Raw genomic sequence first — 113,697 nt, forward strand, 5'->3', positions numbered from 1 at the left:
CGAGTACAGCGACTATCTCCGCTGGGCCGCGCACCGGCTGGACAGCGTGCACTTTTCCCACACCGTGACCGGCCTCGAATACGACGACGGCCGCTACCTCCTCACCGTGCAGTCACCGGACGGTGTCCGGCAGGTTGAAACCCGGCAGGTGGTGCTCGGCACGGGCACACAACCCTGGGTTCCTGACGCCGTCGAGCCGGCCGTGCAGGCGGCGGGCCAGGCGTTCCACAGCAGCGACTACACCCGTCGGCGCGCTGACCTAGACGGCGCGCGGCGCGCGGTCGTGGTGGGCAGCGGCCAGTCCGCCGCGGAGATCGTCGCCGACCTACTGGCCGGCTGGGTGGATGAGGCCCCGGGGCGGGAGCTGACGTGGATGACGCGCTCACCGCGCTTCTTCCCCCTGGAGTACACCAAGCTGACGCTGGAGATGACCTCCCCCGACTACATCGACCACTTTCACGGTTTGCCCGCGGACACGCGGGATCGCCTGGGCGCCGAGCAGCGTGGCCTGTACAAGGGCATCAATGCTGACCTCATCAACCAGATCCACGAACAGCTCTATCAACGCCACGTGGAACGGGGGCCGGGCACCGTGCGGCTCAAGACCGCGACGGCACTCGAGTCGCTGACCCAAGCGCCGGACGGCGGGCTGCGCCTCACCGTCACCGACGCGGACGACGGCGGCACGCAGCACATCGCGGCCGACGCCGCCGTGCTGGCCACGGGGTACCGCTACCGGGAGCCCGCCTTCCTCGCCGGCATCGCCGATCGCATCCACCGCGGGCCCGATGGCCGGTTCGCCGTCGACCGAGAATACGGGATCGGCGAGGGCCTTCTGGTGCAGAACGCCGAGTTACACACCCATGGCTTCACGGCCCCGGACCTCGGCATGGGCGCCTACCGCAACTCGGTGATCTTGAACCGGATCGCTGGGCGCGAGGTGTACCCCGTCGAGCGTCGCATCGCCTATCAGGAGTTCGGTTCCGCCCTCCCCACCCACCGACTGCAGGAGTCCACCCCATGAGTCTCGTCCCGACTGTCTCCCCCAACCATGCCGACCGTCCTCGCGGTGGCAGCGCCACGGGCGTGCCGTCGTCGTTCTCCTTCCGCCCGGTGGACCCAGCCTCTGACGCGGCGCTGTTGCACGCGTGGATCGCCACCGAACACGCACGGTTCTGGGGCATGCCGCACGCCACGGAAGCCGAGGTCCGTGCCGAGTACGAACGGCTGGATGCTGACCCGCATCACCTCCCGCTCGTGGCCGAGCGGGAGGGCACAGCCCAGTTCCTCGTCGAGGTGTATGACCCGGCGCACTCGCAGCTGGCCGGCCACTACACGCACCGCGACGGCGACGCCGGGCTGCACCTACTCCTGCCGGCGCCAAAAACGCCGCGACCAGGTTTCAGCCAAGCGGCCCTGACCGCGGCGCTGGCTCACGTGTTCACCGACCCCGCCATCACCCGGGTGGTCGTCGAGCCGGATGCGTCCAATACGGCCATTCATGCGCTCAATTCTCGGGTGGGCTTCCGGCCGCAGGGCCGGATTGACCTCCCGGCGTTCGGCGCCGAGCCGGCCAAGCGGGCCCTGCTCTCCTTCTGCGACCGGTTCGATTTTGCCCGCGCCACGGGCACGAGTTCCACGATCGCCGCCCACCTGGACCCCGCGCGCTGGGCGGCGGCCAACCGTCACGTGGTGGCCAAAGCGATCGGTGAGTTCAGCCACGAGCGCCTCCTCGAACCGGAACCGCAGTCCGCCAGCGCGGGGGCCGGGACCTACGTCCTGCGCGGCACCGGTCCCGACGGCGTCGAACACGGCTACACGTTCGCCGCCACACGGCACCTGCTCAACCACTGGCGCGTGGACGCCGCCTCCGTCACGCACACCGCCGCCGGGCAGTCCGCGGCGGTCGACGCGCAGGAGTTCGCCGTCGTGTTTCAGCGGCAGCTGGGGATCTCCGCGGAGCAGTTGCCCACCTATGTGGAGGAACTCGGCTCCACCCTGGCGAGCCACTGCTATAAGCAGTTGCACTCCACCGTGTCGGCCCGCGAGCTCGCCGCTGGCGATCCGGACCCCATCAGCGCATTTCAGCGGATCGAAGCCGCCATGACGGAGGGCCACCCGTGCTTCGTCGCCAACAACGGGCGGATCGGGCTCGGCGCCCAGGACTACCTGAACTATGCGCCGGAGACCGGCAGCGCGGTGGACTTGGAGTGGGTGGCGCTGCACGCGACGCGCGCGCGGTACGACGCCGTCGACGGCCTGACGCACCGCAGCCTGCTGGCCTCGGAGCTGGGCGAGTCAGCGCTGGCCGAGTTCGACGAGCGGCTGAGCGCGGCGGGGCTGGAACCGCAGGACTACCTGTATCTCCCGGTACACCCGTGGCAGTGGGAGCACCGGTTGGCCGTCACGTTCGCCGCCGACGTCGCGGCCCGCACGATGGTGCACTTGGGCACGGGCCCCGACCAGTACCAGCCGCAACAGTCCATCCGGACCTTCTTCAATCGCAGCCGCCCGGAGAAGCACTATGTCAAGACGGCCCTGTCGATCGTGAACATGGGTTTTCTGCGCGGGTTGAGCGCCGCTTACATGGAATCCACCCCGGCGATCAACGAATGGCTGGAATCCGTGGTGGCCACCGATGCCGAACTGCACGAGCGCCGGGTCGACCTCCTCAAGGAAGTCGCCGCCGTCGGCTACCGGAACCCCTTATTCGAGGCGGCGACGGATGCGACGAGCGCTTACCGGAAAATGCTCGCGGCCCTGTGGCGCGAGTCCCCCGCGGACCGGCTGGCAGAGGGCGAGGAGCTGGCCACCATGGCCTCGCTGCTGCATGTGGACGCCGACGGGAAGTCCGTCGCAGCGGCGATGATCCGCCGCTCCGGCGTCGGCGCTGAGGCGTGGCTGCAGTGCTACTTCGACGCCTATCTGGTGCCACTGGTGCACTTCCTGCTGCGCTATGACCTGGTGTTCATGCCGCACGGGGAGAACATCATTCTGGTCACCCGGGAGGGCCTGCCGGACCGGATGCTCATGAAGGACTTGGCCGAGGAAGTGGCCGTCTTGGGCCCGCGCACTCCCCTTCCCGAGGCGGCCGAGCGAATCCGGGTGGACGTGCCGGCCTCCGAGCGCGTGTATTCCGTCTTCACGGACGTCTTCGACTGCATTTTCCGTTTCCTCGCCCCGCTCTTGGCCGAGGAGGGACTCATCTCCGAAGCGGACTTCTGGACGGTCGTGGCCGAGCGGTTGCGCGCGTACCGGGACCGCAACCCGGAACTCGCCGCGGAATTCGACGAGCTGGGACTGTTTGACGCCGAGTTTCGCCTGTCCTGCCTCAACCGGCTCCAGCTGCGGAACAACCAGCAGATGCTGGACTTGGGCGACCAGGCTAGCGGGCTGATCTACGCGGGATCACTCGAGAACCCGATCGCCTCCGGCTAACCGGGTCCGTTCCTCCGCCCATCGAGAAGATCCCGCGCGAATCGAGTCGATTCGCGCGGGATCCTTCTATCATTGCGGGACGAACGAGCACTACGCAGGGAGACTCTACGTGCGGCGACCGAACCAACCACGCTTCGGTTCACTTTCGCGGTCGCTCACGCCCGTCAACGGACCGTACTTGGCTTCGTACCGTGCGCGGATGCCGGCCGCGATCTCCCGCTCTCTTGGAGTGATGGGGTCGGCTCTCCCATCTCGAATTTTTCGCTCGAGAGCGCTGGGGCGACGGCTATTCAACTGAGTCACAACGCAACCTCCTACTCCCCATCATTATCCGCCCCCTGCAGTTGGCCGTCCATAGGCGCATCTCCTGCCACCGCTGTGGTCACAGCGGCCATCATGGCGTATTCAGCTCGGGTTGCGTCCGTTTCTAGCGCTTCGAATGCCTTCAATCCGATATACCTCGAGCTATCGTCTTCACTCATGGCTAGATTGAAGGCCCATTCGGCACGGTCCCACCATTCCTGGCGCTCGGCCGCACGCCGTTGCACGCGAGCCGACTTGGTCGCGGCCACAAACGCGACCGCGGCGCCCACCAGCGCGAAGACGCCCGCAGCCGGTGGGCCCGTCCAGAAATCACGCCACAACGGATCGTCGAGGACGAAAGGTGGCATCACGCGACCGACTGCGGCGCCACCAACGGCGAAGAGTGCCATCATGACGCCGGGCCGCCACCACTGCCGCACCCACCTTGTCACCATCACGCCCTCCTGACGTTGCATTACCACCTAACTACCTGTGCGTCACGCTAATGCAACGGCGTGATAGTCCTCGCCTGACATCGACAAAACGACAGTTCTCCACGGCCAGGCCACTACGGCTTCCAAACCACAGATCTGAGTGCTAGGTCAGGAGAGCGCGCACAGCGTCCAGCTCTTCCCGCGTCACGCCGTGCGAGGCATCCCCGCCCGGCGCGAGCAACAATTGCTCGACGTCGAGCCCCTCCAGAAACTCATGAAGCCGCTCCAACTTTCCCTCCAGCTCCGCCGAGACGCGGCTCTCGGGCTGGTGGCTCTCGTGAGGGTGCGGCACCGGGCTCACCGCATGCCACGCGTTGATGCCGCGCAGCGCCTGTTCATACTGGGCGTCAATCAGGTCCTCGCGCCCCGCGAGTTTGAGGGCCATGCTGATGATGAGCCCCGTCCGGTCCCGGCCCGCCGAACAGTGAACCACCACCCCACCGGCTTGCTGGCCAGCGGCTAATGCCCGGAAAGCCGCGGCGATCTTCTCTGGAAACAGGCGTGCGTTTTCGCCGTAGTACGCCGGGTCGCTGAGGTAGTGGCCCACGAGCGCCATGAACTCCTCGTTGCTCTGATCCTCCGTCGGCGTATTCACGACGGCCAGCGGGGGCAACAGGTCCGCCGTGACCGCCGGGTCCGTGGTGCGCCGCACCCGTTCGGCCGGGTTCCGCAGGTCGATCACCGTCCGGACGCCGTCGTCGTACAGCTGGGCCCACCCGGCCGGGGTGAGCCATTCGCTGCGTCCCATACGGTAGAGCCCTCCCGCGACGTGGTGGGCGTTCACCGCGCCGTCCCACGTGACGGTGGAGTGGGAGGCAGCGGGCTGGGCGGGTGGCGTCGGCGTCATGAGCCCATGATGCCTCATCCGGCCGGCCTCACTGCGGCGCTCTCCGCCGCTGCACGGCCCGGGCCATAAGCTGGTTCTATGCTCACCAATACCCGCCGTAATGCGTGGGTGGACGACGCCGTCCGCGCCATCGAGGCCGATGCCACCCGCAGCGCCGATACCCATTTGCACCGCCTACCCTTGCCACCAGCGTGGGGCATCGACCTTTATCTCAAGGACGAATCGACGCACCGAACGGGCAGCCTCAAGCACCGGCTAGCGCGTTCCCTGTTTCTCTATGGCCTCGTCAACGGATGGATCACGGAGGACACCACCATCGTGGAGGCCTCCAGCGGCAGCACAGCGGTCTCCGAGGCGTACTTCGCCCAGCTCTTGGGGCTCGACTTCGTGGCCGTCATGGCGGCCAGTACGAGCGCCGAGAAGATCGAGTTGATTGAACGCTTCGGCGGCCGCTGCGAGCTCGTCGAGGACCCGGGCACGGTCTACACGGTCGCCGAGCGCATCGCGGCCGAATCCGGCGGCCACTACATGGATCAGTTCACGTACGCCGAGCGGGCCACGGACTGGCGCGGCAACAACAATATTGCCGAGTCCATCTTCGAGCAGCTGGCCGCCGAACCGTACCCGATTCCCACGTGGGTCGTCGTCGGCGCCGGCACGGGCGGTACCAGCGCCACTATTGGCCGCTACGTGCGTTACCACCGGCACGCCAGCCAGCTGGCCGTGGCCGATCCAGAGGGTTCCGCGTTCCTGCCGGCGTGGCAGGCATGGAACGACGGCGGGGACCCGGCCGCCGTGGTCGGCTCGCCCAGCCGGATCGAGGGGATCGGCCGCGCGCGGCCCGAGCCAAGCTTTGTCCCGTCGGTCATAGATGCGATCGCGCAGGTCCCAGACGGCGCGTCCGTGGCCGCGATGCGGCACCTTGCATGTCGCTTCGGCCTCAGCGCTGGCCCTTCCACAGGTACCAACCTCTGGCTGACGTGGCAGCTCATCGCCTCCATGGTGGCCCGCGGCGAGCGCGGCAGTGTGGTGACGCTCTTGTGCGATAGCGGCGAACGCTACCGGCGCAGCTATGCGGACCAGCGCTGGCTGGCCGGCCAGGAGATCGACCCGGCGCCCTACGAGGGCGTGATTGACGCGTTCTTGGCCAGCGGAGCCTGGCCCGCCGCTTCTGCGGAACCCTCGGCTAACCATTAACCGCGTGTGCCCGGCCGGCCTCACGAGGAGGTCGGCCGGGCACGGGCCGTGGCGCGCTCGTCAGGGTGCCAGCGCGGGCTAGCTCCAGTCGAAGAAGCCCCGGCCGGACTTGCGGCCCAGCTCCCCAGCGGCCACCTTATCCTTGAGAATCTGCGGCGGGGCAAAGCGCGGTCCCAGCTTGGACTCGAGGTACTCGGCAATCCCGAGGCGCACGTCCAGACCCACAATGTCCGTGGTGCGCAGCGGGCCCGTGGGGTGCTTGTATCCCAGCACCATGGCGTTGTCGATGTCCTCGGGGCTGGCCACCCCCTCCTCGACCATGCGCATCGCTTCCAGCGCAATCGCCACGCCGAGGCGGGAAGAGGCGAAGCCCGGGGCGTCATTGACGACGACGGGCGTCTTCTCCAACGCCTCGGTCCAGCCGCGCGCGGCCTCAATGTGGTCCGGAGCGGTCTGCTCTCCGATGACCACCTCGATCAGCGTCGACGCCGGGACCGGGTTGAAGAAATGCAGGCCCAGGAATTGTTCCGGGCGCTGCAATTCGTTGGCGAGGGTGGAAACGGACATCGAGGAGGTGTTAGAGGCCAACACCGCGTCAGCGGCCAGATGCTCCTCCACCGCGCGCAGGGATGCGACCTTCAGGTCCCAGATCTCCGGCACCGCCTCGATGACCAGGTGGCGGTCAGCAAAGGCCGCGTAGTCCGTGGTCACGGTCAGGTGTGCGGCGTAGTCCTGCTCGGGCAGCCCGCGGGCAATGGACTTCTCGACGGCGGACACCACGCGCTCGCGGGCTCCCTCCGCGGCGTCGTCGTTCCGTTCCACCACGACGACGTCCGCACCGTGGATCAGGAAGGCGTGGGCGATGCCCGCGCCCATGCGGCCGCCGCCAAGAACGCCGACCTTCGCCGGCAGGTTCTGCTCAGTCATGAATCTTCCCTTTACTTCTTGCGGTCCAAGTAGTCCTGCATGCGGCGGAACTTCTCCTCGGATTCGAACAACATTCCCTGCGTCAGCGTGTCGATGACGGGGTGCGCCTCACGCGGGGCGTGGAAGACGGACTTGGTCAGGCGCACCGCGAGCGGGTCCTGCTTGCCGATCCGGTCCGCGAGCGCGTGCGCAGCGTCCATCAGGTCGGCTGCGTCGACCAACTCGGTGATCAGCCCCACGGCCAGGCACTCCTCGCCGCGCAGAATTTTCCCGGCCAGCAGGATTTCCTTGGCCAGCGGCTCGCCCACCAGCTCCTTGAGGCGCCACGTGGCGCCGGCGGCAGCCATGATGCCGAGGCCGGTCTCTGGCTGGCCCATGCGCAGCTCGGGCGTACCGATCCGGAAGTCCGCCGCGTACGCGAGCTCCGCACCGCCGCCCAACGCGTAGCCGTCTAGGGCGGCGATCACGGGCATCGGCAGCTTGGCCAAACGGTCAAAGAGCGAGGAATTGATGCCGGCGAGCGCGTCGTCGCGGCGCCGCTCGCGCAACTGCCCGATGTCCGCGCCGGAGGCGAAGATCCCCTTGACGCCCTTCGGGTTCTCCTCCGTGGGAGCCTGTGAGGCCGTGCCGGCCAAGATCAGAACCTTGGGGGTTCGTTCCAGATACGCGCAGACCGCGTGCAGCTCGTCCACCATCTGTTGGTCGATCGCGTTGCGTACCTCGGGGCGATGCAACCGGGCCACCAGCCGACCACTGGTTTCGGTCAGCCGCAGGGTGGTGAACTGGGATCCGTCGAGCTGCATCCTTACACCCGCTCCAGCAGCAGGGCCGAGCCCTGGCCGACGCCCACGCACATCGTGGCCAGACCCAGTGCGCCCGGATCAGCCTCCCGCTCCAGCCGGCCCAGCAGTGTAATCGCGAGCCGGGACCCGGACGAGCCCAGCGGGTGCCCCAGGGCGATCGCGCCGCCATCGTTGTTGACCATGCCCTCGTCGAGACCGAGCTCGCGGACGCAGGCCAGCGACTGAGAGGCGAACGCCTCGTTGAGCTCGACGGCGGCCAGCTGGCCGATCTGGTGGCCCGTGCGCTCCAGCAGCTTGCGGGTGGCCGGAACGGGGCCGACGCCCATGATTTCCTGAGCGAGGCCGGCCGAGGCACCGCCGATTACGCGGGCCCGCGGGGTCAGCCCGTACTTCTCGATTGCGGCCTCGGAGGCGACGATGATGGCCGAGGCGCCGTCGTTGAGCGTGGAGGAGTTTCCGGCGGTGACCACCTCGCCGCCCTTGACCACCGGGCGCAACCCGCCGAGAACCTCGGCGGTCGTGCCGGGGCGCGGCCCCTCATCGGTGTCGACGACCGTGACCTTGCCCTTGCGGCCGGTCACCTCCACCGGCACGATCTCGTCCGCGAAGCGGCCGGCCTCGATCGCCGCGATGGCGCGCTCGTGGGAGCGCACGGCAAACGCGTCGCAGTCTTCCCGGGAGACGTTGAACGTGCGGGCGACTTCCTCAGCCGTCTCCGGCATGGAGTAGGTGGCCTTCCCCTCGCGGGAGAGCTCGCCGGAGAGGAACGCGGGGTTCGGGAAGCGCCAGCCGATCGAGGTGTCATAGGAGGCGCCGGGCTTGGCGAACGGCGTCGTCGGCTTCTCCATGACCCACGGGGCGCGGGACATGGATTCGACGCCGCCGGCCACCACGATGTCGGCGGCGCCCGCCGCGACCATGTGCTGGGCCATCGTGATGGCGGACATGCCGGAGGCGCAGAGGCGATTGACAGTGATGCCCGGAACGGTGTCCGGGAATCCGGCCAGGAGCCACGCCATGCGGGCGACGTTTCGGTTCTCCTCGCCGGCGCCGTTGGCGTTGCCGAGGATCACCTCGTCGACCAGCGCGGGATCAATCCCGGCGCGCTCGACGGCGGCGCGCACCGTCAGCGCCGCGAGGTCGTCCGGGCGGACGGAGCTGAGCGCTCCGCCATAGCGGCCCACGGGGGTGCGGGCACCGCCCACCAAGAATGCTTCTGCCATGAGTTCTCCTTGAGGCGTTCGCGGCCCTCTGCGTTGAGGCATGCCGCAGCGTCCGGACGCTCTCGCGCCGCACGTGACTTACTGACCGTTCGTTCACTAATAGTGTCACTCGTCACGGCCTCGGTCAACCACTGAGGCGTCACACGGCACCGCCGCACCGCGCAGCGCGAAGCAGGGCTAGGCGCCGGAGCGTTCGCCGTCCGCGTCAGACCTGCGCTCTGCGCGGCGCACCCGGCGCCACCCCAGCCAGAGGGCGAGCGCGAACACTGGCACGGTACAGATCGTGTACAGCCCCAGCCGGAAGACCTCGCCCGTGGTCGGGTCCACCATGGAATCAAAGGTGATGAGGAAACCGATGATGGCCAGCGCCGTCAGGCCGATCCAGCTGGTCCACGGCGAGCCCGGCATGGGCAGGGAGGAGACCTTGCCGCGCGTGCGGCGCAGCATGATCTGGCAGGCGAAGATGGTGCCCCACGTAAACAGCACGCCGATCGAGGCGGTGTTGAGCGCCAAATCGAACGCGTAAGTGCCGCCCAACCAAATGTTGACCAGGATGCCGATCACGTACACCGCACCGACGCTCAGGATGGCCATGTACGGCACGTGGCGGCTACTCATCTTGGTGAGCCACGTCGGCGCGTGGCCGTTGTTCGCCATGGCCCGGAAGACGCGGCCCAGTGAGTACAGCCCGGAATTGCAGGAGCTCAGCGCGGCGACGATCACCACGAAGTTCATGACATCGCCGATCCACCCAATCCCCAGTTGAGCGAAGACGGTGACGAACGGACTCTCGCCTGCTTTGTACTGATCACTGGGCAACAGCATCGCCAACAGGAGCACGGAACCCACGTAGAACACGGCAATACGGACGACGACGGCGCGGATGGCCCGGGGAACTTCCCGCTCCGGCTGCTTCATTTCACCCGCCGTGATGCCCACCAGCTCCACGCCGTTGTAGGCGAAAATCACCGCGTTCAACACCAAGATGGAGACCATGAATCCGAAGGGAAACAGGCCACCCTCGGCAGCGAAGAGGTTATTGACCGAGGCCTGCGTCTGGCCGATCTGCGTGTTCATCACCACCATGACGGTGCCGGTGATCAAGAAGAGGATGATGGCGGCGACTTTCAGGAAGGACGCCCAGAATTCCACCTCACCGAACGCCTTGGCGCTGAACAGGTTGACGCCCACCAGAACGGCGAGCGCGCACAGCGCCGAGATCTCCACCGGGACCCCGGGGAAGAAGAACTGGAAATACAGGCCCACCGCAATGAGCTCGGCAATGCCGGTCATGACCCAGTTGAGCACGTACATCCAGCCAGAGACGTAGGCGCCCTTGGGGCCGAACAGCTCCGCGGCGTAGGAAACGAAGGAACCGGAGGTTTGGCGGTACATGATCAGCTCGCCCAGGGCGCGCATCAGGAAGTAGGCGATCAGCCCGGCGAGCGCGTAGGACAAGACGAGTCCGGGCCCTGTAGAGGCCAGACGCCCGCCGGCACCCATGAAGAGGCCGACGCCGATGGCCCCGCCCATCGCGATCATCTGGACATGGCGGCGGGAAAGGGACTTCTGGTACCCCTCCCCCGTCAGCTGGGAGGCGGCCTCATTGCCGCCGTCGTGCTGGTCGGCGCCGGTAGGCGACGAACTGTGAGTGCTCGTAGACACACGGACTCCTAGGGATGGTAGAGCCAATTGCTTGAGGGTGGTCGCGAATAGCGACAGTCCAGTCTAGAGAACTTTCCGCGCCACCTCGTGGCACCCGTCGCGCCCGCCGACGCGTCGATGCCGCCCAAGGCCACGTGACGGCGGCCGGTGGAGAGCTAGACTCGTCCGGGTGAGTGCTGAAACGTTCCCTGAACAGGTATCCGATCTTTTCGACCCGACGCACTGGCGTGTCGTCGACGGCTTCGACTTCACCGACATGACCTATCACCGCCAGGTGGAGCGAACTACCGACGGGGAAATCCTGCGTGATTTGCCGACCGTGCGCATCGCGTTCAACCGGCCCGAGGTCCGCAACGCGTTCCGCCCCTCCACGGTGGACGAGCTCTACCGGGCCCTCGATCACGCGCGCATGACTCCCGATGTCGCCACGGTGCTGCTGACGGGCAATGGGCCTTCCCCCAAGGACGGCGGCCACAGCTTCTGCTCCGGCGGCGACCAGCGCATCCGGGGTCGGGACGGCTACCGCTACGCCGAGGGCGAGACCGCCGAGACCATCGACCCGGCGCGCGCCGGCCGGCTGCACATCCTCGAGGTCCAGCGCCTCATCCGGACCATGCCCAAGGTGGTGATCGCCGTCGTCAACGGCTGGGCCGCGGGCGGCGGGCACTCGCTGCACGTGGTCTCCGACCTCACCATCGCCTCGAAGGAATACGGCAAGTTCAAACAGACCGACGCGACGGTGGGCTCCTTCGACGCTGGCTACGGCTCAGCCCTCTTGGCCCGCCAAGTCGGCCAGAAGGCCGCCCGGGAGATCTTCTTCCTCGCCCGCGAGTACTCCGCGGAGGACATGGTCCGCCTCGGCGCGGTCAATGAGGCCGTAGAGCACGAGCGTCTCGAGCAGGTGGCGCTGGAGTACGCCGCGGACATCGCCCGTCAATCGCCGCAGGCGGTGCGCATGCTGAAGTTCGCCTTCAACCTGGCTGACGACGGGCTGGCGGGTCAGCAGGTCTTCGCGGGCGAGGCGACGCGCATGGCCTACATGACGGACGAGGCCGTCGAGGGCCGCGACGCGTTCCTCGGCAAACGGGACCCGAACTGGTCCGCCTACCCCTACTACTTCTAAACCCCAACACCTAGGTGGTTATGCTCTCCGAACCGCTCCAGGCCCTGTATGGCCAACTGGCCGACGCGCTCGACGAAGGACCCGCGATCGAACCGGTCGATTCGTCGATCGGCGGCGACCCCGTCGTTGAACACCCCACCGACGGCCCGGCGGGCACCGCCGTCGTCATTCGCACGTCCGGCTCCAGCGGCACGCCCAAGCGCACCGCCTTGACGGTGGAGGCCCTCGCCGCGTCCGCCGAGGCGACGGCGATGGCCTTGCGCGCCGACGGCCAATGGCTGCTGGCCCTGCCGCCGCACTATGTGGCCGGGCTCTCCGTCCTGACGCGCTCACTGTTCGCCGGCACAGCGCCGGTGGGCCTCGACCTCTCCGCGCCTTTCTCCGTGCAGGGTTTTACGGAGGCGGCGGCCGGCATGACGGACCGGACGCGCCTGACGTCGCTCGTGCCAACCCAATTGCAGCGCCTGCTCACGGACCCCAGCGCGGAGACCTTGGCCGTTCTCCAACGGTTCAACGCCATATTGGTCGGCGGCGGGCGCACGCCGGACGCCGTGCGCGCGGAAGCCGCCAAGCACGGCCTGGCCATCCATTTGACCTACGGCATGAGCGAAACGTGTGGCGGGTGTGTGTACGACGGCGTACCGCTGCCGGGCGTGCAGGTCAGCGCCGACGGCGGGCGGCTCAGCCTCGGCGGGCCGATGGTTGCCGCCGGGTACATCGGTGAGCCGCAGCGCACGGCCGAGCACTTCAGCACGGACGAATCCGGCGAGCGCTGGTTCCGGACCGACGACGTCGGGACGGTGACCGACGGCCGACTCACCGTGCAGGGGCGCCTCGACGACGTCGTCATTACCGGAGGCGTCAAGGTCTCCGCGGACGCCGTGCAGAGGGCCCTCGAGGCCGTGCCGGCCGCCGGGGAGGTGCTCGTGACCGGCGTACCGGACGACGAGTGGGGCGCCGTCGTCGTCTGTGTGTACACGGGTGAGGCCAGTCCTCACGAGCTCTCGGCCGCGGCTCGGGCAGCCCACGGCCCCGCCGCTGTACCCAAGCGGTACCTGCGCGTGCCGGAGCTGCCGCGTCTGTCCACCGGCAAACCGGACCGGCAGGCCGTGGCGGCCCTCTTCGCGTGACGATTTCCCTCCGGCCGGTGAGCGGAGGAAAATAAGCGGCTGAGAGATCTCAATTCTTCAGGAGGCGTTCGTGGCGACAGTTGGCCAATGGGTCCAAGGAGCGCGGCTGCGAACGCTGCCGATGGCGGTCGCGCCGGTCGTGATCGGCACGGCCGCCGCGTTCGAGGTCGACGGACGGTTCCACTGGGTACGGGCTCTGCTCGCCGCGTTCGTGGCGCTCATGCTGCAGATTGGCGTGAACTATTCCAACGACTACTCGGATGGGATCCGCGGAACGGACGACCACCGGGTGGGACCGCTACGGCTGACCGCGTCCGGGGCCGCGCCCGCAGTCCAGGTGAAGTTCGCGGCCTTCGCCTGCTTCGGCCTGGCCGCGATCGCTGGCGCCCTGCTGGTGTGGGTCTCGCAGGCGTGGCCGCTTCTGCTCGTCGGGGCGGCCGCCGTCGTCGCGGCCTGGGGCTACACCGGCGGCAAGAACCCCTACGGATATCTGGGCCTCGGTGACCTGTTTGTCTTCCTGTTCTTCGGGCTGGCGGCGACACTAGGCACCACCTTCACCCAGGTGCTGGAATTGACCGGGCCCGCATGGATCGGGGCGATCGGGTCTGGTCTGATCGCGGCGGCCCTGCTCATGGCCAACAATGTGCGCGACATCCCGACTGACCGCCAGGCCGGCAAGATGACCCTCGCCGTGCGCCTCGGCGACGAGTGGGCGCGGGCCAGCTACGTGCTGATGATTGCTCTGGCGCTCTTGCTCCCGGTCCTCCTGGTTGGCTCCCACCCCTGGCTGCTGCTGGTGGCTCTGGCCGCTCCCCTGTGCATCGGGCCGTCGTTGACCATGATGCGGGCAGGCCACGAACCGGGCGCCGCACGCAGCGCCCTCATTCCGGTGCTCAAGCAAACCGGGATCATCAGCTTGGCCTACGCGGGGCTCTTCGCCGTCGGCATGGTCATCTCCGTGAGCTTGGGTTCCCTCTAACGCGTACCGTTCGCGGCTGCTTGGACGAGGCCGGATCTCGCTTAGTCGCTGGTGGATTCGCCTCGCCGGCGGTCCGCCTGCTCCATGGCCTCGTCCTCCGCGGCGGCGTCCTCCTCAGCGATGCGCGCGGCCTGACCGCGGCGCCCCGCCATGCGATCCGCCATCTCGTTGACGGCCTGCAGGCGCAGCGAGTTGAAGAACAGGTAGCTCACGGCGAAGGCAATCACGAGGCCAAGCACCGCTGCCACCCACAGGTTCCACCCGATGACCCAGTAGATGAACGCAAAGACGGCGAGGAACAGGGCGAGGCGGAGCAGCGTAAATTTCAGAAAATGCACCACTTCATTCTACCGGGCGGGTGATCTGCCGGCCGAGCCGCTGCACTTGGCCCTGCGCGGAATCGACACGCGCGCCCGCCGCCGCTGACCTAAACTAGATTCATGGTTATCCGGCTGATTGTCGCGGCGTCGATCATCGCGCTGTTCGTCATTATTTACGCGCTGGTGGAGTGCGTGCGCACCCGCCCTCACGAGGTGCGCAGCATCTCCAAGCCCGCCTGGATACTCTCCATCCTGCTCCTGCCGCTGATCGGCGCCGTGCTGTGGTTTGCCCTCGGCCGCCCGCGAGCTGGCGCCCAGCCGGATCCGTATTCCGCACCGGGTTCCTCCTCGCGCAGCTCGGCCCCGGATGACGACGCCGCGTTCCTGCGCCGCCTGCAAGCCGAGCGCGAGCACAAGGCCCGGGAAGCCGAACTGCGCCGCCGCGAGGATGAGCTGAACAAGCGGGAGAACGGTTCCCAGAAGCCCGGTGAGGCCTCCTCGGGGCCCTCAGATCCTGACCAAGAGGGTGACGACTCCGGCGCGGGCCCCAACCCTGAATCCAAGGATACCTAGGGGCAATCCCTCCCAGCTCCAGCAGCGAGGGCCATGCGGCACTGGCTGAGGGCAGGCACACCGACCATTCGGCGCTGAGTGGTCCTTGTGGCACGCACAAGCCCCACAGACGCGGAGTCGTCGGCACCGCACACGCTGATACCGTCCCCTCAAACACGGAGTCGGCCACCTCCGCCCCGCGGAAGTGGCCGACTCGATGCCGTGCGTGACCTGGCTAGACGCCGGCGTAGGAGTGCAGGCCGTCGAAGTAGATGTTCACCACGGTGAAATTGAAGATCAGGCACGCGTAACCGACGATGCTCAACCATGCCGAACGCACGCCCGTCCAGCCGCGCGTTGCGCGCGCGTGCAGGTAGCCCGCGTAGACCACCCAAATGACAAAGCTCCAGACTTCCTTGGGGTCCCAGCCCCAGTAGCGCCCCCATGCCTGCTCGGCCCAGATGGCGCCCGCCATCACCGTGAACGTCCACATCACGAAGGACACGGCGTTGATCCGGTACGCCAAATTCTCCAGCGCCCCCGCGGACGGGACCAGGCGCAGCCACGGCATGACGTCCCGGCCTGTCTCCTTGAGCTTCGTCATGCGGCGGTGCTGCAACAGCTGCAGCACGTTGGCGACGAACGTGATGGTGAACAGGGAGGAGGCGAGGACGGCGATCGAGACGTGAATGATCAGCCAGTACGACTGCAGGGCCGGGACCAAGTGGCCCACGGGGGTCGGGAATCCAATCGTCGCCGCGCACAGCATGACGGTCACCAGCAGCGTGACAAACACGCCCATGAAACGCAGGTCCTTCTTGAGCAGCACCAGCAAGTACACGAGGGCCACCAACAGCGCGCCGGTGGTCAAGAACTCGTACATATTGCCCCAGGGCACCCGGCCCGCGGCGAAGGCGCGGGTCAGGACGGCGGCGGTGTGAACCACGGCCGCGAGCCACGTGAGGACGACGGCGATGCGCGCGATCGGGCGTTTGTCCGTCCCGGCCGCATACTCCATCGAGTCGTCCACCAGCTGGGTTGGCGCGGAATCATCCGGACCGGAGTGGGCGTCCTCGCCCCGGCCGCCCACGCTGGCCAACTGCTTGACCTCGGCGCGTTCGTTGGCCAGCACCTCGGACTCCAGCGCCCGAATCGTGGCATTGGACTTAGCCATGTCCCAGGCGAACGCGATGAGTGCCACCGCGTAGGCGAACGCGGCCAACAGCATGAACATGTCGCTGAACGCGCCAAGTTCCTCATTGATGACGGGCATGATTACTCCTGATCCTTGCGGGTGCCGTGGGGAGCGATCTGCTCCAGCAGGCGGTGGACGTGCTGGGCTTCCTCGGCGAGGCGCGGGTCCTCGCCACGGGCCAAGAGTCCGTATTCCATGATAAGTCGGTCGTCGTCGCGGCGGGCCTTGACCCACACGCGGCGCCGTGGGGTGAACAGGGACACGGCCAAGCCGCCGAGTGCCAAGATCGCGAAGATCAGCACGGGAGCCTTCGCCGGGTCGTGGTGGATGTCGAGGCCCACAAACCGCTCGAGCCCATCAAACGAGATGGAGCCCTTGCCCTCTGGCAGTTGGATTCGTTCGCCCGGGTTGATGACCAGGCCACCCGCGTCGAGGTTGCGGCTGTTGAGCTCGGTCAGATCCTCCGTGTCCAACACGTAGACGTTCTGCGGGGTTCCCCCATCCAACCCCAGATCGCCGTAGTAGGAGTTCAGTTGCAGTTGCGGCAACGCGGGCGACGGGTCCAGTGAGATCCCCACGCCGTTAGCCTCGCCAGCGGTGGGCAGGAAGAGCCCCACAAAACCGAGTTGATCTGGCTGGGCGTCGGGCACCTTCAAAACGGTCAACGAGGTGAACACCGCATCCTGCGGCACCGACGGCACGGGGCCAGAGAACGCCACGTCACCATTGCCGTCCCGGACCGTGATGACCGGAGCGTAGCCGTTACCCACCAAATAGACGGAGGCACCGCCGATGCGGAGGGGCTCGTTGACCTTGAGCGTCTGCTGCACCGGGTCCTCCCCCGGTAACTGGGTCGTGACGGAGGCGTCGAAGTCAATCTGCTGACCGAAGGAACTGGTGGTGTCCCGGTCATAGGTCACTTCGAAGTTGTCGAGGTAGATGGAGAACGGCTCGAGGGAATCCGGCGTGAACGCGGTACCGGAGCTGAAGGAATCGTAAGACACCAGCGTGTTGACGAAGGACTCCCCCTCAACCAAAATCCGCTGACCGTTGTAGCCGAAGGCCCCACCGACGGCGACTGACCCAAGAATGCCGACCAAGGAGACGTGGAAGACGAGGTTACCGACCTCACGCCAATACCCACGCTCCGCGCCGACCGAGGCCTCGGCCTCTCCAGGGCGAGCCTCGACGCGGTATCCGCGCTTTTTCAAGGCGGCCGCAGCGGCCTGCACGGCCGCCGTCAGGTTGAGGCTCGACGGCGCCGCGTCGGCGTCGTGCGCTGCACTTTCCGCTTCGCCCGGGCTCCACACCAGGCTGCCATGCTCCGGCATGCGGGACAGGCGGGCGGGGGTGCGCGGCGGCGGGGTGCGCATGGCCCGCCAGTGCTTCTTGGTGCGCGGCAGGATGCACCCGATCAATGAGATGAACAGGAGGAGGTAGATGGCGGAGAACCAGACGGACGAGTACACGTCGAACATCTGGAAGCGATCGAGCCATTCGCCCGCCGTCGGATTGTTCTCGAGGTAGGCCGTCACGGCGGCCTCGTTCGCGTCACGCTGCGGGAAGAGGGATCCGGGGACGGCCGCCACGGCCAGCAACAGCAGCAAGAAGAGCGCCGTGCGCATGGTCGTCAATTGGGTCCACGCCCAGCGCAGCATGCCCACGAATCCGAGCGCGGGAACCGCGACGTCCGGGCGCTTGCCGCCGGTGGCGGAGGCCGGCGACCGGCCCGTCTGAGCGGATTCGGCGCGCTCTTCGCGAATATTGTCCTGTGCCATCAGATCGGCAGCCTCACATCGTTGACGAACCAGTTCTGCAGTTCAGCGACCCACATCCCCCACACGCCGGTGGCCATCAGCACGCCGAGGACGATCAGCATGATGCCACCGAACATGGAGACCGCCCGCTTGTGGCGGCGGAAGAACGCGAGCGCCCCCATCCCGCGGCGCAGACCCATGGCGATCAGAATGAACGGGAGCCCAAGCCCCACGCAGTAGGCGAAGGTCAGCAGGGCTCCCTTGCCGACGTCCGGGTTGGCTCCGGAGCTGAGCGCAAGCACCGCGGCCAGCGTCGGCCCCATGCAGGGGGCCCAGCCCAACCCGAACACGAAGCCGAGCACCGGCGCACCCCAGAGTCCCGCTGGCGGCCGATAGTTCAGTTTGCGCGTGCGTTGGAACAGGCCCAGACCGCCCATGAACACAAGCCCCATGATGATCACCACGACGCCCAGCACCTGCGTGACCCACGCGCCCTGGAACCGCAACCAGATGCTGACTTGCGCGAACAGCACGCCGGCGAGCATGAACACCGCCGTAAAACCCAGCACAAACAGGCTGATGCCCGCGACGAGCCGCCCGCGCTTCTGGTCGGCAAGATCTGCTCCGGTCAGGCCAGTCACGTAGCCCAGATACCCGGGGACCAAGGGCACCACGCACGGAGAGAGAAAGGAGACGAGCCCGGCGAGCAGGGCGACGGGAATCGCGAGGAGGAGCGAACCGTCCGCGACGATTTCGGCGAACGGATTCACGCGGCCTCGCCGAGACGGTCCTCGATGAGGCCGCGCAGCGTCGCCTCCTCCACCACGCCGAGGATGCGGGCGGCGACGCGGCCCTGCGCATCCAGCACCAGCGTGGTCGGGACGGCCTGCGGGTTCACAAACTGCGAGACTCCGAGCAGGATCGAGCCATCCGTGTCCGGGGCGGACGGATAGGGAATCTCAAAGGTGCGCTCAAAGGCGGCCGCCGTCGGCTCCGTATCGCGGACATTCACGCCGACAAATTCGACGTTCTGATCCTCGAAGTCGTGGGCCAAGGTCACCAAGTGCGGAGCCTCCACCCGGCACGGGGCGCATGCGGCGTACCAAAAGTTCAGGATGGTCACCTGCCCCGCCCAGTCCGCAGAGTCCAGTGCGTCACCGTTGTAAAACGTTCCCTGCACCTCGAGCGGTTCGCCACGATCTGACTCGGCGTAGATCTCCACCGAACCGTCGCCGGCCACATAATTCTGATTGGAGACGCTGGAGGTGAGTGGGTCCTCGGCCGGGCTGCAGGCGGCAACGGGCGCGACGACGGCGAGCGCGGCGGCGGAGGCCAAAAGGCGGCGTCGGGACAGGGGCGTGCTTTTCATGCGTAGTTCCTCAGGCGCCCGGTAGGTTGGCGGCGCGGGCCAGCAGGTCGGCGCAGGGTTCGGAGTAGCGGACAGCCACGAGGCGTTCGCCATCAAAATCGAGGCTGGTGATCGAGGCGAGGCTGCATTCGCGGCGGCGAGGATCGTGCCACAGGGGGCGATTCTCCGCAGCGAGGCGCGTGACCCAGATGGGCAACTGGTGGGCCACCAAAATGGCCTCCGCCCCGTCTCCGCCGAGTTCGACGGCGCGGGCTCGGTGTTCATCCACCGCTTCCATGACGCGTTCTACCTGCTCGCTGTAGGGCTCGCCCCAGGACGGCTTGAAGGGGTTCACCAGCAGCGGCCACAGCTTGGGCTCGCGCAGGCGCGCAGCCACATGGGACATGCCCTCGAAATGGTTCCCCGCCTCGACGATGCGGTGCTCGACGCCGGTCTCGAGACCCAGCGCCGCGGCGGTCGGCCGGGCGGTTTCTTGTGCGCGAAGCAGGGGTGAGGCCGCAAGGGAAACGATGGACGCTCCGGCGGCCGCGCGGGCACCGAAGTGTGCGCCGATGCGCTCAGCCATCTCGTAGCCCAGCTCTGAGAGGTGGTACCCGGGCAGGCGCCCGTAGAGGACGCGGTCAGGGTTGTGCACTTCACCGTGGCGCACAAGATGAACTGTTGCGAGAGCCATGGGCGCCATTCTCTCACTGCTTGCTGTGCCTCCCCCAATCAACGAACGGTCCGGTCAGCTCGCGCACTGGCGACAGAACCGCCGTCGTCCTGCCCCTATTCGACAATCCGTAGAAAATGACGGCACCGGGCCGTTCGCCACCAGCGAACTCGCCGCACGTCGCACGATGCCGGGGCTGAGGGCCGACCGACTGGCCGCGAGCGTCACAAATCGTCTCCGCGGTCTAGATATATGCAAATGCATGTATTACGGTAGAGGCAACGGCAGGCCGCGACCCCGCGGGCTGCAGACCACGAACAAGTAGGAGACACCATGCCCATCCCCGCAGAGCTCAGCACCGGCACCTGGAACATTGACAACTCACACTCCGAGATCGGCTTCTCGGTCCGCCACGCAGGCATCAGCAAGGTTCGCGGCCGTTTCAGCGACGTCGAGGGCACCCTCCAGGTGGCCGAGGAGGTCGCCAAGTCGCAGTTGCAGGCCGTGGTGCAGACGGCCTCGGTCGACACTCGCGACGAAAACCGCGACGCCCACCTTAAGGGCGAGGACTTCTTCAACGTGGAGCAGTTCCCGACGATGACCTTTGCCGGCAAGGATCTGGTGGGCCAAGGCAATGAGTTCACCCTGCACGGCGACCTCACGATCCGCGGCACCACCCAGCCCGTCGAGTTCGACGTTGAGTTCCAGGGAACCGCCGTCGATCCGTTCGGCCTCACCCGCGCCGGATTCGAGGCCACCACCACCATCTCCCGCAAGGAGTTCGGCCTCACATGGAACGCTGCGCTCGAGGCTGGCGGCGTGCTGGTGGGGGACAAAGTGACCATCATTCTGGACCTGTCCTTGGTGAAGGCTGAGGGCTAACCTCCCCCCACACACTCCACGACGGCCCCGGCCGCGGCATGCGCCGCGCCCGGGGCCGTTTCTTGTGGACAACTCGCTGTTTCCACAGGCACCTGCGGCAGCACCACGATGCGGACCGAGGCTTTCTACTGTCGAGAAAGCCGTCCCCCAGCAGCAGGAGTCACCATGGCCGACCACAGCGCCGCATCGAGCACCACCGACCACCCCTCGGCCGACCCGCCGGCGCACCGGGTCAACGAGCACGGAGTCCCCGTGCGGCCGACTGCCGTCCGCGCCGCACGTGGCTTGCTCTTGGGCGCGGGTGCCCTGCTCGTCATCGTCTACCTCGTCGTTCTCGTCTCGCCGAGCCTGATGGTGGCCGGAGGGGTCACGGTACTGCTCCAGCCGTCGGGGCTGGGATTCGGCAGCATGCTCCTTTTCCTCGCCAGCCCACTGGTCAAGTTCCTCGCGGTGCTCCTCGTGGGCGGCATGGCGGGATGCTACGTGCTCTGCGCCTTCCTCATCTTCACGGGGCATCACCGAGCACGCGTCTGGGCTACCGTCGCCTCCGCGGCGTCGATGCCCTTCTTTGCCGCGCCGGCGCCGACCCTGCTGCTGTTCATCCCGCTCATCAGCCTCGGCGCACTCTTGTCCATGTGGCTCCCCTCGGCCAGCGCGTACATGCGTGCCGCCGCCGCCTACAAGGCCTCCTTCGTCAGCGGATCGCTGCGGCCCGCCCCGGCCGCGGTGTGCTGATGAGGTGACGGCGGCGGCTCCCCTGCTGTGGTGCAGGTCCGCCCAGAGACTCCGCCCGGCCGGTAAGCTGGACACAGAGTCAAAACGTGGAGGAGCCATCATGAGCCAGAACAGTTCGAACAGCCCTCAGCAGCCCAACGGCGAGGAGCCACCCCAGTACGGTGTGCGGCTCCCCGAGGATCAGCGCCCAGCCCCGCCACAACAGCAGAGCCAACCGTCCAATCCCTACGGTGGTGGACAGGTCCCGCCACCGTCGCCGGGGCAGTACGGACAGCAGTCAGCCGCCTCCTCGTCCGGTCAGTCGGGCCCCTACTCAGCTGGCCCCTACCAGAATTCTCCGTACCAGCAGGGAGGCTTCCAGCAACCGGGCCCCTACGGGCCCGGTCAAGGAACGACGCCGACGCCTCCCAAGTCGATCATGGTTGCCTTCGGATTGATCTTGGCTGCCGGCGCTCTGACGCTGGTCTCGGGCATCATCCTGCTGATGACTCCGACGCCGCAGTTGGCCGCCATGTTGGAAGAGCTCTACGCCGCGGACCCGATGCTGAGCGAACAGCTCGCGACAACGGGCATTAGCGTCACCGCCTTGGCGGACCTCGCGAAAACCTTCGGTGTTGTCATGATGGTCGTCGCGGTGGCCATCTACGCGCTCATCGCATTCTTCATTCGCAAGGGCAGCAATGGAGCCCGGGTGACGGGCACGGTCTTGGCCGTACTCTCGCTCGCGGGCCTCGTCGGCACGGACGTGCTGACCATGCTGACCACTTTGCTGGGCATCGGCGGCATCGTCGCCGCGTGGCTGCGCCCGTCCTCTCAGTACATCGCCGCCGTCAAGGAGGCCAAGCGCTGGCGCCGTTAAGCGTCCGCGTCCTCCGCGGGCACCGCGTCCTGGTAGCCGATCCCTTGGTGAGCGTAGTAGGCCAAAATCTGCAGTTCCCGTGACATGTCCACCTTGCGGACGTTGACGCCCTCCGGAGCTTGAAGGACCACGGGCGCAAAGTTCAGGATATTGCGCACTCCGGCGGCCACGAGGCGATCACACATCACCTGCGCGTCAGGGCCGGGGATCGTCATGATCGCCATGTTCACACCGTGCTCGCCGATCACTTCCTCGAGGGTGTCCGCCGAGCGCACTGGCAAGGAGTTGACCACACGGCCCACCACGTGGGGGTCCGAGTCGAACAAGGCGGCGAGCTGAAAGCCGTGATTGCGCAGGCCTGCGTAGCCAGCCAGGGCCCGCCCCAAGTTACCGGTGCCAACAATCGCGACGCGCCACTGCTGACGCAGCCCCAGCGTCGTCGCCAAGTGCTCGGCCAACCCGCGCACGTCGTACCCGACGCCGCGGCGCCCGAAGGTGCCGCCCAGCAGGGACAGGTCTTTACGCAGGATGGCTGAATTCACTCCGGCAGCCCGGGCGAAGTCTGCGGAGGCCAAATTGTCTTTGCCCTCCCCCTCGGCGACGTGCAACACGCGCAAGTAGACGGTGAGCCGTTCCAGCGTTGCTTCCGGCAGCCCCTTGGCCACGGCCCCGGCCGCTGCCGGCTCCATCGACAGGCCGTCCTCGGCGCTACGGCGCGGTGTCTTGGACCTCACGCGGTGAGCAACTTTTCGAGGCGGTCCGGGTCAATCACCCAGAAATCCCGCTGGATGCCATCAACGAGCAGCACGGGGACTTCCTCGGCGAAGCGCTGCCGCAGGTCTGCGTCGTCGTCAATGCTCAACTCGCGCCACGTCAGGCCGAGCCGGGTGACGACCTCATTGACTGTCTTTCGAGCGTCCACACAGAGGTGGCACCCGGAGCGCGTCACCAATTCCACCCGCGGTGTGCCGTCATCAGAGTGCATACCTCCAATGTAGCTGCCACAGGGTGTCTGCAGTATTTCCGGCGCCCCACAGGGTGCGGGCCTGCCCCAGAGGTGTGATGCGAATCATCGCCCGGGCGCGGCCGTGGCGCCCCGTCTACTAAACTGACAATATGCCTGAGCCGAGCAGCAGCGCCGCCGCGCCCATTCCCGCGCCGGGCTCCACTGACGCTGCCGCCGCGTTCTTCGATGTGGACAACACCATGATGCGCGGCGCCTCACTCTTCGCCGTGGCCCGCAACGCCTACCGTCGCGACCTCTTCAGCGTGCGCCAAGCGGCGTCCTACGCCATCAAGCAGTTCTTCTTCACGCTCCGCGGCGAGACGCTGGGCGACATCCATTCAATCCGCGATTCGGCGCTCAGCATTGTGCGCGGCATTCCCGCGGAACTCATGCGCCAAATCGGCGACGAGGTGTACGACGAATTCATCTCCTCGCGCATCTGGCCCGGCACCCGCGCCCTGGCCGAGCAGCACCTGCGCTCCGGCCGCCAAGTCTGGCTCGTCACCGCCACTCCCACCGAGGTAGCAGAGGTCATGGCGCAGCGGCTCGGCCTGACGGGGTCCTTGGGCACCGAAGTCGAGAAGGTGGACGGCGTCTACACCGGGCGACTCGTGACTGACATTCTGCATGGGACCGCGAAGGCGGAGGCAGTGCGGCAACTCGCCGCCAACTCGAACTTGGACCTCAAGAGCTGCTGGGCCTACAGCGACTCATCCAATGACATTCCACTGCTCGAGTCCGTGGGGCACCCGGTGGCGGTCAACCCGGATGCCAAGCTCCGCCGCTACGCCCAGGACAAGAACTGGCCGGTCTATGACTACCGGGCGGGCCGCCGGGCCGCCATCTGGGGACTCAAAGCCTTGACGGCCTACGGGGTGGCCTACGGGGCCCGGCGCGGGTGGCGTCGACTCTTCGGGCGCTCCCCGGCTGAGCCGCCCGCTTAAACGCCAGTGGGGGCGCCTTTCGGATCATCCGAAAGGCGCCCCCACTCGTTGCGGCAATAGCCGCGGGCCGCTTACTTCTTGTTGCGGCGCTGGTGGCGAGTCTTGCGAAGCAGCTTGCGGTGCTTCTTCTTCGCCATACGCTTGCGGCGCTTCTTGATAACAGAGCCCATTGATTCCTCACTAACTACGTGGTTGCGTTCCGCGCCGTAGGCACGCATGCGCAACCAACGGACGTTAAACGTTCCTTAACAGATTACCCGCTTAAAAAGGTCCTCACGGACACCAGTGCCCGCAGTACCGATCGCTGGCGGTTGGCTCCCTAGGCGGACGCCGAGTCGGAATCGATCTGCGCACGGCGCAGATATTCCTCCACCGCATTCTCGGGGACCCGGTATGAGCGCCCGAATCGGACGGCCGGAAGCTCGGCTGAGTGCACCAGGCGGTAAACGGTCATCTTGGACACGCGCATCACCTCGGCCACCTCGGCCACGGTCATGAAGCGAGCGTCCGCGAAGTTCTGACCTTCCGCCATTGTCACATCTCCTACTTGCGTTCGGCTGACCCCGCGGTGGTCCGCCGCAACCGCGGCATCTCGCAGGTGGTCTTCGTACGGCGTGGCCCAGCAGGGCACTGCCGCCTCGAATAGAAACAATAGTGTCCCGTGGGACGAAAGTGAAACCCTTCGCCTACTGTGACCGGGCCACGGCCGCCGCCAACTCGCCCAGTTGCTGCTGCGTGGCGTCCCACCCCATGCACTGATCTGTGATCGACTGCCCCCGAGTCAGCCGCTGCGGATCATCGGTCCCAGGGGTGAATTTTTGGGCGCCGGGCTCGAGGAAGCTCTCCGCCATGATGCCCGCAATATGCCGCTCGCCAACGGCAATGCGCTCGGCCAGTTCCGCGATGACCAGGCGCTGGCGCTCATGGTCCTTACCGGAGTTGGCGTGCGAGGCGTCGACCACGACGCGGGGGTTCTGCCCGGCGGCAGCCAGCTGTGCCGAGGCCTCGGCCACTGCCTCCGCCGAGTAGTTCGGTCCGTGCGCACCACCGCGCAGGATCAGGTGGGCGTCCGTATTGCCGCGAGTCGAGACCAGGGCGGCGGCTCCGGAATCGTCGATGCCGAGGAAAGCCTGCGGGGCGGACGCCGCTGCGCAGGCGTCGATGGCCACCTGCGTGCCGCCGTCGGTCCCATTCTTGAATCCCACGGGCATGGAGAGGCCCGAGACCAGTTGCCGATGAATCTGACTCTCGGTGGTGCGCGCCCCAATCGCTCCCCACGAGACCAGGTCGGCCATGTATTGCGGGCTAATCGGCTCGAGGAACTCCGTGGCCGTGGGCAACCCCAAGGCCCCGACGTCGAGGAGGAAGCGCCGTGCCGCCCGCAAACCGTCGGCGATCTGGTGCGAGCCGTCCAGCATCGGGTCGTTGATCAGTCCCTTCCACCCCACCGTGGTGCGCGGCTTCTCGAAGTAAGTACGCATGACAATCAAGAGGTGCTCTCGGTGCTGCCGGGCCAACTCCGTGAGGCGCCGAGCGTACTCAAGGCCCGCGTCGGTGTCATGGATGGAACAGGGGCCGACGACGACCAGCAGTCGGGAATCGACGCCGTCGAGGACCGCGCGGACCTCGTCACGGGCCCGCTGGATGCGGTACCCCAGCGCCTCGTCAGCCGGAAGTTCCGCGCGGACCTGCGCGGGTGTGGGCAGCGGGGCGAACTCGGTGACGCGCACATTATTGGTGCCCTCAGGGGCTTCGATGGCGCCGGTGCGGACGGATTCTGTGTTCATGGTGGGCCTTTCGGTACGAGTGGCCCCGCCGCCGAACCTGCAGAGCCTGAGACATAAAAAAGGACCGCGGGCTGATGCCCCGGTCCTGTCGGCTCTGAAGGAAAAGTGAATGCGCTAGTGCGACGCGGGCCCCTCCAGAGCCGACGTGAAATACGCATACCACTGACTGTTCATGCCCCACACCTTACCCCGACGGCGCGAATCTGCACACGCGCGCCGTCATGGTGAGTCACACCTACCGTCGTCGCCCGAACTTTGGCTTGGGCAGCCGGCCCAGCAGATGGTGCGCTCGGTCCGCCACTTGTTCCACGGTGGCGTTCATCGTGCGGCCAAACTCCCGCGTGCCCGCGCCCTCCCCGGCGCCCGGAGTCAGGGCGGACTTCTCCTGCGCTGGGGCGCTGGCGGGCGCCGCGGCAGAGGCCTGTTCGGACGATTCCCCATCCCCCTCCGAGGCGCTGGTGGCCAGTGGCTCGATCAGCGGCGAGAACCAGGCCAGGGCCTGCTGAAGGCCAGCCGGTTGCAGCCGATAGTAGCGCCGCTGCCCCTCGGCGCGCGTCTGCACAAGCGCGGCATCCCGCAAGACCCGGAGGTGCTTAGAGACCGTCGGCTGGCTCGCTTCGACGCGTTCGACCAGGTCACCGACCGCCACGTCCCCCTCGGCGAGTTCCTCAAGGATGCGGCGGCGCGTTGGGTCGGCCAAAGCGGAGAAGACTTTCTGGTGCTGCATATACATCACCTTAGCCGCATATACGCTCGAGGGCATTTTGATGTTGTGAACTGTTGCTGCCGCACGCGCTCACACCGCCGCGTCAGTCGAACCAGGGGTCCAATCCATAGAGCGGAAACACTTCCTTCCGCGTGGCCACCACGGCCCGGTCGACCGCATCGGCGGGGTCATACCCCACCTCCCACGAACGCCACCACGTGTCCGCGTCGTCCCCCATCACCTCGGGCGCGTCCACGCCGTACCTGTCCGCTACGTAGTCGCGCCACGGCGTCGGGGTCGGAGTCCGCAGCGGGACGGGCTGGCCCGAGGCGATGGCCAGCAGGTGGGTCCACGCCCTCGGCACGACGTCCACCACGGAATACCCGCCGCCGCCCAAACTGACCCAACGCCCGTCGCAGTGCTTGGCCGCCAGCTCGGCGATGTCCAGCATGTTCTGCCGCTGGCCGTCCACGCTCAGCATGAGATTGGTGAGTTCATCCAGCCGGTGGCCGTCGCACCCGTGCTGACTCACAATCACCTCGGGCTGAAACTCGGCCGCCAGTTGGGGCACGACGGCGTGAAAGGCGCGCAGCCACCCGGAGTCGGAGGTTCCCATCGGCAGCGGCACATTGACCGCCCGTCCGGCGGCCTCGGCTGCCCCGACCTCATGCGGAAAGCCGGTCCCCGGAAAGAGGGAGATGCCGGATTCGTGCAAAGAAATGGTGAGCACGCGATCCTCCTCCCAGAAAATCTGCTCTACCCCGTCGCCGTGGTGCGCATCAACATCGATGTACAGCACCCGTGCGACTCCCCCGTCGAGCAGCCGCTGGATGGCGATGGCGGCGTCGTTGTAGATGCAGAACCCACCGGCGACGCCGCGGCCGGCGTGGTGCATCCCGCCGGCGAAATTCACGGCGTGCAGCGCCGATCCGTCGAGCACGGCCTCCGCTGCAGCGATCGACCCTCCGGCGAGGAGCGCGCTCGCCGTGTGCATCGCCGCAAAGGCCGGATTGTCCTCCGTGCCTAGTCCGCGCTCGGCATCGCAGGATGTGGGGTCCGCGGCGACGGCCTTGACGGCGGCAATGTAGGCCGGGTCGTGGACCCGGGCGAGTTCAGAATCCGTGGCTCGTTCGGGGCGGACCACGGTGATCTGCTCGCGGCCCAGCACCCCCAGCTCCTCGGCCAGCCTGACCGTCAGGTCCAACCGCAGCGGATTCATCGGGTGGGTCTCGCTGAAGCGATACTCCATCATGTCCGAGCACCACGGGACGGTCGTGGCAATCGGCGACGCTTCATTGATTCGGCTCACACCCACAGGCTACCTAAACAACGCGGTCGAATCGCATGTAGGCACCCGGGGCGACGACCACGCCAGCCCGCACCATCACCCCCCACTGTGATTCCGCGCGCGGGCGGGCGCGTGGACTATGGTGGGGGTCATGCCCGCCGCACCGTCTTTCACGCCCGCGTCGTGGCCCGTGCGCACGCTGCGGAAAGTACGGGACACCGTGGACACGATGGCCTCGTCCTCGCCATCCCGCCTCTTCCTGACGGCGCTCTTCTTGGTGATCGCGGTGTTTACGGCCCTACTATCCCTCCCCGTGGCCACCGCCAAGCACGTGGTCACCCCCTTCTACGATGCCCTCTTCACCGCCACCTCGGCCGTGACGGTCACGGGGTTGACCACGGTGAACTCCGGCGAGCACTGGTCCCAGTTCGGACTGGTGGTCATCATGGTGGCTATGTTCGTCGGCGGCCTCGGCGTGGTGACCCTTGCGTCGATTCTGGCTCTCGCCGTCTCCCGGCGCTTGGGGCTGCGCGGCAAGCTGCTCACCCAGCAGGCCATGGCGGCCGACGACGACGGCCGCCTCGGCGAGGTGGGCACGCTCCTGCGGATCATCATCACCACCACGACGACGATTCAGCTGGCTCTGGCCGTCCTCCTCATTCCGGCCTTCTACGTCGCGGACCACACGCTGGGCGAGGCGTTCTTTCACGGCTCGTTCTACGCCATCTCGTCCTTCAATAACGGCGGGTTCGTTTCTCACCCCGATGGCCTCGCCGGCTTCGAGTCCAACCCGTTCATCGTGGTCCCCATCATGATCGGCGTCTTCGTGGGTAGCCTAGGTTTTCCCGTCCTCATGGTGCTGCTGACGCTTCGGCACAAATTCCGCAAATGGTCGCTACACGCGAAGCTGACGATCGGCGTGAGCCTCATCCTGACCGTGGTCGGCGCCGTCGTTCTGGGCGGGCTGGAATGGAACAACCAGGCGACCATGGGCCACCTGAGCGTCTGGGACAAGATCCTGCACTCGTTCTTCGCGTCGGTGAACACGCGCTCCGGTGGATTCTCCCTCGTCGATCAAAACGAGCTGCATCCCGCCACCATGCTGATCACCGACGCCCTGATGTTCGCTGGCGGCGGCTCCGTGTCCACGGCCGGCGGCATCAAGGTCACCACCATCGCCGTCCTCTTCTTGGCTATGGCCGCCGAGGCACGGGGCGACTCAGACATCCGGACTTTTGGCCGCCGCATCCCGGACGGCACCATGCGCGTGGCGCTCTCCGTCGTCGTCCTCGGTGCCACGCTCGTGGCCCTCGGGGCGGCGCTCTTGTTGTGGATCAGCGAGGAGTCGCTGGACCGGGTGCTGTTCGAGACGATTTCCGCGTTCGCCACGTGCGGCCTCTCGGTGGGTTTGAGCGCCGAGCTACCGCCCGCTGGAAAGTACGTGTTGGTGGCCCTGATGTTTGCTGGCCGCGTGGGTACGATTACCCTCGCAGCGGCCTTGTCCGCTCGCCAACGCGAGACCCGCTATCACTTCCCCGAGGAAAGGCCGATCATTGGCTGAGAACCGCACCGATCACAACGCGCCCGTCTTGGTGATTGGGCTCGGCCGGTTCGGCGCCGCCGTCGCCGAACAGCTCATCAGTCAGGGCCGGGAAGTTCTGGCCATCGAGCGCAACGCCTCCTTGGTGCAGAAATTTTCCGGCATGCTCACCCACGTCGTCGAGGCGGACGCGACGGACATCGACGCCCTGCGTCAGCTCGGCGCTCAGGAGTTCAGTTCCGCCGTCGTCGGCGTCGGCACGTCAATCGAATCCTCCGTGCTCATCACCGTGAACCTCGTGGACTTAGGACTGGACCACGTGTGGGTCAAGGCCATTACCCCGGCGCACGGCAAGATCCTCTCCCGCATCGGTGCCAACCACGTGATCTACCCGGAGGCGGACGCCGGCGTCCGCGTGGCGCACCTCGTCGGTGGGCGCATGTTGGACTTCATTGAGTTCGACGACGGCTTCGCGATCGTGAAGATGTACCCGCCCAAGGAGACCCAGGGGTTCACCCTCGGAGAGTCCCAAGTGCGCTCCAAGTACGGCGTCACGGTGGTGGGCGTCAAGAGTCCCGGCGAGGACTTCACCTATGCCCAGCCGGACACCAAGGTCACGCGGCGGGACGTCCTGATCGTTTCCGGCCACGTGGACCTCCTCGAACGCTTCGCAGCGCGCCCGTAGCCCCGTTAAACGACGCGCATCCCGCCCCAGATCGATGACCGGGACGGGATGCGGTGCGCTCAGGCGGCGTGGCTTAGCTGCTGAGCTCGCGTGTCAGTTCCTTCGAGCGCTCCACGCACGCGGTCTCCGCCGTGAGCACCATCTCCTCCAGCCCGGACTGGGCGAAGCTCTCTAGCGCGGCCGCCGTCGTGCCATTGGGGCTGGTGACGTTGCGGCGCAGCTGCGCCGCGTCGGCGTCGGGCTCGGCCAGCATGCGGCCCGCCCCGGCCACGGTCGCCGCCGCCAATTCGCGCGCGGTGTCAGCATCGAGCCCCAGCTTTTCGCCGGCAGCGGCCATGGCTTCGGCCATGTAGAAGATGTAGGCCGGGCCGGACCCGGACACTGCGGTGACGGCCTCAATCTTGTCCTCGGGCACGACCTTGACCACGCCGGCGCCGCGATAGAGGGCCACCACCTGCTCGAGCGTCGCCTCGTCAATGCTGGATCCCGCGGCGACGCCGACGGCGCCCAGGCCCACGGTCAACGGAGTGTTCGGCATGGAGCGAACCACCGGCTGGCCGGACGTCAGTGCGGCTTCCATGGCGCCGACGGTGATGCCGGCGGCGACGGAGACCACCGCAGCCGTGGGCTTCAGGGCCCCCGCGATCTCTCGGCACAGCTCGAGGATGCCGACCGGCTTGACGCCGAGGAAAACGACGTCGGCCTGCGCGACGGCCTCGAGGTTGGCCTCGGCCGAATCTTCGGTGGCCAGGGCGTTCACGCCGGTCTCTTCGGCCAAGGCGACGGCCTTCGACGGCGTGCGGACGGTGGCGGTGATCCGGGCCGGGTCGTGTCCGGCAGCAATGATGCCGCGCATGATGGCACCGTTCATGGATCCGGTGCCGAGAAAGGCAAGGTTCAGGTCAGCGGTCGAATTCTGTGCGTTCGTGTCAGCCATGCCGCCATTGTGTCAATCACCCGCGCCGAAACCTAGTTCGCTGCGCCGACGGCCGCACCAGACGCCGGGCGGACTCAGCCGGCGACGGTGCCAGGTGCCGCCGCGGGCTCATCCGGGACAGAAGCCAGATGAGCACGAGCAAACTCGAGGGTCTCGCCCAAGAGCTCCTCGCGACCGCCCACACCGCGAGCCTTCCTCGTGGCGACCTCGACGGCGACGACGCCGTCGAACCCGGTGTCCCGCAGGTGGTGCATGGATTCGCTAACCCGCTGCGTGCCGTAGCCCGGCACCAAGTGCTCATCCTTGGCGTTGTCCACGCCGTCACAGAGATGCACGTGCGTCAGGCGTCGTCCGAGCTGCCTGATCGCCTCGTAGGAGTCCATCGCAGCGATCGCTGCATGGGAAAAATCCCACGTCACGTGCTGGTAGGGCTGGGGCACCGGATCCCAGTGCGGCAGGTACATCTTGGCCTCGCGGCCGCGCGCCCGCCACGGATACATGTTTTCCACGGCAATCCGCACCCCGACGGTTTCGTAGATTCGCTTCACGCCGTCCGCGAAGTCCGAGGCGTACGTCCCCTGCCAGCGAAACGGGGGGTGGGCCACGACGACGTCGCACCCCGTGTCCAGGGCCAACTGTGCGCTGCGCTGAATTTTGTTCCAGGCCGAGCCCCACACCTGTTGGGTCAGCAACAGCGTCGGCGCGTGGATCGCGTGAATCGGCTGATCATAGCGTTCGGCGAGGGTGTTCAGCTGCGCGGCGTCCTGCGACACCCGGTTGCCGGTCACCATGACTTCCACCCCGTCGTACCCCAAATCGTGGGCCACGGAAAAGGCGTCGTGCACGTTGAGCGGGTAGACCGAGGCGCTCGAGAGCGCGATAGGCGGGGTTGAACTCATGCGTTACTCCCCTCGGAGACGGTCGACGACGGCCCCGCGGCGTCGGACGGCGAAGGCGCCGACGCGGAAACCGAGGGCTCGCGCCGCTGCTGCTTCAGCAACTCCACGTGCCCCACTCCAACCGTATCGCCATAGGGCGCCTCGCTGTCCAGCACCAGATGGTCGAAGCGGCGGAGGATGAGGCCTTCTCGCAAGGCCCACGGGCAAATCTTGAGGGACTTGATCTTGAACGCCGCCATGGCCTCGTGGGCCACGATGGCGCCGGCGAGCAGCTGCGGGGCGCGCACTGCAGAGACTCCCGGCAAGTCGGCTCGCTGCGCGTGAGTCATCGCCGCTAACCGGTGCGTCCACAGCTTCAGGTCTTCTCGGCGCAACACCCGCTTGACGTAGGGGCCCTCCCCGTAGGGCGCGGCACCGGCGATGCGCGCCAAGGAGCGGAAGGTTTTCGACGTTGCCGCCACGAGGTCAGGTTTCTTGCCCAGCTCGGCCCGCAGCTCCGCCACCGGCTCGGCCAATTGCTCGCGCACGTAGGCGCGCAGGGCCTTAATATCCGCCATCTCGGGCGGATCCTCCGGGAGCCAGTCGCGGGTCAGGCGGCCTGCGCCGAGCGGGACGGAGCGGGCGATCGCCGGAAACTCGTCCGTTCCGACGGCCATCTCGAAGGACCCTCCGCCGATATCAAATTCGAGAATGCCGTTGGCCTGCCACCCGAACCAGCGACGCACCGCGTAGTAGGTCATTCCGGCTTCTTGCTCACCGGTGAGCTCCGTCAGGTGCACCCCCGTCTCGGTGGCCACCCGATCCAGCACCGCCTCGCCGTTGGCGGACTCACGAATCGCGGAGGTGCAGAACGCCAGCATGTCCACCGCGCCGTGCTTAACCGCGAACTCGCTGGCCTCGTGGACGAAGTCGATCAGTTCGCGCTGGCCCGCCTCGGTGATGGCGCCCTGAGGGTCCAGGTAGGTCACCAACGAGAGCGGACGCTTGTGGGAGGCAAAGGCGTTCGGCCGCGCGCCAGGGTAGGCGTCCACCAGCAACAGGTGAACGGTGTTGGACCCGATATCCAGTACTCCCAGGCGCACGCCGTGCCTTCCCTTCCGCGGCTACTTCTTCTTCGCCGGGGTCTTGCGCGTCGCCGTCTTCTTGGCGCCTGAACGCTTGGCCGGCCCCTTGGCCCGCTTCTCCGCCAAGAGTTCCACCGCGCGCTCACGGGTGAGCTCCTCCACCGAGGAGCTCCGGGGAACGGTGATATTGGTTTCGCCGTCGGTGATGTACGGCCCAAACCGACCATCCTTGACGACGATCGGCTTGCCGGACGCCGGATCTTCACCGAACTCCGCCAGCGGCGGGGCCGCGGCCCGACGGCCGCGCTGCTTCGGCTGCGCGTAAATCGCGTGAGCCTCGTCCAGAGTGATCGTGAAGATCTGCTCTTCGGACTCAATGGAGCGCGAGTCCGTGCCCTTTTTCAGGTACGGACCAAATCGGCCGTTCTGCACGGTGATCTGCTTGCCCTCCTCGTCCTCGCCCAGCACGCGCGGCAGGGACAGGAGCTTGAGCGCGTCCTCCAACGTCACGGTGTCGAGTGACATGGACTTGAACAGCGAGCCGGTGCGCGGCTTCGGCTTGGCCGGCTTCTTCTTGGGCTTCGGCTTACCGTTCTTGTAGTACTCGGTGGGCATCGCCTCGAGCTCTTCGTCCGTCATCTCCTCGATGACCTCGGTGACGTACGGGCCGTAGCGTCCGTCCTTGGCCACGATCGTGCGTCCCGACTCCGGATCCGTCCCGAGGACCAGCTCGTCCGGCCCCTGATTCTCCATGAGTTCAATCGCCTTCTCGGCGGTGAGCTCATCCGGCGCCAAGTCCTCGGGGACGTTGACCCGCTGCGGCGCCGTCCCCTCCGGAGCGTCCGCGGCCACGGGCTTTTCGAGGTACGGGCCAAACTTGCCGACGCGCAGGACGATGCCATCGGCGATTTCGATGGAATTGATGGCCCGGGCGTCGATGTCCCCCAGGTTGTCGACGACGTCCCGCAGTCCCCGCACGCCATCGTCGCCAAAGTAGAAGTGCTTCAGCCACGCGCCGCGGCCCTTGTGGCCCTTGGCGATCTCGTCCAGGTCGTCTTCCAGCGCGGCAGTGAAACCGTAGTCGACGTACTGGCCAAAGTGCTCTTCGAGGAGGCGCACCACGGAGAAGGCGATCCAGCTTGGGACCAGCGCGGACCCACGCTTGCTCACGTAGCCGCGATCCATGATGGTGGAAATCGTCGGAGCGTACGTGGAGGGCCGTCCAATCTCGCGCGCCTCCAGTTCGGCGACGATCGAGGCCTCGGTATAGCGTGCCGGCGGCGTCGTCTCGTGGCCGTTGGCTTCGATCTCCGCTCCCTGCAGCGCGTCTCCCTCCGCCAACTGCGGGAGGCGGCGCTCGGCGTCGCTGGCCTCTCGCTCCTCCTCGGTGACGTCCTTGCCTTCCTCGTACGCGGCCATGAATCCGCGGAACGTGATGACGGTTCCGGACGCGGCAAACTCGGCGCTCCGGCCGTCCGTGGCCGTCCCCGTGAGGCGCACGGACGCGGTCGAGCCCTTGGCGTCGGCCATTTGGGACGCCACGGTGCGCTTCCAGATCAGCTCGTACAGCTTGAACTCGTCCGCGGAGAGCTGGCTGCGCACATCGCGCGGACGGCGGAAGGAATCACCGGCCGGGCGGATCGCCTCGTGGGCCTCCTGGGCATTCTCGCTCTTGCCCTTGTAGTAGCGGGGCTTCTGCGGCACGAAGTCGTCGCCGTACAGTTCCTTGGCTTGCCGGCGGGCGGCCCCGATGGCCTCGCTCGACAGGGCCACGGAGTCGGTACGCATATAGGTGATGTAGCCGTTTTCGTACAGCCGCTGCGCAATCTGCATCGTGATGCGGGAGGACCAGCGCAACTTGCGGCTGGCTTCCTGCTGCAGGGTCGACGTCGTAAACGGCGCCGCCGGGCGGCGCGTGTACGGCTTGGTCTCCATCCCCGTGACCGCAAACTCCGCGCCGGTCAATCCCTCAGCGAGGGTCTCGGCCGCCTGCTGCTCGAGGAGCACGACGTCACCGCTCGCCTTGGCCTTCAGCTGACCCTTGTCATCAAAATCACGTCCGGAGGCGATGCGTGAACCGTCCACGGCCGAGAGCTTGGCCTTGAATGACTCGCCCGCGGTGGTGGCGAATTCACCGGTCAAATCCCAGTAACTGGCGGAACGGAACGCCATGCGTTCCCGCTCTCGCTCGACGACCAGGCGGGTGGCGACGGACTGCACACGCCCCGCGGAGAGTCCGCGGGCGATTTTCCGCCAGAGCACCGGGGAAATCTCATACCCGTACAACCGGTCCAAGACCCGGCGGGTTTCCTGAGCGTCGACAAGGTCCGTGTCGATCTCACGAATGTTCTCGAGGGCGCGGCTAATGCCTTCTTTGGTGATCTCGGTGAAGGCCATCCGATGCACGGGCACCTTGGGCTTGAGGACCTCGAGCAGGTGCCACGCGATGGCCTCGCCTTCGCGATCGGCATCGGTGGCGAGGTAGAGTTCGTCGGCCTCTTTCAGCGCGCTCTTGAGCTCAGAGACCTTTTTCTTCTTGTCCGGGTTCACCACGTAGTACGGCTCAAAGTCGTTCTCGAGGTCGATGGCGAACTTGCCCACCGGCGTCTTCTTCAGGTCGCTGGGCAGCTCGGAAGGCTGCGGCAGATCACGAATGTGGCCCACGGAGGCGTCCACGACGAAGCCTTCGCCGAGGTACTTGGCGATTGACTTGCTCTTGGCCGGGGACTCGACGATGACGAGCTTCTTGCCGGTCTTTTCCTTCGCCTTGGCGGGCACAACACTCCTATTTAACGGCCGGGTTCGAGCTCGGACGACGGCGCCCCTAGCAGGCACCGCTGGCTCAATACTCGCACTAGGTTAGCGCGTTCTACCTCTTCGGCAAGCCGGGCTTGTGCTGCGCTGGCCCCGCGGTCCCCGGGCTGGCCTGCTCAAACTCGGGCAGCAGGGAGAGCATGTAATAGACGCGCTGCGCGTCCACGGACCGCTCCTCCGGCTCCGCCAGGGCCTCATATTCCCGGACCAGGTTGTACATGCGGCTGATGAACTCTTCCCGCTGCTCCTCGGACAGGAACACCATGCCCGTCGTCATCACCGGATGCCGATCCGCCGGGGGCTCGATCCCCGCCTTGGCTTCCGCCTCGCGGCGGGACACCTCGGCGGCCAGGCGCTCACGGAACGCGCCAAGCTGCACATTGAGGAACGCGCTCTTGGCGGACGGGGTTTGATTAAAGGACTCGACGACCAGCCGGTCACCGGCGGCCTGCCAGCGCCGTTCCCGCGCGTCCCCCTCGCTGGGGGCCCGGCGCACGTACCCGTACTTTTCGAGGGCGCGGAGGTGATAGCTCATGGCGCTCGGGGTCAGCTTGCAGCGGGACGCCAGCTCCGTGGCCGTCCGGCTGGCCTGCGACGCGAAGAGCTCTTCGAGCGCCTCCAGCCGGGCCTCGTGGGCGAGCGCCCGAATCGCCTGCGGGTCATTAATGACCACCGCGTGCTCATTTTTACCGGCGGCCACGGAAGTCCCCTTTCGCTCCTCTGCCCGGCCGTGCCCCGCCACAGCGTCCCCAAGGCTCAGGGACGTGCGCTGGGGCGCGGGCCGATACGTGTCTTGGGTCATATCCGAAAACCATAGCGCCTCTAGCGCACCAAAGTGAGAAAACCGTTCACAATAAGTCGGCGCGCCCCCTCCAGCAGGCGGGTTTTGGCCTCCGGATCGTCCTCGCCGAGCAGCGCATCGATCGCGTCGGCAATTTGACCCAGCGTGAGCTCCCCGTCGCAAGCCGAGACGAGGCCAGCCTCCGCCGTCGTCAGCAGGTGAGTGCGGCGCAGGCCAGCACCCTGGCGCAACAGAATGACCCCGGGGTGCTCGGCGCCGGGGCGCTGATGCCGCTCCTCCGTGACGTCGTCGGCCACGACGGCGTGCACGGAGCCTAGGTCGCCGGGCAGCGTATCAGCCGCGGCGATGGCCGCCGCGAGGTGCGGGCCCAACGGTTGCTCGATGGGGTGGGTGATCTCCTCGAACCGGCGCCCGACGGCGCGGCCCTCCCCCGACGGGCGGCGAAGCCACACCATGCCGAACCCAATCTCCGCCACGTCACGGGAGGCGAAGTCCTCGAGGTACGCCCGGTACTGGCGCTCGTAGTGGCGCGCATCCCGCCCCTCGGCCGCGTCGCGAAGCCAGACCTCGGCGTACTGCTGAGGCGTTTCCGTATCCCGCTGGATGAACCACGCCTCGACCTGGCACTCGGCCGCTGCTCCGGTGGCCAGCCATGCGGCGGGGCCATCGGACCACGCCTGCGCCTCACGCCGCACTTCCCAGTTGGCCAGCATCTGGGCGGTGCCGCCGTCGTTCAGGTAGGCCGGCAGCTCGGAGACCAGATGGGCGACGAGCGTGTCCCCGGGCAGCCCACCGTCCCGGTAGGTGTACCGCTCCTCCTCCCGCTCGCCCTCACGGCGCGGGGTGATCACGAACGGCGGGTTGGACACGATCAGGTCAAACGTCTGCCCAGCGACCGGTTCCAGCAGACTGCCCAGCCGTAGGTCCACGCGCGCCGAGAGGTTCGCCGGGTCGATCCCCAAGGCCCGGTGGTTCAATAGCAGGTTGAAGCGGGCGAAGTCCAGCGCCCGTTCGGAGACATCCGTGGCGACCACGTGCTCTGCGTGGGAGAGCAGATGAAAGGTCTGAATGCCGCAGCCGGTGCCCACATCCAACGCACGCCGGACGGGGCGGCGGGCCGTGGTCTGCGCGAGCGTGCGCGAGGCCTGACCGATGCCGAGGACGTGGTCGGTCCGCAACATGCCCGGTCGTTGGTAGGCGGACAGATCGGAGGCGACCCAGAGTTCCGCGTCGGCGTCGGAGGCGTGCGGGCGCAGGTCCACGGCGGCGCGCACGGTGACCGCAGCGTCGTCATCCTCCCCCTCATCGAGCGCCTCGGGTAGGCCAACCTCGGCCAACCCCAGCGCCAGGAGCCCGGCCGCACCGGTGCGCGGCAGGGCCGCGTCGATCCGCACTGCGGGCACGGTGCCGCCCGTTAAGAACAGGTCGACGACGGCGGCGAGTTGAGCGCGCGGGTCACCGGCCTCAAGATCCGCCAGGGCGAGGCGTGCCGGAATCGGCTGATCCCGCCCGAGCGCCTCGTGCGCTTCCGCACCGATCAGCTCGGTGATGTCATCGGCATAGTAGCGGACACCCGCCAGGTCGTCGGCGAGCGCGTCGAGCCGGTCCTGGGCGGTGCTCACAGGTGTCATAGCCGGGCTCACGAGGCCACTACCTGGCAGTCGGGGCAGCGGCGCAGCTCCTCGTTGGCGGCGCAGTCGGGGCAGAAGAGGCGCAGGTTCCGGCAGGCCGGGTTGGCGCAGTTCTCGAACTTGTTGGTGCCCGTACCGCAGCCGACGCACGTGCCGATCGTGACGGCGTCGGGCGTGAACTCCATGTGCATGCGCTGGTCAAACACGTAGAGCGAACCCTCCCACAGGCCCGCGTCACCATACTTCTCGCCGTAGCGCACAATTCCGCCCTGCAGCTGGTACACCTCGCTAAAGCCGCGCTTGACCATCAGGGATGAGAGCACTTCACAACGGATTCCGCCGGTGCAGTAGGTGACAATCGGCTTGTCCTTCAGGTCGTCGTACTTGCCCGAATCCAGCTCGGCGATGAAGTCGTGCGTGGTCTCGACGTCGGGGACAATCGCGTTCTTGAACCGGCCAATCTGCGCTTCGAACGCGTTGCGGCCGTCGAAGAACACCACCTCTTCGCCGGCGGCTCGTTTGGCATCCACCAACTCGTGCACTTGTTCGGGGCGCAGGTGGGTCCCGCCGCCGACCACGCCGTTGGCGTCGACCTCGAGCTCTTCCGGTGCGCCGAAGGAGACGATCTCCTCACGTGCCTTGACGGAGATCCGTGGGAAGTCGTCGGCCGATCCGGCCGACCACTTGATGTCCATCTTCTTAAAGGCCGGGTACTGCCGGGTGGCCTTGACGTAGGCCTTCACGGCCGTGATCTCTCCGCCCGCGGTTCCGTTAATACCGTGCGGCGAGATGATCACCCGTCCGCGGAGGCCGTGCTGCTCCAGCAGAGAGCGCTGCCAGAGGCGCAACGCCTCCGGATCGGGCACAGGGGCGAAAGCGTAGAACAAGACGATTCGGTTCACAGACACGCCCTTAAGGGTACCGACCCGTTTCCGGCGGACGGATGCCCGCCGAGGACTCGTCCATGGTGTCCCTGAGCACACCGTGGACCACGCAGAGCGAACGGCGGTGTCTGCCCTGATGACGGCCGGGTTACTGTACTGCAACAGTTGACTTCACCCTCGTGCGCATCGGCAGCGCGCCGGGTAGTCTTCACAGCATGGGATCCTCTGCGAGCGATGAACTGATCGGGACCTGGCTGACCGGGTGGGCCTCGGGCCGTGGCTACGAAAGCCGGCACGAAGGCCGCATCCACGCTGCGCTCCGGCACGACACGATCGGCGACTGGGAATACGTGATCCACGAGCCGAGCGATGAGGAACTCGTCGCCATCTCGGACACACTGCACAAGCACCCATCCCGCCTCTTGACCGCGTTCGTCGACTCCCCGGATCGCTTCGCCGAGGCCTCACATGCCGCCCGGCTGGGCGTGCGCAAGAACGACGAGGTCCTCATGGTCACGGACATGGGGGGCCAAGACGTCGAGGAACCCATCAGCCCGGACGGGTTCACCTTGCAAACCGAACGGGACAGCACGCGGGCGTATGTCTCCGTGCACGTCGAGGACGCCCCGGAGCTGGTGGCAGCCAGCGGCCACGTCACCGTGGTGGAGGACTATGCCGTCTTTGACCGGATCGTCACCACGGAGGACTACCGCCGGCGCGGTCTCGGCTCACTGGTGATGCGCGCTCTCGCCGCACTCGCGCTCGAGCACGACGTCTCCGAGGGCCTACTGATTGCCACCGTCGACGGCCAAGGCCTCTACGGATATCTCGGGTGGACCACGCTGGGCTCCATGGTGACCGTGGAGGCCGCGCAACACTGAACGAGCCGCAGCGCCGCCCTGCCTCCCGGCCAGCCGTCACCGATTTCGACGTTGGGTACGGATCCCTCGTCCCCCTGATCGGCCGCGGCGACGCCCCGGAGTCGCTCCGCCATACGCGGGTCATTGACGCCGCCGAAGCGGTCTGCGGGCCGTGGCCCGACTGGGCGGCGGAAGACGTCGTCGCCGCCTACGCTCGCCTCGGCGTGCACGAGCCGTGGCTACATCAGGTGCAGGCCGCGTCCGCGGCCCACGCGGGCGAACACGTCATCCTCGCCACCGGAACGGCCTCCGGCAAGTCCCTCGCCTACCAGCTGCCGGCGCTCAGCCGCATTGTCTCGGCGGCACGTGCGGCCCCGAATGGGGATGGCGCCACCGTCCTCTATCTCTCCCCGACCAAGGCCCTCGCCGCGGACCAGCTGGCCGCCATCGAAGCCCTTGCCGTTCCACACGTTCGGGCGGCGACCTACGACGGCGACACGGAGTCAACGCAGCGTCGCTGGATCCGCGACCACGCCAACGTGGTCCTGGCCAATCCGGACATGCTGCACTACGGCATCTTGCCGAACCACGGCTGGTGGTCGCGCTTCTTCAAGCGCCTCGCCTTCGTCATCATCGACGAGGCGCACAGCTATCGCGGCGTCTTTGGCTCCCACGTGGCCAACCTGCTCCGGCGACTGCGCCGGGTGTGTGAGCATTACGGCTCTCACCCGGTCTTCATCGGTGCTTCCGCCACCAGCGCCGCGCCAGCGGAGTCCTTCGGCCGCCTCATCGGGGACACTGCCACGGAGGTAACCCACGATTTCTCCCCGCGCGGGGCCAAAACGGTCGCCCTGTGGGAGCCACCGCTGACGGATCTTCCGGGCGAGAACGGGGCTCCTCGGCGACGCACCTCGATCGCTGAGACCAGCGAAGTCATGACCAACTTGATGTGCCAGCAGGTCCGCACCATCGCGTTCATCAAATCCCGCCGCGGCGCGGAGACGATCTCCCGTATCGCCCAGAGCATGCTGGACGAGGTTGATCCCGCACTGCGTGGGCGGGTCGCCGCGTATCGTTCCGGCTATCTGCCTGAGGAACGCCGTGAACTGGAAGCGAAGCTCCGCTCGGGTGAGCTCCTCGGCATCGCGTCGACCCCGGCGCTGGAACTCGGGATCGACGTCGCCGGCTTGGATGCGGTGCTGGTGGCTGGGTGGCCGGGCACGAGGGCCTCGTTCTTCCAGCAGATCGGACGCGCTGGCCGCGCCGGTCAAGATGCGCTCGCCGTCTTCGTTGCCAGCGATGACCCGCTCGATACCTATCTTGTGCACCATCCGGAGGCCATCTTCGACGCCCCCCTGGAAGCGACGGTCTTCGACCCGGAGAATCCCTACGTGTTGGGCCCGCATCTGTGTGCCGCGGCCGCGGAACATCCCCTGAGGCCGGACGATGTGCCCCTGTTCGGCCCCAGCGCCGACGCGCTGATGGAGCGGCTCGTGGAGCGGGGCTACCTCCGGCGCCGCCCCTCCGGCTGGTACTGGACCCACCCCGAGTCTGCGGCCGCGATGGTGAATCTTCGCGCCGACGGCGGCGGCCCGGTCAGCATTATCGAGGCCGACACCGGCACGTTGTTAGGGACGATGGATTCTCCGCAAACCCATTACCAAGCTCACCCAGACGCCGTGTACGTGCATCAGGGGGCCAGCTACTTGGTCGAGGAACTCAACGAGCAGGACCATTGCGTGTTAGTCCGCCGGGCGAACCCGAACTACTACACGCAGGCCCGCGACATCACCACCGTTGAGGTGCTCGAGGAAACGAAGAGCCGCGCGTGGGGCAGCGTGGGGGTCCACTTTGGTGATGTGCGGGTCACCACCCAAGTGGTGGGCTTCCAGCGCAAGTCCATCTCCAGCAACGAGATCCTCGGCGAGGAGCCGCTCGACCTGGAACCGCGGGACCTGCACACCAAGGCCGTCTGGTTCACGATTTCGGAGGCAGAGATGCTCTCGGCAGGCCTGCCGGCTTCCGACATTCCGGGGGCCCTGCACGCGGCCGAGCACGCGGCGATCGGCCTCTTGCCGCTCGTGGCCTCGAGCGACCGCTGGGACATCGGCGGCGTCTCCACGGCCATCCATGCGGACACCGAATCGCCGACGATCTTCGTCTACGACGGCCATCCCGGTGGCGCCGGGTTCGTCGAGCGCGGATATCACGAGGCCGTTGCGTGGCTGGATGCGACGCTCGGTGCGATTCAGGCGTGCGAATGCGAGTCCGGGTGCCCGTCCTGTGTGCAGTCTCCGAAGTGCGGCAATAAGAACAATCCCCTCTCCAAGTCGGGTGCCGAAACGTTGTTGACGCGTCTGCTCCGCGACGCGCAGGACTAATTCGGCCGAACGTCGCCGCTCGGGTCCACTCCCCAGGCTGGCGGCGGCCCGGCTCGTGCTGTGACATGCGCAGCGAGCCCGGCCGCATCAAGCAGCGGCAAATTCGCAGCCCACGGAATGGACGTGGTCACGTCCACGATCTGCCCGCGCTGGAGACATTCGCTGAGGTCCGCACCGTGCCACTTGGCCACCGCTGCGGCCACAGCGCACGGTTCGCCGCTGGCGAGGCCTCGGGCCGCATCCGCGGCGGCCAAGGCGGCCAGATCTGCGGCCGTCGTGGTCCGCTGGTGGACCACGGCGGCGTGGGAGACTCCGAGCACGGAGACCGCGGCCAACACGAGCACGGCCGTGAGCGCGAGGCCGAGCGCGGTGCCGCCTCCGGCATCGTCGCTGAACCTAGTCATGGACAGCCTCCGTGCGGGCCGACGCCTCGGCCTCCAGAGTCATCACCCGAACGCCGATGAGCGGAACCTCGATCGTGGTCGTCAGGTGGGCGGCGGCCTGTCCCGCCGAGTGGCGTAATTCCACCGTCGTCTCACTCCAGACCGGTTCCTTGCCGGCAGCTCGCACCACGTCGTCCCCTTCCCCGCGGGCCAGTTCCCGGGCCGCGGCCCGCGCTCCCTGTTCGAGTTGCACGGCGGTGAGGCCAGCCGTGCCACAGGCCAAGACCGCGGCCATGAGCAGTACCAGCACGGGCAGCAGCACGGCGAACTCCGCCGTGCTGCTGCCCGCCTGCTCGGTACGCGCTCGCGTCACGAGTCGAGAACGGGACATCAGCCTGCCAAGGCCTTCGTCACCAGTCCGAGCAGCATGTCGCTGACATCTCCGCTCGAGAGGATCGCCACGAGGAGTCCAGCAAAAGCCACGGCGCCAAAGGTGACGATCGCAAATTCGGCGGTGGCGATGCCCGACTCACGGGTGAGCCGTTCTGGGGCCCACTCCGGGTCCTCGTCGCTCTCGCGACGTTCCGCGTCGCGGTGGCGGTAGTCCCCGAGGGAGACCACGTTGTCAAAGTCCAGCCACTCGTCCTCTGGCGAGGGGCCTGCGGTGAGCGTTTTCATGCGGTTCCTTTCGTGTGAAGTGGTGGACCTGTCACGGCCCACTTCCACTGTTCTTCGGCGCGGACGGCGGACCAAGAGTCACGGGTCGAGGTCTGGAAAACTGCCGGACGTGCTCGCCGTGTGGATAGCTAGTCACCCGCCCCGCTCAGAGGTCGGGCATCATAGACACCACGAGCGGGACTATGCCCCAACAGATAAATGCTGGGAGGGCGCACAGGCCCAGCGGGACCACCAATCGAACGGCCAGTCGCGCCGCCTGCAGTTGTGCTTCTCGTGCCTCCGCTCGCCGCTGTTCCACTGCCGCCCGGCGGATCAGCTGGGCGGCGGCCGCCCCCGAACTGTGGGCAAAACCCAAGGCCCTCGCGAGCTGGATCAGCCGGGCGTCAGTGCCCGCCCAGGCTCGTTCCCACGACAGGCCGAGCTCCAGAGCGCGGCCGACTCGCGTCAGCTGCTCCCCTTGGGGCACGACGTCGCCGAGGTGCGCGAGCAGGGAGGGCACCGGTTGGCCTGCCTCCAGCAACGACGCCGCGAGTTCAAGGAGGAGCCCCGTCTCCACGGGTCGTGCGGTCCGCTGCGCACTGCGATCCGGGAGCATCGGGCCACGAAGCCCGGTCCGTCGGCGATCTCGTGCAAAGGCGCCCGGCGGAGTCGCCCACACCCAGACGGCGAGTGCTGCCAGCACGGTGGCGACGACGGCCATCATCCCGTGGCCCGCTGGAGTAGACGGCGGCTCCACCACCAGTGCCCTACCCACAATCCGAGTCCCGCGAGTCCGGCGATCTGACCGGCGCGCTCGGTGAGCAGCACGCCCACCGGATCTGCGCCGAGGACGCCGGCGAGCGCCACCCCGAACAGCGGCAGCAAGGCCAACAGCCGATGCGTGGTCCGCGGTCCGGCGAGCGCCGTGGCGCGTGCTCGCTCTGCGTCCTGTTCGGCCTCGAGCTGATCGGCCACGCACTCCAACAGGCCAGCCATCGCGACCCCCGTGCGTTCGGAGAGTTCACTGCACCAGCGCACCCGTTCCCACACGCGGATCCATGCGCCATCGGCCTCAGCACTATGGCGCGCAAGGCCGGAGGACAACGGCAGGCCGGTCACGGTCGCAGCGCGCGCGGCCGCTGCCGCCGACGCGATATCCCGCGCAGCGACGGCGGCGGGATCTCCGGCCCTCGTTTGCCGTGGTTCACGCCTGACCCCCGGCGTCGCATCGTGGGGGTCTGAGCGAGCGGTGGAGCGCCACGCGAGGGCGAGTTGTTCCCATGCGCGCACCGGCGGGCTGCCCGAGTCGTACAGGGCCGCCAGCTGGCGGAGGGCCTGCGCATGGTCAGTGATCGATGAGTGAGCCTCGGTAGCGGCTCGCCGACGAGGCCCACGAATCCGACCTTGCACGCTGTGAACGCGCCGGTCAGTACGCTTCGGGGCGCGGGTCAGGCCACGCGTGGGCCAGACCAGCCAGACGGCGGCGCCGACACAGAGCCCGGCCGTGATGAGTTCCGCACTCATGCGGGCGTCCTCCGTGCCGGCGTCGCGGCGGACGCGCCGAGCAATGCATCAAGGGCCGCCTCGGCACCGGGAACGTTGGCCAGCGTCCCGTCCTCGTCCACAGCGAGGGGACGAATCCTCAGCCGGGCCTGTCCCGCAGTGTCATCGAGGTCGAGCGCGGCCAGCTGTGCCGGTCCCCGCGGGGCTCCGGCGCGTAGGTGCACGATGTAGTCGATCGCGCTCGCCGCCTGCACCGCGGTGGACTCCGGCGACATACCTGCGAGGGCTCCCATGGCCAAGAGACGGGCGGGAACCGCTTCGGCGCCGCTGGCATGGATGGTGCCGCCGGCGCCATCGTGGCCCGTGTTCATCGCCGCAAGAAAATCGCGCACTTCGGCCCCGCGGCACTCACCGACAATCAATCGGTCCGGGCGCATACGCAAGGATTCGGCCACCAGTTCGCTCAGCCCCACCGACCCAGCGCCTTCGACATTGCCGGGCCGGGTCTGCATCCCAATCACGTGCGGATGCGCTGGTGCGAGCTCGCGAGCATCTTCGCAGATCACGAGGCGCTCCGCGGGCCCCACTTCGGCGAGCAACGCCGAGAGCAACGTCGTCTTACCGCTTCCCGTGCCACCGGAAATCAGGAAGTTGGCTCGGGACGTCACCAGCGCACGCAACACCGCGGACCAGCCATCGTGGTCACCCACCAACTCGTCCAGCCGGGCGGACGTGGTGCGGCGGACTCGAATGGACAGCAGCGGGGCGGCCGCGATGGGTGGGAGAACGGCATGAATACGGTAATGATCGACGACGACGTCGCCGTAGGGCGCCGCCTCGTCCAACCGTTGACCACACGACGTGAACAAGCGGGTGGCCAAACGAATCACGTCCTCCGGACTCAATTGATCGGGCTGACGGGTCAGACCGTCAGCGCCGTCCGTCCACACCCAGCCGGCTTCATCGACCAAGACGTCCGTCACGGCGACCGAGTCCGCGTGGACTTGCAACGGTCCCAGGCCGGTCAGCTCCTCTTGGAGCAGCCGGATCACCTCGCTCGCACTGCCGCTGCCGACGACGAGCCCGGAGGCGCGGACGGCATCCGCGACATCTGCGCCCGTCAGGACGCCGCCCTGCTCGAGCGCCCGCGTCCTCACCAATTCGAGAATTCGAGTATCCAGCGGGCGCTTCATGCGGTCCACCACGCCTCCAACGGGCGAAGCGCGCGGCGCACCGCGCGCGTCCGCGCGGCGGCCGGAACCCCGACCTCCGCCACGTGCTGCAGCCGCCGCAGCCGAGGCACGTGCAACAACGGCTCGAGCCCCGCTGCTGCCGCAATGGATGGAACATCCTGCCCGCCCGACAGGGCGCCCACGACCGCCGCGTGATGGCCCTCCACGCGCACCGCTTTCGGTACGGCCCACGCTCGCTCGGCGGGCACGACGACGATCGAACCGTCCGCGGGCGCTTCGGCATCCCCGCGAGGCGCCCCCACACGGCACCGGCCCGCGTCGACCACCACGACCTCGAAGGCCTGACGCGCCGCTGCCATGACCTCGGCCAGCGTTTGCGGCCTGACCGCATCGCCCGGCGCTGCCCACGTCAGATACGAGAAGCCCGCAGCCTGCGGCAGCACCTCCGCAAGTTGCCGGCCCGGGACCCGCCCGACGGTGGAGGAAATGTCCTGCCAGCCCAGCCCCACGGAGTCGCGGCCCGCGAGACCCAGCGCCGGGCCGAGGCCGGAGCTCGCGCGGTCCGCATCGATGAGGAGCGTGCTCCGGCCAGCGGCTGCTGCAAGGCTTGCCGTGAGAAGGGCCAGCGTCGTCGTACCCGCGCCGCCGGTAAGCCCGGAAAACTCCACCACGGCTCCGGCTCCCTGCCGGAGGCCCCGTTCGCCGAGGTACTCTCCGAGCCAGGCGGCGGCCTCCGGTACGACGGCGACGCGGGCCCCGGGGTGACGGGCCGCGGCCTGCCAGAGCTGGTCAGCGTGCTCGACCGAACCCAACAGGATGACGGCAGCCGCCGTCAGCTGGCCGACGCGTTCGAGCTGATCGTGGCCGACGATGACCACCGCGTCCCTCTGCTGCGCTTCCTGCGCCACCTCGCCGACCAACAGTTCGGTGCCCGCCGCCGCGGCAATCAAGGCGACCTGGTCGATGAGTCGAGTATCTCGGCTGACCAACCATGCGGCTGGCGGCTGGTCAGCCGTACCGGCCGCCGGCGGAGACTCGGGCTCGTGAAACACGGAAGAGGCGCGCTGAGGCACCCGGCTGAGTCCACCCGGCGGCTGGGGGATGAAGGTTTGCAGGCTCATACCGCCACCTTGAGGGCACTCCTCGGCCCGGCACTAGGGCCGCGGACCCGCCTGTGGACACCTCCGCCCGCTCGCGGCCATGTGGACGCCGAGTGCTCGCCCCGCGGCGCCGACCACGCGCCGTCGAGCATGAACGGGCCCGCCCACTGTGTGCTCGGCGCCTGCCACAATAAGAGACGTGCCCACGCCAATGCCTCGTCCCGCCTTCATCGCCGTCGCGACCGCCGCCACCGGCGAGGCCCGCGACTTCGACGTGCACGCTCTGCGCGGCGAGGCGGCCTCGGCCAACAACCGGTCGCAGAAGGAGTCCTTGCGCGCGGCCGGGGACTTCAGCGAGGAAGAGCCGGCCGGCGTCGTCCTCCTCCTCGGGCCGGATGCCCGCCCGCTCGCTGCCCCGATGCGCTTTAGCTATCAAGACATTGGAGACCTCGTCACGTGGGGCGAGGGGCGCGGGGCGCGCTGGGTCTGGGAATCGACCCGCTACTGGTACGGCATGTTCCTCTCCGATTCGATGACGCTGGCTAAGTGCTGGGACGTCGGCCTCAGCCGGACGATCCTGCGGCGCTCGCCGGTCACGCAGGCCGGTGAGTACGCCGCCAACGCGCCAGCGCCGGATGACGCGCTCGATCAAGCCGCCCCCTCCCCCACCGCTCCGCCCGCGCAAGGCTCCCTGTTCGCCGCCCCCTCCCCGCGCGGCGCACCGGTCGAGCAGGTGGCCGCTGAATTCGCCGCCCAACGCGCCGCGCTGCCGAACACGCCCGCCGGGCGCAAGCTGCACCTCCTTCTCACCGCCGAGTCCACGGGTGCGCTCATCGCCGCGGAAATCCGGGCTACCGGCATGCCGTGGGATCGCCAGAGGCATCTGGAGTTGCTCGCCGAGCAACTCGGCCCACGGCCGGCCGAGGGACACCGCCCCGCGCGGTTGGAAGCGGCGGCCGACGAGCTCCGGCAGCGGCTGGAGGCGCCGCGGCTCAACCCAGATTCGCCGCAGGAGGTACTGCGGGCCTTACACCGCGCGGGGATTGACGCCAAGAGCACCAGCGCGTGGGAACTGGCGGAGTATCACCATCCCGCGCTGGAGGCCCTCGAGGCTTACAAGAAACTCTCCCGGCTCTATACGGCCAACGGGTGGGCCTGGTTGGATGCGTGGATTCGGGAGAATCGGTTTTGGCCGGACTACACGGTCGGCGGAGTGGTCACGGGCCGTTGGTCGGCCCGCGGCGGCGGCGCCTTGCAGATTCCTGCCACGGTGCGTTCTGCGGTGCGGGCGGAATACGGCCACCGGCTGGTGGTCGCGGATGCGGCGCAACTCGAGCCGCGCATTCTGGCCGCGATGAGTCAGGATCAGGCGTTGGCCATCGCCTCCACGGGGAGCGATCTGTATCAAGCGGTGGCGAATCGAGGCTTTGGCGGAGACCGGGCCGATGCCAAGCTCGCAATGCTGGGCGCCATGTACGGGCAAACCAGCGGGGAAGCGGGACGGCTCATGCCCCAGCTGCGCCGCACCTACCCCGACGCGGTGGGCTTGATCGATGCCGCCGCGCGCGCAGGCGAAGCGGGCCGCACGGTGGCCACGTTCCTCGGACGTGGCAGCCCCGGCCCGGACGAGGCCTTCGTGGCCGCGCATCGGGCCGCGGGCGCGCTCGACGCCGGCGCTGCCGAGCAGCAACGGGCCGAGCAGGTGGCGCGGACGCGCGGGCGATTCACCCGCAACTTTGTGGTGCAGGGAACCGCCGCCGAGTGGGCGCTGTGCTGGCTGGGCCAGATCCGGCTCGGTCTGCGCCAGCGCCTACCGGATCTCAGCTCGCGGATTGTGTTCTTTCTCCACGATGAAGTCATGCTGCATGTACCCGAACAACAGGTCAGCACCGTGGTGGAGATCGTCGAGCAGGCGGCGGCGACGGCCACGGAGCTCGTGTTCCGGCATGACCTCGTGGAGACGCCGGTCTCTGTCGTCGTGGTCGATTCCTACGATCAAGCCAAGTAGGCCGCGACCCCGGCCCTAGTTCACGCGCAGCTCCCGCGTTGCATCCCAGGGCAGGGTCCACCCCAACTCATCAAATAGGCGCGAGAGCACAATGGCCGTAAACCCCCAAATGAGTGGCGTGTCATCGACAGAAAAGGCCGGAGACGCATACCTGTTCTCGCCACGGACGACGACGGCGCTCACCCGGTGGCGCGCGTCCAGCAAATCCGCCACGGGGACCCGAAACACGTGCGCGGACTCACCGGGGTCGACGACGCCGACCGCCGACGGCCGCGCCCACCATCCCAGCACCGGAGTCACCAGAAAGTTGCTCACGGGAAGCTCGGTTTCGTTGAGCTCGCCGATGACGTCGACGCCAGCCGGATCGAGGCCGGTTTCCTCTTCCGCCTCACGCAGAGCGGCGCCAATGGCCCCGTCATCCCCAGGGTCCACCTTGCCGCCGGGAAAGGCCACCTGTCCGGCGTGCTGGCGCAGGGTGTCGGCCCGCTGCACAAACAACACATCCAAGTCCTCCGGCACCACCTCATGCGGGTTGTGGGCTGGCTGGTCGTCGAGCCGGCCGAAGAGGATCAAGACCGCTGCGTGCCGCAGCCCGGCCGGGTCGGGGCGAGCAAACCGCCACGACGACGGCAGGCGCGGGTCGGCCTGCCCGGCAGCGGCCAGTTCCGCATGCCGTGCGGCGAGACTCTCGAGCGCGGCGCGGGCCGCGGGCAACCGAGTCATCACGCGTCCAGCCCGTAGCCCATGGCCCGCAACTCGCGGCGGGTGCGGCCCGCCCGCATGAGCTCCAACAATTCTTGACGGCCGGGCGCCAGCTCGTACTTCAGCAGCTTGCGGGCGGCCACCGGTTCCGGCTCGCCCACCCCAAACGAGGGACATAGGTGGGCCACGGGGCAGGCACCACAGGCCGGTTTACGCGCGTGACAGACGCGCCGGCCATGGAAGACCACCACATGGGAGAGCATGGTCCAGTCCCGCTTCTCAAACAGGTCCCCGACCGCGTGTTCCACCTTGACGGGATCAGTTTCCTGGGTCCACCCGAAGCGCTGGGCGAGCCTACCGAAGTGGGTGTCGACGGTAATTCCCGGGACCCCGAACGCATTGCCGAGCACCACGTTCGCGGTCTTGCGACCCACGCCCGGCAGTTTCACGAGGTCCGCAAGACGCGGTGGGACTTGGCCGCCGTGGGAGTCCACCAATCGCTGGGCCAACGCCAGCAGATTCTTGGCTTTGGCTCGATAAAAACCGGTGGGACGAATGATCTCCTCCAACGCACCGGGATCGGCGCTGGCCATCGCCTGCGCGTCCGGGAAACGCGCGAAGAGAGCTGGAGTAATGGCGTTGACGCGCACGTCCGTGGTCTGCGCGGACAAAACGGTGGCCACCAAAAGCTCGAACGGGTTGCTGAAGTCCAGTTCCGGCACCGCGTACGGGTACGCCTCGACGAGCTCGCGGTAGGTCTTGCGGGCACGGCGCTTCAGCGCGAGATCACTCGGCGCTGGACTGGCGGCGGCTGGCATGGGCGGACTCCTTGCGGTCAATCGACGGAACTCACTCCCGACGAGCCTATCGGTACCCGGCCCCGCGCACGTGGGTGCCACTGGCCGACCGCTTACCGCAGAAAACGGCCCACCCATCGGCCCAATGTGACCCCCGGCACAGCCTGCGGCGTGCGGATGTGTAACCTGTGACACAGACTCATGTCAGTTTCACCGCGATTGAAAGGACTCGACGTGACGGATACGTCCTCCACGCTGGATAACCTCATGCATGAAACCCGCGCTTTCGAGCCCAGCGCCGACTTCGCCGCGCACGCCGTGGCGGATGCCTCGCGCTACGAGCGCGCTCAAGCCGACCGCCTCGGCTACTGGGCCGACCGAGCGCGCGAGGTCCTCACGTGGGATACCGACTTCACTGAAACCCTCGACTGGTCCGACGCCCCGGTGGCCAAGTGGTTCGTCGGCGGCAAGGTCAACGCGGCCTACAACGCGCTGGACCGTCACGTGGAGGCCGGTCACGGGGACCGGGTCGCCATCTACTTCGAGGGCGCCACGGGCGATTCGGCGACCTACACCTACGCGGAGCTGACGACGGCCGTGAAGCAGGCCGCGAACGCCTTCGAGTCTCTGGGCGTCTCCAAGGGAGACCGCGTGGCGGTTTACCTCCCCATGATCCCCGAGGCCGTGATCACCATGCTGGCGTGCGCCCGCATCGGTGCCATCCACTCGGTGGTCTTTGGCGGGTTCTCTGCGGACGCGCTGCGTTCGCGCATTGACGACGCCGAAGCCAAACTGGTGGTCACGGCGGACGGCACGTGGCGGCGCGGCAAGCCGAGCACCCTCAAGCCGGCCGTCGACGAAGCCCTCACGGCGCCCGGCCACTCCGTGGAGAACGTTCTGGTAGTCAAGCGCAATGGCGAGGAGACCGCGTGGAACGCGGACCTGGACCGGTGGTGGCACGACGTCGTTCCCGCCGCCAGCGAGGAGCACACCGCCGAAGCGCACGACGCCGAGCACCCGCTGTTCATCCTGTACACCTCCGGCACCACGGGCAAGCCCAAGGGCATCCTGCACACCACCGGCGGCTACCTCGTCCAGTCCGCGGCAACCCACAAGGACACCTTCGACCTACACCCCGAATCGGACGTGTACTGGTGCACGGCCGACGTCGGCTGGGTCACCGGTCACTCCTACGTCACCTATGCCCCGCTCATCAATGGCTCCACCCAAGTCATGTTTGAGGGCACCCCGGATAGCCCGCATCAGGGCATCTGGTGGGAGATCGTCGAAAAGTACAAGGTCTCCCTGCTCTACACGGCCCCGACGGCGATCCGCACCTGCATGAAGTGGGGCCGTGAGATCCCGGACGGATACGATCTCTCCTCGCTGCGCGTCTTGGGCACCGTCGGCGAACCCATCAACCCCGAAGCGTGGATGTGGTACCGCGACGTCATCGGCGGCAACGCGGGGAAGAACGGCGAAAAGAAGGACCACCCGGCCCCCATCGTGGACACCTGGTGGCAGACGGAGACCGGCTCGCACATGATCGCGCCGCTGCCGGGCGTCACCGCCACGAAGCCCGGCGCCGCTCAGGTCGCGGTGCCCGGTATCGCGATCGACGTCGTCGATGAAATGGGCGAGTCCGTGGAACACGGCCAAGGCGGCCTGCTGGTCATCCGGGAGCCGTGGCCGTCCATGCTGCGTGGCATCTGGGGCGATCCGCAACGCTTCAAGGAGACCTACTGGTCCCGGTTTGATGGCATGTACTTCGCTGGCGATGGGGCCAAGTACGACGAGGACGGCGACCTCTGGCTCCTGGGCCGCGTGGACGACGTCATGAACGTCTCCGGCCACCGACTCTCCACGACGGAGATCGAGTCGGCGCTCGTGGCCCACGAGAAGGTGGCCGAGGCCGCCGTCGTCGGCGCGAAGGATCCGACCACGGGCGAGGCGGTCGTCGCGTTCGTCATCCTCCGCGGCGGCGTCGAGCAGGGCGACGACATCGTCGCCGAACTCCGCAGCCACGTTGGCCAGCAGATCGGCCCGATCGCCAAGCCGCGCCACGTGTTGGTGGTCCCGGAACTGCCGAAGACGCGCTCCGGAAAGATCATGCGCCGCCTCCTCAAGGACGTCGCCGAGGGGCGCGAGGTGGGCGATGCCACCACGCTGGCGGACCCGACAGTGATGACCAAGATCGCCGAGGACATGCGCAAGTAGAAACATGACGCGTGGCCCCGCCCGGTTCTCTCGGGCGGGGCCACCCGCGTGTGTAGGGTACTGACATGGCTTCGATTCTGATCCTCAACGGCCCCAATCTGAACCTTCTTGGCACGCGCGAGCCGGAGATCTACGGGCATGAGTCCCTCGCCGACGTGGAGCAGCTCTGCCGGACCGAAGCGGCGCAGCACGGATTCGACGTCGCGTTCGAGCAGTCCAACCACGAAGGCGCTCTCATCGACGCCTTGCACAACGCGCGCGGCGTCCACGCCGGCGTCGTGTTCAACCCCGGCGCCTACACGCACACCTCCATCGCCCTGGCCGACGCCGTCTCCGGAATCCAGCTCCCGGTGGTGGAAGTGCACCTCTCCAACGTGCACCAACGCGAGTCCTTCCGGCACCATTCCTACATCTCTCCCGTGGCCGCGGCGGTGATCGTGGGCGCGGGGACCAACGGGTACCGCCTGGGCATCGCGCAGTTGGCCCACGCGCTGACCGCCTGACGACGCCGCCCATGACCACGCCGTACGCCGACACCCAGCGCCAGTACACTCAGTACGCGCGCGTCTGGTTCCCCGCCCACTCCCCGCTCTATGCCGAGTGGGCGGAGGGCGTTGCGGCCTCGCCCGAACTTCTCGAGCGCATCGGCAGCTTGCCGACCTCGAAGCAACAGCCCAACCTGGTGTTCGCCGCGGCCCGCTTCTGCGGCTGCCCGGATGCGGGCTTCGAGGAGTTCAAGGCCTTCGCGCTTCAACGGTGGGACGCGATCGCCGCCGAGGCCCGCTCCCGCATGACGCAGACCAACGAATCCGCCCGCTGCGCCACGCTGTTGCCCGTGTTCGAGCACATCCAGCGGCAGAGCGGCCAGCCGCTGGCCCTCATCGAGCTCGGCCCCTCGGCCGGGCTGTGCCTCGTCCCGGACCGCTACGCGTATCAGTACGACGACGGTGAGGTCCTCGGGGCGGAGAACCTCACCGCAGGCGCCCCACTGTTGCCGTGCACGACCCGCGGCGGCGTGCCTCTGCCCACGCGTCTGCCGGAGATCGCCAGCCGGGTTGGCGTCGATCTCAACCCCTTGGACGCCGCGGATCCGGCCACCCGCCGCTGGCTCGAGTGCCTCGTGTGGCCCGGCCAGACGCGGCGCCTGGAGCGCTTGCGGGCCGGCCTCGACGTCGTCGCGTCGCTGGACGGACTCGAGCTGGTCCGTGGGGACCTGATGGACCAACTGGAGCGGCTCGTCAGCCGGGTTCCGGCAGGTCAAACACCCGTGGTCTACCACTCCGCGGTCATCGCCTACCTGCCGCCTGACCTCCGGGAGCGCTTCACGGAGCTGGTGACCTCGCTGCCGTGCCGCTGGGTGGCCAACGAAGGGTTCTTCATGTCTGCCGCCACCGATGCGGACATTGCCGTGCCCCGCGAACGAGAGGGCGTCTTTACGCTCGCGCTCGATGGCGTTCCGCTAGCCCACACCCATCAGCACGGCGCGGAAATCGACTGGGTGGCGGACGGTTTCAGCGCCGGATCCTGGCCAGAGGACGGACAGTACATCTAGGGCTGCGGCGCCGCCTCCGGCTAGATCCACCCCTGTTCCCAGGCGAGGTGAGCAGCCTCCTGGCGGGTGGCGACGTCGAGCTTCGCCAGAATGGCGGAGACGTAGTTCCGGACAGTGCCCTCCGCCAAGTGCAGCTGGGCCGCGATCGCCGAGATCCGGGCGCCGTCGCGTCCTACGCGGAGGACGTCCAGCTCCCGCTCGCTCAGCGGGCACTTCTGTCCGCTCAGCGCGCTCGCAGCGATCTCCGGGTCCACGTACCGCTTACCGGCGGCCACGTCGCGGATCACGCGCGCCAATTCCTCGGCCGGCATCGATTTGGGTGCGAACCCGTCCACCCCGGCCCCGAGGGCCCGGCGCAGCACCCCGGGCCGAGCGTGCCGGGTGACGATCAGTGACTTGGCCTTCACGTGGCGGCGCAGCTGCTCGGCGACGACGACGCCGTCCGTCGGGGGCATCTCCAAGTCCAAGACGCAGACGTCCGGCCGGTGCGTGATCGCCAAGTCGAGCGCGCTCGCCCCATCGCCCGTGCTCGCCACCACCTCCAGATCGTCCTCCAGATTCAGCAGCGCGACGAGGGCGCCACGGATCAGGTCTTCGTCGTCCGCCAAGAGAATCCTGATCATCCGCGTACCTCACTCATCGCAGGGACCTCCGCCCGCACCACAAACCGCTCGCCCTCGCGGGCGGCGGCGAAGGTGCCGCCGGCCGCCATGACACGATCGCGCAGACCAGCGAGGCCACTACCGTGGCGCCCCGTCAGAGTCGGCACGGTGTCTGCATTCGCCACGCCGTCGTTGGTGACGGTGAGGGCCGCGCGGCCGCCCCGTGTTTCCAAGGTGAGGTCCACGCGGGTGGGCCGAGCATGGCGCAGGATATTGGTGGACGCCTCGCGGATGACCCAGCCGAGGACCTCACGTGCTTCGCCCACCAGCTCGCGGCCCCATCCGGTGACACGGCAGTCGATCCCCGCGGCGCCCAGAACGTCGGCCGCATTCTCCAGTTCCGCGGCAAAGCCCACCGTGCGCAACCCGCTCACCACGGCGCGGGTCTCCCCCATAGCCTCGGCCGCGGCAGCGCGCACGGTCCGCACGTGCTCGGCGGCCGCCGCCGGATCCTTGGCCAGGAGCCGCTCAGCGAGTTCCGCCTGTAGCGCGATGACCTGCAGGTGATGCCCCTGAATGTCGTGCAAATCGGCAGCGATACGCAGCCGCTCGCGGGTGGCGGCCAGCTGAGCCTCGGCCGCCCGGCCCCTCCGCAACCGCTCCACGGCGTCCCACCACCACACGGATCCCACCACCAGCAAGGGCACGCAGAGGACATAGAACACCACCATGGACGTGGTGTTGGGTCCCGCGGCGCCCATCGGCGGCCACCACGTCGCCGGAGGCGTCACCAGCATCAAGAGGGCGGCGAGCCCGAGCACGGCCACCGCTCCACCCCAGAAACCCCGGGCCCGCAGTCCCCGCGGCAGCAGGCAGGCCACATGGGAGACGGCCAGCCACGCGGGGATCAGCGCGGGCAATCCGCCGCCGACGAAGCTTGAGGCGGCCAGGAGCGCCGCTGGCACGGCCACGGGCCCGAGCGTGCGCCAGCGGACCGGCCCGGCGTCCGGCAGCCCCTGGCGGAACTCGAGGGAGCTGAGATACGCCGGCAAGGCCGCCGCGAGCAAGAGCGCCAGTTGGATCGAGAGCAGGACCCCCGATGTGGAGGCGCGGGCCAGCTGGGCGGCGGTCGCCAGGTAGAGGACGGTGTACAAGAACACGATTGAGACCCACGTCCACCACCAGATGGTGCTGAGCGCGCGCGGCGAGACGGGGTGGTGATGCATGCCGCCAGCTTAGGCCAATGACATTTGTCACTGCGGCCGCGTGAAAACCTCCCGCGCCCCCGTGACACCGCGGCACTGCCACGAACGTGCCGCATCGAGTGAACTGGACTCTCCACTTCACGAAAGGCACACCATGGACGTCATCAACTGGCTGCACGAACTCGCCGCACCGCTCGGGCCCGCCCTGCAATCACTGGTCATCGCCTTGGCCGGCGCCATCCCCTTCGTCGAGTCATACACCGGTTCGGCGCTCGGAGTCGTCATCGGGCTGCCGGTGGCCGTGGCCATCACGGCGGCGGTGATCGGCAACTGGCTCTGCATGTTCGGGCTCGTCACTCTGGGAGCAGGAATTCAGCGCAAGCTCGCCGAGAAGTCCCGATGTGAGCCCTCCAAAGGCCAACAGCGCTTCATGCGCATGTTCAACCGGTTCGGCGTCCCCGGCGTGAGCCTCCTCGGTCAGTGGGTGCTGCCAAGCCAAATCACGTCGATGCTGCTGGTGGGTATCGGCTCGAACAAGCGGCAGGTCATCATCTGGCAGACCATCTCCATCATCCTGTGGGGCATCGGCTTCGGCCTGCTGGCCATGCTCGGCGTCAGCGCCCTCGAGAACCTCTAGCCCCCCTGCGGCGGGCCTGCCGCTCAGGAGGTGCAGGCCCCGGAGGAGACGACGTCGTCGTACTCCTCGGCCGCCTCCACGAGGGGGGCCACCTCCTCGAGGGACAGCGCGTAGCCGACGTCTTCAGCGCCCCGCGCCTTGGCGAAGACCACGCCGATAAGCCGACCCTCCTCGTCGACCAGAGGGCCGCCGGAGTTGCCCTGCTCGATGTCGGCGCCCAACTGGTAAATGTTCAGCGAGGACGGCTCGCCGCCGTAAATGTTCTGCACGGACACGTCCCGCACCGACTGCACGGTGGCGCCGAGCGCGGTAAAGGGGCCGCCCGCCGGGTGCCCCATGAACACTCCGGATTCGCCCTCGCCGAGGTCCTGCCCCACGGGGATGGGGGTCAGCTGCAAGTCCGGCACCGCAAGGACCGCGAGGTCCCGCGCCGGATCGAAGTGCGCGATCGTGGCCGGCAGAGCGCGGCCATCGCGTGTGGTGACCACGGGGTCGGTGACGCCAGCGACGACGTGCGCGTTGGTGATGACCCGGTCCGGCGCGGCCGCGAAGCCTGAACCGGTCTGGTTCACGCCGCACTGATAGGCCGTACCGGAGACCTTCACGACGGCGTTGGCCGCGGCGTCGATTCCCGGACCGGCCGCCATTTCCTCCGGTTCCGGCGCCGGTGCGGCCTCGGTGGGCGCGAAGGGCTCGAACAGCTCGGGGATTGACTCCCCCATGACCGCCGAGCGCGCCGAGGCGAGGGCTTGCTCCACGGGCTCCGGCGTGTACTGCCGGATCGTGGAGATCACCCGCGAGTCCGCGAGCGATTGGGAGAGGATGGGGATGCCCATCGCGGCGACGGAGAAGGAGACGGCCGAGATCACGACGGCGGCGACCGCGGTGTTCAGTACCGCACCCGTCAGGCGGTCGAAGGCTCGCAAAGCCTTGAGGTTAAGCCACCGGCGAATCCGTGCTCCGAGCGCGGTCCCGATCGCCTGGCCGACAATAATGAGCACGACGGCGACGGCCACCACCCAGAACAGGCGCCACCCGGGACTGGGCACCCACGACGAGACGGTCGGCACGGCGTAAAACGCGCCGATCGCGCCAGCGATGAGGCCCACGATGCGCCCAAGGGTCACCAAGAAGCCCTGCCGCCACCCGGAGACAAGGAAAGAGAGCAGTACGATGGCTAGAACGATGTCTAGCCAGCTGAAACCGAAGATCATCGTGAGCTAATTGTACTGGTGGCAGCTGGGCAAGCTGTCAGCTTAATTCACAGGGTCAGCACGCCGGAATCGCGTGTGGAAGTCGTCACAAGCCCCTCATGTACGGCAGAATGTAGACAGCGCTATCTATTTTTGGACAGGAGATTTCATGGACACCGAGGTACTTCGCCGCGCACCGCTCTTCCAGACTCTCGGAGACGACGTCTTCGCTGCTCTGACCGATGAACTGACCGAGGTCGACCTCTCTCGCGGCGCTTCTGTCTTCCGCGAGGGCGATCAGGGAGATCAGCTCTACTTCATCGTTTCCGGCAAGATTAAGCTCGGCCGCACCGCCCCGGACGGCCGCGAGAACCTGCTCGCCGTCCTAGGACCCGGCGAGCTCTTCGGCGAAATGGCCCTGTTCGATCCGAGCCCGCGCAATGCGACGGCCACCGCAGTGTCGGAGACCCGCTTGGCCGGGTTGCGCCACGAGAACCTGCGCAAGGTCATTGAGAGCTCCCCCGAAGTCTCCATCCAGCTGCTGCAGGCGCTGGCACGCCGCCTGCGTCGCACCAACGAATCCCTCGCCGACTTGGTCTTCTCCGACGTTCCTGGCCGCGTCGCCAAGGCCCTGCTGGATCTGGCCGACCGCTTCGGCCGCCCGGCCACCGACGGCATCCTCGTGGCTCACGAGCTCACGCAGGAAGAGCTGGCCCAGCTGGTCGGCGCCTCCCGCGAGACCGTGAACAAGGCCCTGGCCGAGTTCGTCCAGCGCGGCTGGCTCCGCCTCGAGGCCCGCGCCGTGGTGATCTTGGATATCCAGCGCTTGCGCCAGCGTTCGCGCTAGCCGGCAGAGCGAAGGCCGCCTCACTCTGGCAGAGGGGCGGCCTTCGTCATGTCCGGGGAGTCGTTAGCGCGAGCGCCAGCACGCCCCGCCCTCGCTGGCGTTGCTGACGCCGACGTGGAGCATGAACTCCCCGTCGACCTGGGCCAGCTGCGGGTGAAACGTCTTTAGCTCTCGCCGGTGGGCGAGGTAAGCAATCGTTCCCCGGGTGGTGGCGATCTTCTCCAGAATGACCTCGACCGCCGGTGTGGTGATCTGACTCAGCGGCAGGCCCCGCGTCTGCTCGTGGTCCACCTCGTCGCCGAGGGCCGTCGTCTGCCGCTGCTGGAGCACCTCGGCAGCCGTCTTCCACGCGGACCACGTCCCTTTGTCTTCGAGCAGGCACGCCTGCTGCCGCACGGGCATCGCGGCAGCGAAGTACCACGTATCAAAGCGCCGATGCGCGAAGTCGGGGCTGACCCACCGCGCGATGGGCCGCAGCAGGTCCGTCCTCAGCGCGAGGCCGCGGCCACTGAGCAGTTCCGCAAACGTGATGTCCTGGCCGGCAAGGGCCTGGCGCAACTCCATCCACTCGCGGGTCGCACAGTTCTCGATCATCGAGAGTTCGTCGTGCCCCGCGAGCAGCACGCCCGTCTCCTCGAAGAGTTCGCGGGCCGCGCAGACGATCCGGGCCCGCGCATGCCGGTGGTCCAGGATGCCGAGCCGATCCGCCCATTGAGCGGGTGAAGGGCCAAACCAGTCGACGGGGGCGTCGTCGTCGTGCTCCTCGCTGCCGCCGGGAAAGGCGACGGCGCCGAGCGGCGACATGCCCCGCCGGTACCCCAAGTAGGTCTCCACGCCGTGGGCGCCATCTCTCAAGAGAATGACCGACGATGCACGGCGGGCCGCACGGGGGGCGCGCTCGCCATGCGCGGCCCAATTCTCCGCGGCCGGGACTTCAGCCGGCGGCAGAGCGAAGTGGCGGTCCAGCGTCTCGGTGGCCGGGGCGCCGACGGAACGCCGCCCCAGCGCCCCGGCGCCCGCGATCCGGCTACGCGAACTCGACGACCAGTTCAACTTCTACCGGGGAGTCGAGCGGCAGCACCGCCACACCAACGGCGGAACGGGCATGGATACCCGCGTCGCCGAACACGTCGCCGAGCAGTTCGGACGCGCCATTGACGACGCCGGGCTGCCCGAAGAAGGACGGGTCCGAGGAGACGAAACCCACCACTTTGACGATCCGCGTGATCCGGTCCAAATCGCCAATGGCGCTCTTGACGGCCGCCAGCGCGTTCAGGGCACAGCGGCCGGCCAGTTCGTGGGCGGTCTCTGGGGCCACCTCCGCGCCAACCTTTCCAGTGGCTGGGAGTTCGCCCTTAATGAACGGCAACTGGCCCGCGGTATACACGTGCTGGCCGGTGGTGACCGCCGGAACATACGCGGCCACCGGCGCGGCCACCTCCGGAAGCTCATACCCCAGCTCAGCAAGCCGCTTCTCGATGGCCGATTGACCGGCCGACACTGTCGAGTGATCCATGTTTTACCTTGTCAGAATGCGTTTACTGCTTGGGGCGCTTGAGGTAGGCAACGTGGCCGGTGCCGTTCGGCGCCGGCGTCACGGTCACCAACTCCCAGCCGTCGGACCCCCACGTGTCCAAAACGTCCTTCGGGGTATGCAGGGGCAGAGGCGTAATGGTGTATTCCCAAGTCGTCATACCGTCCAGCGTAGTCCCTCCCGTTAGACTGGTGGGTATGGCCGGTAGCAAAAATCCTCTGTTCGATACCGCAACCACCCTCGGCAAGATCGTCGCCTTCTTTGGCGTGAGCGCGATCTGCGGTGTGTTGGCTGCGGGATTGCTGGTGCCCATCGCCTCGTTGGCGGGCTCCAGCGCGAACGCGAGCGTCGAATTTTTCGAAGAGCTCCCTGACGATCTTCGTCAGGATCCTCTCTCCGTTCCCTCCACGCTGGTGGCCCGGGACGGGACGACGCTGGCGACCTTCTATGAGCAGAACCGCCAGCCGGTCTCCATTGATGAGATTTCCGAGCCGATGCAGAAGGCCATCGTGGCCATCGAGGACGAGCGCTTCTACGAGCACGGCGGCGTCGACATCCAGGGCACGCTGCGTGCGGCCGTGAATAACGTCGTCTCCTCCAGCCAGCAGGGCGCCTCCACGCTGACCATGCAGTACGTGAACAACCAGCTCATCAACACCGGCGTACTCTCCGGCCTGTCGGCCGATGAGCTGACCATCTCCGGCACCAAGGACTATGGGGACAAGCTGCGCGAAATGAAGCTCGCCATCTCCGTGGAGAAGGAGATGAGCAAGGACGAGATCCTCGAGGGGTACCTCAACATCGTGCTGTTCTCCGGCCGCACCTACGGCGTTGAAGCCGCGTCGCAGAAGTTCTTCTCGAAGCCCGCCGCGGACCTCACCATCCCCGAGGCCGCGATGCTGGCTGGCATGGTGCAGATTCCGAACGTCTATAACCCGCTCAACAATCCGGAGCTGACGCAGAAGCGGCGGGACACGGTCTTGGGTGCCATGCTCCGCACCGGTGCGATCACGCAGGAGGAGTACGACGAGGCCGTCGCCATCGACATCTCCTCCATGCTCAATCCGCGCGAAACGAGCTCCGGCTGCTATGCCTCGTCCAGCGCTCCGTACTTTTGCGAGTACGTCAAGCACCTGATTTTGGCGGATCCTGCCTACGGCGAAACTCGTGAAGATCGCGAAAACCTCCTCTTCCGCGGCGGCCTGCGCATTGTGTCCACGCTGGACCCCACCGCCCAGGACGAGGCCACCCGCGCGGCACGCGAAACGGTGCCCGCCGACGACGAGTCCAATATCGGCACCTCGATCGTCTCCGTGGAGCCAGGTAGCGGCGAGATTCTGGCGATGAGCCAGAATAAGTACTTCAGCCCTGAAGAGGGCACGGAAAATACCGTCTACAACTTCAACGTTCCGGCCGAGCTCGGGGGCGCGGGCGGCTTCCCCGGCGGCTCCACCATGAAGCCGTTCACCGCCATTGCGTGGCTCGAGGCCGGAAACAACATGTGGGACACCGTTGACGCGAGCCGCGACTACTACAACGACTCCTACCGCTGGACTGCGTCGTGCCTCCCCAAGGGATACACCCAAACGGTGAACCCCGACGACGGTCAGTGGGACGTAGGTAATGCCTCGCAGGGTTTCAAGCGCCGGATGCAGGTTGACTACGGCCTGAAGTGGTCCATCAACACGGCCACCGTGCAGGAAGCGGCCAAGCTTGATCTCTGCGACATCTCCGACGCGGCCGCCCGAGTCGGCATCCTGGATCAGGACAACCGCGATGAGGAGACGGGCGAGCCACAGCCGATCAACCCGTCCAACCCGTCCTTCGTCCTCGGCACCGCAAGCGTCACGCCGCTGTCCCAGGCGGCCGGCTTCGCGGCCTTCGCGAACGACGGCGAATACTGCGAGCCGCGCGCTCTGCGCTGGGTCGAAGACGGTGATGGCAACCAGTACAAGGTGCCAGAGCGCGAATGCCGTCAGGCTGTCGATCCGAACGTCTTGCGGAACCTCAATGGCACGCTGAGCGAAATTGCCGATGAGCGCGTCGCCCGCGGCACCATTTCGCAGCCGATCGCTGGCAAAACGGGTACCAACAACGGCGCTTCGTCGACGTGGTTCGTCGGCTACACCTCGGGCATCTCTACCGCTTCGTGGGTCGGCCGGTTTACGGGCAACCAAGAAATCGATAACGAGGTCATCAACGGCGTCGAGTACGACTACCTGGATCCGTACAGCCCCTACGACTCCTCGACGCTCGCGGCTCCGCAGTGGCTCAACTACATGAGTCAGGTCATCCCGAACTTCGAGGCCGAAGAATTCGGCACGCCGGACTCCCGGCCTGCGCCGGAGCCAGCCCCCGCACCGCGGGAAGACACCAGCGACGAGCCGGAGGAAGAGTCCGAGCCGGAGGAGGAATCCACTCAGGACTCCGGCGGCGAGGACCAGAGTGAGAGTGCCCCCGAGGGCGAGGATTCCTCTGGCGACGGTGAAGACTCCGGCGGCAACGGCAATGGGCGTGGGAACGGTAACGGCAACGGCGGCAACAACGACGACTAACGGGGGCATCGTGACACGGAGTGGGTGGCGGACCGCCGCGGCCAGCGCGACCGGTCTGGCCGCCGCGGCCACGGCGGCCGTGGGCTATGGCCTGTGGGAGAAAAACCAGTTCACGTTGCGTTACGAGAGCCTCCCGGTGTTGCCGGCCGGCTCGGATCCGCTGACGGTCCTGCACCTCAGCGACATCCACATGGTGCCCGGCCAACGGGCCAAAGCAGCCTGGCTGCGGTCCCTCGCCGAGCTGGAACCCGATCTCGTGGTCAACACCGGAGATAACTTGAGTCACCTCCGGGCCGTCGATCCGTTGCTCGAGGCGCTCGAGCCGCTCCTGCGCTTGCCGGGGGTCTACGTTCCCGGCTCCAATTGCTACTTCGCGCCCCGGCCGGCGAATCCCTTGAGCTACCTCGCCGGGCCCTCCAAGCAACGTGCGGGCCAGCTGCGGGAGCTCGACTGGCGCCGGATGCACGAGGCCTTTGGCGCCGCAGGCTGGATCAACCTGGCCAATCGCCACCAAGCCGTGGCTCACGGCCCGCTGCGCTTGGACTTCTCCGGTGTTGATGATCCACACCTTGGATACGACGCGTTCGCCGGTTGGCCTGCGGGCTCGGTCAGCGGTGACGAGGCCCCCCACGTGCGCATCGCCCTCGCCCACGCCCCCTACCAGCGGGTCTTGGATGCCTTCACGGATGCGGGGGCCGACATCATTTTTGCGGGCCACACCCACGGCGGACAGGTCTGCATCCCGGGCTACGGAGCTCTGGTCTCCAATTGCGACCTACCAACGTGGCGCGCCCGAGGCCTCACGTGGTGGGAGCACCGCGGACGCACGGTCCCGCTGAACGTCTCCGCGGGCATCGGCACCTCGCGGTACGCGCCCGTTCGCATCGCGTGCCGCCCCGAGGCCGTGCTGTTGCACTTGACGGCCTAATTTCTGAAATATCTACTAAACGCAGTGCGAAAAGTGGCAGACTAGTCACGCCACCAATTGGGCAAGACCAACCACTACGTTTCGAGGCTGCACCCCTTGGCTCAACAACACGCGCCCTCCGCATCCATGGCGGAGACGTTCGGCCGACTCATCCCGCACTTGCGGCCCATCATGCCTCGGCTCATTCTGGGGGCCTTCTGCGCGCTGCTGGCCAGCGTCGTCGCGCTCACCATCCCCCAGGTTCTGCGCTGGCTCGTCAACACCGTGCTGGCTGGCGATTCCGTCGCCTCGGCGATCTGGCTCGGCGTGGTCATCGTCGCGCTGCTCGGCGCCTTCGAGGCACTGCTTGTCTGGCTCCGGCGCGTCTTCGTCATCTCTCCCAGCGCCCGCATCGAAACCTCCCTGCGCCTGAACCTCTTCCGTCACTTGCAGCAGCTGCCGGTGGCGTTTCACGACCAGTGGGGTTCGGGCCAGTTGCTCTCCCGCTCCATGGCGGACCTTTCCTTGCTGCGCCGCTGGATGGCGTTTGGCGTGATCATGCTGGTGGTCTCCTCTCTGACAGTCCTCGTGGGCCTCGCTTTCATGTTCAGCTCCAGCTGGATTTTGGCCCTGATCTACGTGGCTGGCGCCATCCCCATCACGTGGCGCGCGTTTAAATTTCGCACCGTGTTCCGCGATGCCAGCCGCCTGAGTCAGGACCAAGCCGGGGACCTCGCCACCACCGTGGAGGAATCAGTCCACGGGATCCGCGTGATCAAAGCGTTCGGACGCGGCCGGGAGGCCCTCACCGGTTTCCACGCGCAGGCGCAGAAGCTGCGCGCTACGGAGATTCACAAGGCCCGCACTCTGGCCGGCTTCTTGGCGCTCGTCGTGGCCCTGCCTGAGGTCACGCTCGGCATCGGGCTTTTCACCGGGCTCTGGCTCACGGCCACCGACGCGCTGTCGGTCGGCGATCTCGCCGCGTTCTTCGCCACCGCCGCGTTCTTGGCCAATCACGTGGAAGGCATCGGCATGCTCCTGGGCATGACGCTCACCACGAAGACCGCACTGGACCGGCACTACGAAGTCCTCGACGCGCCGACGTCGATCACCGATCCGGAGCATCCCCGCACACCGGAGCGGCCAGCCGGCCACCTCGAGCTGCGCGACGTCAGCTTCACGTATCCCGACGCCTCGAGCCCCGTCGTCGACCACCTAGACCTCGACATCCGTCCCGGAGAAACCATGGCCCTGGTCGGCGGAACCGGCTGCGGCAAGTCAACCCTGCTGCACCTGATCCCGCGCCTGTATGAGGCCACGGGCGGGTCGGTCCGCCTCGACGGGGTGGACGTCAGGGAGTACGACGTCGCCGCGTTGCGCACCGCCGTGGCCGTCGCTTTTGAGGATTCCATCCTGTTTTCCTCCTCCGTGCGGGACAACGTGCTGCTCGGGGCGCAGCCGGCACCGGGGCAGGAGCTCGACGACGTCCTCTCGGAGGCGCTGCACACGGCCGCGGCGGACTTTGTCCACGAGCTGCCGGACGGGGTGGACACCCTGATCGGCGAGGAGGGGCTCTCCCTCTCGGGTGGCCAGCGTCAGCGCCTCGCCCTCGCGCGGGCGATTGCGGCCAAGCCGAGGTTCTTGGTGCTCGACGATCCGCTCTCAGCGCTCGATGTGCGCACGGAGGAGGCGGTCACCCAGCGGCTCCGCACGGTGCTCGCGGGAACCAGCACGCTGATCGTGGCGCATCGGCCGTCCACGGTGATGTTGGCGGATCGGGTCGCCGTCATGCGCGACGGCCGGATCCAGGACGTCGGCACCCACGCGGAGCTGTTGGCCCGCAACCCGCACTACCGGTACGTCATTTCGGCTGGCGACGAGCCGCCGAGCGTCGAAGAGGTTCTGACTGAAGGGGGCCGGGCATGAGCATCGGTGTTGCCGACGAAGATCATATTAACCTCGATGCCGAGAATCGGCGGCGCGTGCGGCGCCGGTCGCTCCGCCTCCTCAAGGCTCTGGCCGGCCCGTTGAAGTGGCGCCTCATCGGCACCGCCCTGCTGGTCCTCGTCTCGGCCGGATCGCGGGCGGCGCTGCCGCTGCTGGTCGCGTGGGCTATTGACACCATGTTGCCCCGGGTTGTCGCGGGTGACTACGCGGCGCTGGGGTTCGCCGGGGGCGCCTACATCGGCACTGCTTTGCTCGCGGGCGGGTTCCTCGGGCTGTACACGTACGCGGCCGCCGCCGTCAGCCAAGCGATGCTGCTGGATCTGCGCCTGCGGGTGTTCCGCCACACGCAGTTGCTCTCCCTCGAGTTCCACGAAACATATACGTCGGGACGCGTCATTTCGCGGCAAACTTCTGATCTTGAGACGCTACGTGAGCTCCTCGACCAAGGGATGTCTCAGCTGGTGTCCGGCCTGGCGTTCATTCTGTTTACCGCGATCAGCATGTTCATCCTGGACTGGCAGACGGCCCTCGTGGTCATCGGCGCGGCCGTGCCGATCGCCGTCATTTTCCGCTGGTACCAAGTCCGCTCCGAACTGGTCTACCGCGAGTCCCGGGTGATCTCCGCCCGCGTCATCACCACGTTCGTGGAGACGATGACGGGCATCCGCGCCGTCAAGGCCTTCCGCCGGGAGCAGGCGAGCGATGAGAACTACACGGACATCGCCCATCAGTACCGGGACAATACGCTGCGGACCATCTCCCTGTTCGGCGTCCTGCAGCCGACGCTCATGCTCATCGGAAACTTGACCGTCGCCGCCGTGTTGCTGATCGGCGGCTTCCGGGTCCTCGATGGCTCGCTGGAGATCGGCGCGCTCGTGGGACTCCTCCTGACCGCCAAGCGGGTGTTCCAGCCCGTCGAGGCCATCGCCATGTTCTACAACTCGTTCCAAGCCGCGACGGCGGCGCTGGAAAAGGTTTCCGGACTGCTCGAGGAAGTACCGACTGTCGTCGAACCGGAGCGGCCGCGGCAGCTCACGCACGCTGCGGGCCGCGTGGAGTTTTCCGATGCCGTGTTCGGTTACGGCAGTGGGCCCGTAGTGATGGACCGCTTCAGCCTGACCATCGAAGCCGGGCAGACGGTCGCCGTGGTGGGCCAAACGGGCGCTGGTAAATCCACGCTGGCCAAGCTCATCGCCAGGTTCTATGACCTCTCGGAGGGCACCTTGACCCTCGACGGCGTCGACCTGCGTGAGCTCTCCCAGCGCGACCTGCGCCGGGCCGTCGTCATGGTGACCCAGGAGGCGTTCCTGTTCTCCGGTTCGGTGGCGGAGAATATTGCCCTCGGCAAGCCAAACGCCACCCGTGAGGAAGTCATTTTGGCGGCCCGCGCCGTCGGCGTGCACGAATTTATCGAATCGCTCCCTGAGGGCTATGACACGGACGTCAACAAGCGGGGTGGACGTGTCTCAGCGGGGCAGCGCCAGCTGATCTCCTTCGCGCGCGCGTTCCTCGCCGACCCATCGGTGCTGATTCTCGACGAAGCGACGAGCTCATTGGACATCCCCAGCGAACGGGCGGTACAAGCGGCCCTCGCCCGACTGCTCGGGGAGCGCACGGCCGTGATCATCGCCCACCGGCTCTCAACGGTCGAAATCGCCGACCGGGTGCTGGTGGTCCATGACGGCAAGATCGTGGAGGACGGCTCCCCGGCGGAATTGGTGGCCGCCGGAGGCCGGTTCGCCGCGCTCCACGCGGCGTGGCAGGACTCGCTGACTTAGAACGTGCGGCCTGTCAGGCGCTCGTACGCCTCGACGTAGCGGGCGCGCGTCTTGGCAATGACGTCCTGCGGTAAGGCCGGTGGCTGCTCGCCGCTGGCCTGGTTCCATCCCGAGGCCTCGGAGGTGAGCCAGTCCCGCACAAACTGCTTGTCGAAGGACGGCTGGGCGCGCCCCGGGACATAGTCGTCAACATCCCAGAACCGGGAGGAATCCGGCGTGAGGACCTCGTCCCCGAGGGTGATGGTCCCGGAGGCTGGGTCGAGGCCAAACTCCACCTTCGTGTCGGCAAGAATGATGCCGCGCTCGCGGGCGATCTGCTCGGCCCGTGTGTACAGCTGAAGCGTCAGCCGGGACAACTCTGCTGCCGTCTCCGCGCCCACGCGCTCCACGGTCTGCTCATAGGTGATGTTCTCGTCATGCTCGCCGACTTCAGCTTTAGCGCTCGGCGTGTAGATGGCCGGCTCCAGCTTGGACCCGTCCACCAGCCCGTCGGGAAGCGGCAGGGAGCACACGGTGCGGGACGCGTTGTACTCCTTGAGGCCGGAACCCGTCAAGTAGCCGCGAGCGATGCATTCGATGGGGTACATCGTGAGCTTTTTACAGACCATGGCCCGCCCAGCGACCTCGGTCGGCACGTCCGTCGAAAGCACGTGATGCGGCACGCCCAGCTGTTCAAACCACCACAGGCTCAGTTGCGTGAGAACTTTTCCCTTATCCGGGATCTCGCTGCTGAGGACGAAGTCGTAGGCGCTGATTCGGTCGCTGGCGACGACGAGGACGCGGTCCGTGATGCTCGGGTCCGCGGGCTCGTACAGGTCCCGCACCTTGCCGGAGTACACGTGCGTCCAGCCCTCAAGGACCGGGGCGTCGGTCTCGAATCCCGCCATCAGTTGGCCTGCCCCTCAGCCGAGCCGGGCGCCGGTTGCCCCTGCGCTGGCACGTGCACGCGCCCCTCCGCCGCCTGTTCGGCGATATCGCGACGGTATTGGGCGCCGTCCCAGCTAATCCGCACCACGCCCTCGTACGCCGTGCCGCGGGCGCTGACCAGGTCCTGACCTAGGCCCACGACGGCGAGAACGCGGCCGCCCGCGGTGACGGTCTCGCCGTCGTCCGACTCCGCCGTCCCCGCGTGGAGCACGAACACGTCGTCCAACGCCTCGGCATCCGCGATGCCGCTGATCACATCGCCCTTGCGTGGGCTGTCCGGGTAGTTCGCCGAGGCCATGACCACGCCGACGGCGGTTTCAGGCCGCCAGTGCAGTTGCTCAGCGTCGTCCAGCTCGCCCCGCGCGGCGGCGAGCAGGAGCGCGCCGAGCGGCGTCTTGAGGCGAGCCAAGACGGGCTGCGTCTCCGGGTCGCCGAAACGGGCGTTGAATTCGATGACGCGCACGCCACGGCTCGTCACGGCCAGACCGCAGTACAGCACCCCGACGAACTCGGTGCCGCGCTTGGCCATCTCCCGGATCGTGGGATAGGCGACGCGCTCCATGACCTCGTCCACGAATCCGGAGGGCAGCCAGGTCAAGGGCGTGTATGCGCCCATCCCACCCGTGTTGGGCCCCTCGTCGCCGTCGAAGATGCGCTTGAAGTCCTGGGCCGGGGAGAGCGGGACGGCGTGCTTGCCGTCGGAAATGACGAAGAGGGACACCTCGGGCCCGTCGAGGAATTCCTCAATCACCACGGTGCCGCCCGCGGCGAAGCACGCCTCAGCGTGGGCCAGCGCAGTCACGCGGTCCTCGGTGACCACCACGCCCTTGCCCGCCGCGAGCCCATCGTCCTTCACCACGTAGGGAGCCCCAAAAGCATCGAGGGCATCGGCGGCTTCCTCTGCCGTGGTGGCCACGCGCGCCATCGCCGTCGGCACATTCGCCTCGGCCATGACGTCCTTCGCAAAGGCCTTCGACGCCTCCAGCTGCGCGGCGGCCTTGGACGGGCCAAAGATGTTAAACCCGGCCTCACGCACGGCGTCGGAGACGCCCGCCGCCAGCGGGGCTTCTGGGCCAATCACCACCAAGTCAGCGGAAAGCTCCCGGGCGAGGGCCACGACGGCGTCGGGGTCCTGCGCGTTCACCGCGTGAGTGGGCACGTCGGCGGCCATACCGGCGTTGCCGGGCGCCGCGTGAACCTCGGAAACATGGGGGTCGGCTAGCAGGGAACGGACAAGGGCATGCTCGCGGCCACCGGGGCCAATCACCAAAACCTTCACGCTGCCCAAGCCTACCGGCAGAGGCCTCGCCCCGTGCAGCCGCGCGAGCACAGATGACAATGGGCGACAATGGGTGCATGCCTACTCTTGGAACCTTCACCACCGCCGACGCCGCCGACCTCGCCTACGTGGACCGCAATGGCTTCATAGAGTCCCGGCATCTCGGCTCCGCCGCCGTCGTCTCCCCCACCGGCGACGTCGTGCTGGAACTCGGTGACACGACCACCCCGGTGTTTCCCCGCTCCTCCTTGAAGCCCTTCCAAGCCCTCGCCTCCATGCAATCCGGCGCCCCACTGGTCGGCGACCAGGTGGCACTGGCGTGCGCGAGCCACGTGGGTAGCGCCGAACACATGGCTGTGGCCGAGCGCATGTTGGAAGCCGCCGGCCTCAGCGAGGCGGACCTGCGCTGCCCCACCGCCTGGCCCCAGCATGGCCCGACCCGGACGGCCCTGACCCGCGGCGAGCTGACGGTGGGATCCCGACCGCTGCCAGCCGAGAAGTCCCGGCTAGCGTTCAATTGCTCTGGCAAGCACGCCGCCTTCCTCTGGGCGTGCGTGGAGAACGGGTGGGACACGGCCACCTACTTGGATCCCGACCACCCGCTACAGCAAGCGGTGGTCTCCGTGATTGAGGAGTACTCCGCAGAAAAGATCGCGCACCTGGCCATCGACGGATGTGGAGCCCCGGTCCCCGCGATCTCCCTGCGCGGCCTCGCCCGCGCGGTCGGCACCCTGTCCGCGGCGCCGTCGGACAAGTCCTCGAACGCCCGCGCTGCCACCATCGCCACCGCCATGCTGGACTACCCCTGGGCCGTGCACGGCCACGGCGAGGAAAACACCATTGTCATGGAGGACTTGGGGCTCATCGCCAAGCTGGGCGCCGAGGGAGTGCTCATTGTGGGAGCCCCCGACGGAACGGCGTGCGCGGTTAAGGTCTTGGACGGCAATGGGCGCGCGGCCACGCTGGTGGGCCTGACCTTGATGGCCGCCGCGGGCGTCGTCGACCCGAACGCGCTAGGCCCCGTCCTGGCCAAGACGCAGAAACCCATCCTGGGCGGCGGCGAGCCGGTCGGGACCATCCGGCTCGCCGCGGACGTCATGGAATTGCTGGACTAGTGGGAGTTCGACGCCGCATCTCTGCTCAGGCGGGCCGGGCTGCCCTCGACGCCTGGCGTCAGGGCGGCACGGTGGACCGTGCGACGTTGGCCACGGCCGTGCGGTTCGCCCTCGAGGAACTGTCCGCAGTCGCCGAGGGAGACTCCGTCGAGGTACGGGTGCCTCCTTTCGGGGTCGCCCAATGCCTTGAAGGGCCCCGCCATACCCGCGGTACTCCACCGAACGTCGTCGAGATGACCGCCGACGTGTGGTTGTCCCTCGCGACCGGTGGCCTGACGTGGCCAGAAGCGAAGGAATCCGGACGTCTCACCGCGTCCGGCATCCGCGCGGACCTCTCCGCGGTCCTTCCGCTGTTCTGAGGTCGTGCCGCGTTTTCGACGTTCGATAGAATTGGGTCATGGACTCCCCCGAGACACCGCCAGCCCCCGACTCCATCGACGTTGAGGTACGCCGTTCGCCCAAGTTCTGGCCGTTCCTGGGAGCGGGGGCCTTCGTTGGCGTCTTGGTGGCGCTGATCTCCGCCTACACCGGCGAGCCGAGCACGGAATTTACCCGCGGCGCCGTGGCCGGGTTCCTGCTCGTGATTTTCGGCGTGATCGGCGTGGCCGTCGGCGCCGTCGCCTATCTCATCGCGGACAAGGTGGCCTCCAAGAAGGCCCGCCGCACACGTGCCGAGCTCATTGACGACGACACACACCACGCTTCCGACGCCTAGGATGACGGACCAGCCCCGCCGGGTGTGAGATCTCCCTCACGCCGCGTGATGCATCTCATCGAGCAGCCTCGCGTACATGAGAGAATGGGAAGCATGGCGCGAGGCGATGGAATGCTCAATCATGATCTTTTGCCCGATGAGAAGGGACCGCAGGATGAGTGCGGTGTCTTCGGTGTCTGGGCACCCGGCGAGGACGTAGCGAAGCTGGCCTATTACGGCCTGTACGCCATCCAGCACCGCGGCCAGGAGTCCGCAGGCATCGCTACCAGCGACGGCCAGCGCATCAATGTGTACAAAGATATGGGCCTTGTGTCCCAGGTCTTCGACGAGAACACGCTGAACGCCATGCGAGGGCACATGGCCGTGGGCCACTGCCGCTACTCCACGACGGGCGCCAGCCACTGGGCCAACGCGCAGCCCACGCTCGGAGCCACGAGCGACGGCACGGTGGCGCTGGCCCACAACGGCAACCTCATCAACTCGGCCGAGCTGATGGAGATGATCCAGTCGGAGCAGGGCGAGAACGTCCGCGGCGAGATCGCCCAAGGCAACACCACGGACACGGCCCTCGTCACGGCCCTGCTGCGCGGCCACGAGGGCGACACCCTCGAGTCCACGGCCATGAACCTGCTGCCCAAGCTCAAGGGCGCCTTCAGCTTCGTCTTCATGAACGAATCCACCCTCTACGCGGCGCGGGACCCGCAGGGCGTGCGGCCCCTCGTGCTTGGCCGGCTGGACCGCGGCTGGGTAGTGGCCTCAGAACAGCCGGGGCTCGCCACGGTGGGCGCAAGCTTTATCCGCGAAATTGAGCCGGGCGAGCTCATCGCCATCGACGAGGACGGCGTCCGCTCCCAGCGCTTCGCGGAGGCCAAGCCCGCCGGCTGCGTGTTCGAGTACGTCTACTTGGCCCGCCCCGACGCGGCCATCAATGGCCGCAGCGTCTACGAGTCCCGCGTGGAAATGGGCCGCCAGCTGGCCCGTGAGAACGCAGCGGACGCGGACATCGTGATCCCGGTTCCCGAGTCCGGCACCCCGGCCGCCATCGGATACGCCGAGGAGTCCGGCATCCCCTTTGCCCACGGCTTCGTCAAGAACGCCTATGTGGGCCGCACGTTCATTCAGCCCTCCCAGACCCTCCGCCAGCTGGGCATCCGGCTGAAGCTCAATGCGCTCGAGCCGATCATCAAGGGCAAGCGGGTCGTCGTGGTCGATGATTCGATCGTCCGCGGCAACACCCAGCGCGCCATCGTGCGCATGCTGCGGGAGGCTGGCGCCGCCGAGATCCACGTCAAGATCTCCTCGCCGCCCATCAAGTGGCCCTGCTTCTACGGCATCGATTTCGCCTCCCGGGCCGAACTCATCGCCAACGGAGCCAAGATTGAGGAAATCACCGCCTCCGTCGGCGCCGATTCCCTCGCCTACATCTCCGAGGACGGCATGATCGGGGCCACGCAGCAACCGCGCGAGCGCCTCTGCACGGCCTGCTTCACCGGCGACTACCCGATCAAACTCCCCGACGCGGACCGGCTGGGCAAGAATCTGCTGGAACGCCCCGGCCAGGCAGCCGAGGGACCCGAAGGCGGATGCGACCCGGGACCGGACGCCGAGTTCGAGGAGTCCCTCACCGATGCCGACCGCACTGCCACGACCCGCGCCTAAGACGCACCGAGACGACGTAAGGATCACCGCCGCATGAGCGCCACCGACAGCACCCCCGCCGGAATCACCTACGCCTCTGCCGGCGTCGACGTTGAGGCGGGTGACCGCGCCGTCGAACTCATGAAAGACGCCATCAAGGCCACCCACAACGACTCCGTTCTAGGCGGCGTCGGTGGCTTCGCGGGGCTCTTCGACGCCTCCCGCCTGCTGAGCTACCAGAAGCCGCTGCTGGCCACCTCCACGGACGGCGTCGGCACCAAAGTCGCCATCGCGCAAGCGATGGACATCCACCACACCATCGGTCACGACCTCGTGGGCATGGTGGTCGACGACATCGTCGTGGTCGGCGCCGAGCCCCTGTTCATGACGGACTACATCGCCTGCGGCAAGGTGGTTCCGGAGCGGATCGCCGATATCGTCCGCGGCATCGCCGAAGGCTGCTCGCTGGCTGGCACGGCCTTGGTGGGCGGTGAAACCGCCGAACACCCGGGTCTGCTCGGCGAGCAGGAGTACGACGTCGCCGGTGCAGCCACGGGCGTCGTCGAGGCGAACGCCGTGCTCGGCCCGGAGCGGGTTCAGGCGGGCGACGTCGTCGTGGCCATGGCCTCCTCGGGCATCCACTCCAACGGCTATTCGCTGGTACGCCGCGTCATCAACCACGCCGGCTGGGCCTTGGACCGCGAAGTGTCCGAGCTGGGCAAGACGCTAGGCGAGGAATTGTTGGTCCCCACGCGCATCTACGCGGCCGACTGCCTTGATGTAATCCGCACCTTCAACTCCACCGACTCGGCCCCGGTTCACGGCTTCAGCCACGTCACCGGCGGCGGCTTGGCCGCCAATCTCGCGCGCGTTCTGCCGCAGGGCCTGATGGCCACGGTGGACCGCAGCACGTGGGAGCTACCCGCCATCTTCCGTTTGGTGAGCCAGCTTGGCGGCGTTCCTCAGGCGGATCTGGAGCGCACGCTGAACCTCGGCGTCGGCATGATCGGCATCGTCTCCGCGGATCAGGCGGACGCCGTCGTCGAGCACCTCACTGCGCGCGGACTGCCTTCATGGATTGCCGGCACGGTGGCACAGACCCCGGAAGACGCCGCGGACGCCGGTGCCGATTTTGTCCAGGGCGCCAAGGGCGTCGACGGCGGCGCCGTGCTGATGCAGGGCACGTACGCCGGCTAGGGGCACCTGACCACAAACAGCCCGCGGCCGCCCCTGAGATCATCAGGGGCGGCCGCGGGCTGTCGTGCCTCACGCCGGCCATGGCCCGGCAGGCGCGCCTCAGGCCAGCCGAGCGAAGAGGTCCTCGAGAGCGGGTGTGACCCGGGTCCGCCACCGCCACGTCGCTTTCGCGTCGGCGCGGCTGGGGCCACCGTTGATGATCCCCACCGGTTGGCCGGCGCGGACGGCGTCCAGCACGATCTTGTATCCGCTCATGACAGCGAGGGAGGATCCGACGACGAGCAGCGACGAGGAATCTGCCTCGAGGGCCGCCACCTCGCGCTTGCGCTCGGCGGGGACGTTCTCCCCGAAGTACACCACGTCCGGCTTCAACTCGACGCTGGAGCAGACGAGGCACCCGACCATCACGAATGCGTCCACGTGGTGCTGGGCCAGCGTCACATCCCCGTCGGGGTTCACCGCCTCAGGGTCCAAGTCGATGCGCTCCACATAGCCCGGATTCGCCTCCGCGAGCCGGGCATCGAGGTGGGGCCGCGCCTCGGTATTTCCACAGTTCAGGCACCGCACCACGGAGAGATCTCCGTGCAGCGGGATCACCCGTTGCGAGCCCGCCGCCGCATGGAGGCCATCCACGTTTTGGGTCACGATGCCGCTGATCCAACCGCGCCGCTCAAACTCCGCCAGTAATTCATGGCCGCGGTTCGGCCCTGCTTGGCCCATGTGGCGCCAGCCGATGAAGCTCCGAGCCCAGTAGCGATGCCGCGCCGCCGGGTCGTGCCGAAACTCCTGGTACGTCATCGGGCGGTGCCGTTTGAGCGACCCGTTGGGACCGCGATAGTCCGGGATTCCCGAATCGGTAGACACGCCGGCCCCGGTAATGACCAGCACGCGGCCGCCGCGCAACTGATCGGCGAGCCCGGCCGCGGCCCGACCCGCATCCTGCGGTTCGGCGGTCTCGTCAACGACGCGGGCGATCGAGCGGAGGGCGGCCTGATGGGCCGTGCTGATCGCGAGATCGGCGGAGGTTAAACGACGCTGGCCGGAGGTGGCGTCGCCACCTCCGGCCCCATCGATGAGTGGGCGCTCAGCCGAAGCGTCGCTCGTCCTCGTCATCGCCATCAGCGTATTTGTCCGCGTACTCCGAATAATCCGCCTCAAAGGGATCGTCGTCGTGCTGATTCCCCTCTGGGTTGGGTGAGCCCAACTCGCGTTCAAGGGCAGACAAATCAGTGGCCGGGGAATAGTACTTGATATCCCGGGCCTGCCGTGTAGCTTTTGCCTTCTGACGGCCGCGCCCCATGGCGTGACCCCCTTCGCGGTAGTGATCCGGCATGCCCCTTCAGCAAGAAGAGGCGATCCGGATTAAGTGACTGGATCGTTCGTATTCCAAGGTTAACATGTTTGCGCGCTGAACGCGGCCCGCGTGTGACCTACGTCGACATGCTCGGCCCGCCCCGCACGGTGTTCGGAGGCACCCCAGCGCGCGGCTAGTCTGGATCGTGACCGTCTGCCTGATTCCACCGCCGACCGACGAGGAGCTTCGTGGACACCGACCACCCCACACCAGGACCTGATGCCGCCACGCCAGCGGACCACGGCAGCTCCGCACGGTTCTGGGTCACCCTCGGGCTGGTGGCGGTGGTGGTCGCCGCGACGTTTTTTGTGATCCGCAGCGTCACGGCCGACGACGCCGGACCAGCGACCAACGTGGAGCGCAACGAGGACCCGGGAATCGACGGCATTATCGCCACTCAGGCACCAGCCAGCATGTTTGAAGTGGGCGATTGCCTGTCCGACTTCACGAGCCCGCTGGAGCCAGCAACGATCGTCGAGTGTTCCACGCGCCACGACGCACAATTCATTGGCACCGCCGCCCTCGAACAAGACATCCCCTACCCGGGCAAGCCGGGGACCACGGATAAAGCGGTGGAGGCTTGCAAGGCCATCGAGCTCAACACCGACGTGTTGACGGCGTTTGAGTGGGAGTACCACTTCAGCCAGCCGACGGCGGACTCTTGGGAGGCCGGCGACCGCACCGTGGCCTGCTTCTTGGCCACCACCAACGACGGCGACATGGCCACGGGAACGCTCCTGCGCTCGGACGCGGCGGCGTCCGCGTCCTCGTAGGCCCACCGCCGGCGACGAGGGCCCGCGGTGTGTCCACGGGCCCTCGCGCACGTCAGAGCCGAGTGACGGTCAGGCCGGACGACGCCGGCGCGTCGGACGCACCCTCCGAGGCGGTCAGGCTGACCGGGAGGGTGTCGACGCCCACGGCGTCCCCGTCGGAAATGTCCCCGGCGAGCAGCGCACGGGCCAGCCGGTCGCCGATCTCTCGCTGCACCAAGCGACGCAACGGGCGCGCCCCGAAGGCCGGGTCATAGCCGGTCAGGGCCAGCCAATCGCGCGCGGCGTCAGAGACGTTGAGGCTCAGCCGGCGCTCGGACAGCCGTGCCGCGAGCGCCCGGACTTGCAAGTCCACAATCGAGCCGAGCTCCTCCAACGAGAGGGGATCGAACAGGATGACCTCGTCCAGGCGGTTCAAGAACTCCGGCTTGAAGGAGGCATTGACCACGTTCATCACGGCGTCCTCCTTGGCCTGCGCTTCCAACGTCTGATCGACGAGGAACTGCGAGCCCAGGTTGGACGTCATCACCAGGATGACGTTCCTAAAATCAACGGTTCGGCCCTGCCCGTCGGTGAGGCGGCCGTCGTCGAGCACCTGCAGGAGGACGTCGAAGACCTCGGGGTGGGCCTTCTCCACCTCGTCCAGCAGGACCACCGAGTAGGGGCGGCGCCGGACGGCTTCGGTCAGCTGCCCGCCCTCCTCGTAGCCAACGTATCCGGGAGGGGCACCCACGAGGCGGGAGACGGCGTGCTTCTCCGCATACTCGGACATGTCGATCCGGACCATTGCCCGTTCATCGTCAAAGAGGAAATCGGCAAGCGCCTTGGCCAGCTCCGTCTTACCCACGCCCGTCGGGCCGAGGAACAGGAAGGAGCCGGTGGGGCGGTCCGGGTCGGAGATCCCAGCCCGGGCGCGCCGAACGGCGTCGGACACCGAGGCGACGGCCCGGCTCTGCCCGATAAGGCGCTCACCCAAGAACTGCTCCATGGCGAGGAGTTTGGCCGATTCGCCCTGGAGCATACGGCCGGCCGGAATCCCCGTCCAGGCGCTGATGACCTCGGCGATGTCTTCGGCGGAGACCTCTTCTGAGACCATAAGCTCGCGATCTCCCGCGCCCGCCTGCTCCTCGGCCGCTTGGGCCTCGGCCAGTTGCTGCTGTAGCGCGGGAATCTCCCCGTAGAGCAGGCGAGAGGCTTTCTCGAGGTCGCCCTCCCGCTGCATGCGTTCGGCCTGCACGCGGAGCTCATCCAGCTCCACCTTGAGGTCGCCGACCCGGTTGAGCCCCTCCTTCTCGGCCTCCCAGCGCGCATTCAGCGCGTCGAGCTGCTCCTTCTTGTCCGCCTGATCCGCGCGGATGGCATCGAGGCGCTCAACGGAGGCCGGGTCGGTCTCGTTGGCCAGCGCCAGCTCCTCCATGGTGAGGCGATCCACGGCCCGGCGCAGGACGTCGATTTCCTCGGGCGCGGAGTCGATCTCCATGCGCAAGCGCGACGCGGCCTCGTCCACGAGGTCAATCGCCTTATCCGGCAGCTGCCTCCCGGTGATGTAGCGGTTGGAGAGATTCGCTGCGGCCACGAGAGCGCCATCGGCAATCTGCACCTTATGGTGCGCCTCGTACCGCTCCTTGAGCCCACGGAGGATACCCACCGTGTCCTCAACACTGGGCTCCCCCACGTACACCTGCTGGAATCGGCGCTCCAAAGCCGGATCCTTCTCGATGTTCTCTCGGTATTCGTCGAGGGTGGTGGCGCCGATGAGGCGTAGCTCGCCGCGGGCCAACATGGGCTTGAGCATGTTGCCCGCGTCCATGGCGCCCTCGGAGGCGCCAGCACCGACGACGGTGTGGATCTCATCGATAAAGGTGACGATCTGTCCGTCGGAGGACTTGATCTCTTCGAGCACCGCCTTCAGCCGTTCCTCGAACTCGCCGCGATATTTCGCGCCGGCCACCATGGACCCGAGGTCCAAGGAAATGAGCGTCTTGCCGCGCAGGGACTCGGGCACGTCACCCGCGACCATGCGCTGGGCCAGCCCCTCAACGACGGCGGTCTTGCCGACTCCGGGCTCGCCGATCAAGACAGGGTTGTTCTTGGTGCGGCGAGAGAGCACCTGGACCACGCGGCGAATCTCCGCGTCCCGGCCGATGACCGGATCCAGCTTGCCGGAGCGGGCGATCTCGGTCAGGTCAGTCCCGTACTTCTCGAGCGCCTGAAAGGTCGCCTCGGGGTCCGGGCTGTCCACGGTGCGGTCCCCGCGCAGTCCGGACAGGGCGGCGCGCAGGGCGTCGACGGAGGCTCCGGCGTCGCGCAGGGCGTTGCCCGCCGCGCCAGCGTCCGTCGCGAGAGCGATCAACAAAAACTCGGTGGAAACGTAGGTGTCCCCGGCCTCGGCGCTGGCCTGCTGTGCCGTCTGCACCACCTGCAGCAGCTGGCGGGAGAACTGGGCTTGAGCCACGGACGAACCCGAGGAAGCGGGTAGCGCCTTAATCGCAGCACTGGCGGCGGAAGAGACCACGTCGGGGTCGGCGCCGATCGCCTTCAGCAGGGCCACCGCCACGGACTCGCGCTTATCCATGAGGGCCTTGAGCAGGTGCGCGGGTTCGATCTGCGGGTTTCCCGCCGTCGACGCATTCATGCCGGCCGCGGAGAGGGCCTCCTGACTTTGGGTGGTGAGCTTCGTGTCCACTGATGGTCCTTTCTTTCTGAGGACGAACCACTCAATAAAGTTGAGTCTATATTACTCAACTTTGTCCCGGGTCGATCTATTCCCGCACAGAGAAGCGGTGGGTGCGGGCCTCTGCCCGCACCCACCGCTTCTTTTCACGGCCGCGCGTTCGCCCGCTTAGCGGTGCCGGTAGGTAGGAACGACGGCGTCGGACGGGACGATTACCTTGCCCAGCGGCACCAAGGACACCGGAATGAGCTTGAGGTTCGCGATACCCAACGGAATGCCGATGATGGAGAGGAACATCGGGATGGCGGTCAGCACGTGACCGATGGCAATCCAGATTCCGGCGACGATGATCCAGATGACGTTGCCCAGAGTCGAGAACACGCCAGCGCCCGGACCGCGATCAACGATCGTGCGCCCAAAGGGCCACAGCGCGTACAAGCCGATCCGGAACGAGGCAATGCCGAACGGAATGGTAACGATCAGGATGCAGCACAGAATGCCGGCCGCGAAGTAGCCCAGCGCCAGCCAGAGCCCACCGAACAGGAGCCAGATGACATTGAGTACCGCTGAAAGTGTGGTCTTCATGTGTCTATTCAACCGTTCGGCGGCCTCGCCTGGCTATAGGGGCTCCCCCTGATTCTTCCCGGATTCTTCATCGCTCCGCGGCCAGCGTCGCACCCCGGTATTCTGGGTGGCGATGACTTCTGCGAACACTCCCGAGCACGCCGCCACGCCCGAATCCCCTCGCGACGCCGCCCGAGGGAACGACGACGAGGCGCTGAAGGCCACGGCGCCCACCTCGGGCCGCGCCGCCGAGGACCTCCGCTACTACCGCACCGAGCCGGTCTCCTTTGTCCGGCGCGGCTCCCGCCTGCAGGGGCGACGATTGCGCGCCTGGGAGCGCTACGCGAGCGACTACCTCATTGAGGTCCCCCGCGACATTGCCGATACGTCCGTCAGCGGGCAGGCCACCTTCGATCAGCTGACCACCTTCGGTCGCCGAGCTCCCCTGACGGTGGAAGTGGGGTCAGGCTTGGGCGAGGCCATCGTGGCCCAAGCGGCCGCGCATCCCGAACGCGACTTCCTCGCCGTCGAGGTCTACACCCCCGGCCTCGCCCAACTGATGCTGCGCGCTGGCAAGCAGGGCTTGACCAACGTGCGGGTCATCCAAGCCAATGCCCCCGAGGTGTTCGAGCACCTCCTCGCTCCGGGGTCCGTGGATGAGGTTTGGGTGTTCTTCCCTGATCCGTGGCACAAATCGCGCCACCACAAGCGGCGCTTGGTCAAGCCCAGCTTTGCCCGCCACGTAGCCACAGCCCTGCGGGCCGGCGGGACGTGGCGACTCGCGACCGATTGGGCCGAATACGCCGAGCATATGCGCGACGTCCTGGATCCCGACGAGGCGTTCGAGAACGTCCACGGCGGCTGGGCGCCGCGCTTCGACGGGCGGGTGCAGACCAGCTTCGAATCGAAGGCGATCGCGGCGGGCCGCGAGATCTTCGACCTGACGTACCGGAGGTTGTGAATCCGCCCGGAGCTGGATGTGTTCCAAACCATGCGGGACGCGATATATTCTCGGCATGGAACTCTTCCAAAATGACTTAATTGAGGGCTGGCTCTCCGACTCGGGCGGCTGGCTCTGGACGTGGATTATTCTGCCCGTCGTGGCCTTCGTCGGCCTGTACTTCACCATCCGCACCGGAGCGGTGCAGTTGCGCATGATCCCCAACATGCTCAAGACGCTGACCGACAAGGCCCTGATCGGCCCAGACGGCAAGCCCCGCTCCATTTCCGCTTTCCAAGCCTTTACCGTCTCCGCGGCCTCCCGCGTCGGCACCGGCAACGTCGCCGGCGTCGCCACCGCGATCGCCGTCGGGGGCCCGGGCGCCGTGTTCTGGATGTGGCTGATGGCGTTCATCGGTGGCGCGTCCAGCTTCATCGAGTCGACACTCGGGCAGCTCTACAAGGAGAAACGCCCCGATGGATACGTCGGCGGCCCCGCTTACTACATGCAAAAGGGCCTGAACGCCCGGTGGCTCGGCATCATCTTCGCGATCATTCTGATCATCTGCTTCCCGCTGGCGTTTTCCTCGCTGCAGGCCAACACCATCGCCCAGGCGATCTCTGGCGCGGCAGGAACGGATAGCCCGTCGCTCATGGTGACGATCGCCGTCGTGCTGGCCGTCATGACGGCCCTCGTCGTCTTCGGCGGCATCCGCCGCATTGCCCAGGTCAGCCAGTCCCTCGTCCCCGCGATGGCCTTGCTCTACATCGTCCTCGGCATCGTGATCGTTGCCATGAACATCTCCGAGTTGCCGCGCGTCTTCGGACTCATCTTCAGTGAGGCGTTCAACTTCAATTCCGCTATCGGCGGCGGTCTGGGCGCGGTCATCATGACCGGCGTCAAGCGCGGCATGTTCTCCAACGAGGCTGGCCTCGGTTCCGCCCCCAACGCGGGTGCCTCCGCGGCCGTGACTCACCCCGCTAAACAGGGACTGGTGCAGACGCTGGGCGTGTACTTTGACACGTTTATCGTTTGCTCGGTCACCGCATTCATCATTCTGGTGGCCGTGCCGAACCCGGTGGGTGAAACGCAGGGAATCGTCCTGACACAGAACGCCCTCACCGAATCTCTGGGGGCCTGGTCCTCCATCCTGCTGGCCATCATCATCCTGCTGCTGGCCTTCAGCTCCATCATCGGCAACTACTACTACGGCGAGGCGAACATTGCGTTTATGACCAAGTCGCCCGCCGTCATGGTGGCGTACCGCACCTTCGCGACCGCCGCCGTTCTCTTGGGTGCCCTCGCCACGGTGAACGTGGTGTGGAACTTCGCCGATGGCATCATGGGCCTCATGGCGCTCGTCAACCTCATCGCCATCTTCGCGCTCGGCGGCGTCGCGCTGAAGCTGCTCAAGCACTATCAAGAGCAGGCCAAGCGCGGCGAGGACCCGGTCTTCGTCGCCTCCGACATGCCAGAACTCAAGAACGTCACGGCGTGGACACCGGAGGACGTGACGACGCACGAGATCAACGTCCAGCGCGTCAATCAGCTACGCAAGCAAGGCCGCACCCGCTAGGGGCAACGGTTCAGGGGGTGATCGCGCCCCCGCCAGGGCCCTTGGGCCCGTCCTCTCCGGACGGATCCAAGGGCCCTTCGTCATAGCTAGGGGGTTTGTCGGTGGCCGCGGCCTGCCCGAAGAGTCCCTCATACATCGCGAACAGGTGGCGGACGTCTTGGTCGGTCTCCTCGACGTACCCGCCCACGGATTCGCGCAACGCCGCCAGAGACGCGTGCCACCCCGCCGCGTCGCGCGCGGCGCGGCCCGGCGCGTCGATGGAGGCGGCAAAGGTCAGGCGGGTGCCGGCGTCGTACTCCTCCAGCTTCAACCGCACCGAGTCCTCCTCCCACGTGAACGCCAGGCTAAAGCCGATTTCCGCGTCGACGACGCGCCCATAGCTGACTTCATCCTCCTCGTCGAAGGTAAACATCAGGCCGCTGTCCTGCCGCCATTCGCCCTGGATCCGCGCGGGGAACCACGCACCCAGCCCATCGCGCGTCGTCACAGCGATCCACGCGTCCCATCGGCTGACGGGCAGGTCGACGGCGAAGGTCAGCACCCAGCGGGAGCCGGCCGGGGTCAGCGTAGCGGGCGGCAGTTCTGCGGCGTCCATAGCGTCAGCGTAGCGCGGCCGGTCCGTCACAGCGGTTCCTGCCCCGTGATGATCCGGGCGATATTACGCAGGCTCCGGGTTCCCGCGTCCCGGTACCCGAACAACGTCTGCGATCGCCCGGGCACAAAGTGTGAGGAATTGTGGCCCGTGACGGGCAGCAGACCCTGCGCGGGCAGGGCATCCACCGGAAGCCGGCTCCCGAGCGGTCCCCGATTGCCGAGGAGTTTGCCAATCAGCCGTCCGCCGCGGGCGATCCAGTCACTGGAGGCAACGGCGTCATAGACGTGCGCCACGGGGAGCCCCAGCAGCTCCGGGTCGCGGCCGAAGCGGGTGGGAATCCCGGGCGAACCGAGCATGACGAAGGCATCCATGAGCGGCTCCTGCCGGCCCGCACACCGCGCTGCCAAGTGGGCGACATCGTCGCTGGTCTTCCTCAGCCCCCACAGCCGGCGCGGTGGATGCTCCGCGAGCGCCTCTAGGAAATGGGCGGCGACGGACCCGCCGTACGAATGCCCCTCGATGGCCACGTGAGGGCCGTCTGGTCGCAGCCGCAGCAGCTGCCGCATGTCGGCAGCGATGCGCGGCACGGCCGCCCGCGCCCGCGCAGCAAACAGGGATTCGAAGAGGACCGGTGGCGTGTACCCCAGCCACGCGATGCACGCCGGACGCACCGGAGCGGGCAGGTCGCGCCCCACCCGCTGCAGTTCCAACACCACCTGCCCGGCCTCGCGGACCGTGCCCCACATCGCCGTATCGGGACGGATGCCGACGCCGGAGAGGTGCCAGACGATGTGGGTTGCCGTGTCGAGGTCCCCGACGGCGATCGCGGCCGCCGGGGTAGGCGCCTGCAGATCGAGGTACAGCAAGTGCCGGGCGGGAATCGCCCGGTTCATCGAGCCTCGTCGCAAGGCGTGAGCCACGCCATCGACCGCGCGCCGCTGCCGCATGCTGAGTTGATCCCGCCGCGCGAGGTCGCAGCGCAACTGGTCCGCGGCCGCCGCCGTGAGTTGGGCGTAGCTGGTCGGTGGTGCGTCGGCTCTCACACCCGCAGCCTACCGGCCCGCACTCAATCCGTGCGGAAGTCGATCACCAGCCGCCCGTCGTCGTACTGCTCAATGGCGAAGGGGCGCTGCTCGTCGAGGCCAATGAAATACGTGGCGGCCCCCTCAAAGACACTGGTGGTCATGGTCTGCTGCACCACCGTGTCATGATCCGGCCACGTGGTGTCGAGGACCGTGTGCCCCTCCTGCGCCCCTCCCATGCCGGGGCGCAGACCGGTCAGGTGAATGGCCAAGACTGCCTCGCCGTCGAGCTCGACCTCCTGGCCACTTCCGGGAAGAGCCGGCTGGTCCGTGTACTCGGCCCGCCAGCCGGGCTGCCCGCCAGCATGGGCGAACACGATCCGGTCGAACCCTGCGTGCTGACCGATGCGAACATCATCCAGCGTCAAGTTTTCCCCTTCGAGTGCCGGCGCCAACGGGTCCGGGAATCCCTCCGACATGCGGGCTTGCGTTGAGTACTCGCCCGCCGGATCGGCCGCGGTCGGCGATGGCCGCGTTTCGTCCCCGCCGCTGGAGCTCTGCGCGCCCTCGCTGGGGCTCGGTGGCGCGCTCGATTCGGTCTCCGGCGCGCTCGGCGACTCCGTCGCCTGCGTGCTCGCCGCCGGCTCGGTGGGTTCGGGCTCACTGCCGCCGCACGCGGCCAGAGCCAGCACGACGACGCCGGCTGCGGCCGCCGCGGTGATCTTCCGTGAGGAGGTGCTCAGCATGGTTCCCCTTTCCTTGGTCGCCACGCTATCGCTGCGCTAGGGCTCGCGGAAGCCACGGCGCGCAACTGTGTCCTCACCGTGGCCAAATCGTCACCTCATGCCGGGGTATTCCCTGCCTGACCTGCCGCTTCGGCGCTACCGGCCCAGCGCTCGGGTGGGTCGCCACACCATCAGTGCTTGGCTGCGCGCCCGCGGCCGCTGCCCCCGGGCTAGCGTGACCACGTCACCGGCCGCGCCTGCGGCGAAGACCCGGGAGAGATCCGGGTGGCCGCGGGCCGCCATGCGGGCAACTTCCACGTCTTCGCGCAGCTCGGCGACGCGCGCCTGCAAGGACTGCACCTGGCGCTCCAGCTCCAAGATGCGGCGGATCCCTTCTAGGGACACACCATCCTTGGAGAGGCGCTGGATTTCGCGTAGCGCCTCAACATCCCGCCGGCTGTACCGGCGTTGCTTGCCCGTCTGGCGCTGGGGCGTGACGAGTCCCATCCGGTCATACTGACGCAGCGTTTGCGGGTGCATGTCCGCGAGCTCGGCGGCTACCGAGATCACGAACACCGGGGAGAACTCGTCGTTCATGGCTCCTCCTACAGCGCGGCCTGCTCGGCGAGCGAGGCCCGCGGGTCGGCGTCAGCCGTGGCCTCGGCAAAGGCTTCCACGGCGTCCTTGGCGGCGCCGGTCAGATTCTGCGGCACGACGACGTCGAGAGTCACCAGCAGGTCTCCCGTGGCCTTCGACGTCTGCACGCCGCGCCCCTTGAGCCGCAGCGTGCGCCCGGAATTCGATCCGGCGGGCACCTTCAGCTTGACCGTATCACCGGTCATCGTGGGGACCTCGATGTTCCCGCCAAGCGCCGCCTCGGCGAACGTCACGGGCACATGGATCCGGATGTTGTTCTCCTCGCGGGCGAAGAACTTATGCGGCTTCACGGACACCTTAACCAGCAGGTCTCCGGCACCGGCCGGCCCCTGCTGCCCCTTGCCGCGGACGCGGACGGTCTGGCCATCCTTGATGCCGGCGGGGATGCGCACCTCAATGACCTCGCCGCTGCGGGTGCGCAGGTTCACCGTCGTGCCCTTAATGGAGCCGCCGAAGGAAATCGACGTCGTCGCGGTCCGGTCCGCGCCCTTGCGCGGGGGCTGCTGGAACCCGCCACCGAATCCACCACCGCCGCCGAAAAGGTCGGCGAATTCGGGCGGAACCTGACCGCCTCCGCCGAACCCGCCGCGGCCGCCGCCAGCGCCGCCGCCGAAGAGGTTGGAGAACACGTCCTCGAACCCGGCCCCTCCGCCGGGGCCTCCGGGCCCACCGGAGGTGAAACGCGCGCCGGAGCCCATGGCGCGGATGGCGTCATACTGTTGGCGCTGCTCCGGGTCGGAGAGCACGGTGTTTGCCTCGGAAATGTCTTTGAACTTTTGCTCGGATACCGCATCCCCGGGGTTGGTGTCGGGATGGTAGGTCCGAGCCAGCTTGCGGTACGCCTTCTTGATCTCGGCGTCTGACGCGTCCTTGGAGACGCCAAGGATCGCGTAGAAGTCCTTTTCGACCCAGTCCTGACTGGCCATCAGGCGCCTCCTACTTTCTGTCCATCATGCCTATCGATTGGGTGCGGGCCGGAACGGGCCCGCGAACGGCGCGGCACCGCCGTCGTGCGGTACGACGACGGTGCCCCGCCTGACGGCTCGCCTCGCCCGTGGCGGGCGGGGAGCCACTTGTCCGGCAGCGTTATTCGCCGGTGGAGACGATCACGCCAGCGGCGCGCAAGACGCGATCGCCCTTCTTGTAACCGACGCGCAGCACCTGCGCCACGTGATCCGCGGGGACCTCGGGGTTCGGCTGCTGCATGAGCGCCTCGTGCACCGTGGGGTCAAAGCTGACCCCATCTTCGGCGATTCGCTCCAGGCCGTGGCCCTCGAGGATCGTGTCCAACTTGCGGGCGACGGCCGCGAAGGGTCCATCCTCCAGATCGCCGTGCTGGCGCGCGGCGTCCAAATCGTCCAGCACCGGCAGGAGCGAGTTCAGCACGGATTGCACGGCGAGCTCGCGCGTCTGCTCCCGGTCGCGCTCGACGCGCTTGCGGTAGTTGACGTACTCGGCCTGCAAGCGGAGCAGGTCGTTGCGCAGTTCCGTCTCCACGGCGGATCCGGACTCGGCTTGCTCTGCGGCGACCTCAGCGGGGTCTTCGCCATCGCCGGCCTCGTTGATGATGCGCTCGGCCTCAGCGAGTGCGTCAGCGCCGGTGTCGGCACCGGCGGCGTCCGTGGACTCCGCCGGTGCGTCTTCCGTGCCACGCACCTCACCCGTTTCCGGGTCGACCTTCCGCTTGTCGGTGAAGCGCACCGGCTCGTCGCCGTGCTCTTCCTCGTTTGAGTGGTGCGGCATGGAAGGAACCGTCCTTACTTCTTCTCGTCTTCGTCAACAACCTCGGCGTCGACAATGTCCTCGTCCTGGCCCTGGGCGTCGCCCTCGGCGGCGCCCGCCTCGCCCTCGGCAGCCTGTGCCTGGGAGTAGATGGCCTCGCCCAGCTTGACCTGGGAAGCCTGCAACTTCTCGAACGCGGCCTTGACCTCGTCGTCGTTGTCCTGCTTCTCCAGCTCGGCCTTGAGAGCGTCGACGTCGGCCTGAACCTCGGTCTTGACCTCTTCCGGCAGCTTGTCTTCGTTGTCCTTGATGAGCTTATCCACGGAGTAGGCGGACTGCTCAGCAGCGTTGCGGGTTTCGGCGGCCTCGCGGCGCTTCTTGTCCTCTTCAGCGTGCTGCTCGGCCTCGGCCACCATCCGCTCGATGTCATCCTCGGACAGCGAGGAGCCGCCCGTGATGGTCATCGACTGCTCGGTGCCGGTGCCCTTGTCCTTCGCGGAGACGTGCACGATGCCGTTGGCGTCGATGTCGAAAGTGACCTCGATCTGGGGCACGCCACGCGGGGCCGGAGCGATGCCCGTCAGCTCGAACGTGCCCAGCGGCTTGTTGTCCCGGGTGAACTCGCGCTCGCCCTGGAACACCTGCACGGAGACGGACGGCTGATTGTCATCGGCCGTGGTGAAGGTCTCGCTGCGCTTGGTCGGGATGGCCGTGTTGCGCTCGATGAGCTTGGTCATCACGCCACCCTTGGTCTCGATGCCGAGGGACAGCGGGGTCACGTCAATCAGCAGAACGTCCTTGCGCTCGCCCTTCAGGACGCCCGCCTGCAGTGCGGCACCGACGGCGACGACCTCGTCCGGGTTCACGCCCTTGTTGGCTTCCTTGCCGGCCAGATCCTTGACCAGTTCGGCCACAGCCGGCATGCGGGTGGAGCCGCCGACGAGGATGACGTGCGCGATGTCGGAGACCTTGATCCCGGCTTCGGCGATGACGTCGTTGAACGGCTTCTTGGTGCGCTCCAGCAGATCCGAGGTCAGATCCTGGAACTTCGCGCGGGAAAGGTGCTCATCGAGGTGCACCGGTCCCTCCGGGGTCACCGAGAGGTACTGGAGGGAAATATTGGTGCTGGTCGCCGAAGACAGTTCCTTCTTGGCCTGCTCGGCAGCTTCCTTCAGGCGCTGCAGGGCGATCTTGTCCTTGGACAGATCCGCGCCCTTGGCCTTGGCCTGGGCCAGCAGCCAGTCGACGATGCGCTGATCCCAGTCGTCGCCGCCCAGTCGGTTATCGCCCGAGGTCGCGCGGACCTGAATGGTGGAGAAGCCGTCCTCGTCCTTCCCGACTTCCAAGAGGGACACATCGAAAGTGCCGCCGCCGAGGTCGAAGACCAGGATGAGCTCGTCTTCCTGTCCCTTGTCGAGGCCGTAAGCCAGCGCCGCGGCCGTCGGCTCGTTGACGATGCGCAGCACGTTCAGGCCAGCGATCTCGCCAGCTTCCTTGGTGGCCTGGCGCTCGGCGTCGTTGAAGTACGCCGGGACGGTCACGACGGCGTCGGTGACCTTCTCACCCAAGTAGGACTCGGCGTCGTTCTTGAGCTTCATCAGGGTGCGCGCAGAAATCTCCTGCGGGGTGTACTTCTTCTCATCGATGTCGATGGACCAGTCAGTGCCCATGTGGCGCTTAACTGACGCGATGGTGCGATCGATGTTGTTGACCGCCTGGCGCTTAGCGATGTCACCCACCAGGACCTCGCCGGCCTTGGAAAAGGCCACGACGGACGGGGTGGTGCGTGCACCTTCCGCGTTGGCGATCACGGTCGGCTCGCCGCCCTCAAGGACGGAGACGACCGAGTTGGTGGTTCCGAGGTCAATGCCTACTGCGCGGGACATATCTTTCCTTCTTTCTGAACGGGTGGTTCGGGTAACGCTCGCTTGCTTGAGCGTTCTGCACTCAACTTTACTCCGGCCATCAGCACTGTCAAACCAACTTGAGCCACCAACGCTCAAGTTTCGCCGAGGGCGGACCTCGCCCGCACACACCCGCTCCCTGCCGGGAAGTTTGATGTTCAACCAATTCGCGAAACACTTGTGTTAATTTCCAAAGAAATGTTCAAGAACCCCTTTACGAATGATCTGCGTCACATTAGGTTCGCTTCTACGTCGGCGGAACGGCCGCCGACTGCCCCACCTCCACCGAGGAAAGGTTCTTCAATGAGGAAGTACACCTCCGGCGCCGCACTGGCCGCCGCAGCCCTACTCGCCCTCGCCGGCGCAGCCGCGCCGTCGTCCGCCGCACCAGAAAATGCCCCTGGCCAGGCCGTCAAGAGCCACGTCGTTCAACAGAACGAACAGGCCGGCGGTTACTGGACGGCCGAGAAAATGCGCAATGCCACCCCGGGCGATGTGCTCGCGGATCGGGCCCTCGAGCGCGGCGTCGCCTCCAGCGCCTCCGACGTCGCCCGTGGTTCGCTGCAGAAGATCGAGAGCATGGGCCTGAAGAAGAAGGGCAAGGGTTCCTCCGGAGGCGGCCAGCAGACCATCGCCACCGAAGAGGTGCCAGTGGAGCACATCGGCAAGGTGTTTTTCACCCTCGGCGGCAGCAACTACGTCTGCTCCGGTAACTCGGTGACCTCCGGCAATGGCAGTACGGTCTCCACTGCCGGCCATTGCCTCAACGAGGGCCCCGGCGCCTTCGCCACCAACTTTGTGTTCGTTCCGGCGTACGACGACGGCGCGGCCCCCTACGGCCAGTGGGCTGCCACGGAGCTGCACGCTCCAGCCGCGTGGGTCAATAACGGAGACATGACGTACGACACGGGCTTCGCCGTGGTCGAAACGAAGAACGGCGCGACGCTGGCTGACACCGTTGGCGCCACCGGCGTGCAATTCAACGCCGATCGCGGGCTGGGCTACCAGGCCTACGGCTACCCGGCCGCGCGGCCCTTTGACGGTTCGGACCTGTTCTCCTGCCTCGATGCGGATTCAGAGAATGACCCGTACAACCCGCAGTTCAGCTCACAGGGAATTGACTGCGACATGACCGGCGGTTCCTCCGGAGGCCCGTGGTTCATCGGTTCAGGCCATGATTCCTACCAGAATTCCGTGAACTCCTACGGCTATGACCGCGTGGACTACATGTTCGGCCCGTACTGGGGCTCGACGATCTACAACACGTACAACACCGCTGCGAACTAAGCGCAAGCACAAACAGGCGGCCGGCGGGAACCTCCCGCCGGCCGCCTGCGTGTGCCCGTGCCGGTACGCCGCCTATTTCAGCGCTGCAGACCGTTCAGCATCAGCTTCCGAATCTGCATCCGGCGATTCCGCCCGCAGCCCGCCGGGGCGGCGGAACAGCTTGGACGGCCACCAGAGCCAACGGCCCAACTCGTGGCTGAGCGCGGGCACCAAGAGCGTCCGGACCACCAGCGTGTCCAAGAGGACACCAAAGGCCACGATGAAGCCCAGTTGCACCATGAACATGATCGGCACGACAGACAGGGCAGCGAACGTGGCCGCAAGCACCACGCCCGCCGAGGTGATCACTCCGCCCGTGACGGCGAGGGCGTGCGTCATACCGTCGTGAACGCCCCGCTCGCGGACCTCTTCCCGGGCCCGGCTCATCAGGAAGATGTTGTAGTCCACGCCCAAGGCCACGAGGAAGACGAACCCAAACAGCGGAACCGTGGGATCCGCGCCGGGGAACTCGTACAGGCCGTTGAAGACGAGGGCGGAGACGCCCATCGCCGTGCCATAGGAGAGGACCGTGGTCAGGATCAAGACCACCGGTGCGACGATGGAGCGCAGGAGAAGCATCAGGATCAGCAGGATGGCGCCAAAAACCAGCGGAATGATCTTGAGGTTGTCCTGCTGGGCTGTCGTCTCCTTGTCCAACGCGGTCGCGGTCGGGCCGCCGACCAAGGACTCGTCATCGAGGGCGTGAACGTTGTCCCGCAGCTGAACCACCGTGTCTTCGGCGGCTGCGGAGTCCGCCGGATCCGCCAAGGTGACTTCGATTTGAACGCGCCCTTCCACGGCGCGGGCGTCCACGCCCGGACGGACGGGGCCGCCGCCCTCAGCCGTGAGGTAGGCCGAAGCGACGCCGTCGGTCCCCTGGACCGTTTCCAGCGCTTCATCGGCCACCGCCTCGTCGGCGTAGACCAGAGTCGGCGAGCCGGAGCCCGCATCGAAGTGGCGTCCAATCGCCTCCTGTCCCTCACGGGCATCCGACGACCCCAGGACCAAGGAGGACTCCGGGACGCCCGAGGCCTGCAACTGCGTCACGCCGAGGCAGCCCGCCGCCAGCACCAGTGTGGTGAGAATCCACACGGGCCGATGCCGACGTCGGACCCAGCGCGCCACGGCGAACCATCCGCGATGTTCGCTGCGCTTGGCGACATGGGCGGCCTCGCTGGTTGGCTTGGGCATGACGGGCCAGAAAGCGGCCCGCCCAAGCAGCCCGAGCAGCGCGGGCAGCAGCGTCAGCGCGGCGAGGACGGAGAAGACAATGCCGCTGGCGGCGATGGGCCCCAGCGCCTTGTTGGAGTTCAGATCGGAGAACATGAGACACAAGAGGCCGACCACGACCGTGCCGGAGGACGCGGCGATCGGCTCGAGCGAACGCACCCAGGCACGGCGCACGGCTGTCCAGCGCGAATGCCCCTCCATGAGTGCCTCGCGGAAGCGGGCCACGATCAGCAGGCAGTAGTCGGTCGCTGCACCGATCACGAGAATGGACAGGATGCCTTGACTCTGTCCATCGATGCGAATGAGCTCTGCCGCGGCCAACTGGTACACCACCACGATCGCCGCGCACAGAGCCGCCATCGCGGTGATCAGCACGGAGAACGGCAACAACACGGACCGATAGACCACGAGCAGGATCACCAGCACGGCGATCAAAGCGACGATCAGGAGCACGCCGTCGATTCCGCCGAAGGCCTCGACGAGGTCCGCCGAGAAGCCGGCGGGGCCGGTCACGTAGGCCTGCGCCCCTTCTCCAAAATCGCCGCGCTCGACGGCGGCGGCGGCGAGATCCCGGACCTCTTCGACTCCAACTTCCACATCGAGCTCGGCGGAGAGGGGGACCACGAGCTGCAAGGCCAGCGCATCGTCCGCGGGGAGCGGGCCGATCACCGCCGTGTCGGCGAGCGCCCGCCCGTCGACGCTCGCAGCGTCAAGCTCAGCCATCAGCTCCTCGGCCATCGGCGGGGCCAATTCCTCCGACGACTCCAGCACCACAATGGCTGGCACCGCGTCTGATTCGGCGAACTTTTCCTGCCATTCGACAGCGCGCGTGGCCTCCGCCGATTCCGGAAGGAACGTGGTGCGGTCCGTGGTCTGGACGCTACCGATCTGACCAAAGGTCGGCCCGCCGACGGCCATGACCGCGAGCCACAACGCGATGGCAGCCACCGCACCGGCGGCCCGCAGCACGGCGCCGCCGCGCCCAGCAGACCGCGGACGAGATGACTGCCGAGTATCGGTTCCACCCTGCCGAGACATCAGCCACTCCTAAAGTTAGTAGTTCTATGATGGAAGTAAAATATCACTTATCGCGCCGCAGCGGGAGAATGGCGTGATGGCAGGGCTGACGCGCGTGCGCTCAGCCCGGTGAGGAGCATTCAGTGAACCCAGAACAGCGGCCGGACCCACGCGCGGCCCTTGCGTTCGAGATGGTGGGCCACCTGCAGGGCCTCACCCTGGCCTCGGACCGCTATGCGGACGCGGTCGCCCGCGCCGACGCACTACACAAGACCGATCTGCACGCGTTGCAGGAAATCCTGCTCCATCAAGACGCTCAGGCCCCGCTCACGGCCTCGGAGCTGGGCCGCAGCCTGCACCTCTCTCCGCCAGCCACCACCGCACTCATCGACCGGCTGGCCAAGCACGGCCATGTCGAGCGTGGCCGGGACGCCCGGGACCGGCGGCGCGTGACGCTACTCGCCACGGACTCGGCGCGCACGACGGGCTCCCGCCTCTTCCGCCCCTTGGCTCAGGCGCTCGGGGAAACCGCCTCGCACTACACCCCCGCCGAGCTCGAGCTCATCAACGCCTTTTTGGCCGAGGCCCTCCGCACCGTCGAGCAGGCCACACCCCCGGCCCCGTAAGTGGCCCGCCGGCACCGCCACACTCGGTTAACGCACCACGGGCCGCCTGAGGTGCTGTAAACACTGCACCTCAGACGGCCCGCGTACGTCGCGCTCAATGCGCGAAGGGTGGCTTAGCGGCTCCGGTTCCGGGAACGACGGCGTCCGGCACCGCTGGCCCGGCCCGCACCGGCGCGGGGGCGCCCGCCCTCGCCTCCTCGAGCGGATCCGCGCCCCTCGGCTCGGGACTGGCTGGCGGCCGCATCTGCGGTGCGCTGGCCCGACTGGCGTACTTCGCGATCGGTAGACTGCACGGCGGAACCGCGACCGCGACCTCCGCGGCGGCTGCGGGATCGACTAGTGGACTGTTCGCCCGATGATGGACCGCCAGCTTGAGCCCCACGGCCCTGCGAGGGCCGAGCCTTCTTCGGCTGGGAAGGCTGCTGACGCACGGGCGCCACGTACGGCACAGGGGCGGCCTGTGGGCCGCGGACCTCGGCAACGACGTCGGACGTGGGCGTGACCGGCTCAAACGGAACCTTGATTCCCGCCGCCTTGAGCAGCTGCGTGACATCGCGGCGCTGCTCCGTGGTGGCGACCGTGACGACCACCCCATCGGAACCGGCGCGTGCCGTACGCCCCGAACGGTGCAAGTACGCCTTGTGCTCCGCAGGCGGGTCAATGTGGACCACGAGCTCGACACCGTCGACGTGAACGCCACGGGCGGCGACGTCGGTGGCCACGAGGACCTTAGCGGAGCCGTCGGAGAACGCGGCGAGATTGCGGTCGCGAGCGTTCTGACTCAAGTTCCCGTGCAGGTCCACGGCGGGCACCCCGGCCTTAGAGAGCCACAGGGCCATCTTCTTCGCGTGATGCTTGGTCCGCATGAACATGATGCGCCGGCCGGTACCGGCGGCCAACTCGCGGACCAGTTCCTTCTTGTCCTCCGGATCCACGAGGAACACGCGGTGCTCCATGGTGTTGACGGCGGCCTGCGGCGCGTCCACCGAATGCGTGATGGGATCCGCGAGGTAGCGGGTCACCAACTTGTCCACGCCGTTGTCCAGCGTGGCGGAAAACAGCATGTGCTGGATGCCGGAAGGGACGCGGTCCAGGATGCGGCGCACCACCGGAAGGAAGCCCATGTCCGCCATGTGGTCGGCCTCGTCCAAGATGGAGATCTCGACGCGGGAGAGGTCCACGATTTTCTGCCCCATCAGGTCATCAAGGCGCCCCGGGCAGGCGATCAGGATGTCGACGCCCGCGTTGAGCTCCTGCTCCTGACGCTTTTGCGAGACGCCGCCGAAGACCACGGAGGTGCGCAGGCCCGCGGCGTCGGCCAGTGGGATGACCGTCCGGGAAATTTGGGTGGCCAGCTCACGGGTCGGCGCCATAATGAGCGCTCGGGGGAAACGCGCCTTGCGGGGGCGCGGGTCCGCGACCAGCCGGGCCACGAGCGGGAGGGAGAAGGCGAGGGTCTTGCCGGAGCCGGTCTGCCCGCGGCCGAGGACGTCTCGCCCGCTGAGCGTGGACGGCAGGGTGGCTTCCTGAATCGGAAACGCTTGAGTCATCCCCTGTGCGGAGAGGACACGGGTCAAGAACTCGGGCACACCGAGCGAGGAAAAAGTAGTCATGCACGTGCTTTCGGTCAGCGAGGCGCGTGCCCCGCGGCGGATCGCCGAAGAACACTGAAGTCGCCGGTGCGCGCCGTGAGAGTGTCAGCGCGGAGCCAGGAAAGCAGAATTATCGACGCATGGCTGTTCGCGCGGGCCGATCGGCGGCCTCCGGCGCGGCCCCACCGCCATCGGGGTGAGGACCAGCCACAGAAGCACCAGTATACCAGTGAAAGCCGGATTCAAAACTCCGCGGCTTCTCTGCCTACGATGTGCCGCGTGACGTTTTCCGTGTGGTTGTCCCTGCTGGGCGCCTGTGTTCTCATCAGCTTTACGCCGGGCGCCGGTGCCATCAACACGATGAGCAACGCGATCCACGCCGGGTTCCGGCGCGCGTTTTGGGGGATCCTAGGTCAGCAGGCCGCCCTCCTGCTGCACGTGATCGTCGTGGCCGCCGGCGTCGGGCTCTTGGTGGCCAACTCCCCCGTGTTGTTCAACATCATCAGGTACGCGGGCGCCGCGTACCTGATCTATCTCGGCGTGCGGCTGCTGATCGCCAAGCCGGACGCCGACACCGCGCCCGTGGATCAGCGCGCAGGCGAGCCAGCAGCCTCGATGTTTCGGCGCGGGCTCTGGGTCAATCTCCTCAATCCCAAGGCGATCATCTTCTTCCTCGCCTTCACCCCGCAGTTCATTCGGCCGGATGCGCCACTGCTGCCGCAGTACGCGCTCTACATCGGGACCGTGGTGGCCGTCGATGTGCTCGTCATGTGGTTTTTCTTCGCCGCCGCCGCCAAGTCCGTTCGCCGCTTCACCCGCGGCGCGCGGGGCCAGCGCATCATGAACCTCACGTTCGGCACCCTGTTCATCTTCGTGGCGGTCCTCCTCGCGGTGAGTCACTAGGGGGGCACGGCCTGGCGCGCACTGCGCCCTTCACGGACGCCTCGGCGGCGGATAGCCTGTGCGTGACCACTGCCGTTCGTCGAACTGGGGACCACCGTGAGCATGCCGTTTCTGACCTCGTCGCCCGTGAAGACCGCCCTGCGTGGATTGGCCGCCGCGCACCCGGACGTGGTGGCGCTCCACCATGACCCGCTGTACCTCACGTCACGGCAGTACGCGAGCGGACGGAGAGTAGGGCTGGTGTCGGGCGGAGGGTCTGGACACGAACCGCTGCATGCCGGCTTCGTGGGCCTTGGCATGCTGGACGCAGCGGTTCCAGGTGCCGTGTTTGCTTCCCCGCACAACACTCAAATCTATGCGGCTTCCCGCGCCGTGGCTGGGCCCGGCGGCGTCGTTCACCTCGTGAAGAACTACACGGGTGACGTCATCAACTTCGCCATCGCCGCAGAACGCCTTGCGGCTGACGGCATCGACGTGGCCCGTGTCCTCATTGACGACGACGTCGCCACCGGCAGCGAGGATACCGCCACGGGGCGGCGCGGAACAGGCGCCACTGTGGTCGTGGAAAAAATCCTCGGAGCCGCGGCGGATGAGGGCTTCAGCGCCAGTGAATTGGCGGAGCTCGGCGCCGACGTCGTCGCCTCCTCACGCAGCGTGGCGGTCGCCTCCCGCGCCCACACGGACCTCCACACCGGCGAGGACGCGTTCACTCTTGAACCGGGACAGCTCGAATACGGCGTCGGTATTCACGGCGAGCGCGCCGCTCGGTCCATCGCACGCCCGGACTTCGAGGAGCTCATCGGCACGATGGTGGATTCATTACTTGGGGACCTGCCGGGCACTGAAGACCTGCTGGTCTTCGTCAATGGGCTCGGCGCCACGACTCAGCTAGAGCTGCTTAACGTGTACGCCGCCGTCGAGGAGCACCTGACGGCGGCCGGCCAGCGGGTCAGTGCGAGGCTGGTGGGGTCCTACGTGGCGGCACTGGATATGTCCGGGTTTTCCCTCACCCTCACACGTCTGCGGCCGGGGTGGATCGATTACTGGAACGCCCCATCGGCGACCCCAGCGTTTCCCACCACTTCCGCCGGCTTCCCGTCCGTGTTGGACACAACCCAACGCGTCACCGCCGCCGAAGCGGTCTCCAGTGCACGGCAGCCCCACGATGCGTCCCGGGCCCCGGGCGGGCCAGGCGACGCCGTCGTGCGCCGGTTTGCCGCCTTGATCGAGGAACACTACGAGGAATTGACTCGGCTGGATCAGTTGGCTGGCGATGGCGACTTTGGCGACAACCTCCGCGGTGGTCTCCACGAAGCGCTGCAGCTCATGGAAGAGCATAAAACGGGACTCGCTGCCGCTGAATCGGCATTTCTCGACGGCGTGGGCGGGACCAGCGGCCCTCTTCTCGGGCTGTTGTTCGCCCGGATCAACGCTGCCGTGACCGACGACGGTGGCACGGCTGACGCGTGGGCACGCGGCACCGCCGAGGGATGCGATGCCATTCAGCGCGTGGGCGGCGCCGAGCCCGGCGACCGGACGATCGTTGACGTATTGGTCCCCACCGCACAGGCCCCCTCGAACGGCTTCGAGGCTGGGGCGCACGCCGCCGCAGAAGCTGCTGCGGCCACCGCCTCGCTGCAGGCCAAGCGCGGCCGGGCCAGCTATGTCTCGGGACGAGGAGAAGGCGCCCCGGATGCTGGTGCCGTCGGTGTCTCCCTGCTCTTCCGCGCGGCCGCCGAGGTGGGCTGAGACCGGGCAGGCTACCGGCACCGGCCCGGCGTTTCCTAGACTGGTCCGTATGTTCCGGATCAACGCCGTCTGCACGGGCAATATCTGCCGCTCCCCCATGGCCGAATACCTCCTCCGCGTAGCCCTAGAGGACGCGGGAATCGACGGCGTGGACGTGGAATCTAGCGCCGTGACGGCATGGGAAGTGGGCAACACGATCGACGACCGTGCCGGCGCCCGCTTGGACGCCGACGGCATCGATGCTGCCGGCCACGTGGCCCGCCAGTTCACCCCGGCGGACTACGACGCCGACCTGATTTTGGCTCTCGACACGGATCATTACACCCACCTGCGCCGCGGCGCGCCGACGCCTGAAGCGGAGGCCAAGGTGCGGATGCTCCGCTCCTTCGACCCGCAGGTGGCTGACCGCGGACCTGCCGACCAGGGGATCTACGATCCGTGGTACGGCGACGCTGCCGACTTTGAGGCGACGTACGACCTCATCGCGGCCGCGCTGCCGGGCCTGGTTGAGTACGTTCGCGACGCCGTCGCCTCGGGGCCCGGGGCCCGCGCCTAACCGTGGACGCCACCAACCACGTCGCCTCCCGCCCCACCATCATTGCGGTGGACGGGCGGTCCGGTGCCGGTAAGTCGACCCTCGCGCTTGAACTCACCACACGCCTGCGCCGCCACCGCACCGTCACGCTGTTTCACCTCGAGGACCTCTACCCCGGTTGGGAGGGCCTCGCGGCCGGTATCAGCGAGTACGCCGCCCAGGTCCTGCCCCAACTCGCCGCTGGCCGTCCAGCAGTGTGGCGACCGTGGGACTGGGCTGGCGACGCACCAGGGGCGGCCACCCGCACGGAACCGGCCGAGGTCATCGTCGTCGAGGGCGTTGGCGTGGCGTCCGCCGCCGCACTGCCACACCTCGACGCGGTGGTGTGGGTCGAGGAAGACGACCGCGTGCGGCACCAGCGGGCCATCGCCCGCGACGGTGAAACCTACCGTCCGCACTGGGACACCTGGGCGGGACAGGAGGACGCGTGGCTCGCCGCGGAGCCGGTGCACCCGGCCGAAGCCGCCGACGTCGTGGTGCACCAGACGGGGGATGACCGCGCTGCCGCGGACGCGCTCACCGCGCTACTGCACGTCCCACGGCTTCGAGACGCCCTCGGGCGAGAGATCGCCGAGCAGAGCGCCCGGCGCCTGCACGTGGAGCTCTTCGAGCTGGGGCCGGGGCAGTTGCACGACGGCGGCTTGGAGCCGGATCTGCGCGCGCCGGCGGGTGCCGTGGCCGCGGCAGAGGTTTTCGGGCGGCTCTACCCGGGCGTGAGCGGGCACGTCGAGGCGGAGGACGACGCCGCCGAGCACTGTCTCCTTCTCGAGTCCACGAACCCGGAGGCCGAGGACGCCAGTGAGCGCAATCGCTTTAGCATCCTCACCGATGCCGGCGAGCCCGCTCGACGCAGGATGGCGTCCCATCGCCTCACGGAAGCCGGGGCCCGCACCGAGGTGGAGATCGGCTGTGCGCTCGCGCGTGTGCCCGGCCCGTTCTTCGGGTGGCTGGACCACGTGTGGGGCACCTACGAGGTGGAGCTGAGCGGCAGTGGAGCTGCCTCCCTTGGCTCGTCCGGTTGCGCGTTCCGCGGCGGCTGGGTCGGCTGGTTAGGGTACGAGCTGGGCCGAGAATCCTCCGGCGTCACCCGCACCGCGCGCACGCCGGATGCAGCCCTCTTTCGCGCGGAACGGGCCGTGATCATCGATCATGCCGAGCACCGAGCGTGGGTCCTCAGCGGAGTCGCCGGCGACGCCGGCCCAGACGCTGAATGGATCGCCAGGGCGCGTGAGGCCCTCACCGTGAGCGCCGGCGTCGTGCCCCTCACACCCACCCTCGATGCTCCTCCCGAGTTCACGTGCCGGGACACGCGGGACGACTACTTAGAGAAGGTACGCGCCGCACAGACCTCCATCACCGACGGGGACAGTTACGAGGTGTGCCTGACCACCGCGCTGACTTCGCGACAACGCGAGTGGGACCCATGGCTCGCCTACTTGCGGCTGCGGGCCCGGAACCCCGCGCCATTCGCGGTCTTCACACGCTGGGGCAGTACGGCCGTCGCCGGGACCAGCCCCGAGCGGTTCCTGCGGATCGGCGCCGACGGGTGGATGCGCGCCGAACCCATCAAGGGAACCCGCCGGCGTGCTGTGGACCCGACCGAGGACGCCGGCCTCAAACAGGACCTCGCCATGAGCGCTAAGGATCGCGCGGAGAACGTGATGATCGTGGATCTCATGCGCAACGACTTGGGCCGCAGCGCCGACCCGCGCACCCTGCACGTGCCGCGACTCTGCCACATCGAGTCCTACGCCAGCGTGCATCAGATGGTCTCCACGGTGGACGCCCGGCTTCGGCCCGGGGCCTCCCGCGCCGAGGCCGTCGCCGCCGCGTTCCCGCCCGGGTCCATGACCGGCGCCCCGAAGATCTCAACCATGCACATTCTGGATCGGCTGGAAGACGAGTCCGCCCGCGGCATCTATTCCGGCGCGATCGGCTATTTTGCGGACACCGGCGCCTGCGATACCTCGGTGGTCATCCGCTCCTTGGTCATGGAGTATGACGCCGAGGGCTGCACCCTCACCCTCGGGGTCGGCGGCGCGGTGACCGCCGATTCCGTACCGGAGGATGAATGGGACGAAGTCCGCACCAAGGCGTACGGCGTGCTCAGCGCGCTGGGGGCCGATTTCCCGAGCTAGCACGCGGTCTTCTCCGCCGATCGGCTGGTGGTGCTATCGCCCGGGCGCGGGCCTGCGCCCGCCTGTCATTTCGCCCCGTTCTTCGCAGCACACTTTCCGGAATGTTGGGTCGGAAGTGACCTCGAGGCGGCAAGAACGGGGCGAAATGACAGAGTGAGACGAGCCGGAGGCGCAGTGACGCGAGGCTAGGGAGCGGTGACGGTCAGCGTGCCAGCGCCCGTCGACGTCCGAGCATGACGTTTCACCTCGGACGGCGTCGTCAGCGGCTCGTACTCGTAGGGCGGGTCCCACTCGATGCCCGACGTGAATCCCTGGGCGGCCCATTCGGGCAGCGGTTCGCCCGAGGCCGCAGCTTCCTCGACTCGCGCGCCGAACTGCTCGGAGGCCAGGGCGTTCAGGTCCACCGGCCGCTGGTTAAACCAGGACCCCTCGTCGAGGAAGTGATTAGCGTTCCAGACGTGCACGGCTACGGTCTCGTCAGCGCCGGGTCCTCGATAGTCAAAGGAGTTCCTTTCCGAGTACACCTGAGACTTGTAGCCAAGCCCCATAAAGTAGTCGTGGCCGCCGACGGCACCGCTCGTCACCGGTGACTGGGGATCTTTGACGTGGCCGAGGAAGTAGTTATTAAGCACGTGCACCTGGCCGAAGCGGACGCGTGGAGCACGTTGCTTGATGCCATCAAAGAAGTTTCCGATCAGGCTGATGCGGAGTCGCCCCTCGTCGGTGTCCGCGTTGTCGTCCCCCGAGCCCAAGAGCATGGTTTTGTCATGATTCTCGAAGCGGGAATTGCTGACGGTGATGTAGTCGGATCCGTCCTTCATGTCGAACAAGCCGTCGTGCCGATTCATCGGTTTCCCATTGGGCCCCATCGGAGCGTCTCGGTCCAGAAAGTCGCCATCCGTCAACGTCACGTGATCCAACCAGATGTTGGTAGAGGTCACGGAAGACACCGCGTCAAAGCGCGCATTCCACGACCCTTCCTCCCCGTCATAGGGGTCCCACGACGAGAAGTAATCGACCGGAGCCTCGAGCGTCAGATTGCGGATCACGACGTTGTGGGCCAGATGAAGCATGACGGTTGCCTGGTCGATTCCCGCGTCATCGCCAAGCCCCACCAAGGTGGTGTTGCTAGGAATCGACAGCTCACTCTGCCGCTTCATGGCATTACTGCCGCTCTGTCGGGTCCGCCGCTGGTCACCGCAGTACTCATGCAGTTGATCGCTCCAGCCCTCTGCTCCAAAGCAACTCAAGTACTTCTCCACGTCATAGCCGGGCGCGTACTCCTGCTCACCGAGCAGGCGCCCATCATCGGCCTCGTTGCCGTGGATCGTGCCGGAAATGTAGATCATCTTGGGCTCGTGCCGTTGACCCGCATTGTCGAGGGCAGCAAGTAGCTCGGCACGATTCGTGACCACATAGGTGGATTCCGGCGTGGCCACAGCTCCGCCAGTGGTGCCGCCGTTCTCGGACGCCCACCCGGGCGCTTGATCGGATGCGCTAAAAACGTGGCCGCGTTCTGCGGGGTTCGCCGGAGCAGCCGATGCTCCCACGGGGAGGCCCGCCGCGGTGACGGCCAGCGTCGCTGCTGCGCCGAGGAGTGCAGTGAACGTTCCCGAAGAGGACAACACGGTGGTTCCTTTCCCAGTCTTGGACGCGGCACCCCTACCGGAAACCGCAATCCCAGTCATTGTTATCCACATCACATGCGCACTCAAGGGTCCGCGCTGGGAGCCTACGCGGGCGAGCCTTATATCCATCATCTAGGCAACTGCAGGCACGCTGCGGCAAACCATATAATCAGGACAGGATTGGAGGAGGACTTACTGTGCCGCAAAGTTTCATGGCAGAAACTCTGGGTTCCCGAAAGCATGGCCTGAGTCGCAATCGGCATCACCGATGCGCAGGCTCAAGCCTGCGAAATCCAGCCCGCCTGTCATTTTGCCCCGTTCTTCGCAGCACACATTCCGGAAAGTCCGGCAGGCAGCGCCCTCGAGGGGGCAAGAACGGGGCGAAGTGGTCGAAGCGAACAGAGTTGCCACGGGCACACTGGCCAGACGGAGCGGAGTTGCACCGGAAGCTCAGCGACTGGGCGCAGTGAGCCGGAGGCGCAGTGACGCGAGGTTAGGGAGCGGTGATGGTCAGCGTGTCGGCGCCCAGCACGATCGCAGGGCGCCGGAGCAACGCGAGGTTACTGCACGGTGGCCGTCAAGCGGCAGGCGTTGTCCACCCACCGGGCCAACGGCGGCCGATGCATCCATTCGTGAATCGTCAGCTCACTGGAATTGCGCCGGTACTCCTCCTGCACGCGATCCAGTTCCTCAACGGCCTCACGACCCACCAACATGAGGGACACCTCGCGGTTGAGGGAGAAGGACCGCATGTCCATGTTGGAGGAGCCGAAGACCGCCACGTCATCGTCCACAGTGAAGCACTTGGTGTGGAGCACGGAGGGCGCCCGGTAGCGGAAGATCCGCACCCCGGAAGCCAGCAGTTGCGTGTAGTAGGACTGCTGGGCGTGGTGAACCAGGAACTGGTCCGCCTCCTCGGACACGAAGAGCTCGACGACGACGCCGCGCTGAGCGGCCGTGGTGATGGCGTAGAGCAGGGAATCATCCGGGACGAAGTACGGGCTGGTGATGGTGAGCTTCTTCATGGCGCCATAGATCAGCGTGTTGAACAGGCGCAGATTGTTCTCCGACTGGAAGCCAGGACCACTGGGGACAATCTGCGCGGAGACATGGCCAGCATCCGGGGCGATCCCGCCGGAGACCACGTCGTCCAGCAGTTCGTCGTTGTCCGCCTCTTGGGACCAATCCGTGGCGAACACGACGTCGAGGCCCGTCACCATCGGCCCCTCGACGCGGGCCATGAGATCCACCCAGGTGCGGCCGATCCGGTGCGCATCGGGGCGCTTGTACCCTGGCTCGATGAGGTTCTGGCTGCCGGTGAAGGCCACCTCTCCGTCAATCACCACCATCTTGCGGTGGTTCCGCAGGTCCGGCCGCCGCCATTTGCGCGCGCGCAGAGAGATGGGAAGCATGGCCCGCCACTCGATGCCGGCGGCGTCGAGGCGCTGGACGAGCTGCTTATAGCCCTTGACGCGCAGCGTCCCCAAGTGATCGAAGAGCAGGCGCACGGTCACCCCGCGGGCCACCGCGCGCTCCAGGGATTCGAGGAACGGGGACACGTGTTCCGGGTCGTCGCCCATGATGTAGAACTGCACATGGACGTACTGTTGCGCCTCGTCGATCGCCGCGGTCATGGCGCGGAGTGAACCCGCGTAGTCCGTCATGAACTCGAACTTGTTGCCCGTGTGCAGCGGGAAGGCACCGAGCCGGCGGTTGAGCGTCGCGGCAGAGGCCACATCATCCGGCACCGCCTCCAGTGCGTCGTCGGAATCGAGGTGCTGCGTGTAGTCCAACACGCGCTTGTTGATGTCCATTTGGCGGCGGATGCGCCGCTGGGACAGGCGAAAGTTCCCGAACAAGAGGAACAGCACCAGCCCGACGGCCGGCACAAAAAAGATCATGAGCAGCCAGGCCATCGCCGTCGTCGGCCGCCGGTTTCCCGGCACAATGCCAATCACGGCAATGCGGATGCCCACGTCGATCGCCCACGCGGCAGCCAGCAACCACAGCGGCAGATGACTGAAGCGTTCCACGAGGCTGACCACGGCGTTTAGCCCTTTCTCTGACCCAATATTGCTCTCTAGTACTGCCCAGCCTAATGGGTCGCTGGCGGAGTAGGCTGGAGGGCATGACTGTCTTGGTGTTCGTCGACCCTGCCCACCCGGATGGCCGGCTGGCCGATCCGCTCTCGCCGCAGCTGTCGGTGCTCGATCAGGGGCTCACGCGGGGCGACGGAGTGTTCGAGTCCGCCCTCTATAAGGGCGGTTCAGTACGCAAGCTGGAAATGCACCTCGCCCGATTGGCCGTTTCTGCCGAGACGCTGGACTTGACCATTCCCCCGGCGGACGCCTGGCGCGCCGCCGTCAAGACGGCGGTGGAGGAGTACGACGCCGCCGCTCGCCCGGGCGAGGAGCCCGCCGAGTCGGTCGTGAAGCTCATCGCCACGCGGGGGCCGGAGTCGTCCGCGGCGGGTTCGCCGCACGGAACGGCGTGGGTCACCGTCTCCCCCGCCCCCGCACTGGGCCAGCGCCAGCGGGAGACGGGCGTTGACGTGCTGCTGTTGGACCGCGGCTACGATTCCACCGTGGCCGAGCGCGCCCCGTGGCTGCTGATGGGCGCCAAGACGCTCTCCTACGCGGTGAACATGGCGGCCCTGCGCTACGCGCGCGCGCAGGGCGCGGATGACGTGATCTTCACGTCATCCGACGGCCGCGTACTGGAGGGGCCGACGTCGACCGTCCTGCTGGCCACGCGCATGCAGGACGCGGACGGCAACGAGGTCAAGCGCCTCATCACCCCGACCCTGGAGACGGGCATCCTACCCGGCACGACGCAGGGCGCGATCTTCGCCGCCGCACAGGAGGCCGGTTGGGAGCTCGGCTACGGGCCGGTCGTGCCGAGCGATCTGCGCGCGGCCACGGCGGTGTGGCTGGTCTCCAGCGTGCGCCTACTGACGCCGGTGAACTCGCTCGACGGCGAGGCCATCGGCACGGACGCGGAGCTCACGGCCGAGCTTACGGCGATGGTGAATCGCGTCAGCTGACCGCCGGGTTCGGCTCAACTACTCCAGACGACGTTCCAGGTTCCCGCGGCCAACGCCGCGGCGACGGCCACCGCCCCCACCAGCAGGCCACCCGCCAGGATGACGGCGTCGCGCCGCCTGAACACCGAGGCCCGCCACCACGAGCGCTCCGGCCCGCCGAAGCCCTTCGCCTCCATACTCATGGCCAACCGCGAGGCCCGGCGGATCGCCTGCACGATCAACGAGAACGCCTGCCCGGCGTTCGCTAGGACTCGCTGCCGCAAGCTGCCGTGGGACCCGACCCCGCGGGCCCGCCGCGCCATGGACAGCACGTGCCACTCCTCCGCCAGTAGCCCGACCAGCCGCATGCCGGCGAGCGCCCCGAGCACAAACCGGTGCGGTAGGTGCGCACGCTGGGCCAGCGCGTTGGCCAAGTCCGTGGGGTTGGTGCTGGAGATCATCACCACCGCTGGCAGTGCGACGGCGAAGATACGCGTGCCCGTCGCCAACCCCGCCTCCAGCGAGCCCGTGGAGATGGTGAGGGGGCCCCAGTCCACCAGCATCGATCCCGAGGTCTCCCCCACCAGCGTGGTCCCCCACGCGGCAAACAGGGCGGCCACGAGCAGCGGCCACGCCCGCAGCAGGAAGTCGCTGATCCGCAGGCCGGACAAGGGCAGCACGGACAGCGTCGCCGCAACCACCACCGCCGAGCTCACGAAGTCCATCGAGACCACCAGCGGCACCGTCACGCAGATCAGCGCGGCCAGCTTGGCCAACGGGTTGGCCCGGCCCATGAAACTGGCGGCGGAGCGCTCGCTCGGCTCCAGCGTGAGCCGACCGCCCGAGGGGGACGACGGCGTCACCGCGGCGCCTGTCGTCGTCTTGCCAGAGTCGTGATGGTCAGCGGCGTTACCACCGGCGAGCCCGGCCACGTCCGCCTGCGCGGCACCGATGGCCGCGGCGAAATGCTCGTCGTGCGTGACCGCTAGGACGCTGGCGCCCGCGTGCAATTCGTCCCGCAGCAGGGCGGCGAGCTCGGCCCACGTGTTGGCGTCCTGCCCGAACGTCGGCTCGTCCAGAATCAGCACGCTCGGCCGGGCCGCGAGCACCGCGGCCACCGAGAGCCGCCGCTTCTCTCCCCCGGAGAGCGTGAAGGGGTTGGCCTCGGCCAGATCGCTCAGCCGCAGCCGCGCCAACAGCTCGTCGGTGCGCGCCTCGATCTCCTCCTCGGAAAACGCCGGCTGCCCCGCGTCGTCCCGGGCGTGGCGCTGCCCGTAGTCGAGCTCGGCGCGCACGGACTGCGTGACGAACTGGTGCTCCGGCTCTTGGAAGACCGAACCGATCCGGCCCACCAGCTCCCCGGCGCGCCATAAATACGGGCGGGAGAACTCGCGGCCTGCTGGGCGGTCCGAGGCGCCGCGCTCCGGGATGTCGCCCGTCGTGGTGGCGTTTCGGTAGGTGATCTCTCCGCCGTGTTCCGGCAGCAGCCCGCCCAGCGTCAGCGCCAGAGTGGACTTGCCCGCTCCGTTCGCGCCCGTGATGCACAGGGCCTCTCCCGGGTCGAGTTCCAGGCTCACCGCGTCCAGCGTGGGTTGGCTTTTGCCCGGCTTGCCCCGGCCCACGGCCAGGTGGCTCGCCTGCAGGCGCGGCGCCGTCGTGCCCGGGGAGGTGGGGCGTGCCGCGGCTGCCGCGGGCAGCTGGGGAACGTGGCCCGGGACCCACACGCCGGCGGCGGTGAGGCGCTCCCGGAGGGGGCCGGGGGCAAACAGCGCGGCTGGCGTCCCGTCGGCAATGATCCCTCCGCCGGGTTCCAGCACCAGCACGCGGTCCACGTGCGGCGCCCACGCGGCGAGCCGGTGCTCGACGATCACGGCCGTCGCTCCCGTTGCATCGAGCGCGGAGACGACGGCGTCCCGCACCTCCGTCACGCCGGCCGGATCCAGATTGGCCGTCGGCTCGTCCAGCAACAACACGCGGGGGCGCATGGCCAGCAGCCCGGCCAGCGCCAGGCGCTGCTTCTGCCCGCCGGACAGGGCCGAGGTTGACCCCGTCAGCGGCACGTCAAGCCCCACCGCCTCCAGCGCCGCGTCGACGCGCGGGCCGATCTCCTCCCGCGGGACGGAGAGGTTCTCACACCCAAACGCCACGTCATCTCCCACCGTGGCCTGCACCACTTGCGTTTCGGGGTCCTGCTGCATGAGTCCCACGACGCCGGGCACGGTGCCCGCCGACACGCCGTCGATGGTGAGGCGGCCCGCCGAGGAAGAATCGTCGTCGTGCAGCACGCCCGCCAGCGCGTGCAGCAGGGTGGACTTTCCCGCGCCGGAGGGGCCCACCAGCAGGACGCGTTCGCCAGGGCGGAGGCTTAAGTCAAGCCCAGAGACCGCCGGCGCGGAGCGGTCCGCGTGCTGAAACCGCCACGCGTCAGCGACGATCCGCGCGCCGGCGGTCATGGCGGGTGACTCGACGGTCATCTCAGGCGTTGACCGGTTCGCTACCGGCCTTGCGGGAGGCCAGCGAGGACAGGGCGCCGGTCTTCGCGATCGCCCGCGTGAGCACCCAGCTCAGCGCACCCGCAATGAGCAGGCCGGACACCACGCCGCAGCCCATGTAGATCAGCTTCATGGCTAGCGTGTACTCGGGGAACCACGCCATGATGAAGGCGTCATTGAACGTGCCGAACAGGCCTGCAGCGCCGCCGGCGAGCGTGGCGACCCAGAGGCCGAAGCGCCGATACCGGAATGAGGCAAACACCAGCTCGGCGCCAAGGCCCTGAATGAGCCCGGAAAGCAGCACGGTCACGCCCCACTGGGAGCCAAGAAACGCGGAGATGACGGCCGCGATCACCTCGCAGAAGAGCGCCGCGCCGGGTTTGCGGATGATCAAGGCGCCCAAGACACCCGGGAACAGCCACATGCCGACCACCAGACCGGACGCGGGCGGGAAGGCGGCCCAGAGAAATTCCAGCCCGGCGTAGGTCATGTTCCAGGCCCAAAAGATGACGCCGGACGCGACGGCGATGACGGCGGCAATCACGATGTCCGCGACCCGCCACGTGGTGGTTTTAGCCATGAAGTCCTCCTCGAATGCAAGGAGGGGAGGGCGCGTGCGCCCCAAGAGAACTCGACTCCCTTCGCCGGTGCTAACCGGAGCAGGTTCGAGGGTCTGCGCTGCTGCGCACTCTCAGCGTCCAGCCGTGGCCGACGCTCCCCTGTCGTTGTGATGTGTTGGTAGTGTAACGCCGCGTTATGCTGGGCAGGTAATCGCGCTCCATAGGGAAGAGAGATTGACGTGAATCTGATGCTGAAGCTGCTCGGGACCGCGGTATCGTTCGGGGCCGGCTTTGCCGGGGCCAAGATTTTGGACGCCGTCTGGCTGAAGGTCACGGGCCAAAAGCCGCCGAAGCCCGGGGACAAGGAAGCCCAGAATGAGGCCAGCCTGCGTCAGGCCCTCGGATTCGCCGTGGCTTCCTCCGTGGTCGCCTCGGTGATTCAGGTCCTCACCGAGCGTGGCACCACCGGCGCCATCAACTACTTCAAGCGCACCGCGGACGAGATCTAGTCAGTCGGACTTCTCGGTGTGGGCCCGCACGACGGCGTCTAGATCGTCCCGCTGCAGCGTGTCCCGCCGCAGGTGACGGGTGCGATAGCCGGCTCGCGAGACCATGTGTGCACTGACGGGCGCCGTCACGAGCTGCAGCAGCCAGGCGAAGACCAGCAGGGGCACCACGGCCCAACTGCCGATCTGGAGCCCCACCGCGATGAGGAGCAGCAAGAGGCCCAGCACCTGCGGCTTCGTGGCCGCATGCATGCGGGAGAGCAGGTCGGGGAACCGGAGCATGCCGAGGGCAGCAGCAAAGGACATGAGCGCGCCCACCACTAGGCAGACCGCGGTCACCGCGTCGCGAATCAGGTCCCACGTCAGGGGTTCAGCGCTCATGAGTTCCTCCGATCCGTGACGTACCGCGAAATGGTCACGGACCCGATGAATCCCAGCACGCAGGCCACGACCACAAACGCCAAGTGGTTGGTGTGCTGACCCACCGCCATGTCGATGCACAGGGCCGCGATGATGATGGCCAGCAGCACGTCCATGGCGATCGCCCGTTCCAAAATGGAGGGCCCGCGCATGATGCGGATGATGACCAGCACCGTGGCCAGACCCAGCAGGATGCCGGCAATCCACGCGGCGACTTCTAGCATGAGCTCTCCTCCCTCGCCAGCGCCTCGACCTCGTCGCGAGTGCCCATGACGCGCAGCAGGCGCGCCTCGGTGGCACGCGCCGATTCACGGAAGGCCTCCGCGTCCTGCTTCGTTTCCACGTTGAGCACGTGCATGTACAACGTGGCGGACCGGCGGTCCACTTCCACCACCACCGAGCCGGGGATGAGGCTCAGGGTGTGGCCGGTCAGCGTCACCACGAGGTCGTCGTGGCTGCGCAGCGGAACGCCCACAATGGCCGAGCGCACGCGCGGTCCGCGCACCACCGAAAGGTAGAGGACCACAAAGCTGGCCACCACCACCTCGCCGAGGAAGCGCACCACAAACACCAGCGCGTGCCAGAGGTTGAAGCGGCCGGAGAGGTGCACCGGCGGCAACCGGAACGCGGACACGATGACCAGGGAGATCAAGAATCCAAAGATGAGGTTCCCGGCGCTGAAATCGATCCACAGCGCGCCCCACAGGGCCGTCATGCCGATCAGTAGGGGCAGTTCCACCAGGAAGCGGCGACGGCGGCGGCGCGCCAGCGCGCGCAGGTGCCGCCAGCGGCGGCCCCGCTGTGCGGGATTCGCGGGCAGGGGCGGCATCACTGATCCTCTCCCACGAAGGCCGGGGCGCCCGGGTTGGGCTGGTACCCGTCGAACGCCTCTGGGCCCAAGACGGCCTCAATGTACGGCACGCGCTCATACATATTGAGCGCCGCCTGATCGGCGATGGCGAAGAGGGGGCCAGCGGCAACGGTGAGGGCCACCCCGAGGAGCACCAGCGCCGTCGTCGCGCCGACCATCATGGCCGGCAGGGTCCGACGCCGGGTGGCCACCGCCGTCGTCGCATCTTTCTCGGCGAGCGAATCGAGCAGGTGCGGATGCGGGTCCTCCGCGTCCTGCGCCCGCCGCCAGAACGCGCGGTTCCAGACGCGAGCCACGGCCAACAGCGTCAGCAACGACGTCACCATGGCCCCGGCCAGCAGCACCCAGGCCAGCGGCGTCCCCAAGTCCACGCCCCCTTGGATGAGCCCCAGCTTCCCGAGGAACCCGGAAAACGGCGGGATGCCGGCCAAGTTCATGGCGGGGACGAAATAGAGGACCGCGAGCAGCGGAGACAGCTTGGCGAGCGATCCGAGCCGGTCCACGTTCGAACTGCCCGCACGGCGCTCGATCAGACCGGTCACCAAGAACAAGGAGGTCTGAACCACGATGTGGTGGATGACGTAGTACACCGTCGCCCCGAGCGCGACGACGTTGCCGACGGCGAGGCCGAACACCATGTACCCGATATGGCTGGTCAGGGTGAAGGAGAGTAGACGCTTGATGTCTTGCTGGGCGAGCGCGCCAAGAATCCCAACGATCATGGTGAGCAGGGCGACCACCATGAGCACAGTATTGATGCGGTCGCCGGGGAACAGCAGCGTCTCGGTGCGCACCATGGCGTAGACGCCCACCTTGGTGAGCAGCCCCGCGAACACGGCGGTCACGGGCGCCGGGGCGGTGGGATAGGAGTCCGGCAACCAGAAGGACAGGGGGAAGACGGCGGCCTTGATGCCGAAGGCGACGAGGAGCATGAGGTGCAGGACCATCTGCAATCCGGGCGCCAGCTCACCGAGCTTCAGGGCAAGGTCCGCCATGTTCACGGTTCCCGTGGCGGCGTAGATCATGCCAATGGCGATGAGGAACAACAACGAGGAGACGACGGAGACCACCACGTAGGTGATACCGGCGCGGATCCGTGGGGCCGTGCTGCCTAGCGTGAGCAACACGTAGGACGCGGTCAGCAGGATCTCAAAGCTGACGAACAGGTTGAAGAGGTCCCCGGCGAGAAACGCGTTGGAGATGCCCGCGACCAACACCAGATAGGTGGGGTGGAAGATCGAGATCGGACCGTCCTCGTCCCCATCCGCGGTGCCCTGCGCGGTGGCGTAGACCAGAACGGCCAGGGAAACGGCGGAGGACACCACCAGCATGAGCGCGGAAAACTCGTCCACCACGAGGGAAATGCCAAAGGGCGCCGGCCACGCCCCCAGTTGCACGGCTTGGGCGCCGTGCGTGAGGGCCGAACCTAGCAGGCCGACCTCGAACATCAGCGTCAGGCTCAACGTGCTGATGGTGACGATCCGCTGGGCGCGCGGACTTTGCCGCAGCACAAACGCGATCGCGGCACCAAAGATGGGTAGCGCCACCGCTGTCGGAGCAACCGAAGCGAAGAAAGCCAGCAGCGATGACATCATGGCTTGGCCCCCTTCCGGTCCACGTCCGGCCCGGTGGGGGCCGAATCAGCGGGTTCAAATTCTGACGAATCCGCGGCGATCTCCGAGTCCTCTTCCACGTCGTAGGAGTCCTGCTCGGCGACGCGGCGGTCCTCCGGGTCGTCGAGGACTTCATCACGCTTGGCAATGACCCACGAGCGGTAAATGAGCGCCAGCATGAACGCCGTGACGGCGAACGTAATGACGATGGCCGTGAGCACTAAAGCCTGCGGGAGTGGATCGGCATATTCCTCAGCCGGAATACTCTTGTCATAGAGCGGGGCGAGCCCCGCGGGCCCGCTCGCAATGAGGATCAGCAGGTTCACAGCATTGCTGATCAACAGAATGCCCAAGAGCACGCGCGTCAGGCTGCGCTCCAGCAGGAGGTAAATACCGGTGGCGAAGAGCACGGCCATGACGAGCAGCAGCAGCACGTTGATACTCATGAGGCCACCCCTTCCTCGGATCCGGCGACGTGGTCATGCGCCTCGGTGATATTGCGCTCCTCGGCCCGTTCGTCAATCTCCGACCCCAAGCTGCGGATCACGTCGAGGGCCAGGCCAATCACGATGAGGTACACGCCCACGTCGAACACCGTGGAGGTGACGAACTTGTGTTCGCCAAAGATAGGCAGGGTGAATTCCAGCGCCACCGATTGGAACAGTTCCCCACCAAAGGCCACTGGCACCACCACGCTGGCCGCGGCGACCGCGAGGCCGGAGCCCAGCAGGGTTCCCGGGCTCATGGGAGTCGCCTCAGCCAACTCGTAGCGTCCGCCGGCGAGGTAGCGAATCACGAACGCCAGGCCAGCCAGCAGGCCGCCAGCGAAGCCGCCGCCGGGGAGGTTGTGCCCCGTCAGCAAGAGGTAGACACTCATCAGCAACAGCGAGTGGAACAGCAGCCGCGTGACCACCTCGAAGATGATGGACCGGCGTTCCGGCGCCAAGGTCCGGCCTGCGACCAGCCACGCTTCCTTGGCCGACTCGGCAAAGTACCGGGCAATCGCCAGCGTGGCCGTCTTGCGTGAGGGGGCGTGGATCGGCTCGGAGAAGCGGTCCACCGAACCGGGCTCGACGTCGGCGGCGGACCGTCCGCCGTCGCCGCGGCCACGCACGTAGATCAGGCTCGCGACGCCCGTCGCCGCGGCGACGAGCACGGTGAGCTCACCGAAGGTGTCCCACGCACGAATGTCCACGAGGATGACATTGACGATGTTGTGTCCGTTGCCGACCTCATAGGCGAGCTGGGGCAAGCTCAGGGAAATCGGCTCCGCGACGCGGCCCGCCTGCGCGGCGATGGCGATGGCGACCATGGCTGCGGCAAACCCGATACCGATGCACGCGCGCAGCACCTTGTTGCCAGATGGATTAGCTGTCCAGAGGCGGGCCGGCAAGCTCCGCAGCGCCAAGACCATGGCCACGAGCACGATGGTCTCGACAAGCAACTGCGTGAGCGCCAAGTCAGGGGCCCCGTGCAGCGCGAAGATGATGGCCATGCCGTAGCCCGTCACGGCCACCATGAGCACCGCGAGGAACCGCTTGTTGGCCCGCACGGCCAGGAGGGCGCCGGCAATCATGCACAGGCCGATGGCCAACTGCGCTGGCGATTCGAAGGCCAAAGCTGACAGCGGGACCGGCTGCTCCAAGAAGATCGCCGCGACGGACGGGGTCGCGGCTCCCACGATCAAAATGACCATGAGGTAGTACTGCAGCGAGCCGCGCTGCGTCTTACCCGTGACCCACACGGCCGTGTTGTCCAGCCCGCCCACGGCGTACCGGTAGAACCGCTCAGCGTCGATCACCGGGTACAGCTTGTCTTGCGCCCGCGCCACCGCCGAGCGGAAGACGAACATCAGCACGCCGACCGCCACGATGACGGCGGACAGGCCCAGCGCCGGGGTCAGCCCGTGCCACAGCGCGAGGTGGATTGGCTCGGCGGGCTCGCCGAAGAGCTGCGCGTAGGGCTCCACCAGCGTCTCGAGGACGCCGGGCACCCATGCGAGCACAACGGTCCCGAGCGTCAGGACGGCCGGGGCCGCCA

General features: G+C 67.3%; 107 protein-coding genes and 1 riboswitch (2 of these 108 cut by a window edge). Of the genes, 41 read left to right on the forward strand and 66 right to left on the reverse strand.

Features of this window, described 5'->3' with window-relative positions; translation table 11 throughout:
• Together IW252_RS04520 and IW252_RS04525 are read left to right on the forward strand one after the other, a co-directional pair.
• Window positions 1-1,024: the 3' portion of a lysine N(6)-hydroxylase/L-ornithine N(5)-oxygenase family protein gene (locus IW252_RS04520; RefSeq protein WP_196835472.1), read on the forward strand. The gene continues 284 nt to the left of window position 1, outside the view; only the last 1,024 of its 1,308 coding nucleotides appear in the window; its start codon lies beyond the left edge, outside the window; the stop codon is at window positions 1,022-1,024.
• Window positions 1,021-3,438 carry a GNAT family N-acetyltransferase gene (locus IW252_RS04525; protein WP_196835473.1) on the forward strand — a complete coding sequence of 806 codons (2,418 nt, stop codon included), beginning with the start codon at window positions 1,021-1,023 and terminating at the stop codon, window positions 3,436-3,438. The genes IW252_RS04520 and IW252_RS04525 overlap by 4 nt, the downstream gene beginning before the upstream one ends.
• A gap of 314 nt (window positions 3,439-3,752) precedes the next feature.
• Here the strand turns inward: IW252_RS04525 and IW252_RS04530 are convergent, their stop codons facing one another.
• Both IW252_RS04530 and IW252_RS04535 read right to left on the reverse strand, forming a co-directional pair.
• Complete coding sequence (locus tag IW252_RS04530; RefSeq protein WP_196835474.1) at window positions 3,753-4,217, reverse strand: hypothetical protein; 465 nt, start codon at window positions 4,215-4,217, stop codon at window positions 3,753-3,755.
• Window positions 4,218-4,338: 121 nt separating this feature from the next.
• Window positions 4,339-5,082, reverse strand: coding sequence for a tyrosine-protein phosphatase (locus IW252_RS04535; RefSeq protein WP_196835475.1), 744 nt, complete (start codon window positions 5,080-5,082; stop codon window positions 4,339-4,341).
• A gap of 78 nt (window positions 5,083-5,160) precedes the next feature.
• Here IW252_RS04535 and IW252_RS04540 point away from each other — a divergent pair, with 78 nt between their 5' ends.
• Window positions 5,161-6,279 carry a PLP-dependent cysteine synthase family protein gene (locus IW252_RS04540; protein ID WP_196835476.1) on the forward strand — a complete coding sequence of 373 codons (1,119 nt, stop codon included), beginning with the start codon at window positions 5,161-5,163 and terminating at the stop codon, window positions 6,277-6,279.
• Between the two features lie 78 nt (window positions 6,280-6,357).
• On the opposite strand, the gene IW252_RS04545 is transcribed toward IW252_RS04540, so the two are convergent.
• From IW252_RS04545 to IW252_RS04560, 4 genes are all read right to left on the reverse strand, one after another.
• On the reverse strand, window positions 6,358-7,206 hold the full coding sequence (locus IW252_RS04545; RefSeq protein ID WP_196835477.1) for a 3-hydroxyacyl-CoA dehydrogenase family protein: 849 nt from the start codon (window positions 7,204-7,206) through the stop codon (window positions 6,358-6,360).
• Window positions 7,207-7,217: 11 nt separating this feature from the next.
• Window positions 7,218-8,009, reverse strand: a complete 792-nt coding sequence (locus tag IW252_RS04550) for an enoyl-CoA hydratase/isomerase family protein (RefSeq protein ID WP_196835478.1) — start codon at window positions 8,007-8,009, stop codon at window positions 7,218-7,220.
• A gap of 2 nt (window positions 8,010-8,011) precedes the next feature.
• The gene (locus IW252_RS04555) at window positions 8,012-9,232 is read right to left on the reverse strand and encodes an acetyl-CoA C-acyltransferase (protein WP_196835479.1); all 1,221 of its coding nucleotides are present in this window, start codon (window positions 9,230-9,232) and stop codon (window positions 8,012-8,014) included.
• Between the two features lie 177 nt (window positions 9,233-9,409).
• Window positions 9,410-10,897, reverse strand: coding sequence for an amino acid permease (locus IW252_RS04560; RefSeq protein ID WP_408065759.1), 1,488 nt, complete (start codon window positions 10,895-10,897; stop codon window positions 9,410-9,412).
• 169 nt (window positions 10,898-11,066) lie between these two features.
• On the opposite strand from IW252_RS04560, the gene IW252_RS04565 reads away from it, so the two are divergent.
• The 3 genes from IW252_RS04565 (at window position 11,067) to IW252_RS04575 (ending at window position 14,129) form a co-directional block, all read left to right on the forward strand.
• Window positions 11,067-12,020: a 1,4-dihydroxy-2-naphthoyl-CoA synthase gene (locus tag IW252_RS04565; RefSeq protein WP_196835480.1), complete on the forward strand. Its 954-nt coding sequence runs from the start codon at window positions 11,067-11,069 to the stop codon at window positions 12,018-12,020.
• A 20-nt stretch (window positions 12,021-12,040) separates the two neighbouring features.
• Complete coding sequence (locus IW252_RS04570; protein WP_196835481.1) at window positions 12,041-13,150, forward strand: AMP-binding protein; 1,110 nt, start codon at window positions 12,041-12,043, stop codon at window positions 13,148-13,150.
• A gap of 70 nt (window positions 13,151-13,220) precedes the next feature.
• Entirely contained in the window at window positions 13,221-14,129 is a 909-nt protein-coding gene (locus tag IW252_RS04575; protein WP_196835482.1) for a 1,4-dihydroxy-2-naphthoate polyprenyltransferase, read from the forward strand.
• A gap of 41 nt (window positions 14,130-14,170) precedes the next feature.
• On the opposite strand, the gene IW252_RS04580 is transcribed toward IW252_RS04575, so the two are convergent.
• Window positions 14,171-14,467 (reverse strand): DUF4229 domain-containing protein, encoded by a 297-nt coding sequence (locus tag IW252_RS04580; protein WP_331271439.1) that lies wholly within the window; start codon window positions 14,465-14,467, stop codon window positions 14,171-14,173.
• Between the two features lie 102 nt (window positions 14,468-14,569).
• Between IW252_RS04580 and IW252_RS04585 the strand changes: the two genes are divergently transcribed.
• Window positions 14,570-15,022 carry a PLDc N-terminal domain-containing protein gene (locus IW252_RS04585; RefSeq protein ID WP_196835484.1) on the forward strand — a complete coding sequence of 151 codons (453 nt, stop codon included), beginning with the start codon at window positions 14,570-14,572 and terminating at the stop codon, window positions 15,020-15,022.
• Window positions 15,023-15,236: 214 nt separating this feature from the next.
• Here the strand turns inward: IW252_RS04585 and ccsB are convergent, their stop codons facing one another.
• The 5 genes from ccsB to IW252_RS04610 are packed head-to-tail and all read right to left on the reverse strand — an operon-like array spanning window position 15,237 to window position 19,995.
• Window positions 15,237-16,274: a c-type cytochrome biogenesis protein CcsB gene (gene ccsB, locus IW252_RS04590; protein WP_196835485.1), complete on the reverse strand. Its 1,038-nt coding sequence runs from the start codon at window positions 16,272-16,274 to the stop codon at window positions 15,237-15,239.
• Window positions 16,275-16,276: 2 nt separating this feature from the next.
• Window positions 16,277-17,974 carry a cytochrome c biogenesis protein ResB gene (gene resB, locus IW252_RS04595; protein WP_196835486.1) on the reverse strand — a complete coding sequence of 566 codons (1,698 nt, stop codon included), beginning with the start codon at window positions 17,972-17,974 and terminating at the stop codon, window positions 16,277-16,279.
• Window positions 17,974-18,723, reverse strand: coding sequence for a cytochrome c biogenesis CcdA family protein (locus IW252_RS04600; RefSeq protein ID WP_196835487.1), 750 nt, complete (start codon window positions 18,721-18,723; stop codon window positions 17,974-17,976). The genes resB and IW252_RS04600 overlap by 1 nt, the downstream gene beginning before the upstream one ends.
• Window positions 18,720-19,322: a TlpA family protein disulfide reductase gene (locus IW252_RS04605; protein WP_196835488.1), complete on the reverse strand. Its 603-nt coding sequence runs from the start codon at window positions 19,320-19,322 to the stop codon at window positions 18,720-18,722. The genes IW252_RS04600 and IW252_RS04605 overlap by 4 nt, the downstream gene beginning before the upstream one ends.
• Window positions 19,323-19,332: 10 nt before the next feature.
• Window positions 19,333-19,995: a histidine phosphatase family protein gene (locus tag IW252_RS04610; RefSeq protein WP_196835489.1), complete on the reverse strand. Its 663-nt coding sequence runs from the start codon at window positions 19,993-19,995 to the stop codon at window positions 19,333-19,335.
• Between the two features lie 312 nt (window positions 19,996-20,307).
• Between IW252_RS04610 and IW252_RS04615 the strand changes: the two genes are divergently transcribed.
• The 3 genes from IW252_RS04615 to IW252_RS04625 all read left to right on the forward strand — a co-directional run bounded on the left by IW252_RS04615 (window position 20,308) and on the right by IW252_RS04625 (window position 22,450).
• On the forward strand, window positions 20,308-20,856 hold the full coding sequence (locus IW252_RS04615) for a YceI family protein (protein ID WP_196835490.1): 549 nt from the start codon (window positions 20,308-20,310) through the stop codon (window positions 20,854-20,856).
• Window positions 20,857-21,021: 165 nt separating this feature from the next.
• Window positions 21,022-21,591, forward strand: coding sequence for a hypothetical protein (locus IW252_RS04620; protein ID WP_196835491.1), 570 nt, complete (start codon window positions 21,022-21,024; stop codon window positions 21,589-21,591).
• 100 nt (window positions 21,592-21,691) lie between these two features.
• Entirely contained in the window at window positions 21,692-22,450 is a 759-nt protein-coding gene (locus IW252_RS04625) for a hypothetical protein (RefSeq protein WP_196835492.1), read from the forward strand.
• On the opposite strand, the gene IW252_RS04630 is transcribed toward IW252_RS04625, so the two are convergent.
• Together IW252_RS04630 and IW252_RS04635 are read right to left on the reverse strand one after the other, a co-directional pair.
• On the reverse strand, window positions 22,447-23,184 hold the full coding sequence (locus tag IW252_RS04630; RefSeq protein WP_331271440.1) for a redox-sensing transcriptional repressor Rex: 738 nt from the start codon (window positions 23,182-23,184) through the stop codon (window positions 22,447-22,449). The genes IW252_RS04625 and IW252_RS04630 overlap by 4 nt on opposite strands.
• Entirely contained in the window at window positions 23,181-23,435 is a 255-nt protein-coding gene (locus tag IW252_RS04635; RefSeq protein ID WP_196835493.1) for a glutaredoxin family protein, read from the reverse strand. The genes IW252_RS04630 and IW252_RS04635 overlap by 4 nt, the downstream gene beginning before the upstream one ends.
• Window positions 23,436-23,566: 131 nt before the next feature.
• Here IW252_RS04635 and IW252_RS04640 point away from each other — a divergent pair, with 131 nt between their 5' ends.
• Complete coding sequence (locus IW252_RS04640; RefSeq protein WP_196835494.1) at window positions 23,567-24,400, forward strand: HAD family hydrolase; 834 nt, start codon at window positions 23,567-23,569, stop codon at window positions 24,398-24,400.
• Between the two features lie 71 nt (window positions 24,401-24,471).
• Here the strand turns inward: IW252_RS04640 and IW252_RS04645 are convergent, their stop codons facing one another.
• The 5 genes from IW252_RS04645 to IW252_RS04665 form a co-directional block, all read right to left on the reverse strand.
• Window positions 24,472-24,570, reverse strand: coding sequence for a 30S ribosomal protein bS22 (locus IW252_RS04645; protein WP_003792170.1), 99 nt, complete (start codon window positions 24,568-24,570; stop codon window positions 24,472-24,474).
• 149 nt (window positions 24,571-24,719) lie between these two features.
• Window positions 24,720-24,932 carry a helix-turn-helix domain-containing protein gene (locus tag IW252_RS04650; protein ID WP_196835495.1) on the reverse strand — a complete coding sequence of 71 codons (213 nt, stop codon included), beginning with the start codon at window positions 24,930-24,932 and terminating at the stop codon, window positions 24,720-24,722.
• Window positions 24,933-25,086: 154 nt separating this feature from the next.
• Window positions 25,087-26,187, reverse strand: coding sequence for a 3-deoxy-7-phosphoheptulonate synthase (locus IW252_RS04655; RefSeq protein WP_196835496.1), 1,101 nt, complete (start codon window positions 26,185-26,187; stop codon window positions 25,087-25,089).
• Window positions 26,188-26,422: 235 nt separating this feature from the next.
• Window positions 26,423-26,914, reverse strand: coding sequence for an ArsR/SmtB family transcription factor (locus tag IW252_RS04660; protein ID WP_196835497.1), 492 nt, complete (start codon window positions 26,912-26,914; stop codon window positions 26,423-26,425).
• A gap of 82 nt (window positions 26,915-26,996) precedes the next feature.
• Window positions 26,997-28,145 (reverse strand): acetoin utilization protein AcuC, encoded by a 1,149-nt coding sequence (locus IW252_RS04665; RefSeq protein WP_196837105.1) that lies wholly within the window; start codon window positions 28,143-28,145, stop codon window positions 26,997-26,999.
• A 187-nt stretch (window positions 28,146-28,332) separates the two neighbouring features.
• Here IW252_RS04665 and IW252_RS04670 point away from each other — a divergent pair, with 187 nt between their 5' ends.
• Window positions 28,333-29,742 carry a TrkH family potassium uptake protein gene (locus IW252_RS04670; protein ID WP_196835498.1) on the forward strand — a complete coding sequence of 470 codons (1,410 nt, stop codon included), beginning with the start codon at window positions 28,333-28,335 and terminating at the stop codon, window positions 29,740-29,742.
• Entirely contained in the window at window positions 29,735-30,406 is a 672-nt protein-coding gene (locus IW252_RS04675; RefSeq protein WP_196835499.1) for a potassium channel family protein, read from the forward strand. Before IW252_RS04670 ends, IW252_RS04675 begins: the two co-directional genes overlap by 8 nt.
• Window positions 30,407-30,479: 73 nt before the next feature.
• Here the strand turns inward: IW252_RS04675 and proC are convergent, their stop codons facing one another.
• The 7 genes from proC to trhO form a co-directional block, all read right to left on the reverse strand.
• The gene (gene proC, locus IW252_RS04680) at window positions 30,480-31,343 is read right to left on the reverse strand and encodes a pyrroline-5-carboxylate reductase (protein ID WP_196835500.1); all 864 of its coding nucleotides are present in this window, start codon (window positions 31,341-31,343) and stop codon (window positions 30,480-30,482) included.
• A 74-nt stretch (window positions 31,344-31,417) separates the two neighbouring features.
• Window positions 31,418-32,242 (reverse strand): sugar phosphate isomerase/epimerase family protein, encoded by an 825-nt coding sequence (locus tag IW252_RS04685; protein ID WP_196835501.1) that lies wholly within the window; start codon window positions 32,240-32,242, stop codon window positions 31,418-31,420.
• Window positions 32,239-33,324, reverse strand: coding sequence for a Ppx/GppA phosphatase family protein (locus IW252_RS04690; RefSeq protein WP_196835502.1), 1,086 nt, complete (start codon window positions 33,322-33,324; stop codon window positions 32,239-32,241). Before IW252_RS04690 ends, IW252_RS04685 begins: the two co-directional genes overlap by 4 nt.
• A 21-nt stretch (window positions 33,325-33,345) precedes the next feature.
• Window positions 33,346-36,084, reverse strand: coding sequence for a type I DNA topoisomerase (gene topA / locus IW252_RS04695; protein ID WP_196835503.1), 2,739 nt, complete (start codon window positions 36,082-36,084; stop codon window positions 33,346-33,348).
• A gap of 91 nt (window positions 36,085-36,175) precedes the next feature.
• A complete protein-coding gene (locus IW252_RS04700; protein WP_331271441.1) occupies window positions 36,176-36,820 on the reverse strand; it encodes a winged helix-turn-helix domain-containing protein in 645 nt (214 codons plus the stop codon).
• 122 nt (window positions 36,821-36,942) lie between these two features.
• Window positions 36,943-38,553 (reverse strand): DUF7059 domain-containing protein, encoded by a 1,611-nt coding sequence (locus tag IW252_RS04705; RefSeq protein WP_196835505.1) that lies wholly within the window; start codon window positions 38,551-38,553, stop codon window positions 36,943-36,945.
• Window positions 38,554-38,561: 8 nt separating this feature from the next.
• Complete coding sequence (gene trhO / locus IW252_RS04710) at window positions 38,562-39,461, reverse strand: oxygen-dependent tRNA uridine(34) hydroxylase TrhO (RefSeq protein WP_196835506.1); 900 nt, start codon at window positions 39,459-39,461, stop codon at window positions 38,562-38,564.
• Window positions 39,462-39,652: 191 nt separating this feature from the next.
• Here trhO and IW252_RS04715 point away from each other — a divergent pair, with 191 nt between their 5' ends.
• The gene (locus tag IW252_RS04715) at window positions 39,653-40,318 is read left to right on the forward strand and encodes a GNAT family N-acetyltransferase (protein WP_196835507.1); all 666 of its coding nucleotides are present in this window, start codon (window positions 39,653-39,655) and stop codon (window positions 40,316-40,318) included.
• 74 nt (window positions 40,319-40,392) lie between these two features.
• Complete coding sequence (locus IW252_RS04720; protein WP_231366251.1) at window positions 40,393-42,678, forward strand: DEAD/DEAH box helicase; 2,286 nt, start codon at window positions 40,393-40,395, stop codon at window positions 42,676-42,678.
• On the opposite strand, the gene IW252_RS04725 is transcribed toward IW252_RS04720, so the two are convergent.
• The 7 genes from IW252_RS04725 to IW252_RS04755 form a co-directional block, all read right to left on the reverse strand.
• Window positions 42,675-43,082 carry an Rv3654c family TadE-like protein gene (locus tag IW252_RS04725; protein WP_196835508.1) on the reverse strand — a complete coding sequence of 136 codons (408 nt, stop codon included), beginning with the start codon at window positions 43,080-43,082 and terminating at the stop codon, window positions 42,675-42,677. The two genes, IW252_RS04720 and IW252_RS04725, sit on opposite strands and share 4 nt — an antisense overlap.
• Window positions 43,075-43,452 carry a TadE/TadG family type IV pilus assembly protein gene (locus IW252_RS04730; protein ID WP_196835509.1) on the reverse strand — a complete coding sequence of 126 codons (378 nt, stop codon included), beginning with the start codon at window positions 43,450-43,452 and terminating at the stop codon, window positions 43,075-43,077. Before IW252_RS04730 ends, IW252_RS04725 begins: the two co-directional genes overlap by 8 nt.
• A complete protein-coding gene (locus IW252_RS04735; RefSeq protein WP_196835510.1) occupies window positions 43,452-43,739 on the reverse strand; it encodes a DUF4244 domain-containing protein in 288 nt (95 codons plus the stop codon). The genes IW252_RS04730 and IW252_RS04735 overlap by 1 nt, the downstream gene beginning before the upstream one ends.
• 145 nt (window positions 43,740-43,884) lie before the next feature.
• Window positions 43,885-44,475: a type II secretion system F family protein gene (locus tag IW252_RS04740; protein ID WP_196835511.1), complete on the reverse strand. Its 591-nt coding sequence runs from the start codon at window positions 44,473-44,475 to the stop codon at window positions 43,885-43,887.
• Window positions 44,439-45,242 (reverse strand): type II secretion system F family protein, encoded by an 804-nt coding sequence (locus tag IW252_RS04745; protein ID WP_196835512.1) that lies wholly within the window; start codon window positions 45,240-45,242, stop codon window positions 44,439-44,441. The genes IW252_RS04740 and IW252_RS04745 overlap by 37 nt, the downstream gene beginning before the upstream one ends.
• A complete protein-coding gene (locus IW252_RS04750; protein WP_231366253.1) occupies window positions 45,239-46,414 on the reverse strand; it encodes a CpaF family protein in 1,176 nt (391 codons plus the stop codon). The genes IW252_RS04745 and IW252_RS04750 overlap by 4 nt, the downstream gene beginning before the upstream one ends.
• Window positions 46,411-47,535, reverse strand: a complete 1,125-nt coding sequence (locus IW252_RS04755; protein ID WP_196835514.1) for a hypothetical protein — start codon at window positions 47,533-47,535, stop codon at window positions 46,411-46,413. The genes IW252_RS04750 and IW252_RS04755 overlap by 4 nt, the downstream gene beginning before the upstream one ends.
• Before the next feature lie 178 nt (window positions 47,536-47,713).
• Here IW252_RS04755 and IW252_RS04760 point away from each other — a divergent pair, with 178 nt between their 5' ends.
• A complete protein-coding gene (locus IW252_RS04760) occupies window positions 47,714-49,522 on the forward strand; it encodes a bifunctional 3'-5' exonuclease/DNA polymerase (RefSeq protein WP_331271443.1) in 1,809 nt (602 codons plus the stop codon).
• Between the two features lie 15 nt (window positions 49,523-49,537).
• Here the strand turns inward: IW252_RS04760 and IW252_RS04765 are convergent, their stop codons facing one another.
• On the reverse strand, window positions 49,538-50,245 hold the full coding sequence (locus IW252_RS04765; protein WP_196835515.1) for an NUDIX hydrolase: 708 nt from the start codon (window positions 50,243-50,245) through the stop codon (window positions 49,538-49,540).
• On the reverse strand, window positions 50,245-51,042 hold the full coding sequence (gene nth / locus IW252_RS04770; RefSeq protein ID WP_231365903.1) for an endonuclease III: 798 nt from the start codon (window positions 51,040-51,042) through the stop codon (window positions 50,245-50,247). The genes IW252_RS04765 and nth overlap by 1 nt, the downstream gene beginning before the upstream one ends.
• A gap of 246 nt (window positions 51,043-51,288) precedes the next feature.
• Between nth and acs the strand changes: the two genes are divergently transcribed.
• The 3 genes from acs (at window position 51,289) to IW252_RS04785 (ending at window position 54,790) form a co-directional block, all read left to right on the forward strand.
• Complete coding sequence (gene acs / locus IW252_RS04775; RefSeq protein ID WP_408065780.1) at window positions 51,289-53,238, forward strand: acetate--CoA ligase; 1,950 nt, start codon at window positions 51,289-51,291, stop codon at window positions 53,236-53,238.
• A 65-nt stretch (window positions 53,239-53,303) separates the two neighbouring features.
• On the forward strand, window positions 53,304-53,741 hold the full coding sequence (gene aroQ / locus IW252_RS04780; RefSeq protein WP_196835518.1) for a type II 3-dehydroquinate dehydratase: 438 nt from the start codon (window positions 53,304-53,306) through the stop codon (window positions 53,739-53,741).
• Window positions 53,742-53,752: 11 nt separating this feature from the next.
• Window positions 53,753-54,790, forward strand: coding sequence for a DUF2332 domain-containing protein (locus IW252_RS04785; protein ID WP_196835519.1), 1,038 nt, complete (start codon window positions 53,753-53,755; stop codon window positions 54,788-54,790).
• 20 nt (window positions 54,791-54,810) lie between these two features.
• Here the strand turns inward: IW252_RS04785 and IW252_RS04790 are convergent, their stop codons facing one another.
• Both IW252_RS04790 and IW252_RS04795 read right to left on the reverse strand, forming a co-directional pair.
• Complete coding sequence (locus tag IW252_RS04790) at window positions 54,811-55,413, reverse strand: response regulator transcription factor (protein ID WP_196835520.1); 603 nt, start codon at window positions 55,411-55,413, stop codon at window positions 54,811-54,813.
• On the reverse strand, window positions 55,410-56,618 hold the full coding sequence (locus IW252_RS04795; protein WP_196835521.1) for a sensor histidine kinase: 1,209 nt from the start codon (window positions 56,616-56,618) through the stop codon (window positions 55,410-55,412). Before IW252_RS04795 ends, IW252_RS04790 begins: the two co-directional genes overlap by 4 nt.
• 133 nt (window positions 56,619-56,751) lie before the next feature.
• On the opposite strand from IW252_RS04795, the gene IW252_RS04800 reads away from it, so the two are divergent.
• Entirely contained in the window at window positions 56,752-57,234 is a 483-nt protein-coding gene (locus tag IW252_RS04800; RefSeq protein ID WP_196835522.1) for a hypothetical protein, read from the forward strand.
• 23 nt (window positions 57,235-57,257) lie between these two features.
• Here IW252_RS04800 and IW252_RS04805 read toward each other — a convergent pair whose 3' ends face one another.
• Window positions 57,258-58,448, reverse strand: a complete 1,191-nt coding sequence (locus tag IW252_RS04805) for a MarP family serine protease (protein ID WP_231365909.1) — start codon at window positions 58,446-58,448, stop codon at window positions 57,258-57,260.
• A gap of 148 nt (window positions 58,449-58,596) precedes the next feature.
• Between IW252_RS04805 and IW252_RS04810 the strand changes: the two genes are divergently transcribed.
• Window positions 58,597-59,274 carry a Crp/Fnr family transcriptional regulator gene (locus IW252_RS04810; protein WP_196835523.1) on the forward strand — a complete coding sequence of 226 codons (678 nt, stop codon included), beginning with the start codon at window positions 58,597-58,599 and terminating at the stop codon, window positions 59,272-59,274.
• A 63-nt stretch (window positions 59,275-59,337) separates the two neighbouring features.
• On the opposite strand, the gene IW252_RS04815 is transcribed toward IW252_RS04810, so the two are convergent.
• From IW252_RS04815 to IW252_RS04825, 3 genes are all read right to left on the reverse strand, one after another.
• Window positions 59,338-60,240, reverse strand: coding sequence for an NUDIX hydrolase (locus IW252_RS04815; RefSeq protein ID WP_196837109.1), 903 nt, complete (start codon window positions 60,238-60,240; stop codon window positions 59,338-59,340).
• A gap of 61 nt (window positions 60,241-60,301) precedes the next feature.
• On the reverse strand, window positions 60,302-60,790 hold the full coding sequence (locus IW252_RS04820) for a RidA family protein (protein WP_196835524.1): 489 nt from the start codon (window positions 60,788-60,790) through the stop codon (window positions 60,302-60,304).
• Between the two features lie 22 nt (window positions 60,791-60,812).
• Window positions 60,813-60,968 (reverse strand): hypothetical protein, encoded by a 156-nt coding sequence (locus tag IW252_RS04825; protein WP_196835525.1) that lies wholly within the window; start codon window positions 60,966-60,968, stop codon window positions 60,813-60,815.
• Between the two features lie 37 nt (window positions 60,969-61,005).
• On the opposite strand from IW252_RS04825, the gene IW252_RS04830 reads away from it, so the two are divergent.
• From IW252_RS04830 to IW252_RS04845, 4 genes are all read left to right on the forward strand, one after another.
• Window positions 61,006-63,363 carry a transglycosylase domain-containing protein gene (locus IW252_RS04830; protein WP_196835526.1) on the forward strand — a complete coding sequence of 786 codons (2,358 nt, stop codon included), beginning with the start codon at window positions 61,006-61,008 and terminating at the stop codon, window positions 63,361-63,363.
• 10 nt (window positions 63,364-63,373) lie between these two features.
• Window positions 63,374-64,291: a metallophosphoesterase gene (locus tag IW252_RS04835; protein ID WP_331271444.1), complete on the forward strand. Its 918-nt coding sequence runs from the start codon at window positions 63,374-63,376 to the stop codon at window positions 64,289-64,291.
• 126 nt (window positions 64,292-64,417) lie between these two features.
• A complete protein-coding gene (locus tag IW252_RS04840) occupies window positions 64,418-66,196 on the forward strand; it encodes an ABC transporter ATP-binding protein (RefSeq protein ID WP_196837110.1) in 1,779 nt (592 codons plus the stop codon).
• Window positions 66,193-67,995, forward strand: a complete 1,803-nt coding sequence (locus IW252_RS04845) for an ABC transporter ATP-binding protein (RefSeq protein WP_196835528.1) — start codon at window positions 66,193-66,195, stop codon at window positions 67,993-67,995. Before IW252_RS04840 ends, IW252_RS04845 begins: the two co-directional genes overlap by 4 nt.
• Here the strand turns inward: IW252_RS04845 and IW252_RS04850 are convergent.
• Both IW252_RS04850 and purD read right to left on the reverse strand, forming a co-directional pair.
• Window positions 67,992-68,882, reverse strand: coding sequence for a phosphoribosylaminoimidazolesuccinocarboxamide synthase (locus tag IW252_RS04850; protein WP_196835529.1), 891 nt, complete (start codon window positions 68,880-68,882; stop codon window positions 67,992-67,994). The genes IW252_RS04845 and IW252_RS04850 overlap by 4 nt on opposite strands.
• Window positions 68,882-70,201 (reverse strand): phosphoribosylamine--glycine ligase, encoded by a 1,320-nt coding sequence (gene purD, locus IW252_RS04855; RefSeq protein WP_196835530.1) that lies wholly within the window; start codon window positions 70,199-70,201, stop codon window positions 68,882-68,884. Before purD ends, IW252_RS04850 begins: the two co-directional genes overlap by 1 nt.
• A 77-nt stretch (window positions 70,202-70,278) precedes the next feature.
• On the opposite strand from purD, the gene IW252_RS04860 reads away from it, so the two are divergent.
• From IW252_RS04860 to purM, 5 genes are all read left to right on the forward strand, one after another.
• A complete protein-coding gene (locus IW252_RS04860; RefSeq protein WP_196835531.1) occupies window positions 70,279-71,316 on the forward strand; it encodes an asparaginase in 1,038 nt (345 codons plus the stop codon).
• Window positions 71,316-71,675 carry a sterol carrier family protein gene (locus IW252_RS04865; protein WP_196835532.1) on the forward strand — a complete coding sequence of 120 codons (360 nt, stop codon included), beginning with the start codon at window positions 71,316-71,318 and terminating at the stop codon, window positions 71,673-71,675. Before IW252_RS04860 ends, IW252_RS04865 begins: the two co-directional genes overlap by 1 nt.
• A gap of 38 nt (window positions 71,676-71,713) precedes the next feature.
• Window positions 71,714-72,031 (forward strand): hypothetical protein, encoded by a 318-nt coding sequence (locus tag IW252_RS04870; protein WP_196835533.1) that lies wholly within the window; start codon window positions 71,714-71,716, stop codon window positions 72,029-72,031.
• A gap of 93 nt (window positions 72,032-72,124) precedes the next feature.
• Entirely contained in the window at window positions 72,125-73,690 is a 1,566-nt protein-coding gene (purF, locus tag IW252_RS04875) for an amidophosphoribosyltransferase (RefSeq protein ID WP_196835534.1), read from the forward strand.
• Between the two features lie 33 nt (window positions 73,691-73,723).
• Window positions 73,724-74,866, forward strand: a complete 1,143-nt coding sequence (gene purM / locus IW252_RS04880; RefSeq protein WP_196835535.1) for a phosphoribosylformylglycinamidine cyclo-ligase — start codon at window positions 73,724-73,726, stop codon at window positions 74,864-74,866.
• A gap of 99 nt (window positions 74,867-74,965) precedes the next feature.
• On the opposite strand, the gene IW252_RS04885 is transcribed toward purM, so the two are convergent.
• Together IW252_RS04885 and IW252_RS04890 are read right to left on the reverse strand one after the other, a co-directional pair.
• The gene (locus tag IW252_RS04885) at window positions 74,966-75,979 is read right to left on the reverse strand and encodes a Sir2 family NAD-dependent protein deacetylase (protein WP_196835536.1); all 1,014 of its coding nucleotides are present in this window, start codon (window positions 75,977-75,979) and stop codon (window positions 74,966-74,968) included.
• A complete protein-coding gene (locus IW252_RS04890) occupies window positions 75,951-76,166 on the reverse strand; it encodes a DUF3073 domain-containing protein (RefSeq protein WP_196837111.1) in 216 nt (71 codons plus the stop codon). The genes IW252_RS04885 and IW252_RS04890 overlap by 29 nt, the downstream gene beginning before the upstream one ends.
• 242 nt (window positions 76,167-76,408) lie before the next feature.
• Between IW252_RS04890 and IW252_RS13455 the strand changes: the two genes are divergently transcribed.
• Window positions 76,409-76,993, forward strand: a complete 585-nt coding sequence (locus IW252_RS13455) for a septum formation family protein (RefSeq protein ID WP_196835537.1) — start codon at window positions 76,409-76,411, stop codon at window positions 76,991-76,993.
• Between the two features lie 52 nt (window positions 76,994-77,045).
• Here the strand turns inward: IW252_RS13455 and clpB are convergent, their stop codons facing one another.
• Entirely contained in the window at window positions 77,046-79,676 is a 2,631-nt protein-coding gene (gene clpB / locus IW252_RS04900; protein ID WP_196835538.1) for an ATP-dependent chaperone ClpB, read from the reverse strand.
• Window positions 79,677-79,832: 156 nt separating this feature from the next.
• A complete protein-coding gene (locus tag IW252_RS04905) occupies window positions 79,833-80,249 on the reverse strand; it encodes a YccF domain-containing protein (RefSeq protein WP_196835539.1) in 417 nt (138 codons plus the stop codon).
• 112 nt (window positions 80,250-80,361) lie between these two features.
• Here IW252_RS04905 and trmB point away from each other — a divergent pair, with 112 nt between their 5' ends.
• Both trmB and IW252_RS04915 read left to right on the forward strand, forming a co-directional pair.
• On the forward strand, window positions 80,362-81,189 hold the full coding sequence (trmB, locus tag IW252_RS04910; protein ID WP_196835540.1) for a tRNA (guanosine(46)-N7)-methyltransferase TrmB: 828 nt from the start codon (window positions 80,362-80,364) through the stop codon (window positions 81,187-81,189).
• Between the two features lie 55 nt (window positions 81,190-81,244).
• A complete protein-coding gene (locus tag IW252_RS04915) occupies window positions 81,245-82,744 on the forward strand; it encodes an alanine/glycine:cation symporter family protein (protein ID WP_196835541.1) in 1,500 nt (499 codons plus the stop codon).
• Window positions 82,745-82,754: 10 nt separating this feature from the next.
• On the opposite strand, the gene IW252_RS04920 is transcribed toward IW252_RS04915, so the two are convergent.
• The 7 genes from IW252_RS04920 to dnaK form a co-directional block, all read right to left on the reverse strand.
• Entirely contained in the window at window positions 82,755-83,339 is a 585-nt protein-coding gene (locus tag IW252_RS04920) for an SRPBCC domain-containing protein (RefSeq protein WP_196835542.1), read from the reverse strand.
• A gap of 26 nt (window positions 83,340-83,365) precedes the next feature.
• Window positions 83,366-84,382, reverse strand: coding sequence for an alpha/beta hydrolase (locus IW252_RS04925; protein WP_196835543.1), 1,017 nt, complete (start codon window positions 84,380-84,382; stop codon window positions 83,366-83,368).
• 23 nt (window positions 84,383-84,405) lie between these two features.
• Window positions 84,406-85,107 (reverse strand): AMIN-like domain-containing (lipo)protein, encoded by a 702-nt coding sequence (locus IW252_RS04930; protein ID WP_196835544.1) that lies wholly within the window; start codon window positions 85,105-85,107, stop codon window positions 84,406-84,408.
• 135 nt (window positions 85,108-85,242) lie between these two features.
• Window positions 85,243-85,683 (reverse strand): heat shock protein transcriptional repressor HspR, encoded by a 441-nt coding sequence (locus IW252_RS04935; RefSeq protein ID WP_196835545.1) that lies wholly within the window; start codon window positions 85,681-85,683, stop codon window positions 85,243-85,245.
• Between the two features lie 8 nt (window positions 85,684-85,691).
• A complete protein-coding gene (locus tag IW252_RS04940) occupies window positions 85,692-86,669 on the reverse strand; it encodes a DnaJ C-terminal domain-containing protein (protein ID WP_196835546.1) in 978 nt (325 codons plus the stop codon).
• 160 nt (window positions 86,670-86,829) lie between these two features.
• Window positions 86,830-87,486: a nucleotide exchange factor GrpE gene (locus IW252_RS04945; RefSeq protein ID WP_196835547.1), complete on the reverse strand. Its 657-nt coding sequence runs from the start codon at window positions 87,484-87,486 to the stop codon at window positions 86,830-86,832.
• A gap of 14 nt (window positions 87,487-87,500) precedes the next feature.
• Window positions 87,501-89,351: a molecular chaperone DnaK gene (dnaK, locus tag IW252_RS04950; protein ID WP_196835548.1), complete on the reverse strand. Its 1,851-nt coding sequence runs from the start codon at window positions 89,349-89,351 to the stop codon at window positions 87,501-87,503.
• 321 nt (window positions 89,352-89,672) lie between these two features.
• Between dnaK and IW252_RS04955 the strand changes: the two genes are divergently transcribed.
• Entirely contained in the window at window positions 89,673-90,656 is a 984-nt protein-coding gene (locus IW252_RS04955; protein WP_196835549.1) for a trypsin-like serine peptidase, read from the forward strand.
• Between the two features lie 72 nt (window positions 90,657-90,728).
• Here the strand turns inward: IW252_RS04955 and IW252_RS04960 are convergent, their stop codons facing one another.
• Window positions 90,729-92,963 (reverse strand): MMPL family transporter, encoded by a 2,235-nt coding sequence (locus tag IW252_RS04960; RefSeq protein WP_196835550.1) that lies wholly within the window; start codon window positions 92,961-92,963, stop codon window positions 90,729-90,731.
• A 122-nt stretch (window positions 92,964-93,085) separates the two neighbouring features.
• Between IW252_RS04960 and IW252_RS04965 the strand changes: the two genes are divergently transcribed.
• Window positions 93,086-93,568, forward strand: a complete 483-nt coding sequence (locus tag IW252_RS04965; protein WP_196835551.1) for a MarR family winged helix-turn-helix transcriptional regulator — start codon at window positions 93,086-93,088, stop codon at window positions 93,566-93,568.
• A 113-nt stretch (window positions 93,569-93,681) separates the two neighbouring features.
• On the opposite strand, the gene IW252_RS04970 is transcribed toward IW252_RS04965, so the two are convergent.
• Window positions 93,682-95,181, reverse strand: a complete 1,500-nt coding sequence (locus IW252_RS04970; RefSeq protein WP_196835552.1) for a DEAD/DEAH box helicase — start codon at window positions 95,179-95,181, stop codon at window positions 93,682-93,684.
• A 258-nt stretch (window positions 95,182-95,439) separates the two neighbouring features.
• On the opposite strand from IW252_RS04970, the gene IW252_RS04975 reads away from it, so the two are divergent.
• From IW252_RS04975 to IW252_RS04990, 4 genes are all read left to right on the forward strand, one after another.
• On the forward strand, window positions 95,440-96,063 hold the full coding sequence (locus IW252_RS04975; RefSeq protein ID WP_196835553.1) for a LysE family transporter: 624 nt from the start codon (window positions 95,440-95,442) through the stop codon (window positions 96,061-96,063).
• A gap of 102 nt (window positions 96,064-96,165) precedes the next feature.
• Window positions 96,166-97,812, forward strand: a complete 1,647-nt coding sequence (locus IW252_RS04980) for a dihydroxyacetone kinase subunit DhaK (RefSeq protein ID WP_196835554.1) — start codon at window positions 96,166-96,168, stop codon at window positions 97,810-97,812.
• 49 nt (window positions 97,813-97,861) lie between these two features.
• Window positions 97,862-98,368 (forward strand): low molecular weight protein-tyrosine-phosphatase, encoded by a 507-nt coding sequence (locus IW252_RS04985; protein ID WP_196835555.1) that lies wholly within the window; start codon window positions 97,862-97,864, stop codon window positions 98,366-98,368.
• Between the two features lie 2 nt (window positions 98,369-98,370).
• Complete coding sequence (locus IW252_RS04990; RefSeq protein WP_196835556.1) at window positions 98,371-100,545, forward strand: chorismate-binding protein; 2,175 nt, start codon at window positions 98,371-98,373, stop codon at window positions 100,543-100,545.
• 185 nt (window positions 100,546-100,730) lie between these two features.
• Here IW252_RS04990 and IW252_RS04995 read toward each other — a convergent pair whose 3' ends face one another.
• A complete protein-coding gene (locus IW252_RS04995; RefSeq protein WP_331271445.1) occupies window positions 100,731-102,173 on the reverse strand; it encodes a pectate lyase family protein in 1,443 nt (480 codons plus the stop codon).
• Window positions 102,174-102,733: 560 nt separating this feature from the next.
• Window positions 102,734-104,206: a cardiolipin synthase gene (cls, locus tag IW252_RS05000; protein ID WP_331271446.1), complete on the reverse strand. Its 1,473-nt coding sequence runs from the start codon at window positions 104,204-104,206 to the stop codon at window positions 102,734-102,736.
• A 95-nt stretch (window positions 104,207-104,301) separates the two neighbouring features.
• On the opposite strand from cls, the gene IW252_RS05005 reads away from it, so the two are divergent.
• Entirely contained in the window at window positions 104,302-105,216 is a 915-nt protein-coding gene (locus IW252_RS05005) for an aminodeoxychorismate lyase (protein ID WP_196835558.1), read from the forward strand.
• Between the two features lie 14 nt (window positions 105,217-105,230).
• On the opposite strand, the gene IW252_RS13705 is transcribed toward IW252_RS05005, so the two are convergent.
• On the reverse strand, window positions 105,231-107,669 hold the full coding sequence (locus IW252_RS13705) for an ATP-binding cassette domain-containing protein (RefSeq protein ID WP_331271447.1): 2,439 nt from the start codon (window positions 107,667-107,669) through the stop codon (window positions 105,231-105,233).
• A gap of 1 nt (window position 107,670) precedes the next feature.
• Entirely contained in the window at window positions 107,671-108,267 is a 597-nt protein-coding gene (locus tag IW252_RS05015; RefSeq protein WP_196835559.1) for an ECF transporter S component, read from the reverse strand.
• 39 nt (window positions 108,268-108,306) lie between these two features.
• Window positions 108,307-108,418: riboswitch (TPP riboswitch) on the reverse strand.
• A 77-nt stretch (window positions 108,419-108,495) separates the two neighbouring features.
• On the opposite strand from IW252_RS05015, the gene IW252_RS05020 reads away from it, so the two are divergent.
• On the forward strand, window positions 108,496-108,756 hold the full coding sequence (locus IW252_RS05020) for a DUF4235 domain-containing protein (RefSeq protein ID WP_231366262.1): 261 nt from the start codon (window positions 108,496-108,498) through the stop codon (window positions 108,754-108,756).
• On the opposite strand, the gene mnhG is transcribed toward IW252_RS05020, so the two are convergent.
• The 6 genes in view from mnhG to IW252_RS05050 are tightly spaced (each overlapping or abutting the next) and all read right to left on the reverse strand, a layout consistent with a single transcriptional unit that may run on beyond the window.
• Window positions 108,757-109,134 (reverse strand): monovalent cation/H(+) antiporter subunit G, encoded by a 378-nt coding sequence (gene mnhG, locus IW252_RS05025; RefSeq protein ID WP_196835561.1) that lies wholly within the window; start codon window positions 109,132-109,134, stop codon window positions 108,757-108,759. It lies immediately after the preceding gene.
• Window positions 109,131-109,397, reverse strand: a complete 267-nt coding sequence (locus IW252_RS05030; protein ID WP_196835562.1) for a monovalent cation/H+ antiporter complex subunit F — start codon at window positions 109,395-109,397, stop codon at window positions 109,131-109,133. The genes mnhG and IW252_RS05030 overlap by 4 nt, the downstream gene beginning before the upstream one ends.
• Complete coding sequence (locus tag IW252_RS05035; RefSeq protein WP_196835563.1) at window positions 109,391-110,002, reverse strand: Na+/H+ antiporter subunit E; 612 nt, start codon at window positions 110,000-110,002, stop codon at window positions 109,391-109,393. Before IW252_RS05035 ends, IW252_RS05030 begins: the two co-directional genes overlap by 7 nt.
• On the reverse strand, window positions 110,002-111,639 hold the full coding sequence (locus IW252_RS05040; protein WP_196835564.1) for a Na+/H+ antiporter subunit D: 1,638 nt from the start codon (window positions 111,637-111,639) through the stop codon (window positions 110,002-110,004). The genes IW252_RS05035 and IW252_RS05040 overlap by 1 nt, the downstream gene beginning before the upstream one ends.
• A complete protein-coding gene (locus IW252_RS05045; protein WP_196835565.1) occupies window positions 111,636-112,103 on the reverse strand; it encodes a Na(+)/H(+) antiporter subunit C in 468 nt (155 codons plus the stop codon). The genes IW252_RS05040 and IW252_RS05045 overlap by 4 nt, the downstream gene beginning before the upstream one ends.
• On the reverse strand, window positions 112,100-113,697 hold the 3' portion of the coding sequence (locus IW252_RS05050; RefSeq protein ID WP_196837114.1) for a Na+/H+ antiporter subunit A. 1,411 nt of this gene lie beyond the right edge of the window; 1,598 of the gene's 3,009 nt are visible here — the last part of the coding sequence; the start codon falls outside the window, past its right edge — the gene reads right to left on this strand; it ends in the stop codon at window positions 112,100-112,102. The genes IW252_RS05045 and IW252_RS05050 overlap by 4 nt, the downstream gene beginning before the upstream one ends.

Origin of the sequence: Zhihengliuella flava (assembly GCF_015751895.1) — a bacterium.
Lineage (GTDB): Bacteria > Actinomycetota > Actinomycetes > Actinomycetales > Micrococcaceae > Zhihengliuella > Zhihengliuella flava.

Excerpts from the sequence above, each read along its gene's own strand:
- IW252_RS04930 (WP_196835544.1), bottom strand. The coding sequence starts at position 85,107 with ATGCTGAGCACCTCCTCACGGAAGATCACCGCGGCGGCCGCAGCCGGC.
- IW252_RS04645 (WP_003792170.1), bottom strand. The coding sequence starts at position 24,570 with ATGGGCTCTGTTATCAAGAAGCGCCGCAAGCGTATGGCGAAGAAGAAG.
- IW252_RS04885 (WP_196835536.1), bottom strand. The coding sequence starts at position 75,979 with ATGACGAGGACGAGCGACGCTTCGGCTGAGCGCCCACTCATCGATGGG.
- resB (WP_196835486.1), bottom strand. The coding sequence starts at position 17,974 with ATGGCACAGGACAATATTCGCGAAGAGCGCGCCGAATCCGCTCAGACG.
- IW252_RS04725 (WP_196835508.1), bottom strand. The coding sequence starts at position 43,082 with ATGACTAGGTTCAGCGACGATGCCGGAGGCGGCACCGCGCTCGGCCTC.
- dnaK (WP_196835548.1), bottom strand. The coding sequence starts at position 89,351 with ATGTCCCGCGCAGTAGGCATTGACCTCGGAACCACCAACTCGGTCGTC.
- IW252_RS04860 (WP_196835531.1), top strand. The coding sequence starts at position 70,279 with ATGCCTACTCTTGGAACCTTCACCACCGCCGACGCCGCCGACCTCGCC.
- IW252_RS04985 (WP_196835555.1), top strand. The coding sequence starts at position 97,862 with ATGTTCCGGATCAACGCCGTCTGCACGGGCAATATCTGCCGCTCCCCC.
- IW252_RS05030 (WP_196835562.1), bottom strand. The coding sequence starts at position 109,397 with ATGCTAGAAGTCGCCGCGTGGATTGCCGGCATCCTGCTGGGTCTGGCC.
- proC (WP_196835500.1), bottom strand. The coding sequence starts at position 31,343 with ATGGCTGACACGAACGCACAGAATTCGACCGCTGACCTGAACCTTGCC.
- IW252_RS04890 (WP_196837111.1), bottom strand. The coding sequence starts at position 76,166 with ATGGGGCGCGGCCGTCAGAAGGCAAAAGCTACACGGCAGGCCCGGGAT.
- IW252_RS04665 (WP_196837105.1), bottom strand. The coding sequence starts at position 28,145 with ATGATGGAGTATCGCTTCAGCGAGACCCACCCGATGAATCCGCTGCGG.
- IW252_RS04970 (WP_196835552.1), bottom strand. The coding sequence starts at position 95,181 with ATGACTACTTTTTCCTCGCTCGGTGTGCCCGAGTTCTTGACCCGTGTC.
- nth (WP_231365903.1), bottom strand. The coding sequence starts at position 51,042 with ATGCCAGCCGCCGCCAGTCCAGCGCCGAGTGATCTCGCGCTGAAGCGC.
- mnhG (WP_196835561.1), bottom strand. The coding sequence starts at position 109,134 with ATGAGCGCTGAACCCCTGACGTGGGACCTGATTCGCGACGCGGTGACC.
- IW252_RS05040 (WP_196835564.1), bottom strand. The coding sequence starts at position 111,639 with ATGATGTCATCGCTGCTGGCTTTCTTCGCTTCGGTTGCTCCGACAGCG.
- IW252_RS04955 (WP_196835549.1), top strand. The coding sequence starts at position 89,673 with ATGAGGAAGTACACCTCCGGCGCCGCACTGGCCGCCGCAGCCCTACTC.
- IW252_RS05045 (WP_196835565.1), bottom strand. The coding sequence starts at position 112,103 with ATGAGTATCAACGTGCTGCTGCTGCTCGTCATGGCCGTGCTCTTCGCC.
- IW252_RS04545 (WP_196835477.1), bottom strand. The coding sequence starts at position 7,206 with ATGACTGAGCAGAACCTGCCGGCGAAGGTCGGCGTTCTTGGCGGCGGC.
- ccsB (WP_196835485.1), bottom strand. The coding sequence starts at position 16,274 with ATGCCCGTCATCAATGAGGAACTTGGCGCGTTCAGCGACATGTTCATG.
- IW252_RS04615 (WP_196835490.1), top strand. The coding sequence starts at position 20,308 with ATGCCCATCCCCGCAGAGCTCAGCACCGGCACCTGGAACATTGACAAC.
- IW252_RS04660 (WP_196835497.1), bottom strand. The coding sequence starts at position 26,914 with ATGCAGCACCAGAAAGTCTTCTCCGCTTTGGCCGACCCAACGCGCCGC.
- trmB (WP_196835540.1), top strand. The coding sequence starts at position 80,362 with ATGACTTCTGCGAACACTCCCGAGCACGCCGCCACGCCCGAATCCCCT.
- IW252_RS04945 (WP_196835547.1), bottom strand. The coding sequence starts at position 87,486 with ATGCCGCACCACTCAAACGAGGAAGAGCACGGCGACGAGCCGGTGCGC.
- IW252_RS04915 (WP_196835541.1), top strand. The coding sequence starts at position 81,245 with ATGGAACTCTTCCAAAATGACTTAATTGAGGGCTGGCTCTCCGACTCG.
- IW252_RS05020 (WP_231366262.1), top strand. The coding sequence starts at position 108,496 with ATGCTGAAGCTGCTCGGGACCGCGGTATCGTTCGGGGCCGGCTTTGCC.
- IW252_RS05015 (WP_196835559.1), bottom strand. The coding sequence starts at position 108,267 with ATGGCTAAAACCACCACGTGGCGGGTCGCGGACATCGTGATTGCCGCC.
- IW252_RS04535 (WP_196835475.1), bottom strand. The coding sequence starts at position 5,082 with ATGACGCCGACGCCACCCGCCCAGCCCGCTGCCTCCCACTCCACCGTC.
- aroQ (WP_196835518.1), top strand. The coding sequence starts at position 53,304 with ATGGCTTCGATTCTGATCCTCAACGGCCCCAATCTGAACCTTCTTGGC.
- IW252_RS04765 (WP_196835515.1), bottom strand. The coding sequence starts at position 50,245 with ATGACTCGGTTGCCCGCGGCCCGCGCCGCGCTCGAGAGTCTCGCCGCA.
- IW252_RS04805 (WP_231365909.1), bottom strand. The coding sequence starts at position 58,448 with ATGATCTTCGGTTTCAGCTGGCTAGACATCGTTCTAGCCATCGTACTG.
- IW252_RS04820 (WP_196835524.1), bottom strand. The coding sequence starts at position 60,790 with ATGGATCACTCGACAGTGTCGGCCGGTCAATCGGCCATCGAGAAGCGG.
- IW252_RS04785 (WP_196835519.1), top strand. The coding sequence starts at position 53,753 with ATGACCACGCCGTACGCCGACACCCAGCGCCAGTACACTCAGTACGCG.
- purM (WP_196835535.1), top strand. The coding sequence starts at position 73,724 with ATGAGCGCCACCGACAGCACCCCCGCCGGAATCACCTACGCCTCTGCC.
- IW252_RS04585 (WP_196835484.1), top strand. The coding sequence starts at position 14,570 with ATGGTTATCCGGCTGATTGTCGCGGCGTCGATCATCGCGCTGTTCGTC.
- IW252_RS04705 (WP_196835505.1), bottom strand. The coding sequence starts at position 38,553 with ATGACACCTGTGAGCACCGCCCAGGACCGGCTCGACGCGCTCGCCGAC.
- IW252_RS04870 (WP_196835533.1), top strand. The coding sequence starts at position 71,714 with ATGGACTCCCCCGAGACACCGCCAGCCCCCGACTCCATCGACGTTGAG.
- IW252_RS04810 (WP_196835523.1), top strand. The coding sequence starts at position 58,597 with ATGGACACCGAGGTACTTCGCCGCGCACCGCTCTTCCAGACTCTCGGA.
- IW252_RS04730 (WP_196835509.1), bottom strand. The coding sequence starts at position 43,452 with ATGTCCCGTTCTCGACTCGTGACGCGAGCGCGTACCGAGCAGGCGGGC.
- IW252_RS04620 (WP_196835491.1), top strand. The coding sequence starts at position 21,022 with ATGGCCGACCACAGCGCCGCATCGAGCACCACCGACCACCCCTCGGCC.
- IW252_RS04935 (WP_196835545.1), bottom strand. The coding sequence starts at position 85,683 with ATGAACGACGAGTTCTCCCCGGTGTTCGTGATCTCGGTAGCCGCCGAG.
- IW252_RS04750 (WP_231366253.1), bottom strand. The coding sequence starts at position 46,414 with ATGAAGCGCCCGCTGGATACTCGAATTCTCGAATTGGTGAGGACGCGG.
- IW252_RS04525 (WP_196835473.1), top strand. The coding sequence starts at position 1,021 with ATGAGTCTCGTCCCGACTGTCTCCCCCAACCATGCCGACCGTCCTCGC.
- IW252_RS04840 (WP_196837110.1), top strand. The coding sequence starts at position 64,418 with ATGGCGGAGACGTTCGGCCGACTCATCCCGCACTTGCGGCCCATCATG.
- IW252_RS04655 (WP_196835496.1), bottom strand. The coding sequence starts at position 26,187 with ATGAACACAGAATCCGTCCGCACCGGCGCCATCGAAGCCCCTGAGGGC.
- IW252_RS05005 (WP_196835558.1), top strand. The coding sequence starts at position 104,302 with ATGACTGTCTTGGTGTTCGTCGACCCTGCCCACCCGGATGGCCGGCTG.
- IW252_RS04685 (WP_196835501.1), bottom strand. The coding sequence starts at position 32,242 with ATGAGTTCAACCCCGCCTATCGCGCTCTCGAGCGCCTCGGTCTACCCG.
- IW252_RS04635 (WP_196835493.1), bottom strand. The coding sequence starts at position 23,435 with ATGCACTCTGATGACGGCACACCGCGGGTGGAATTGGTGACGCGCTCC.
- IW252_RS04790 (WP_196835520.1), bottom strand. The coding sequence starts at position 55,413 with ATGATCAGGATTCTCTTGGCGGACGACGAAGACCTGATCCGTGGCGCC.
- IW252_RS04715 (WP_196835507.1), top strand. The coding sequence starts at position 39,653 with ATGGGATCCTCTGCGAGCGATGAACTGATCGGGACCTGGCTGACCGGG.
- IW252_RS04650 (WP_196835495.1), bottom strand. The coding sequence starts at position 24,932 with ATGGCGGAAGGTCAGAACTTCGCGGACGCTCGCTTCATGACCGTGGCC.
- purF (WP_196835534.1), top strand. The coding sequence starts at position 72,125 with ATGGCGCGAGGCGATGGAATGCTCAATCATGATCTTTTGCCCGATGAG.
- IW252_RS04755 (WP_196835514.1), bottom strand. The coding sequence starts at position 47,535 with ATGAGCCTGCAAACCTTCATCCCCCAGCCGCCGGGTGGACTCAGCCGG.
- IW252_RS04795 (WP_196835521.1), bottom strand. The coding sequence starts at position 56,618 with ATGCATCACCACCCCGTCTCGCCGCGCGCGCTCAGCACCATCTGGTGG.
- IW252_RS04960 (WP_196835550.1), bottom strand. The coding sequence starts at position 92,963 with ATGTCTCGGCAGGGTGGAACCGATACTCGGCAGTCATCTCGTCCGCGG.
- IW252_RS04670 (WP_196835498.1), top strand. The coding sequence starts at position 28,333 with ATGCCCGCCGCACCGTCTTTCACGCCCGCGTCGTGGCCCGTGCGCACG.
- IW252_RS04980 (WP_196835554.1), top strand. The coding sequence starts at position 96,166 with ATGCCGTTTCTGACCTCGTCGCCCGTGAAGACCGCCCTGCGTGGATTG.
- IW252_RS04800 (WP_196835522.1), top strand. The coding sequence starts at position 56,752 with ATGGACGTCATCAACTGGCTGCACGAACTCGCCGCACCGCTCGGGCCC.
- IW252_RS04570 (WP_196835481.1), top strand. The coding sequence starts at position 12,041 with ATGCTCTCCGAACCGCTCCAGGCCCTGTATGGCCAACTGGCCGACGCG.
- IW252_RS04825 (WP_196835525.1), bottom strand. The coding sequence starts at position 60,968 with ATGACGACTTGGGAATACACCATTACGCCTCTGCCCCTGCATACCCCG.
- IW252_RS13705 (WP_331271447.1), bottom strand. The coding sequence starts at position 107,669 with ATGACCGTCGAGTCACCCGCCATGACCGCCGGCGCGCGGATCGTCGCT.
- IW252_RS04735 (WP_196835510.1), bottom strand. The coding sequence starts at position 43,739 with ATGAAAACGCTCACCGCAGGCCCCTCGCCAGAGGACGAGTGGCTGGAC.
- IW252_RS04550 (WP_196835478.1), bottom strand. The coding sequence starts at position 8,009 with ATGCAGCTCGACGGATCCCAGTTCACCACCCTGCGGCTGACCGAAACC.
- acs (WP_408065780.1), top strand. The coding sequence starts at position 51,289 with ATGCATGAAACCCGCGCTTTCGAGCCCAGCGCCGACTTCGCCGCGCAC.
- IW252_RS04845 (WP_196835528.1), top strand. The coding sequence starts at position 66,193 with ATGAGCATCGGTGTTGCCGACGAAGATCATATTAACCTCGATGCCGAG.
- IW252_RS04905 (WP_196835539.1), bottom strand. The coding sequence starts at position 80,249 with ATGAAGACCACACTTTCAGCGGTACTCAATGTCATCTGGCTCCTGTTC.
- IW252_RS04920 (WP_196835542.1), bottom strand. The coding sequence starts at position 83,339 with ATGGACGCCGCAGAACTGCCGCCCGCTACGCTGACCCCGGCCGGCTCC.
- IW252_RS04830 (WP_196835526.1), top strand. The coding sequence starts at position 61,006 with ATGGCCGGTAGCAAAAATCCTCTGTTCGATACCGCAACCACCCTCGGC.
- IW252_RS04940 (WP_196835546.1), bottom strand. The coding sequence starts at position 86,669 with ATGGCCAGTCAGGACTGGGTCGAAAAGGACTTCTACGCGATCCTTGGC.
- IW252_RS04640 (WP_196835494.1), top strand. The coding sequence starts at position 23,567 with ATGCCTGAGCCGAGCAGCAGCGCCGCCGCGCCCATTCCCGCGCCGGGC.
- IW252_RS04555 (WP_196835479.1), bottom strand. The coding sequence starts at position 9,232 with ATGGCAGAAGCATTCTTGGTGGGCGGTGCCCGCACCCCCGTGGGCCGC.
- IW252_RS04745 (WP_196835512.1), bottom strand. The coding sequence starts at position 45,242 with ATGAGTGCGGAACTCATCACGGCCGGGCTCTGTGTCGGCGCCGCCGTC.
- IW252_RS04610 (WP_196835489.1), bottom strand. The coding sequence starts at position 19,995 with ATGGCTCTCGCAACAGTTCATCTTGTGCGCCACGGTGAAGTGCACAAC.
- IW252_RS04605 (WP_196835488.1), bottom strand. The coding sequence starts at position 19,322 with ATGAAAAGCACGCCCCTGTCCCGACGCCGCCTTTTGGCCTCCGCCGCC.
- IW252_RS05035 (WP_196835563.1), bottom strand. The coding sequence starts at position 110,002 with ATGCCGCCCCTGCCCGCGAATCCCGCACAGCGGGGCCGCCGCTGGCGG.
- IW252_RS04540 (WP_196835476.1), top strand. The coding sequence starts at position 5,161 with ATGCTCACCAATACCCGCCGTAATGCGTGGGTGGACGACGCCGTCCGC.
- IW252_RS04625 (WP_196835492.1), top strand. The coding sequence starts at position 21,692 with ATGAGCCAGAACAGTTCGAACAGCCCTCAGCAGCCCAACGGCGAGGAG.
- IW252_RS04530 (WP_196835474.1), bottom strand. The coding sequence starts at position 4,217 with ATGCAACGTCAGGAGGGCGTGATGGTGACAAGGTGGGTGCGGCAGTGG.
- IW252_RS04850 (WP_196835529.1), bottom strand. The coding sequence starts at position 68,882 with ATGGCGGGATTCGAGACCGACGCCCCGGTCCTTGAGGGCTGGACGCAC.